The organism is Wolbachia endosymbiont (group A) of Cephus spinipes (assembly GCF_964026895.1).
GTDB lineage: Bacteria > Pseudomonadota > Alphaproteobacteria > Rickettsiales > Anaplasmataceae > Wolbachia > Wolbachia pipientis.
In genome coordinates, this window is sequence record NZ_OZ034713.1 from 1,326,444 (window position 1) to 1,441,786 (window position 115,343).

Here is a 115,343-nt window from a genome sequence, read left to right on the forward strand (position 1 = left end):
TAACTTATCCGGTGCAACTAGGGAACCTTTTTGAGTGACATGGTCACCCAAGATTTTTCTCAATACAAAGTGCAAAAGGTGTGTAGCTGAATGATTTCTTCTTAAGGTTTGCCTTCTTTCCTTGTCAATGCTTGCTGCAACTGTGTTACCTTTACAAATTGAACCGAACTTAACTATGCATCTGTGCAAATATAGGTCATTAACCTTATTGGTATTCTCGACTATAATAATACTTCTATCAGATTTGATCAGACTGCCAGTATCTCCCACCTGTCCACCTGACTCGCCATAAAAAGGTGTTTTATCAAGTATAATGGTTATCTTTTCTCCCTCCTTTGCAGAATCAATTACTTCATTTTTAGAGGAAACTATAGCTAGTATTTTCGCATCATTTACTTCATTGAACTCATAACCAACAAATTTTGTTTTGCCAAATTTATCGATCAAATCAAACCATACTTGCTCAACAGATTTTTCACCAGATCCAGCCCATTTAGCACGTGCTCTCTCTTTTTGTTCTCCCATTGCATCATCAAAACCCTTCTGGTCAAAATTTATTTTTTTCTCTTTTAAAATATCAAGTGTAATATCCAAAGGAAATCCATAAGTATCATATAGCTTAAACGCTAATTCTCCAGGCAGAGTGTCACCTGGTTTTAAATCTGCAGTGAATTTTTCCAATAGACTAATGCCTTTCATCAAAGTGTCTTTAAAGTTTTCTTCCTCTGATTTTAACGTCGTTTCTATTAAGCTTTTAGCTCTGACTAATTCAGCTCCCATATAAGCCGAACTCGTGCTATCTATCAACACTGGAAAAATACGATGGAGTAGGGAATCATTATATCCAAGCAGGTGAATATAACGTGTGGCTCTCCTAATTAATCTGCGTAATACGTAATTCCTGCCCTCATTTCCAGGAAGCACTCCTTCTGCGATGAGAAATGCAGCCGCGCGAAGATGATCTGCTACGATCTTATGCGCTATTTTATTTTCTGTTCTTCCACAATACTCTTGAGATTTATTTATCAAAGCAGAAAATAAATCAATATCATAGTTATCATGGACGTTTTGCATAACAGCCGCTATTCTTTCAAGACCCATTCCAGTATCGATGCATTTTTTTGGCAATTTGTGTAAATTACCTTCTTCATCTTTGTTAAACTCCATGAATACCAGATTCCAGATTTCAACAATTCTATCGCCCTCTTGTAAATTAGGACTCCCATGGTCATAAAAAATTTCAGAACATGGACCGCACGGACCAGTGCTTCCCATACTCCAAAAGTTATCATCCGTTGTAATTCTTATGATTTTATCACTTGAAAAGCCACTTATCTTACGCCAAATCTCGTACGCCTCATCATCAGTATGGTAGACGGTTATGGATAGTCTGTTTTTATCAAGAGATAACTCTTTAGTGATAAATTCCCACGCAAATTCTATCGCAGTTTCCTTAAAGTAATCACCGAAGCTAAAATTTCCGAGCATTTCAAAAAATGTGTGATGCCGAGTTGTATAGCCAACATTTTCCAGATCATTGTGTTTACCGCCTGCTCTTAGGCACTTTTGACTTGAGACAGCACGTTTCATTTCAGTTTTTTGAGCACCAGTAAAAATATTTTTAAACTGCACCATACCAGCATTTGTGAACATGAGCGTTGGGTCATGTTCTGGAATCAAAGGAGAAGAAGAAACCTGCTCGTGGTCATTATTTACAAAAAATTTTATAAATCTTTCTCTGATTTCGTTTAGCTTCATCGTTTTTATTGAGGTTATCTATAAATAATAAGTTGTAATGGAAATAAAATCAATACCACTCTCTAGATCTCAGAACTTCTAGTGACATGCACCTTGTGGTAAGAAAAAATCAATATATTCACGATAAATTTACCTCATATCTGTGTTTTATATGTGGAAATTGGAATGGAAATTTATGTAGGCAAAGAAAAAAGAATAGCAAATGTGGTGACTCAACACTGGAATGACATAAAAGGATCAGACAGAGATTGGCCAGAAAGGCATGAAATAGACACTGCAGAAATAATGGAGTCATGGCAGCATTGTTTTATCATTGAAGTCAAAGATCAAGGTTATATTTGCGAAAATGCAGGAGAAAAGGCTGTTGAATTCTATGGTTTTGAGAACAAGACGCGTATTGATAATAAGTATGCAATTGATGCACCATTTTTGCGACTATATAAAATAGATGCAGTCATTGATAAACTTGATACTGTAATAGAGAGTAAATGTCCAATCAACGAAGAGGAAGAAAGTGAAAGTGTTAAAATGAGGCAAGTATTGTTGCCACTTGGGAATAAAGAAGGTATAACACATATATTGGGCGTAATTACTTTTAAACTCCTTTAATATACAATTTTAATTTGATTCTTTAATAAAATTATTTATACTACTACTTAATTACTATTAAAGAACTCAATAGTAGTGCTTGTAAATTTGTTTAGAATATGAAGAAAATAAAATTAAAAACCAAATCCTCTGTCAAAAAGCGCTTTCACCTTACAGCTAAGGGTAAAGTCATTTCTACTCAGTCAGGCAAAAGGCATGGCATGGTAAAGAGAAGTAAATCTAATATTCGTAATCAGCGCGGTACAACGATTCTTGGTAAATCTGACTCGCGTATAGTTAAGCTTTATATGCCTTATGGTATTTAATAAAATGGAGGTAAAATAAAATGGCTCGGGTAAAACGTGGAGTCACTACTCACGCTCGTCATAAAAAAATATTGAAACTGGCAAAGGGTTATAGAGGGCGCGCAAAAAGTTGTTATAGAATTGCATTACAAAGAGTTGAAAAAGCACTGCAATATGCTTATAGAGACAGAAGAAATCGTAAACGTGATTTTCGTGGTTTATGGATAATACGTATTAATGCAGCAGTAAGAGAGCATGGGCTTACTTATGGTAGGTTTATGCATGGTCTTACACTTGCCGGCATTGATTTAAATAGAAAGATTCTTGCTGAGATGGCCGTTAATTATAAGGATGATTTTGCCAAATTAGTAGAAGCTGTAAGTGGTAAATTAGCAGAGAATTCTTAAAGCAAAGACACCATGAGAATTATTTTCATGGGGTCACCAGAATTCGCTGTTAGTACGCTAAACTTACTATTGAAATCACAGAATAAAATAGTAGCAGTATACACCAAGGCTCCAAAACCTTCAGGGCGTGGACAGAAGCCAACGAAATCTCCAGTACATGTTATCGCTGAAGAAAGTAACATAGAGGTATGTACTCCTATCTCTCTAAAGTTTTCGGCAGAGCAAGAAAAATTTAGAAATTTCAAACCAGACGTTGCAGTTGTAGCTGCGTATGGATTGATACTTCCAAGAGAAATTTTGAATATTCCAAAATATGGTTGTATTAATATTCATCCTTCATTACTACCAAGGTGGCGTGGTGCAGCCCCGATACAGCACACAATTTTAGCAGGAGATCAAGAAACCGGGGTTAGCATTATGCAACTGGATGAAGGATTAGATTCCGGCCCTATTTTAAAACAGGAAAAATTTCTTATCGAAAAGAACGATAATTACAAGACATTGCATGATAAATTGTCTGAATTAGGCAGTGATTTACTGCTGGAAGTGCTAAACGAAATTGAAAAACAGCTTCTCTTAAAACAGAACGATAACGATGCATGTTACGCTAACAAAGTGGAAGACTATAAAATTTATGCAAGTGATGCCTGTGAAGTTGCTTATAGAAAGGTTAAAGCGTTTTACCCAAAAGCATTCATTAAGATAGAAAATAAACGTATCAGGATACTTGATGCTGACTTTGAAGCTCTCGCTTCAGAACAAGGTAAGATTGTTAACGATAATATGCACATAAGTTTAAAAGGTGGCACTTTAATTCCTAAAGTTGTACAAATGGAAGGGAGAAATCCTTGCAGTATTGAAGATTTTATTCGTGGCTTGAAATCAAGCATGGTAAAAAAATTTATAGAATAGACTGCTTTAAATTAGTGTAGAAATGTAATAGCTAAATTTCCTTTTCTTAGATATAATCTTATAAAATTTTCTGTACAAAAATGAAAATCAAAAGAGCTTTAATATCGGTATATGATAAAACGAATATAATTGATCTTGCATCGTTTTTAATGCAGCAACAAATAGAAATTCTTTCAACAGGAAATACTTATAAAGCACTATCTGATGCCGGAATAAAAACGCAAGAAGTATCAGATTATACGCAATTTCCAGAGATACTGGGTGGTAGAGTAAAAACTTTACACCCTAAAATTCATGGAGGAATACTTTATGATCGAGAAAAGCACAAAAAGGAAGTGCAAGATCTAGAAATTGAGCCAATAGACCTGCTTATAACTAACCTATACCCATTTTGGGAGACAGTAAGTAGCAGCTCACATGAAGAGCAAATTATAGAACAAATTGATATCGGCGGAGTGGCATTAATTAGAGCTGCAGCAAAAAACTTTCGTTTTACTTCAGTTATTTCTAGCATTCAAGACTATGAAGCACTGAAAGCTGAGATGATAGAAAATAACAATAAAACAACATTGGAATATAGAAAACACTTAGCAACCAAAGCATTTGCTCTCACTGCACACTACGATTCTAATATTCACAGTTGGTTTTTATCCCAGAGTAAAAATAATGAGTTACCAGAGTTTTTTGCTCTATACGGGCATAAAGTACAAGAACTCAGGTATGGTGAAAATCCCCATCAAAAAGCTGCATTTTATAGTAATCAATTTACAGAATATCCGTTGGAAAAACTACATGGAAAAGAGTTGAGTTATAATAATATAGTAGATATAGAATCCGCACTTAACATAACTTCTGAATTCGAAGAACCTGCAGCAGTGATAATCAAGCATAATAACCCATGTGGCGCTGCTATTGGTAATAATGCTTTGGAGGCATATGAAAAAGCTCTATCGTGCGATGAAGTAAGCAGTTTTGGTGGTATAGTTGCCTTAAACCGGGAGATAGATTTAAAGCTAGCGGAAAAATTAAACGAGATATTTTTAGAAGTAGTGATAGCACCATCGGTAAACAATGAGGCACTAAAAATTTTACAAAGAAAGAAAAATTTAAGAGTGATTATTCATAAATCTTTTCAACAAAATGTGAAATACCAAACTAAAAATGTTGTTGGTGGGTTTTTGGTGCAAGAAAATAATGACCACACAATAAAAGCAGAACAAGTAACAGAATGCACTGCAACAGACAAAGAAAAAAAAGATCTTATTTTTGCCTGGAAAATATGTAAGCATGTGAAATCCAACGCAATAGTTATAGCAAAAGATGGTTGTGCTATTGGCATCGGCGCAGGGCAAACAAGCAGAATAGATAGTGTGAACATTGCAGTGAAAAAAGCAGGTGAAAAATGTAAAGGTGCGGTGCTTGCTTCAGATGCATTTTTCCCATTTCCAGATAGCATAGTAGAAAGCACAAAACATGGAATTACAGCTATAATTCAGCCCGGTGGCTCGCTAAAAGATCAAGATGTGATAAAAGCTGCAAATGAAAATAAAATTGCTATGTTTTTCACTGGCGTTCGCAGTTTTTTCCATTAGGCTTTGTGTCTTATCGTCATACCGCCACAAACCGTCATACCGCCGCGGTATCTCTCAACATAGATCCCGCTAGCGGGATGACAAATATACCGCCGCGGCGCTAACAAGAGATCCCGCTAACAAGCAGCGGGATGACGAGCTTATCGTGCTGCCACGAACCGTCATGCCTCTGCGAACCGTCATACCGCGATTCATTCGCGGTATCTCAGCCGCTAACAAGCAGCGGGATGACGGCTGTCGCTTAGCCACAAACGTTAAAAAATTTACCAAATAAAAAAAAAGGCAAAGAAGCCCCGTGGTGCGAGTTTTGACCCTCTAATACTTTAAATTGGCGCTGTAATAATGTGCTAACGCTTAAAATAAGCGCGATTTGGCTGAATGTAGAAAAAATTAAAAAGACATGCAGCCGCTATAATTTTATGTAATCCGCCAATAGATACTCCAAGTTTTTTACTGAATTTTTGTTATTGAACCCGCGCGGATCAAAAACAAGTTTTGAGTCAGAAATACTCTTAATACTACAATAAGGGGGCTGGCGGAGTTTGTCAAGTAAGTTTTTTCGTTTCTGTGACCAGTTGGACTTAAAGTCTACACAAAAAACGTTTACAACCAACGTTCAACATGGTAAATTAAAAACGGTTTATTCCTCGGTAGCTCAGTGGTAGAGCAGTTGGCTGTTAACCAATTGGTCGCTGGTTCGAATCCGGCCCGGGGAGCGTTTCTCTGTGAAATTCTAGTGTTGATTTTATATGAACATTAAATCAGTGGTTTTATGTATACTAGATGGCTGGGGAAATGGAATAGAGAATAATAAATACAACGCTATTAGCAACGCAAATCCACCTTGTTGGCAATACATTAGCTCTAATTATCCAAAATGCAGTTTATCCGCCTGTGGAACTGATGTTGGGTTACCTGGTGGTCAGATAGGTAACTCAGAAGTTGGCCACATGAATATTGGCAGTGGTAGAGTAGTAATGCAAAGCCTTCAGCGCATTAATCAAGAGATTGGAACAATAGAAAACAATGTAAATCTACAAAGTTTTATTAATGATCTAAAAAGTAAGAATGGTATATGCCATCTAGTGGGATTGGTGTCAGATGGCGGTGTTCATTCGCATCAAAAGCATATTTCAACTTTAGCAAATAAAATATCACAGCATGGAATCAAAGTGGTGATACATGCATTTTTAGATGGCAGAGACACATTGCCAAATTCAGGAAAAAAATGCATTCAAGAATTTATAAAGAGTATAAAGGGAAATGACATAAGAATTGCTACTGTTTCTGGGCGTTACTATGCTATGGACCGTGATAACAGGTGGGAGAGAACAATTGAAGCTTATGAGGCTATCGCATTTGCAAAGGCACCTCGTCATGATAATGCAGTATCGTTGATTGATGAAAATTATCAAAATAACATAACTGATGAGTTTGTCAGGCCTGCAGTAATAGGTGACTATCAAGGTATAAAACCAGAAGATGGAGTGCTGTTGGCTAACTTTCGTGCTGATCGAATGATACAATTAGCAAGTATTTTGCTAGGCAAAACAGACTATATTGAGGTAGCAAAACTCTCTTCAATTCTAAGCATGATGAAATATAAAGAAGATCTCAAAATTCCTCATATTTTTCCTCCTACTTCTTTCGCTGATACTCTAGGACAAACAATAGCAGACAATAAATTGCAACAATTACGTATCGCCGAAACCGAGAAATACGCTCATGTGACTTTCTTTTTCAATTGTGGAAAAGAAGAACCTTTCTCTGGTGAAGAAAGAATACTCATTCCCTCACCAAAAGTTCAAACTTACGATTTGCAGCCCGAAATGTCAGCCTTCGAGCTCACAGAAAAGCTTGTAGAAAAAATTCACTCCCAAGAATTCGCACTGATAGTTGTAAATTACGCTAATCCTGATATGGTAGGGCATACAGGTAATATAAAAGCAGCCGAGAAAGCTGTGCTAGCTGTAGATGATTGTCTTGCGAAAGTGCTGAGTGCTGTTAAAAAGTCAAGCAACACCGCATTAATTGTCACTGCAGACCACGGTAATGTGGAATGTATGTTCGATGAAGAAAATAATACACCTCACACAGCACACACTCTAAATAAAGTGCCATTTATTGTGTCTTGCGATAATCTAAAACTAAGAGACGGAAGGTTATCTGACATTGCCCCTACTATTTTACAGCTACTTGGAATTAAAAAACCAAACGAAATGACAGGCAGTTCGTTGATTTCTTGCATTACCCTCTGTCATTCCAGCTAGGCAGCGTTATGCACCGGAATGACATCAAATAGATGTGTTTTAACTTAATCCAACTTTTAAATTTTTCGCTGTTAGTACTAATGATTCATTAAAGAAGCTGTCAATATCACCAATACTATCTATATTTTTTGTACTGATAGATTGGTCAATTCTTTTGACCAAATTAGATAAAACTTTATTAGGGCCAATTTCAACAAATTTGTTAATGCCACGGCTTGACATATACAAAACCATTTCTCTCCATTTCACTCTGCTTACAACTTGCTTGGCGAGTAAAGTTTTTATAACTTTGGGATCACTCTCCTCTTTAGCTGTAACATTTGATATCAAAGGAACTATAGGACGGGTTATTTTAATACCCTTCAAAAACTCCAAAACTTTTTCATCAGCAGGTTTCATAAGAGATGAATGAAAAGGCCCACTAACCTGTAATTTAATTAGTTTCCTCACACTCGAGTTTTTGAATAAATCGGGTAACATTTCAAGAGCTTCTCTAGTGCCACTTATAACCACTTGTCCGCCACTGTTATCGTTTGCAATTTCACAAATTCCGTCAATTTGAACTGATTTCAATATATCTTCCACTTCATTTATCTCTGCTCCAAGCAACGCAACCATTCCGCCTTTACATTTCAGTGAAGCTTCATGCATTGCTTCGCTGCGAACTTTCAGCAGCTTGATTGCAGACTCAAGCGTTAACGCTCCTGCAGCACACAGCGCTGTATATTCGCCAACTGAATGCCCACAAACATATTTAACATTGTGATCAGTGAAAAGAGATTTGCCAAACACATGCTCCATAACACGTAGCATTGCAATTGATACTGCCATTATAGCTGGCTGAGCGTTTTCTGTAATGGTTAATTCTTCAATAGGACCGTTGAAGATTAAATGAGACAGCTTTCCATCCAATATGCTATCTACTTCATTAAATACTTGTCTTGCAACAGAAAACTCACTATATAAGCTCCTGCCCATTCCTACAAACTGAGAGCCCTGACCAGGGAAAGCGAAAATCATGATAATTATTACTTATTCCTTATTAAGTATAACATTTTATTTATTTTTTGTCAATATTTTAGAATAATGATTGACTTAGTGAATTAAGTTCACTAGAATGTTAACTGACTAAAAGTTTATAAACAACAATGAATTATCATAAAATTATTATAGTTATGACAGACGGTCAAGAGTTTGAAACTCGTTCCACTTATGGAAAGGAGGGAGATAGGGTAAAACTTGATAGAGATCCTCTTACTCACCCTGCATGGACTGGAAGTTTGACAAGCGGGTTAGCAAGTAAAACTAGCAAATTAGCTAAGTTTAACGATAAATATGGAAGCATTTTCTAATTCTCCTCCTCTTTAAGTTTTAGAGAGTTTACTGAAGCATGCATAAATACAAAAATATAGGCTATGTTGCTTCTCCATCACCAAAATCGCAGGAAGTATCTAAACTATTAAAGAAACTTAATTTTATCAATATAACAGAAGAAAATAAGTCCGAAATCGATCTATTGATAGTTGTTGGCGGTGATGGCTTTATGCTACGCACCTTGCATAATTACGTTATAGAAAATAAAAACATGCATGTGTATGGGGTAAATACCGGCAATGTTGGGTTTTTGATGAATAAATGCTTTAGCCGCAGTGAAGATTTAATTGATCATATAGAACATGCAACTTCAACTCAGTTAACTTTGCTAAAAATGGAAGCAACAGACACAAGTGGCAAGAGGTATCACTACATAGCGGTAAACGAGGTATATGTTTTTAGAAAAGCAAACCAAATAGTAGAAATGAATATCACTATTAATGATAAGCTAAAAGTAGAAAAATTTAGAGGGGACGGAGTAATATTATCTACTCCCACAGGTAGCACTGCATATAACTTCTCTGCCGGTGGCCCAATCTTGCCGCTAAATTCAAATTTACTTGCATTAACCTCTATCAATAGCTATTACCCAAGGCATTGGAATGGAGCGTTAATATCAAACGATACAATCGTACAAATTGACATTAACGACACAAAAAACCGTCCAGCACTTGTAGTATCAGATTACAAAGAATTTCATGATATATCACAGATAAAAATACAAAAAGACCATGAGAACACAATCACTTTGCTTTTTGACAAAGATTACCCTCTGAATGAAAGAATCTTTGATAGACAATTTCTATACTAATAATGTATCTGTTCAGATACATGGCTAATGTACAAATATTGAAACAAAAATTCCAGTGCCCCTGTGATGTCATTCCAGTGCTTGACACTGGAATCCAGCTTTTGATCAAAAATGTTGTATAGTACACAATCAAATTTTCTGGATCCCAGTGTCTGGGCACTGGGATGACACCCATTTGTTCCTATAGTTGTCTTTTCTCGTCTACCTTATTTTGCCACTCTGCTAAACAGATACATTATCTGTAAATTGGTATTTACTACATCTTAATAACTATAGCGTAATCAATGCAGCATAGTAATTAACTTTGGAGTGAATATGCATGGGTCAGTCGAAAAATCAACAGTAAAATTAACTTCTTACGAACAAACAGGTGACAATAGCAAGATAACACTAAAAGATCCACCATCGCCTGAAGAAGCAGGAAATGCTATCTCAAGTGTACTGAATGTAGTACCACGTGTGCAGGGAATGTCACATGAAGAATCAGATGATGAGGAAGTGGATCCTACTTATGCATCTGTAAATCGACAAAAAGATGGTGATGGAGCACCACCGATTTTGCCAAAAGCTCCAGGTTTACAAGACAAAGAAGACAAAAATTTGTTTGGTCTTAGTACTGAAGTACTACCTCCTTCCCTAGAAGAAACAAAAGGTGAGACTCATGATTGGGTATCACAAACAGCAAGTTTAGGTTTAGGAGGATTATCTGGTAATGGATCAGAAGAACATATTTATGCAGCTATAGACCCAAATGCAAAATCTTCGAAAAAGAGTTTAGACAGTGGAATAGGTGGTCAAAACTCAAAAGATGATTTAGGTGCGTCTTCAAATACTTTACCATCGTATAAAAGCAAAGATGACTCTGAAGAGTCTTTGTCACTAAATTCTGATATAGGTAGCACAACAAATAAAAAAACAAACAGATTCTTGCCAAGAGCAAAGTATGCCATGCAGCAGAAGGGTTTTATAATTTTTGGTGCAAGTGCTATTATACTCAGTATATCTGCAGCTTTATTATATTTACAAGATAAAGCAAAATTTATTGCATTTTTTACAAACAGCCCAAAATATATCACTATACCAGTTATCGCACTTGCTGCATTGCTTGCAATTGGTCCAATATTTTTTGCAACAAGGCAATTTATAGATACTGAAGAACATTCCATTCAAAAAAAAGATGCGGATAAAATTTTAGCTGAGGTGTTGGAGCACCAGCCAAAAGATAAAGCTATAAAATCTGTAAGACTGGAATATAGCAATGGCACTCATTCAAATTTTGTACTTAATGCTTGGGAAGCTAAACAAGGCTTCACTAACATTGACGAAAAAGTAATTACTAGAACTAATAAAATAAAATCAGTAATTAACGACAGACCAATATTTACTGCATTATTTACTGGTGTAGTTGCTGCAAATATAGCGTTTCCTCTAGGGCTACTTGCAACACATGGTGTTAATGGTGTACAAAAATTTTACCAAAACCCTTTGACTAATAACATAGGATTATCATTACTTATAGGTTCTGGTATACTTGCATTACTCATTGTGGGTTTTGGCATACATTATTATAGAAAAACAAATTGCACTAATCTTATATATTCGCAGGAAAAGATTGACCCTGAAAGCGTTAACAAGAAATTCATTGAAGAAATAAAACACGAAAGAACAAATGTTCTTGGGGAAAACCACGGTAAAGACGCTAAACGCAGCAGCTTAACGCTTGAGCAAGTTGTGGTTCAATCTCATAATTGTAAGGATGTTGTTTATAGTGTCGGTTAATAAAATGCATGATATAGCTAGTGCAGCCCTACGTCATACCGCCGCAGACCGTCATACCGCGATTCATTCGCGGTATCTCTAGATCCCGCTAACACGTAGCGGGATGACGATTGTCAGGGTAGCACCTCCCTCCCCTGTCATCCAAGTAGCTGACACTGGGATGACAAAAAAAGGAGCACTGGAATGACATCACAGGGGCACTGAAATGACATCCTCCTAGTAGAGATCGCTTTTGTAATTGCAACATTCACGTGTATCCGTTCAGCTAAGCGGTGTAAGAGATGATAGATAAGAGGTTTTGGAAAGGATTGAGACCCCTTTGTTTCCATGTCAAGTATAATGAAATTATCCGTTCAAGGAATGCATTTCCCCGCTTCGATTGGGTAAAATATGAATTTTTGCGATAAACGACATAATGCCGAATTTGCTGTTCAGCATGGTTATTTGTCAGCGGAATATTTTCTGGGTCATCTAAAAATTTCCACATCATTCTTTCAGATTTCAAAATATTCTTTGCAACTCGAGAAGCTCCAATTGCTTCAGGTAAGCGAGATATTTCCTTCAAATAATACCTTGTACGTTTTCGCAATTTTCTTGCACGTCTGGCAAATCTTAAAATGTCTATCTCATTTTTTAGTAAAGCTTTTTTTAGTGCAAATAATTCAGTAGTGACATCTCTTACATAACAGCCAAGAATCTTAACTTCAATGTTCCAGCTATGAGCCAGCCTTTCAAAATCTCTTATTAAATAAGCCCAGCAGATTTGCCTTTTCTTATCATTAAAGTAGTTGTAGGCTGAATATCTATCAGTTACTATCAAACTATTGCGATTGCAAAATGTGCTGTCTTGCAAAACCTTCATTCCTCTTGATTCTGTCAATTTTACAAAACTTGCCGTATTGCTTGCAAACATCCAACACCAGCCAAGTTTTCCTTTGTTATAGTGACTGGTTTCATCGATATGCAAAACCTCACTTCTGCTTATTTCTTGTTCGATTTGCTCATATGTTTTTTCGCATTTTAATGCAACTCTGTGTTCACTATTTGATATGCTGCCAACACTTATGTTCAAATTAAAAATGTCATTTATGATACTAGCCACTTCATGCTTTGAGTTTTTGTAAAATCCGCTGAGTGCTGCAATTATAGACTTAACCCTTGGACCAAATGTATCTGGCGTAACACCTTCTGGTAACTTGCTACTTTTTCTTTTTCTGCATCTCCAACAACGACCATGTTCCAATTACTACATAAGGCCTAATTTCCGGAAGATCAACTTTTTGGTGAACATAAGGTTTTTCGCATATTACAAGCTCTCCTCCGCATTCGCAAATATTAGGCAACTCTATTTTTACTACTTTATCCGCTTCCATTGTAGCATGAAAATTTCCTTTATGCTCAACCTGATCGCCAACATTCCTTTCGCTTTTTGGCTTGTCCTTTTTTGTTTTGTACAATTCTTTAGAGCTCGGTAGAGATGAATTTTTCGAGTTTAAACCAAGCCTTTCCTTTAATTCAGCGTTCTCTATCTTTAAAGCTTTATTTTCTGCTTTTAAGTTTTCTATCTCTGCTTTCAGTTTTTCTATTTTTTGCTGTAAATTTTTGCAAAGTTCTAAAAGGTTTACCACATTACCTCACTTTTGCTCTATGATTATCTTTTTAGATCACTTTGTCTACCTTATTCTACCACTCCGCTGAACGGATACCTTGGGTTAGCTATAGCTAACACCACAATTGTACTAACATTGTGATTTGAGAACAACCTTCACCAGAAAGGGTGTCATTCCAGTATTAAGCACTGGAATGACGAGAGGTAACGCAAGAAGTTTACTCTTAATAAAAACCTGATGATGAATCATTATTACCAAATTTCGGCCTATTTCTGTTGCTGAAACCAGAACGAGGACGAGGAGGCCTCTTATGGTGACTTCCTCCAGGTTTTCTACTAAATGAATTATTGTAATAATTATCCCTGTCATTTGGACCATCTTTCCTTTCCTCGTTGTAAAGCTCACCTTCAAAAAACTCTCCCGTCTCTTGATCAACCCGACGTCTTGACAACTTTGGACACCCACCTTTTTCGAAGTCAATTACTAGTGCTTTGAAAGTATCATCTTGTTTAAGTACGCTCTCTATAGAATCTATATGTTCATTAGCTACTTCACTTATGTGCATTTTTCCTTTTCTGCCATTAAGAAATTCAAGCTCTACAATAGACTTCTCTATTCTTACAACCTTGACATCAACTATAGAACCTTGTTCTAGTTCTGTTATTGAATCAATCATCATACTCTTTGCAATTTCAGCTTCAGTGCCACTCGTAGCAAAAACAGAAACTTTACCATCATCTCCTATTTCAATTTTTGCATTACTTCTTTCACACACACTGCGTATATTTTTCCCCTTAGAACCTATAGCAGCAGAAATTTTGTCTTTATCTATGTAAAATGATAACATCCTTGGTGCATGGTCTTTGACATCATCACTGTGTTCTGAAATCACTGCATTCATTTTTTCTAAAATAAGTAATCTTCCAGCTTTTGCCTGTTCTAAAGATTTTTCAACAATTTCAAAGCTTATACCAGAAATTTTCATGTCCATTTGTAGCGCCGTAACCCCTTCACTAGTTCCTGCTACTTTAAAGTCCATATCACCAAGATAATCTTCATCACCAAGTATATCGGAAAGTATTACATACTCGTCTTTATCTTTGATGAGACCCATAGCAATTCCAGCAACAGGGGCCTTTATTGGCACACCCGTATCCATTAAAGCAAGAGAAGTCCCACAAACTGTTGCCATAGAAGAAGAACCATCAGACTCCAAAATTTCGGACACTACTCTTATTGTATAAGGAAATTCAGACTTATCGGGTAAAACAGGATGAATTGCTTTCCAAGCAAGTTTGCCATGACCGATTTCTCTTCTTCCTGGTGCACGCGCAGCAGAAGTTTCTCCAACAGCAAATGAGGGAAAGTTATAATGCAACATGAAATGCTCACGTCTATCCCCTTCAATATCATCCACAATTTGCTCATCTTGAGTGGTGCCAAGAGCAGTAACAACCAGTGCCTGAGTATTGCCTCTTGTAAATAGTGCAGAACCGTGAGTTTTGGACAGAATATCAACTTCAACTTCTATCTGACGTATCTCATCATGCTTACGACCGTCTATCCTTACACTTTTCTTCCTAATTATTTCACGTACTAAAGATCTTTCAAAATTTTTTACTGCATACGTAATTAACTTTTCGTCTTTTCCAGTTTCTTTAAGAGTATTCAATATATTCTCTCTGATCGCTTCTAGAGCTTGAACTCGCTCTTGTTTTACTGTTTGCGAATATGCTTTTTCAAAATCTTTACCGTATTTTTCGAGCTCTTGTGTTATATCTGATGCATCAATAGGGGCAAAGCTCTCAGGTTTATTGCCAATTGTATCAGCAAACTCTTTTATGAGCTTAATGACAGGCTTAAGGTGTTCATGGCCAAATTTTATTGCATTAAAAACATTTTCTTCAGAGAGCTCTTTCACTTCTGATTCAACCATTAAAATTGAATTTTCATCACCAGACAAAAACAGATCCAAGCTGCTTGCTTTCATCTCTTGAACAGAAGGGTTGAGTATATAGTTATTATTTTCATCACAACCAACCATCACTCCAGCTATAGTAAAGTGAAAGGGAACACCAGAAATTGCAAGAGCTGCAACAGCACCAATCAATGCTGGCACTTCAGGAGGATTGACTGTATCATAAGTTAATAGATTGCACACCACACTAATTTCATCATGAAATCCTTCTGGGAATAGTGGTCTTATACTTCTATCTATTACTCTTGAGATTAAAGTTTCTCTATCAGATGGCTTGCCTTCTCTTTTAAAAAACCCGCCAGGGATCTTACCCATGGCATAGCTTTTTGCGATAAACTGCACATTTAAAGGTAGGAAATCAACGCTTTCTTCCTTCTTTTTACGTACAACAGTTACTAAAACAGAAGTATCACCGTAATTTACAACTACTGAACCATGAGCTTGGCGTGCTATTTTTCCTGTTTCTAAAGATAAGGCACGACCACCCCACTCTATAGATTTTTTTATAATTTTAAACATATTAAATTCCTCGATTATTTTCTAATGCCTAACTTCTCTATTAATTCCTGATAGGCTTCATTACCAAATTTACGCTTTATATAATTTAAGTGCTTGCGTCTTCTACCTATCAATATAAGTAAACCACGCTTAGAGTGATGGTCATGCTTGTGCACTTTAAAATGCTCAGTTAAGTTACTGATCCTCTCGGTCAAAATTGCACATTGTACAAAAGATGAGCCTGTATCATCTTCTTTAATTGCATATATATTTATCAAACTCTTTTTCTTTTCGGATGTTATCGACATCTAAACCTCATTTTAAATATTAAAAACACGAATAGGTTTCACACAACCATAAATAAAACTGCAGATTGCAATAGGTACACTACCCACCACCGTACAACAAATATCATGATTCTTTAAATTACGCAAGTTATTTAATACAACTTCCTGACCTTTTCTGATTTTCCCCGCATCTTCTAGGGAAATTTCAACTTTGAACATCGATTTTAAAGCCGATTCAATGGGGATGACGAAACTTTTTGTATTACTCCCTGTCACTCCATCATCTTCTGTCATCCCACCCCCCTCTGTCATCCAAGTAGCTGACACTGGGATGACGAGAAAGGAGCACTGGAATGACATCATAGGGGCGCTACCATCATAAAGGAACCAGTGTCAGCTACTTGAATGACATCATAGGGGCGCTGGGATGACACCCTGACAATCGTCATCCCGCTGCTTGTTAGCGGGATCTATGCTAAAGGAGATACTTGGATAACAAGAAATATAGGTACTGGAATTGTAAAGAGTTTGCAAATATTAGTTATTACCTGTAGGATATAAAGAAATTAGTAAGGATTTTAATAGGAATAATATGCCATCTGTTACTTTTATTTTACCTGATGGGAGTAAGAAAAGCTATGAAGCTGCAGAGGGAGAAACTCTGCTCAATTTAGCCCACAGAAGTGATCCAGATCTGCTTGAAGGTGCATGTGAAGGTTCTCTTGCTTGCTCTACATGCCATGTAATTGTTGATCCAAAGTTTTATAATGCTGTAGAAATACATAACCCTATATCTGATGAGGAAAATGATATGTTAGACCTAGCTTTCGGCTTAACAGAGACGTCGAGGCTTGGATGCCAAATAAAAATCACAAAAGATATCGACGGCTTGTGTGTAACCATACCAAGGGGTACAAGAAACATATCATTAGATAAATAGGGGAATCATGCGTAAGATTTTTATCTATATTATCATCTCTTTACTTTTGTTTATTCCTGTAGCGTATAGTGGTTTTTGGTATTTTTCTGCATGTAAGGTAAAAAATCTTTTAGCTGAAACAATACTATACATTAACGACGAAAAATTTGATATTTCACATGATTTTAGTGGATTTCCTTCTAACCTAATTTTCCGTGTGACAAACCCAAAATTTTCCAATGAGCAATTAACCATCTCATCTGATGCTTTATTGATAAAAAATAGATTGTTTGATAAATCAGTATATATCTACATACCAAGCAATGAAGTCAACATTGCTGTTCATGATGATGAGAAAAAGAATATAAAATGCCACACAAACGATAGCAGCCACTTTGTTGTTAGACTAAACGATTTACCATCTTCATTGCGATTCAACAAAAATAGTACCGTGATAGACTATATAGATACACTTCGTTACGAAGATTATGGATTAAAATGTGATGTTTTAGAAAATCAGCAAAGTGTTATAACTGAAGTGAATGATAAAAGCAATTACATTCAATTTCACCTCGATAAAGAACCAAGTGGAAATACTAAACTAGGATTTGATTTTTATACTTATCGGTATAAAAATACTGCAAGTCCTGAAAGTTACCTTAGTATCGACACTAAATTTGATTACGAATTTGTAAACCACATCTCAGCTTCCAGAATTAATTTCAACATAGAGAAATTTTTAATTCAAAGTAATAATTTTTCTCTTGCTGCAGATGGTGGAGTGCGAAATTATAATTTGGTTACGTCTTCATTTAAAGACAAAATCAACGTGGCTATATCAAATTATAAAGAATTAATCTCGTTTATGATTGGTGACTCAAAAACTTCAGATGCGTTTGAAAAATTAATGTCTTCCTTATCAGAAAAAACAACTGATGATGGCATTCAATTTTCAATAAAGTACGATGATGATGTAGGGTCAAGCTTTATTGGAAAGTTATCCACCACTGATTTTATGAACCAGCTCAGTAAAATAACCCAATTAACCAAGGATGAGAGCAGTAGTTAGTTTACTTTTCATATTGATATTCCACTCAGGCGTAAACGCTTTTACTCTGGATAATAAACTCAGAGATAAAAGCATGGAAAAACGAGCAACCAGTTTATTTGAAATAATAAGGTGTCCAATATGTTCTGGCGAATCATTGTCTGAATCTGGATCTCAGATCGCGTATGATATGCGAGAAGCAATTCGTAAAAAAATCAATGATGGATACACAGATGAAGAGATAATCTCAGAGTTAAAAAATTCTTACGGCAATTCAATTATAATCGTACCGCCTATAAAATCTAGCACTTACATTTTGTGGTTTATTCCACTTACAACTCTGCTTATTGGGTGTTTTTTAATACAAAGATACATCAATACAACCACTTAAACCTTTTATATATAGCTAAAGTGACTTAGGTTCTCTAATTGCACATAAGTCAACAATAATTTTCACACAAATCAAAACAGCATATCTTCTCCATAATCCTTGGTAATTTTACATAAGTTAAAAGTAGCATATGGTTCTCTCCGCGGTCTGAGATGACAATAAATTTGTCAAGCCGCATTATACTTGTTAGGCGGAAGTGGACGGCAACATGTTTATACCAATTCTCATTACTAGTGAATCAAATAAGCGGCATTGCAGAGTTTTTTAATTGTGGAGTGAGAAAGAGAGGTAATAAATTTGCACAAAGCGCTCTCAAGCAAAGCAATTGTGTCGTAGATTTTGTTACGCAAAATGTTCTGTTTTATATATAACCAAAACCTCTCAACAGGATTGAGGTCAGGTGAGTATGGTGGTAGGTATATAATGTCGATATTTTTAGGTACTTTTAAATTTTTTGACTTATGCCAACTAGCACAATCCATGATAAGAAATGCCTCCCTTGTTCCTAAATATTGTGACATCTGCTCAAGGAATATATTCATACAATCAGTATTGACGTTTGAGCTAGAACTTTCTCCATTTCTGGGATTAACTGCACTATAGAGATAAAAATTTTGCCTACCTAGTTTTACCTTAACCTGTGTCCTAATGCCTTTTTTAAACCACCCGTGTCCAATCTTTGAATGTGTGCCAAACCGCGATTCATCGAAGAAAAATAGCTCTTTTTCAGGATACATGACAATAGTTTCATTAAGATTTTTTTTTAAATTCCTCTTGTTTACTTTTATCTTGTCCGTTATGCACTGGTCTTGGTGTGATATATGAGAATTTCATTCTTTGCATATTACGGTGTACTGTAGATTTGCTGATATTCAAACCAAACTTTTCTTGAATTCTTATTTTCATTTCTTTTATAGTAATATTGGGGTTTTCCTCTATCCACACCTCAACTTGTTCACGTTGACTTTGATTCAATATAGTTTTTCTACGGCGTTGAGGCGGAGCAAATAATTTTTCTTCTCTGCCAAATTTTAGGTCATGCAGTAAGTGCCTTTCTTGAAATGCAGCATATCTTTGCTACGGCTGTTATACTGTGCTTTTTTGCTGCAATTACAGCATTTAGTTTTTTTGCAACATATGCGTTATTTCTTACTTTCTTCAGCATTTCTTTTGCTGATTCCACCACTTTTTCATCCAATAATTTTGATCTTAATGCCATTTAAACCTCGCTACTTTACTTACTTCAGTATGGCTTTTTTTCTATTATTGTCTATCCGTTACTTGTGTAGCGGGAATTGGTATTACCACGAAGTCTAACTAAGTTCTTGCTTGTCCCTTCCATCGGCATTGCTATCTTTATTTTCAATAAAATTATTGTCCTATGCTCTTTTGATGTTTATTGATAATAAAATTCTGTTTTATCAACCAACATCCTATGCATAATTACAGCTAATTTTCTTGCTACTGCTACAATTGCTTTTTTCATTCCTTTTTTCTTCGCAACCCCAGTTTTTTAATTTAAATGTCCTCTTGGTAACTGTAAGCATTGTTTGTGCAGCTTCATATAACATACTTCTACATTCCGCTGGTCCCATCTTTGATATGCTGCCATGCCGATCAACTTCTCCAGAAGAATATTGCCTTGGTCTCAACCCTATATACCCCAGTTGCGGATTAGCCAACGAAGTAAAGCTTAGAAATGCAGCGGCTGTATGGAATATGAAACAAGCGTAGAAAAAATGTGTACCAAAAAATTTATCGGTGATCTATGGCGAGTATGCTCAATCTCAAATTTGTTTTTCAGAGAGCCAAAAACTGTCTCAATAATCGATCTTTTTCTTAACAAAATCTTCTCATTTAGCGCCATTAATGAGTTTTTCGTACCCTTTTTTATACTGGTTACAAGCTTTAACCCTCTATCGAATAATTCGTGAAAAAGATCTTTTTTGATATATCCTTTATCTCCAAACAATAATCCAGTCAATTTCTTAGTTAAATTTGGCACAGGTATCAACGTTGCCTTTTATCACCGTAACCCCTTGAATTTCGCCAGTTTCATTGATTACTAGATGTACCGAAAAACCACCCATAAGTAGTCTTTCCAATCTTTGCCAACCCTTTGAAAACTTTGTTTCTCGAGGTCCTTTTTGGATGGCAAACAGCGATAGATGTTGCATCTATGTACGAAATCCCTGTCACTTTTGACTGTTCGCAAAACCATTGCATTAAGAGCGCTAAATACCATAAAATCCGCGATTTTAACCTGATAAACCTACTATAGGATGGCAATTTTGGAAACGCTGATTCGTATAATAATTTCAAATAATGCACATAGAAAATTTTAAAATTGTCGCACTTGATATAGCAATATTATGGTAAAAATCTCTGAATGCGTAATCTCTGGCGTCCTGGTTGGTTTTTTGCCACTTGGTAGAAGTTTTTCTGCAAAATTTTCATCGACTGTATTGCAAAAATCATCGACTATACAAAAGATTTCTGTTACTTTCTCTTTCATTGGTAACCTCCTATTTTAGGAATGAATATCAAATACCTCGGAGTTTACCCTATTTCCTTACCTTTTCTATTTTTTCTAATTTACAACTGGGGTTAGCAGTGCTGTGAGAATGGTTGAAAGCGCAAAAGAAAACCTCTCGGAAGTTAAAAATATACTGGTCGATGCAGGTTATACAGGAGAAAATTTTGCAACTAAAATAAAAACGATTATTGGAGCAACTGTAGAAGTAATAAAACGAAGTGAATTACATTCCTTTGCTGTATTGCCACAAAGATGGGTTGTAGAGCGATCTTTCGCTTGGTTAGAAAAATGCAGACGATTGTGGAAAAATTGCGAGCGAAAACTTAACACTAGCCTACAAATGGTCGTTCTTTCCTTCATTTCTCTTCTATTGAGAAGATTTTAAACAGGTTCTAAATCTTTATTTTAAAAATGTCATATTGACCACCGGTACCTGAAAATACTATTCCAATTGATCAGAGCTATCCATTTCCTTAATTTTTGTAACGTTGTCATAGGAGTACTATAACTTTAGTATCAACTATGTTTTATTGTTTTTGCATCTAAAAAAATTTAGCTTATTCAAGCAGCATTTTGCCTTTTTTTGGATGTAGGGATTTTTTAGGAATTGTCTTCTTGAATTCTATGGTATTTTGTTTAACATTGAAACAAGATTCCAGTGTCAGCTACTTGCATGACATTGTTGGTTAATGTTTTATGGCTTTACGATAGCTATACAACTTATCTTAAAAGCAATATAGTGTTTACTATACAATGAATCAAAGATAGTAAGTAAAGTCTATGGAATTTCAAATCGCTACACATTTTCAACCGGCTGGGGATCAACCACAGGCAATCGATAGCTTAATTGCAGGGCTAAATAGCAATAAAAGAGATCAGGTTTTGCTTGGAGTTACTGGTTCTGGGAAAACTTTTACTATGGCAAATGTTATTGCAAGGACAAACAGGCCTGCATTAATTATGGCACACAATAAAACTTTAGCAGCACAGCTTTATGAGGAAATGAAAGGATTGTTTCCCCATAATGCTGTTGAATACTTCATTTCTTATTATGATTATTATCAACCTGAAGCCTATTTACCACAAACTGATACTTATATCGAAAAAGATTCTGCAATTAACGAAAGAATTGAGATGCTGCGTTATTCCACCGTCTGCTCCCTTTTGGAGCGCAGGGATACGATCGTAGTTGCCAGTGTTTCCTGCATATACGGTCTTGGTTCGCCTGAGAGCTACCGCAGCATGATCATACCGCTTAGTGTTGGAAATAAAATTCGTATTAATGATTTCCTGAGCAACTTAACTGATCTTCAATACAAGCGCTCTGATGCCAGGTTTGAGAGAGGATATTTCAGAGTGCGCGGCGATATTATTGATATATTTCCTTCCCATTATGAAAATAAAGCTTGGCGTTTATCGTTATTTGGCGATGAAATAGAAGAAATTTCTGAAGTTGATGCTATAACGGGCAATGTTACCAAAGGCGTAAATAAAATCACCATTTTTCCAAATAGCTATTACATAACCCCGCGTGAGGCTTTGTTGCAGGCAATTGAACTAGTCAAAAAAGAGCTGCATGAACGCTTGGATTATTACTACTCGCAAAATAAGATTGTTGAAGCAAAGCGCCTCGAGCAACGCACTAATTTTGATATCGAAATGATGAGAACAACAGGAATATGTAAAGGTATTGAAAATTATTCGCGTTATCTCTATGGAATGGAAGCTGGGGATCCACCGCCTACTTTGTTTGAATATTTACCCAAAGACGTAATTTTATTTGTTGATGAGAGTCATGTCACCGTTCCTCAGGTTGGTGCGATGTACAGTGGTAATGAGGCGCGTAAAAAGAAATTGATTGACTATGGCTTCAGGCTCCCTTCCGCTTTTGATAATCGTCCATTAAAATTTGAAGAGTGGGAGGGAGTTAGGCCGCAGACTGTTTACATTTCAGCCACTCCAGGAAAGTATGAGTTGGCAAAGACCAATAATGTATTTATAGAGCAAGTTATCCGTCCAACAGGGCTTACAGACCCAATCTGCATTGTAAAACCAATAGAGAGTCAAATTGATGATGTAATTCATGAGGCACAAGTGACAATAGGGAAGGGATTTTGTGTTTTAATCACTACATTGACGAAAAAGATGGCTGAAAATTTAGCTGAATATATGAGTGAATTGAATATGAGAGTGAGTTATTTGCATTCTGATATTGCTGCGCTGGAGAGAATAGAAATTATATACAAATTGAGATCTAAAGAAATCGATGTTTTAGTAGGTGTTAACTTGCTGAGGGAAGGTCTTGATATTCCAGAGTGTGGGTTGGTTGCAATTTTGGATGCTGATAAAGAAGGATTTTTGCGATCGGAAACTTCATTAATTCAAACGATTGGTCGTGCTGCACGTAATGCTGAAGGTAGAGTAATTTTGTATGCAGATAAAATCACTGGTTCTTTAGATCGTGCATTGAGAGAGACCGAAAGAAGAAGAAAAAAACAAGAAGAACATAATATATTGCACAATATTATCCCGAAGACTATAATAAAACCTATATCAAACACCTTACAGGAGAGGGCAATAGCAGAACCGAAAGTAAATACTAATAAGGATGATTTGAGAAAGCAAATGATAGAGCATGCTAAAAATTTGGAGTTTGAAGAAGCAGCAAGAATAAAAAAATTATTGTAAGGTTAAGTAATATATGATGCTATGGGCATAGCATGAAAGTGTAAATAATTTTATTGATATCTTTATATTAATACTTTTTAAACATTTAGTACCATGCAATACTTACAATGGATGAGAAAAATTAACACCAGTGCTCTCAGGGTCAGCTAATAAAACACTTAGGTGGCTGAGAGCAGTGGATTAGGTACAACTGTTAACTTTTTTCTCCTGCAAGTATTGCTCGATCTTAGTAGCATCCATTTTAGTTCTAACAGTGGAAGTACTGGAGTTCGATGAGACTGACGACCCACCACTAGCTTCTAGTCCATCTTCATCACTTCCAGTATCACTAGTCGATTTTTGTGAAGACGATCCTGAATAACCACTATCTTTAGAATTTGTAGAAGTGTTACCACTAATTTCTTGTTCATCAAAGAACTTAAAAAGTAAGCCTTTTTCTGCCTCCGAAGGTAAACCTGGGTGTAGTTGCTTTCCCTCCTTCTCAGGAGAAGAAAGGAGTAAGTTTAGCTTCTCTTTCCCACCAGGAGTATACAGCAAGTATTTTAACTGTGCATCCTCAAGAGAGTTGGAATCTAGTTTCTTCTGCAGCTTAGGACAAAGAAATGGGCGTAGTTCCTTCTTCTCGTCATTAGTAAGAGGTTTTTCTTGAGGAGAAGCCACTTTTGAGAGTGAAGAATTACGGTGAAGCCATTTTGCTAATTTGTCACGAAATGAACGGTGTGACATATTTTTAGGTTCTACACGAGAATAAATAAGTAAGGATATTATATTGCCTGCCTCAGGAGAGAAAGGTTTGGATATTCGCTCTCCCTCAGGAGACAAAAGTAAGGGTAATCGCTCCTTCCCTTCAGGAGAAAGAACTAAAGGTATCGTCTTTTGCCCCTCAGGAGAAGGTGAAAACAGCAGCTCTTTTCCCTTAGGAGAAAAAAGTGAATGCAGTTGTTGTTTATTCTCAGAAGAAAAAAGCGAGCATAGTTGCTTATTCCCCTCAGTAGAAAAAAGAAAGTCTAGTAGGTTTTCCTGTTCACGAGGATCCGAAATCGAGGATAACTGCTTTCCCGCCTCAGAAGAAAGAAGTAAGGGTAGTTGCTTCTTCCCTTCAGAAGAAGAAAAATAATCTAGAAAACACAAAAAAGCTTTTACTGTTTCATTACTAGCACAAGTAGAAAAATCCGCAAGTGGCAGTGACTGTGGCCGCTTATTGTCTACGGGAGGATTTAGATCTTTCCTTGATTCAGATATCCCTGGAACAGTACTAGTAGTTATAGAAGAATTCGACTGTGGCCGCTCAAGCGACCCTAAACCACTATCTACAGAAATTTTAGAACTACGGTCCCCGGGCACATTTGGCTTGCTTACGGCATCTTGTGGCAAGTGTTCTGGAATACCACCAAAAGACGTGTTCTCTAGAGACTCTAATATACTAGATTGTCGTACCTTTGATGGAGTGCTACTACCTGAAAACGAATTACTTTCTGACCCTTTCCGGCTACTCGGAGATTCACTCTGTGGCTTTGCTTTAGAACACTCATCGTTACTTTCTAGATCACTTTCATCAGTAACTTGCTGTTTTTCAGGTTCCTCATTAGAAGCCACAGAATTTAAGGACATTGAATCATTCCATGCTGTAGGAAAAGGAGTCAATGATGGCCTATAGCTCACTTGCTGACCCTGAATCTTTATTAGCATACTTTCATCATCTGCCTGATCACCTTCCAATGCTCTCACACCCACCTGTGAGCAAGCCCCTTGCTCGCTTTTATCATGTTCTTCAGATTTCATACCCAAAATGTTCACATCTTTCAAACATGGAGAACGTGCAGAAAACTCAAGACTTGAGGACTTTTGATCATTCTTTGTCGTAAGTAGAATTGGTTTCGTCGATATTGTGTAATGAACTGGAGGAGTTATAACACGTGGAAAAGAAGTTAACGTTGATGGCAAAAAGTACGAATCCTCTGGCATACTTTCATCTCGTTTATCTATGTACGCGTATGAACTGGATGGCATGTCCGTTTGCTGAGAAGAAGTACTAGCCTGACCTATCTCTTCCCCCAGCACCCCCCGAAAAGGCTCTGTTTCTTTCTCTCTTTCTGATCCTTGCCTGGGATGCTTCTCTAACCCTTCACCACAACTTCGCTTGGGAAACTCCTGTGTCGGTGATGCTTCAGCTAATAGCGTTCGAGGAAGCCCAGGATCAATCTCTATTTGACCATCTTTATTGATTACAGAGTTTTCTATAATTACAGGAATTAAAAGAGCAATCTGTCTATTGGAAAAAGCATATACACCACCAAATCTACCTGATCGTGTGGTTTCAGTTTGACCTTTAATATCATTCAAAAGATCATAACCAAATTGAGCATTAATCTTATTTGCCTCACCACGATTTAGGTACCTTGAAATATTACCCTCTTTGATTGTAGGTATAAAAGCAAAGCGATCTCCATTACTTATCTTGTCTTTATCGATAAACTCATCATAGTAATACCTGTGGATTGATATTTCAGTTAAGCGAAAGATTAGCTCGCCTATAGCATCCTTGTAGTGTTTAGCTTTCACTTTTAAATTATCACTGTGCTGAAGGTAAAAATTATACCCCACCTCTTTTTTAGAAGCTTCTGTTATATTTCTAATGAAACCAATATTTTCAACATCTTTAACATATACCTTATTGCCATCAATATGATAGAAATCTGAATAACTACAACCATGCTCCTCCATTTGTGCTTGAAGTGCCATCACAAAATACGTTTGCAGATTTGGGCCATTAAACAACAGACATTTTATATAACTAGATGACGGATCCATTTTTGCCTGCTTTATACTTGCGTTTAAAGTCTCTTCAATGCGTTTTTTACCAAGATGATGTTTTTCATCAATTTTCTTAATCACTCGGTCTTCGACATCATTTTCAAATTCCTCAGCAAAGTGCACCTTGAGATTAAAAATTACTCTAGAGTCTATAGGAACTGTGAGCTTAGTTATTCTTGTTTTCTTGTCATACTTTAACCATTTCTTATCAAAGTGAAATGGAAAAGATTCAAGATCAAAAACGTGACAAGCTACAAACTCATCAGAATAATATTCTCTTACTAAGTCTCTTGCCATCTGTGATAAGTACCTCTTTGCAGAGCGCCGACCACAATTAAACTTAACGACGATATTATCGCCCTCCACAACAAAATTAGTGTTGACTTTAGAGCCGTAATTACTAACGTTAAATGCATTAACCAGCTCCTTAACAAAATCTAAACTAGTCATAACTCCTCCCCTATCAAAATATTACTTTTCTTTATTTTTACTCCCAGCCTTATCAGCTTTAGTACCACTCATCCTCGTATAAGGATACTTACCACAATCATCAAACCTACTACGACCCTCGTGCATGTCTGGTCCACCACCTTCTCTAGGATTAGCTTTTAGCCAGGCAGCAGAATCATACCCACCAGAGCCTACCTTAAAACGAGGATCTCCTTGTGAACTAGAGCTCGCTTGTTGTTTTTTATCCATAATACCCTCCGTTAATAAAAATATTATGTAATCTATATATTATAAATAAATCATAAGTGCAACAACTTTTTTGCATTTTCATAAATTTTTTTTTCATTTCCCTTTATAACCTCCTTTAGGCTGAACATTTATAGAATTAAGTTCTGATTCTGGTGAAATTTGATCCTGCTCAGCAAGTAATTCACCGCAAATTTTATCTATATCAATTGTTTCTTTGCCAGTATTACTACTCTTTTGTCCACCAATTGACCCTACTGTTTCTTTGCTAGCATTACCACTATTTCTCATATTTTGCTCACCAGTTGACCCTACTGTTGGTGTCTGCCCGCTAATATTCATGCTTTTCTTTTCTGATTTTTCACTAGACCGCCCTGTCTTTTCAACAAATATTGGCCCCTTCTCCGCAGGTTTCTGTGGACACACCTCTTTCTTCTGTTCCTCCGGCTTCGCTTTTTTCTCTTCTTTGTCCACTTTTTGTTTTTGTGAATTTTCATGAGATTTTCTTTCAAGCTCAGTAAGACGCAATAGATGTTTCAAAGGATCTGACACAATTTCAAGTTCTGGTTTGCTCAGAACAACCGGCCTTACAAATCCTGGTGAAATTTCAAAAAGGAAAACTGGCACTTTAGGTTTTTCTCTTTCATCCACTTTCATTTCTACGTTTTCGCAAACTTCTTTATTTTCTTCCTTTAATGATGTTTTTTCTGCTTTTTTATCTTCTTTTTCTGTAGATGCCTCTACCGCAGCCGCCAACTCAACTCCAAACATCTCTGCGAACATTGTAACAATCCATCCGACAACAGCCATTTGTAACCTGAGTTTCAGATCTTGCAATGCAGTTAATCTTTCTAACGCCCTTGCAAACTCTTCTTCTGATAACTCACCACTGCCTAATTTCTCCTGCAATTCTTTTATCTCTTTGTCCAACCTCTGATTGAAACTTAAATCGCGTGCAAAAATCTTCTTGATTAACTCCTTAAGCTTATCACGCAAAAACTTCATTATCGCAGCAATCAGGTTTTTTTCTTTCTTCTCCTTGAGCATTTGGTAGATTTTCGGATCATCTACATCTACTTCAAAAAGGGTAAAGAGAGATTCAAAGAAATTCCAGAAATCTCCGAGTACTCTTCCTTTTTCACCAGTGAAGTAATCCTCATCATCACCTTGCCCGATATGTAGCTCTGCTTGAGATGATATTTCATCGATACAACTAGAAGCCTGACGCTCACACTCGAGCCTCCTGAGCAAATCTTGTCTGGTGAGCTCCTCTATGGCTGCTTTTAGTTCATTTAGCTTCTGCTCTGCAGAGAAATCTTGCTCCCTGATTTTTCCTTGGAAGATCGAGCTACCGTTTCCGTTATTATCTGAAAAATTTTCCATTATTTTTGCCTCCTCAATAAAATTACTGCCTTTGTTGTTACCTGAAAAGCTTTCCACCATTTTTACTTCCTTCATAAAACTTAATAATTTAATTCTACAGTACTAAATATTTAAGAACTATTAATGTAAAGATGTCAATAAAATTATTTACATTTTTACACTATATATATATATATTATATCATGTGCTATTTAACCTTTCAATAATATTTTTTATTTTTACTGCTTCTTCAAACTCTAGCATGCACTTTTCTTAAATTATCCTTATTAATATTTGCTTTTGCCTCTATCCCACTTTTTCTTGTAAAGTATTTGATATAGATTTTATTATACTCTTTGGCATAACATTTGCAACATACTTTATCTATAAATGGAAATTATTATACTTGCAGCTAGACACAATTTGAAATAATTTACACTATAAAGTTAAGGAACGAGATCCCAGTGTCACGCACTGGGATGACAGCAGTCCTACGTCATACCGCGATTCATTCGCGGTATAGATTCCGCTAACAAGTAGCGGAATGACGAATTTTTGTTTTTCAAATTATCGTAAGTCACTTTAGCTATATCAGACAATAGAGGCAGTGCGTAGAGGAGCTCACCAGACAAGATTTGCTCAGGAGGCTCGAGTGTGAGCGTCAGGCTTCTAGTTGTATCGATGAAATATCATCTCAAGCAGAGCTACATATCGGGCAAGGTGATGATGAGGATTACTTCACTGGTGAAAAAGGAAGAGTACTCGGAGATTTCTGGAATTTCTTTGAATCTCTCTTTACCCTTTTTGAAGTAGATGTAGATGATCCGAAAATCTACCAAATGCTCAAGGAGAAGAAAGAAAAAAACCTGATTGCTGCGATAATGAAGTTTTTGCGTGATAAGCTTAAGGAGTTAATCAAGAAGATTTTTGCACGCGATTTAAGTTTCAATCAGAGGTTGGACAAAGAGATAAAAGAATTGCAGGAGAAATTAGGCAGTGGTGAGTTATCAGAAGAAGAGTTTGCAAGGGCGTTAGAAAGATTAACTGCATTGCAAGATCTGAAACTCAGGTTACAAATGGCTGTTGTCGGATGGATTGTTACAATGTTCGCAGAGATGTTTGGAGTTGAGTTGGCGGCTGCGGTAGAGGCATCTACAGAAAAAGAAGATAAAAAAGCAGAAAAAACATCATTAAAGGAAGAAAATAAAGAAGTTTGCGAAAACGTAGAAATGAAAGTGGATGAAAGAGAAAAACCTAAAGTGCCAGTTTTCCTTTTTGAAATTTCACCAGGATTTGTAAGGCCGGTTGTTCTGAGCAAACCAGAACTTGAAATTGTGTCAGATCCTTTGAAACATCTATTGCGTCTTACTGAGCTTGAAAGAAAATCTCATGAAAATTCACAAAAACAAAAAGTGGACAAAGAAGAGAAAAAAGCGAAGCCGGAGGAACAGAAGAAAGAGGTGTGTCCACAGAAACCTGCGGAGAAGGGGCCAATATTTGTTGAAAAGACAGGGCGGTCTAGTGAAAAATCAGAAAAGAAAAGCATGAATATTAGCGGGCAGACACCAACAGTAGGGTCAACTGGTGAGCAAAATATGAGAAATAGTGGTAATGCTAGCAAAGAAACAGTAGGGTCAATTGGTGGACAAAAGAGTAGTAATACTGGCAAAGAAACAATTGATATAGATAAAATTTGCGGTGAATTACTTGCTGAGCAGGATCAAATTTCACCAGAATCAGAACTTAATTCTATAAATGTTCAGCCTAAAGGAGGTTATAAAGGGAAATGAAAAAAAAATTTATGAAAATGCAAAAAAGTTGTTGCACTTATGATTTATTTATAATATATAGATTACATAATATTTTTATTAACGGAGGGTATTATGGATAAAAAACAACAAGCGAGCTCTAGTTCACAAGGAGATCCTCGTTTTAAGGTAGGCTCTGGTGGGTATGATTCTGCTGCCTGGCTAAAAGCTAATCCTAGAGAAGGTGGTGGACCAGACATGCACGAGGGTCGTAGTAGGTTTGATGATTGTGGTAAGTATCCTTATACGAGGATGAGTGGTACTAAAGCTGATAAGGCTGGGAGTAAAAATAAAGAAAAGTAATATTTTGATAGGGGAGGAGTTATGACTAGTTTAGATTTTGTTAAGGAGCTGGTTAATGCATTTAACGTTAGTAATTACGGCTCTAAAGTCAACACTAATTTTGTTGTGGAGGGCGATAATATCGTCGTTAAGTTTAATTGTGGTCGGCGCTCTGCAAAGAGGTACTTATCACAGATGGCAAGAGACTTAGTAAGAGAATATTATTCTGATGAGTTTGTAGCTTGTCACGTTTTTGATCTTGAATCTTTTCCATTTCACTTTGATAAGAAATGGTTAAAGTATGACAAGAAAACAAGAATAACTAAGCTCACAGTTCCTATAGACTCTAGAGTAATTTTTAATCTCAAGGTGCACTTTGCTGAGGAATTTGAAAATGATGTCGAAGACCGAGTGATTAAGAAAATTGATGAAAAACATCATCTTGGTAAAAAACGCATTGAAGAGACTTTAAACGCAAGTATAAAGCAGGCAAAAATGGATCCGTCATCTAGTTATATAAAATGTCTGTTGTTTAATGGCCCAAATCTGCAAACGTATTTTGTGATGGCACTTCAAGCACAAATGGAGGAGCATGGTTGTAGTTATTCAGATTTCTATCATATTGATGGCAATAAGGTATATGTTAAAGATGTTGAAAATATTGGTTTCATTAGAAATATAACAGAAGCTTCTAAAAAAGAGGTGGGGTATAATTTTTACCTTCAGCACAGTGATAATTTAAAAGTGAAAGCTAAACACTACAAGGATGCTATAGGCGAGCTAATCTTTCGCTTAACTGAAATATCAATCCACAGGTATTACTATGATGAGTTTATCGATAAAGACAAGATAAGTAATGGAGATCGCTTTGCTTTTATACCTACAATCAAAGAGGGTAATATTTCAAGGTACCTAAATCGTGGTGAGGCAAATAAGATTAATGCTCAATTTGGTTATGATCTTTTGAATGATATTAAAGGTCAAACTGAAACCACACGATCAGGTAGATTTGGTGGTGTATATGCTTTTTCCAATAGACAGATTGCTCTTTTAATTCCTGTAATTATAGAAAACTCTGTAATCAATAAAGATGGTCAAATAGAGATTGATCCTGGGCTTCCTCGAACGCTATTAGCTGAAGCATCACCGACACAGGAGTTTCCCAAGCGAAGTTGTGGTGAAGGGTTAGAGAAGCATCCCAGGCAAGGATCAGAAAGAGAGAAAGAAACAGAGCCTTTTCGGGGGGTGCTGGGGGAAGAGATAGGTCAGGCTAGTACTTCTTCTCAGCAAACGGACATGCCATCCAGTTCATACGCGTACATAGATAAACGAGATGAAAGTATGCCAGAGGATTCGTACTTTTTGCCATCAACGTTAACTTCTTTTCCACGTGTTATAACTCCTCCAGTTCATTACACAATATCGACGAAACCAATTCTACTTACGACAAAGAATGATCAAAAGTCCTCAAGTCTTGAGTTTTCTGCACGTTCTCCATGTTTGAAAGATGTGAACATTTTGGGTATGAAATCTGAAGAACATGATAAAAGCGAGCAAGGGGCTTGCTCACAGGTGGGTGTGAGAGCATTGGAAGGTGATCAGGCAGATGATGAAAGTATGCTAATAAAGATTCAGGGTCAGCAAGTGAGCTATAGGCCATCATTGACTCCTTTTCCTACAGCATGGAATGATTCAATGTCCTTAAATTCTGTGGCTTCTAATGAGGAACCTGAAAAACAGCAAGTTACTGATGAAAGTGATCGAAAAAGTAGTGATGAGTATTCTGAAGCAAAGTCACAAGATAGTAAATCTCCGAAGAAACATGGGGGTGGTGTTCAAAAAATAAAAAAATTTTTCTTTTCACATTTTAAGAAGCAACATGACGTAAACCTTAAGCGACATGATGAAGGGCGTGATTCGGTGTGTTCGATATCTTCAAGTGTAAGTGCTCCTGGGGGTTCTGTAAGTAAAAAGCCACCTATTTCTAAACGACTTTCATTACCAAATAGAGTAAGAGCAGAAAATAATTCACCCTCAAAAGAGACTTCTCCTGTAAGTTCTCTAGATGGTGATCCAGGCCCGTCACAAGGTACTATTTCGGGGAAAGGGGAGGTACTACCTGTAGAGTATAGATCTGATAACTCTAGTTCTAAAAAAGTTGATAGAGATAGTGGTTTTTGTTCTATGGGTTCTCCTGATGTGCAACATAAGGGAAGTGTCTCTTCAGAGCTTAAACATCCGCAACAGGTAAAGCATACGTCAGAAGCTTTGGGGAAAGAAATTTAGGTTTTTAGATATATCTTAACCACCCAAGTGTTTTATTAGGGTTGGGACCAAAATCCCTGACCCTGAAAGCACTGGTGTTAGTTTTTCTCATCCATTGCAGATATTGCACCGTACTATCCACTTGATCATCGTAGCGAGCTTCTGGGAACATTAAAATTTCGTACTCAAAATCATTGAGCCATACCGCTTGATGCGGCAGAAAAACCCTGCCAGACTCTATCACCGGAACAATTTGATAAAATCGAGTGAGTTTGTCATTGTGTGGCACAATTTCAATAATCGGTAGATCGCTATTTGCTTTTAGCTCTTGTGTTAATTGTTGACTACTCGTTTTTGCTTCGATCAAAATTGCGTGTGGTGCCCATCTTGCAGCTAGTGACAGAACTTGCTCTTTAAGCTTTGGGTACTCAAGCTTTGCTCGATATACATCAAGTAAATAGAATTTATTATCTATTTTTGCCCAGGTGGTGCAGACGCTAAAGTCGCTGGAATCGTTTGTTGAAACTGCAGTGTCCCAGCTTTGAGTTACATGTGAGAGATTATCAGGGAAATTTTTATAGCGCTTTAGCCACTCTTGTTTTATTATACCACTTGAAAGCGGCAGGGGGTTTTGTTGATATTGAGCAGCAAAAGCGTAACTCCCGAGTTCAACTTTTATCATCTCAACTTCTTCTCTTCCTCCCTCCAGGGGATATAATAACTCATTCTCTTCTCTTGAATATAAACCTTTTTCTTGTGTTATAATTGAGTCGATTATCTCCACTTTTTCAGAAATCATTGGCAAACAAATGTGATGCCATATGTTTTTTGGCTTGGATAAGAGGTGCCCTGTTAAGTCTTCCAGGTGGAGCCTATGCATCACAAGCACAATTACTCCTTTTTTTCTATCGTTGAGTCTCGTTACTAAAGTCTGATCGAACCAGTTTGTGGCACGTTTTCTAAATGTTTCACTCAAAGCTTGAGCAGGGTTAAGCGGATCATTCACAATAATAAAGTCACCACCTTCACCGGTTAATGTTCCTCCAACTGATGTTGCGATTCTGTATCCTCTCTGTACTGTTTGGAATTTGTATTTAGTGTTCTGGTCTTTGGATAGTTCTACCTCTGGAAATAGCTTTTTATACCAATCAGATTGCATTATGCACCTGGTATCGAGCGAATGTTTTTCACTAAGCAACTTAGAATAACTTGCAACTATTATTCTTGCAGTTGCCCAGTATCCATGCGGGCCACGCAACACTCATACATATGGACTTCATTGAACGCGGAGGCATATTGAATATTATGCGCCTTACTTCGCCAGCATTCGCTGCTTCCAGCCTGTCTGCTATGACTTTTATGTACTGATAATCATTATACTCACATCCCGGCACCACTGTTTGAAAGCACAGTTCAATGAATTTTAGAAAGTTCATGTTAGACCTCCTATAGTATCACCCAAGTAACCCCTATGGTGTCATCCAAGTAGCCGACACTGGTTCCTTTATGACGGCGTCATGCAAGTAGCTGACACTGGAATCCAGTTTTTATTATACAGCTGCTCAATGTGCTCATTACAGTGAAGTTTCCAGTGTCTGGGCACTGGGATGACATCCTTTGGTTTTTTATATGGTTATGCAAGAAATCTAGTGTAGATTTTAATTTATTTTATAAGATTGAAGTGTTACAGTAGCGAGCTTACAACACTACTGTTTTGTAAATTTAGTGAATAAAATTACTTCTTTAACTTTATTGAAGCGAAAAATTGATTTCCATTGCGGTAAATGAGCAACATTATTGAATCTTTACCGTTTTTCTTTACTGCTGAATCAACTTGTTTTTGAAAATCATTAGTATTTTCTATATCGGTTCCATCTAATTGGATAATAATGTCTCCTTTTTTAATACCACGCAACGTGGCATTACTGTTACTATCTACATTGGTAACTATCACACCTTTTGTAGGTACATTATTTTTACTTTCTTTTGATTCTTTTGGCAGATTTGAAACAGTTAAACCGGTTACATAATCAGATGTTGATTTATTTTCTTCTTGATTGTTATCTTGGCCATCATTTGTAGATTCTCCGATCACAACTTTAATATTAACCTCTTTGCTCTTTCTAAGTAACTTAACTTGCACTTTTTTCTCAGGTCCAGCTCTTGAAACCATTTGAGGTAATTGTGTCATTCTATCGATTTTTTTACCGTCAAATTCTAATAATATATCACCTACTTTAATCCCACCTTTTTCTGCAGGACTATCCTTTACTATACTTGCAACCAATGCGCCTTTTATATCTTTTAAACCCAAGGACTCAGCAAATTCTTTCGTTATAGGCTGAACTTGCACACCAAGCCAACCATGTTTTATTTTTTTGCCACTTTTTAATGTGTCAATAATTGACATAGCTAAATTAGATGGTATGGCAAAACCTATACCCACATTGCCGCCAGACTCAGATGGAGAATAGATAGCAGTATTAATACCTATAACTTTTCCATTTAAATCAAATAACGGTCCTCCAGAGTTACCCCTATTAATTGCAGCATCAGTTTGAATAAATTCATTCATAGTGCCAATACTAATGTCCCTGGACCTTGCAGATATAATTCCTGTGCTTACAGAGCCACCCAAACCAAATGGGTTACCTATTGCCATAACCGTATCACCAACCCTTGCTTTATCAGAATCACCAAATGCAACAGAAGAAAGATCTTTATCAGAATTAATCTTAAGCACAGCAAGATCAGTTCTTGCATCATAGCCTAAAACTTCTGCTTTGAAATAAGTATTATCGTTCATAGTAACTGTGATATCTTTGGCGTTTTTAATAACGTGATAATTGGTTACTATAGTTCCACCTTTATCTATAATAAACCCAGAACCAAGCAACACCACCTCTTTGTTAACACTAGGGCCCCTATCCATAAAAAACTGATCAAAATGCTCAAAAAACTCTCTAAAATCATCAAAAAAATTATTTCCTGGCATAGATGGAACTCTAGTTCTGCTGTTATTTTCTTGTTTGATGATTTGTTCGCTTGAAATATTTACAACCGCAGGAATGAGTTCTTCCACTAAATCGGCAAGTCCTTGATTACAGTTGCATGCAGTAGTGCTAGCATCAACGACCTTTTTTGCATTCCAATCAAACATATTAGCATACGAAGAAAACGCAATTAGAAAATATGCAAATATAGATAAAATAAATGCCTTACTTTTCATAAATTATTTCCATCCTTTATTTAAAATATCTAAAAAGTTATTGTTTGGTGAAAGTACAAATTTAGTATTATTTTCGGCAAATGATTTACTGTAAGCGCTCATAGAGCGATAAAAGTTAAAGAACTCTTCATCAACCTTAAATGCCTCATTATAAATTCTAGTTGCTTCAGCATAACCACGGCCCCTTATTTCGTACGATTCTTTTACTGCACTGGAGATAATTTCCCTTTTTAATTTATCAGCTTTTGATCTAACTTCCTGCCCAGCTTGCTCTCCTTCTGCTCTAATTTCTTTTGCTTCTTTTTCCCTTTCAGTTTGCATACGGCGAAATATTGCAGAACTATTTTCTTCTGGTAAATCTGCTCTCTTAATTCTTACATCTATTATTTCTATGCCAAATTTTTCAGCTTCAGAATAAACTCCACGCTGAATCAATTGCATAACCTCTGATCTTTTTTCATTCAACAAGCTAATCAACGAAAATCTGCCTATATTTTCTCTTATGTGAGCTTCTATAACCGGATATAATCTTCTAACCAGACCTGATTCATTCCTCACAGCCTGGTAAAAAGTAATAGGATTCGTTATTTTATATTTTGCATACGCATCTACTATAATACGTTTTTGATCTGCAGTTATCACTTCTCTTGGAGTTTTGTCAGGACTTAAATCTAAAACTCTTTTATCAAGAAACTCTACACTATTTATGAATGGCAACTTAAAATATAAGCCACTTTCCCTAACATCCCTTACAACTTTACCCAGTTGTATAACTATTGCTTGCTTTGTTTCTTGCACAACAAATATTGAATTAGATAAAGCAATCAATAAAACAACAAATACAGAAACAAAAACAATTTTAATATTACTACTCATGGTTATTTTCCTAAATTTGTAAGAGGTAAATAAGAAAACATACCTTTCAGATCATCAGTTACAACAACTTTGTCTACCTTACTGAAAATATTTTCCATAGTTTCAAGATAAATACGATTCTTAACGAGAGAAGGATTCTGTCTATATTCCTCATAAAGAGATAAAAAGCGATTTGCATTACCTTTTGCTTCATTTATTACTTCATTTTCATATGCTTGTGCATCTAATTTTATCTTTATCGCTTCACCCTTTGCTCGAGGTATAATATCATTATTATAAGCATATGCTTCGTTTATAGTACGCTCTTTGTCTGCACGAGCACTTTGTACATCTCTAAACGAACTGATTACTTTTTCTGGTGGATCAATTTTTTTCATTTGAACAGATAAAATCTCTATACCCATTTGGTATCCATCAAGAATCTGCTGCAATAGAATTCTAGTATCTCTAGAAATTTCTGGTCTGCCTTGACCAAGTGCAAAAGAGATCGTGTTTTTACCTATTATTTCTCTCATGGCACTTTCAGCAGCATTTTTAACACTGAAACCGGGTTTGTAATCCCGCACTTTGAATAAATAGTCCTTAGCATCTCTAACGCGCCATTGAACCTCGAAGTTAACGTTGACTATATTTTCATCTCCAGTTAGCATCACGCCTTCACCGCGATCTGTATCTCGCCCATAAGAACTACTTACCCCAATTTCTTCACGATTTACTTCCTTAACGTTCACTTTAAAAACCTTGCCAATAGGGTAGGGGAAGTGATAACGCAAACCAGGTGTTTCCGTATTAGAATATTTACCAAAGGTAAGTTCTATACTTTCTTCACTAGGATGGACAATATAAAAGCCAGTGCAAGCATAGAACAGCAAAATAATGAAAATGATGAAATAAGGTTTTTTGCCCCTGTTTCTGGTTAATCCATTAAGAAAGAACCTTATATCAGATACAGCTTTACTTAAAATATCTTCATTATTAGGAGTTTTGTTCCCTACCGGTTTCTTTCCCAGATTCCAAGGATTATTATCATCAAACATAATGATTGATTCTATAATTAATACGCTAATATTACTTCTTTAATAAGAAAATGCAAACATAAATTGCTATTTTATTTACAAATTAATCATCAGGATGGAAAACATGATCGTACACTTCCTTTTCTCTATGTAATATGGTCGACTCTATGGAATTTTCTGGCTTTTTTTTGAATTCTTTGTTGTCACTCTTTAAGTGCACTACGTCTTTGTGAAAATGGGAATTATACCTAAATAGTAAAGCTATTATTATTAAAGTTATAACAGCCAAAAAGATGAGTGTTCTTTTTCTATACTTCATAAATGCTGCAGCTTCTTGACCTAATTTTCTATGTTACCACAAAACACGTCAAGCGAAATTATTTGAAGACAAATAAATACTGGCAATCAATTTAACACTAACTTAAGAATCAAGGAATACAATTATAATATATTTAATTAATAGTGAGGTTTAAAATGTTACATAATGAAAAAAATTCAAATTCTGTTGGAACTCAACAAAACCAACCAGAAGATAGTTTTGATTTGAATAAAACGATGCAAAATCTACCAAATTCAGATATTGCTAATGATCCCAAGAAGCTAAAAGAAAGAATTACTGACCTGTTAAAAGGGGATACAGAATTCTCTAAGATGAAACAAGGAGATAAGATTCTTGTAGTAAGTGCAGCAAGTGGATTATTTACGGCAGTACTACCACTTTTGGCAGTTGGTGCAACACTTGCTATACCAGGTGCTATAGTTGGTCTTGCTTTATATTTCGCTGTAAAAGTCGCTGTAAAAACAGTTCAATCTGGATATAAAGGGCTCAAGTGGTCAGCAGAAAAAACAGTTGATGGGGCAAAATATACTGCTGGGAAAGTTAAGGACGCATCAACATACGCTGCCGGAAAAGTTAGAGATGGTGCTGTGCATGTTAAAGATAAGGTGAAAGAAGGTTATGAACATTCAGTAGATTCACTGAAAAAAGGCGCTAGTTTTGTAGGCGAAGGAGTGGCAAATAAATTCCATAAGGCATCTGGTGAGACGGACTATTTAGATAAGGTAAAAAGGTTTACTCCAGATGCAATTAAGAAATCTGACGAAATAAGAAATGATATGAAAGCAATTTTTGCTGATAAAGGAAATAATTCTGGGTTAGTGAAAAATGTACTTTCTGGAATATCGTCAGAAATTGATTTAAAAATGGCAGAGAAGGCAAAATCAGGGGAGATTGAACATACTTCTGGATGGCAAGTACAGAAAGAATTCATTAATAATTTAAATGAAAAAAGCTTGCATAACTTGTTAACACAAAGGTCATTACCTAAAGGTAGTTATTTCATCGACAGTGTTTTCTCTGAACATTACGATGAAATTAAGAAGGTTATTAAAGAATGTAGAGAAAATCATTTGTACTCAAGCGTAAGCAATATGTTTGACAGAGCAGAGAAAAAAGCTAACAGGCCTTCTGTCAAAAGTTTAACTAGGTCTGTGTCATCATCATTCTCTTCACTGGGAAGAAAAGGCTCTGAACAATCTAACAGCTTGTCAAAAAGCAATTCACTAAATTCTGTAAAGACTGACAGTACTGTTAGCAGCGAAGCGGAATTGTTAAATCCTGCGGAGCATAAAGAAGTAAAAGCACCTTCTTCACTTTGGGATAGGGTTTCATCACCTTTCAAAAGTGGCAAAAAGTCAGAAAAAACTTCTGAAGTTAAATATCAAGTTCTTTCTGAATCAGACACGTTGCCTAGAAAAATAGGAAATAGCACTTTTTACGTTGATACTCCTACTCCAATTGAGAATACTAATAAAACTGCAACAATAGGAGGAAGACCAGGAGTTGCACGACGTAATAGTACTAGCAACCTTACTAGGGTAGGAACTCCAGAAGTACCAACTAGAAGCGCCTCATTGACTAACTTAAATGGACAAAGTTCTTTCAGTGAAGATGTTCTCAGTGATCCTAAAGTAAACCAATATCTTGGTAATTCGAATAAAGGAACTCTAACTCGCAGTAATTCTTTTGATAGTGCAAGAGGTTCATCTGGTCCTTCTACACCAACAAGCTCATTAGAAAGATTGGAACAATCTTTCAGTAAAGATGAAGTTGGGGCAGCAATGGAGAAAAACTTAAAAGAATTTAGTTTAAGTGCTAAAACTGAATCTACATTACACAATTCTTTTAGTAATCGTAATGGTTCTGATAGTGGATTCAATTCACCAACTTCTTCTCCAACACATACAATGTTTACTGAAAATGGCAAGGCAAAAACCCAAGCTGACTTAAGAAAGACAGGTCATCTGGACAAACTGGTGGGACAGCCTTCTACGAAAGTAGCTGTTGACACTGACGTTCAACAGCAAGCTGCACAAACAGCTGTGAAAACGAACTAAACAAAGCTATCCACCTTCTCCAAAAGGATGTTACTCAATGAGTAACATCCTTTTTTGTTTTTAAATTATAGAAAAATCCTAGATCCCAGCGGTATGCGTACAACCGTATGAACATTGTGATTTCTCTGCTAGGAAAGGTGTCATCCGAGTAGCTGACACTTGGATGGCTTTGTTGCATCGCTCAAGTGAAAAGAACTGGCAGTTACTGACAAAATTCATTATAAATAGCCATTTAACTGTTGAAGAAAAAATATGCCACAAAAAATGAGAGTCAGTAACTGCCATGAATATAACAAATTTCTCCAAGAAAGAGGAAGCATTTTTTGTTATATCAATGACGCCATAGAAAATTGGTACGAGAATTGTCCAAAAATGCAGGGCGGCAACTATATTTATAGTGATAAAGTTGTGATTTTGGTGCATATAATCGTCAGTTTCTTTAGAATTGGTTTAAGACAAACAGTCGGGTTTATAAAAGGGTATTTGCAACAAATAGGAAGAGATTTGGCAGTTATCAGCTATTCACAAGCATCAAGAAGGTTTAAGAAACTTAATATTAAGATAAATGATTGCAGAAAATAATATGGAAGATATCGAAATTGCTATAGACAGTACAGGAATTAGTATATACAACAACACTCCTGGTCACAGCAAGGAAAATAGCACTGACAGAAAATATCGTGGCTATGAGCAAACGAGAAAATTGCACGTAATGTTGAATATAAACAACAAAAAAGCCATAGCTGTAAAATACAGTAACGGTGTCTACTCTGATCACTATGGAGCTTGTGATTTGCTAAAAGAAGTTGATTTTCAGCATGCCATAAAAGCACTATATGCAGATAGAGCATGTGATAGGCACAAGTTTTATAAGTTGTGTAACGAATATGATATAAAGACAAAAATTCCACCAATAAACAATGCGGCAGAACATCCAGAAATAGATTATATGTCTGACAGGAATGCTGCTATTAGGTTAATAAAATTATACGGTGAAGATGGCATGAAAGAATGGAAAAAAGAAGTAAATTATGGGAAAAGATCTTATATTGAAGGGTTTTTCTCAAGATTAAAGCAAATATTCGGATTTAGTTTGAGGAATAAATCTGAGATAAATCGAGAAAAAGAACTGCTAATCAAATGCTATTTGCTTAATAAATTCACTGATATTGGTATGGCTAAATTTGAGATAGTTACATGAATTTACCATAAATCACCATCTCATAAAGTGTGATGCAACAAAGCCATCCCAGTGTCTGGGCACTGGGATGACAAGAAGAGAGCACTGGAATGACAGGAGAAGGGGGGCTACTACCGTCATAAAGGAACCAGTGTCAGCTACTCGAATGATACCTTTTTCTACTTAATTTGGGTTATGCAAGAAGTCTATTCGCGGTATAGATTCCGCTAACACGTAGCGGGATGACGGTTGTCGGTAAGCCTAAGTCAGTTTAGCTATATGCTTTTAATTCCCTCAAAAGGAGAATTAAATATGTGAAGTTCTAGTTGATATGATTTAATGAATGGTTAGTTTAAATTACTAGTTTATTTAAGAGATTTTGATAATATTTAACCCACTTGCTTTTCTGTTTTCCATATCGCGATGGGCTTGAATTATTTCATCAAATTTATATTTTTTATTGATCCGTACAGTTAAAAGTTTTTTTCTTATCATCTCGAAGATTTCCATTGTGGTAAGCACTAATGTGAATCTATCATGCTTATAATGATATATTAAGGTTCCAGTTGCAAATAACGAGCGTGAACTAAGTAAAGAAAAACTAATAGGAGCGTTACCTGATATCTGCCCATAGGAAACGTATATGCCGAACCTGCCTAAAGATTCAAAAGAGAGCTTGCTTGTAGCGTAACCTATGGGGTCATATACTGCACCTACTCCTCTGTTTTGCGTAATCTCCATAATTTTAGAAACGAAGTCTTTATCATTGTAGTTTATTGCGTATGTGCAGCCACTTTGTAAAGCTATCTTCATTTTTTCATCAGAGCTTACAGAACCTATCACTACACCTTTTTTATCCTTCGCCCATTGACATATTATTTGCCCTAAGCCACCATTAGCTCCATGAACTAGCACAAAAGCACCAGGCCTGATTTTATAAGATTGATTAACTAAATAGTGAGCTGTCATACCTTTAAACAGCACTGCAGCAGCAACTTCATCAGATATGTCATCTGGGATTTTTATCAGATATTTCTGGTGTATAATGCGCTTTTCACAATATGCCCCTGGAGGAGCTGTGCAATATCCAACTCTATCTCCGACCTTCAACCCATCACTGATTTTTTTACCAAGCTTTTCAATAACTCCCACTGCTTCTACCCCAAGCACTGATGGTAAATTTTTAATTTTGCGCGTACCTTTTCTGTGCTCTAAATCATAACGATTTAAGCCGATAGTTGTGTGACGCACTAAGACTTCCTCGCCTTTTGGCTCACCTATATTCTTATCTACAAATTCTAATACTTCTGGTCCCCCAGTTTTTTTAATTTGTATAGCTCTAACCATGATGAATGTAAGATAAAAACTTTGATTATGTTATCTAACAATTAATATTTTGCAAAATGTTATTTAGAGTTTATATACTATATAAGTGCATATTAATAGTTTTAAGGTATAAATTATGATGGATAGAGAAAATTTGCTTTATAGTGTTTTGTATAATGTGTTGTACAAAGTGGATAAAGATAACGGTTTAGATACTAGTAATATAATAAAAAAAATAAAAGAAAGGCTAGAAAGTGGAATGCGAACTTCAAGCAAAGAAAACTATTATGAATATTTATATGCTTCTTGGGAAAAAAAAGGTTTTGATATTAATCACAAATTTGATTTGAAAGACTATGATGGCTTTCCAGTAGATAGTCTTTTTTCTATTGCTATTAATAACAAACCTCACGCTTTACCAAATCTAGCGCAAGTTTTAATAAAAGCAGGTACTAACGTGCAAAATGAAAAAGGATATTTACATGCCTGCGCTTTGACTCGTTCTCCAGACGTGTTAAAGGCTCTCATAGAAGCGGGGGTAAGTGATAGCCCACATGAACACTACGGTGGAAATACCGCTTTAGATTGTGTTACTGAATTATATGATGCAGAGAAGTCAATTGAATGCAAAGATTGCTGTAAGATTCTAATTAAGCATACATTGGAAAAAAAACCTCATGAAAAAATGCCAGATTCTGTAAAAAATAATAAGGAATTGGCTCAATATTGGAATGCTTGTGAAGCAAAGAATGAAGGATGGGAATTGATAACACCAAGCACTGAGACACAAGTAGTCGGTGCGCAAAAAGCAAATAAGAACTCCTGCTCAATTCAATAGATCTGTTGCATAATCATTATTTGAATAACAACGCACTCCTTCTATAGCTAACACGTCATACCGCCGCGGAGATCCCGCTAACAAGTAGCGGGATGACGAGGTTTACCTTATCGGATTACGTCATACCGCCGCGGTATCTCAAAGCATAGATCCCGCTAACGGGTAGCGGAATGACAGTTTTTCAAATTGTCGGTAAATCTAAGTCAGTTTAGCTATAGCTCACGCTGCTTGGGTGACAATAGGAAAAAGTTTATTACTTAAGCTTAAAAAACGTGTATGATAGTGTTATTTCGCTCAAATCTTTTGTATTACTATCAAGCATTATCTCAGGATCTATATAGAAAGATACGGGCATAGCTGCTTTTTGTTTTGCTAGCAACATTTGCTCTTCAAAACAAAAGCATGCAACTTTATTGAAATACTTACCTGCTTTGAAAGGCGTAACATTATACACCGCCATACCAAATGAAGGCTGATCAGATAGATTTTTTGCGTAATAAAACGCTAAACTTTGTTCTCCTATGTTTACGTCAACGTAGTTAGTTTCTGATTTAAACTCCCAAGGTAGATCGGACATTATATCAGCATTGAAATGGACCCTGATCTTTTGGTTAGTTATATTTGTTGTTGTGTTAGTTACTTTTCTTATTGTGCCACCATACCCAGTAGCTTTACAAAAAATGCTATATAGAGGCACCGATGCATATGCAAGACATAACATCAATACAACTAGAGATATTAGAAAGAAAACTATAGAATTCTTACTGCCTTTCCTTAAAAAGGAAAACATCTAATCCCTATTGTTGAACAAGTTAAGTAACCTGAGTAGATTGAGAAATATATTAATAAAGTCAAAATAAAGATTAGTTGCACCGAGTATTGCCAATTTAGTAGTAGCAACTTCTGATCCGTCATTATGTTTATAATAAACGTCCTTGATTCTTTGAGCATCATACGCAGTCATTAAGGTAAATACTATTACTGATATAAACGATATTGCAAAGTAGAGAGGACTACTTCCAAGGAATAAATTTACTATAGACGCAATGATTAACCCCCAGATTCCCATAATCAAGAAAGAGCCCATACTTGTAAGATCTCTTTTTGTAGTATTACCATATAAAGCCATAGAGCCAAACATGATTGATGTAATGAAAAACGCCCTTGCTATATTTTCTGCAGTATAAACTATAAAAATATAAGATAAGGAAAGCCCCATTAACACTGAGAACGAGAAAAATATAGTAACGGCAGACTGAGCACTTAGGTGTTGAATTCTATAAGACATGTAGAACACCAATGCAACTGGAGATAACATTACCACAAGCGATAGGACGGGATTAGAATGAATCACCTGAAAAAGACCAGAAAACACTGTTAGGAATGCAACAAGCCCTGTGACGCCCAAAGCTAAAGCCATGTAATTATATACTTTAGTTAGGTAACTTCTAAGCCCAGCACTATAATAAGCGCCTTGAGAGCGAATATCCTGTTCATTTCTCATATAAGACATAATATAACTCCTTTTATCCATTACTTAACACATTATAATATAAAACCATATTTTTATCAAGTGTTTTTATTATAAACAGCTATGCGCTGGCATTTGTTTTAATATAAATAGAATATAGGCCTATTGCTGCTGCATTTGAAACATTTAAGCTGTCAATTACGTTTGATATTGGGATTTTTAAAAGATAATCACAGTTTTCTTTAACTAGTCTTCGTACCCCTTTCTCTTCAGAGCCAAAAATGATTACTCTTTTTTTTTCAAAGCTCTTTATTTCATCTATATTTTCTTTAGCATTGCAATCAAACCCGTAACACCAGTAGCCGACCTTTTTTAAATACTCCATAGTTTTCACTATATTTGTAACGTATATTAGCGGAACGATATCTAAAGCTCCACTTGCTGCTTTTGCAATAGATGCATTTTCACTCGGTGAGTGGTTATGTGGTAAAACCAATGCATTGACATTAAAACAAGCTGAAGTTCTTAAAATTGACCCAATATTGTGCGTGTCAGTGACTTGATCTAAAATGACTATAGTAGAGCTGTCGTTTGAGCTTTCAGCTACTTCTTCGATGCTTAAGTTATGAAGGATAGGAGCAACTTTTAAAGCAATCCCTTGATGATTAGCACCTTTGGGTAAAACGTCATTAAGTATTTTGTTTTCTACTAATCGAACTTTAATGCCCTTACTATTTGCACATTGCTTAATTTCTTTTTCGTGTTCTCTATAGAAATTTTCTGTTACTAACAGTTCTATACACCGCCTATTTTTATTCTTCAGTGCTGACATGCAGGTGTGCTTTCCATACAGCCAAAAATTCTCATTAGTTTTTGACGATTTCATCGTATTATCGAAAATCTGGTTTTTATAGAATAAGCAACATTTTACTATGTTTGAATATTGTTGTAAAATTATACAATTCGATTAATGCGTTTATGTCGGACGATGAGTTGGATTGGCAAAAAAATGTTAAGCCAATAAAATGTGGAAAAGTTACTTTGAAAGTTGATCATAAAGTAAATATAAAGTCTATGGTTGATAAAGGTACCTCCGACTTACAAGGGAATTTTCTTAATACCAATAATGGTAACTCATCATTTTGTCTTGACCAAAACACAAAATCAAAAGTTGATAGGGGTAAATATTTTATAAGCGACAAGCTCGATTTGCATGGCTATAATATAGAGGATGCTTACTGTAAATTGATAGATTTTATTATCAAAAATTATCGAGCAGGGAATAGATGTTTATTGGTAATTACGGGATACGGCAGTGCAACAAATAAAACAGACACTATAAAGAATAACTTAAATAAGTGGTTAAATGATACTAAAATCCAGCATATGGTTCTATACTACCAGCAAGCTACGAAAAAACATGGTGGTAAAGGAGCTTTTTATGTTTTATTAAGAAGGCTTAGGTCCTATTAGCTGCTTAAGTTTCCTTTTAAGCCTTAATTTTTCTTGTATAACCATACAGTGTTCGGCAGCGCGTGACGCACAACTGTGCGAACATTGTGATTTGGGTCTACCAGGAAGGATGTCTCCCAGTACCTCTTTTCCCGTCATCCCGCTACGTGTTAGCGGGATCTCATTTCACTTTATGAGGGTGTCATCCGAGTAGCCCCTTTCTCGTCATCCCGCTACGTGTTAGCGGGATCTCATTTCACTTTATGAGGGTGTCATCCGAATAGCTTGACTACTTGGATCCAGATTGGATACTGAGTTGGTGAGTATAAAAGTATAGCTTCTACGTCATACCGCCGCGGTATCTCAGCCGCTAACAAGTAGCGGGGTGACGAGTTACTATACCGCTGCGAACCGTCATACCGCGATTTATTCCATAGCTGTACGAACATTCATTTTTGAAGGTAAACTGCACAGCAAATGGTGTCATTCCAGTGCTTGACACTGGAATCCAGCCGGCTTTGTTGCATCGCTAGCTATGATGGATTAAAGATAAAAAAGGTGGAGAATATCAGTAGCTTATTATTCTGGTATTTATAACAAGAACGGTCAGTGAATACCTAAATTTGAGTAAAAGAAATTTCACTACCACTCACTAATCCGGCTAAAATTCAAGAATTTCAATGCTTTAGCTATTTTCAATAGAATTAAATTTATTAATATAAATAACAAGTTACTATTCTTAAATTTGATCAGATTGATTGCAAAAAAAACAAGATTTTCAATAAGTTGCTTATAATCCTAATTATAGTTAGCCTTTCATAAGTAGCGATGCAACAAAGCCATTCCAGCGTCACGCGCTGCCATGTGATATACAATTTCCTTCGAATTACAACGTACGTGCGCTCTATATGCACTTGATTGACAAATGCTCTCTTATCAAAATCTCAAGAATCTGCACTATATTTAATGCTGCGCCTTTGCGCAGGTTGTCAGCCACTATCCACATATTTAATCCGTGCTCAACAGTATTGTCTCTTCTAATACGCGATACATATACAGCATTCTCCTGTACAACATCAATTTGAGTTATGTATTCACTATCTTCACGCCTGTTGTACACTAAAACTCCACTATCTTCGGCTTCACTTAGCACTTCACGAGCTTGTTCTTCAGTGATATGTTGATCAAATTCCACATTTACTGCCATAGCGTGACCGATAAAGACGGGTACCCTTACACAAGTTGCAGTAACTTTTATATCTTCCTCTAAAATTTTTTTTGTCTCCTCTTGCATTTTCCATTCCTCTTCTGTAGAACCATTTTCCATGAATTCTCCTACATGGGGAATGCAATTGAATGCTATTTGCTTAGAGAATATCTTGGGTTTTTTAGCTTCGTTCATAAAGATTTTTTTTGTCTGGTCATAGAGCTCATCCATTGCTGCTTTGCCTGCACCAGAAGTTGATTGATAAGTTGAAGCAACGATTCTCTTTATTTTTGCTTTTTGGTGTAATAGATGTAGTACTAGCAGCATCTGTATTGTAGTACAGTTTGGATTGGATATTATGTTGTGGTTTTTATATTCCATAATTTTTTCTTTATTAATCTCTGGAATAATGAGTGGCACACCCTCTTTCATTCTAAAATGGGAACTGTTATCTATCACGATGCATCCAGCCTGTGTTGCAATTGGTACATACTCTTCAGAAACATGAGATCCAGCACAGAAAATGGCTACATTAGTTCCAACGAAGTCATAATCCTCAAGGCATAAAACTGTTAACTCTTTGTCACCAAAGCTCACCTTCTTCCCTTCTGATTTTTTCGATGCAAGTGCAATAACGCAATCTATCGCCTCATCTTGAAATTCAGCAAGCGTGCTTAATACCTCACGCCCTACTCTTCCGGTTGCTCCAATAACAGCAATTTTGTATCTCATATAGATGAACCTCTAATTTTAAAGTTCTATTATATTTTTACTGACAAAATTTACAATTGTTTTAATATTTTTACCTTGCAATTAATTGTAATTTAGCTATTATTATGCAATATTAGTAATATTACATAATGAAATGAAAGATGAGTAAGGAATACGATGAAACTAAGGTTAAACCTGCAATGTCTACACCTCAAGGGCCTGAAGGAACCAATGGATCAAAGGCCCAAAGTGTTCTTTCAAATAAAAGAAAGCCTACAATAAATTTTGATGATAAAAAGTATGGTGTAAAAACCTCTAAAATAGACCAACAGTCTCTAAACAAAAGACAAGAATCTTCAAAGCTAAGAGATCTCTTAAGGTCAATACCAATAATAAGGAGATTTTTAGCAAGGATTTTCACACCTGAAAAAATAGAAATCATCAGTAACCCTATATATGACAACATGGAAGCATATAAAAAATCGCAGGAAGATTACCCTAGTAAGATAAAAGATGAAACTAGTATAGATGATGAACACACAAAAGAAGTAGATAGTAAACTTGAGAAGGGTAATGTTGAACAAGTGGACAACAAGAAAAGTCGTAGTTCATAAATATCAATCATTTAAAAATTATCTCTAGTTATAACATTGTATCTGTTCAGATGCATGGCTCATGTACAAATATTGAAACAAAAATTCCAGTGCTCCTTTCTCGTCATCCCAGTGCGTGACACTTGTATCTTTATGATGTGAGGCATTAGAGCTAAAATACCTCACAGGGAGGGTGAAGCTGATGCGACACTAATGCCATTAAGCCAGATTTTGCTTCCCTCCCATAGAGTTAAAGACTGAACAGTATCTTTTGGAATTATATCCCGTATTACAAGGTTAGTCTAAACTCTCAGTTTATTTATAGTCTTGGAGGCAATTTTATGCAAGTAAATGCTATTTTGGGTGTGGATATTTCAAAAAAGAAATTTGATGTTTGTTTGTTAGTGGACAGTAAAAAACGACACAAAGTCTTTCAAAATAATCAAGATGGTTTTGCAAAACTTGTAGTTTGGTGCAATGGCCATGGAGCAAATCTTACTCATTTATGTCTTGAAGCAACTAGTTGGTATGGAGAAGATTTGGCTACTTTTATGCATGATTTAGGACATAATGTCAGTATAGTAAACCCAGAAAGCTTTTGGCAAAAGTGAGCTGCTCAGAAATAAGACAGATAAATCAGATGCAGCTATGATAGCTAGATTTTGTATCGCCAACAAACCTGCTCTTTGGAAGCCCATTGCACCTGAAATGAGGCATTTGAGGGCGTTGCATGCAATCGCTAAAAGATGATAAGGTGCAACAGACAAATCGCTTGGAAAACAAAAATATGCATTCCAGTTGCAAAGAAGCTATATCTAAAGTAATTTTGGCAATAGAGGAGCAAATTATTGTTCTCGAAAAAGAAATTAATGAGCATATAAATAACTATCCACATCTAAAAAATATGGTGGAAAACCTTAAGACTATAAAAGGTATAGGATATCTTACTGCTGTTGCTGTTGTCGCAGAAATGCCATCAGTTGATAACTTTGACAATGCTAAACAATTTACAGCTTTTGCTGCCAGGACATTATCAATCGGGATCGTCAGTAAGTAAGAGAAGTTGCATATGCAAAATAGGATCTGAGCGTATTCGAAAAGCTCTTTATATGCCAGCTATAGTAGTCAAAAACCATAATAATCATTTTCAAAAGTTTTGTCAGCGTCTAGCAAGTAAAGGCAAATGTCCAAAAGTCATAGTTCTTGCGTTAATGCGAAAATTAATGCATGTCTTTTTTGGTATTCTTAAAAAGAATCAACCATTTAATTGTAATTTTGTTGGATAATTTGTTTGACAGCAGAGACAGTATCTGGGATCCAGATTGGGCACTAAGTTGGTAAACACGAAAGCGATTAATCCTTTACAACGTTTTTGATGGAACTGCGCGAAAGAACTGGATGCCAGTGTCACGCACTGGCATGACACCCATTTCTTCCTATAGTTGTCTTTTCTCGTCTACCTTATTTTGCCACTCTGCTGAACAGATACATAACATTTGCTATACAGAAACTCTGCGATACCAAAATAAATAAAGAGGTACGCCACTTGCAGTGAATAAGCTTGCGATCAGCAAGGTATTCACAGAAGTTTCAAATATTACCCAGCAGCAAAAGGTTGTTGCTATACTGCCAATTAAAAATTTGTAACAACTCTTTTCTTGCACAATAACTTTGAGAAAAGCAAGACTGCATGCAAGGTAAACAAATAAAAATGAAACTACAGAAAAGTCGATAATTGATGTGATCTGCTTAGCAAAATTGTTGCTTGAAGTGAGGATTAGTAGAACTGAAGTGCCAACGGAGCTGATTGTTATGCCCCAGAAAGGAGAACCGTGCTTGTTTCTTTGAGCAAAAAACTGTGGCATCAGTTTATCTTTTGCAAGGCCAAGGGCCACTTGTCCACTAGCTAGTACCCAAGCGTTTAAAGTACCAACACAAAAAATGAACGCAGTTATAGAAATAATCAAGTGCCAATTGCCAGAGGCCATAATTTTTATTGCGTCAACATATGGTGCTCTTGAACTTGCTAAATCATTGCCATTTATTAATCCCATAATTGCAAGATTGTTGATAAAATACACAACAGCAACAGAGATTGTTCCAAGTACCACAGCTCTTGGTATTGTTCTAGCTGGATTATCAACTGACCCTGCAGGTGCTGTTGCCAATTCAACTCCAATAAAACCCCATAGAGTAATAAGTGTAGAACGTGCAAGAATCTGCGACGTTGTAAGATTTGATATTTCTTCACTTATGATGAAGTTATTTCTATCAAAAAAAAACAATGCTGCTATAGGTATTACAAGCAATACAGAAATTTTTATCACCGTCAATAAAAACTCAACACGTCCAGCAGTAGCTACTCCTCTAAAATTTATTAGTGTAATAATTGTAAGTAATAACATCTCTAAAAACAGATGTACGTTTTGAATATCTTCATGGAAAAATGGTGTAAGATAACCAACACCCACAACTATTACGGCTGTTGTGCTAACCCATGAGATCACCCAATACGTCCAACCAACAAAAAAAGCTGCAGCAGGGCCAAAAGCATGCTTTACATAGACGTGAGGGCCACCCGTTTCCGGAAATTTTGCGCAGAGTGAGGCAAAAACTAAAGCAAGAGATATAGCACCAAGCCCTGATATTATCCAGCTTATAAGGCTATACATGCCATATGGAGCAAGGCTAATTGGAAGCATAAAAATTCCAGAGCCAATTTGGCTGCTAATCACTAAGGCAAAAATAGCCCAAAAACCTATTTTATTTGACACAATAATTCTTATCTAAATAGATTAACAATATACCCTAAACTCAGAAATTTCAATTGATCTTTTAACATAAAAACTTGCATTTTTTTCAATTTATTCCTAAAATAGATTATATTAACAGATTATTAAGAGGGGGTTATGAATCCGAGATTAAAAGCATTTTTGGTTGTTTGTAGTATTATTGCATTTTTGATTGCACTTTTGTTTCTCGTGTATTATTTAAATCTTCTTGTTAACTATATCCTTGACCCGATTCTAGTTCGTCCCTTTGAAAGATTATACAAAAACTTAATTGTTGATGGTCTTTATGCCTATTTATCTACAAGCACTTCTAGCCCTGCACTAGCATTTTTGGCTACAGGTTTTATTGTTATTGCTGCGTTTATTTGCCTGAATAAAATGCTTCTTCCCTTGCAAGAGAAGATCATAAACAACTATACCTCCTTTAAAAACAACAATATTGATAGCAATAGCATGTTGTTTGAGGTTTATAAAGATCCAACAATAAAATTAAAGGACAAAATCTTATTCTTCAGTATACACTTGATATATTACCTACAGCTTCCATTTTTGTATATTGCATCAAAGGTATCAGCTCTACGTGGGTTTCTTATATTTAATTTTGGTTTATTATTGTTAAATTATGCACTGCTAATTCCAGTGGCACTTCTTGAATTGATAAAGTATCCATTAGTGAGGCTTTTCTCACCTTTGGGTTTGAATGTAAAGCAGCTAAGCTTTTTGTTTAATGTAAGTGATGTGGGCACTGGCAGTCAGAGCGTTCACACGAGTAGTTTTGAACATAGTATTCTCCAATGCGCTCAAGAGTTAAAACAGAAATTTGGAGCTCAACCAAATGTACTCAATAAAGAGTTTGAAGACTACATAAATAATTCAGATGAGCTTACAACTGAGCAAAAAGAGCAATTAAAACTTTATCTTAACTTTAATGGTTCCAATGAAGCAGCTTGGCAAGAATCAAAAACTGGACTAACTCTCACACAAGCTGCAAACTTAGTTTCAACTGCTGCTAAGAATCAAAAATCAGATGTGAATTCACTATTACTAATGAATTTAAAGGATGGACTTGGTTTATGTACTCTGGGAATGTTCGATCGTATTATTTATTCGCTTAGTTGTCTTGAAGCGAAAAATAATTTCTTGGTTCAAATAAATGGAGCAGTGAACGTATTAACACCTAAATTTACTGAAAGATTTTTAAAAGAATATTGCAATTATAAAAAATTAAAAATTTTGGTAGACAAGTTTGAAGATTTTTACTCCGAAGATTATGCGGATAAAAATAATATAAGCGATGAGGTGAAGAGCAACATTAACCAATCAATAATAGAAATAAGAGAATTTGTCTTTAAAGAGCTTTACATAAAATTTTACGAAGAGTATGGAAAAAGTATTCAAAGAGGTGCCATAAAGCAAAAATTAAGGGAATTAGTTACAGATGATAGTATAAAGGAAGCAGTGTATTATTCAATGTATAATATAGAAATCCCTGCAGAACCACCTACTTATCTTGAAAGAGTAAAAGCATTTTTTGGAGGTCATGCAAGGTCTTCTGCTGCTTAGTGGTTTAGTTCGTGCTATATAGCTAAACTAACTTAGATTTACTGACAATTTTAAAACAACAAATTCGTCATTCCGCTACTAGTTAGCGCCGCGGCGGTATGACGTGTTCTATAGCTTTGTCTTCCCTTTTCTGAATGGCTTGCAAGCTGCTATCTCTACAAAAACTATATTTTTCTTCAGAAGAGAGTTATATTGTAACTATGGACAAAATAATCATAAAAAAATTTGGTGGGACTTCGCTAACTGATTTAAACCGAGTTGCAAATTTGATAAAAAACGATATTGAGAAAGGTTGTAATGTAATCGTTGTTGTATCTGCTGTTGCAGGATTTACTGACCAAATGGTTTTTCAGGCTAGGCAAATCTCAAATTTAAGTTATAGACAAGAGTTATCAGAGTATGACGTTATGCTTTCAGCAGGAGAACAAATCTCTTGCGGTCTATTAGCTATCACTCTCCAATCGATCGGAGTTAATGCTAAATCGTGGCTTGCCTGGCAGTTACCAATTGCAACTGATGATTTTTATTCTGAGTCTAAAATAAAAACAATAAAGATTGAACGTGTGAAAAGATCTTTTGCTGAGGGTTATACTGCTGCGATCATTGCTGGTTTTCAGGGTATAAATGATGATAGAATCACTACTTTTGGAAGAGGAGGCTCTGATATATCAGCAGTTGCCTTCGCGGTAGCCTTTGGTGTTAGAACTTGCGAAATTTTTACTGATATTGATGGAATATATACAGCAGACCCGAGAATTGTTCCAAAGGCACGCAAGCTCAAATTTATCTCTTACGATGAAATGTTGGAAATGTCGTCATCTGGTGCTAAAATACTGCATAATCGTTCAGTACAACTTGCAATGAAACATAACATTAAAGTGCAAGTGCTATCCACTTTTAAGGAAGTAGAAGGCACCACAGTGCTACACAAAAGGGATGTACTAGAGAGATACTTAATTACTGGAATAACTTATAGCACTAATGAAGCTCTTGTAACTTTCACTAACCTTGCAAATAACTTGCGTACTTTAAGAGATATAGCAGGAGCAAACGTTAAAATTGATATGATACATGGGTCAAGTTTTGTTATCTCCAAATTTGATATTGATTCAATGGAAAAGTTACTGAATAAGAATGAAAATTATGCTATAAACGATAATGTAGCTAAAATTTCAATAATTGGTATTGGTGTTATGTCTAACACTGAAGTGATGCACCGCACACTCAAGGTTTTAAGCGAAAAAAAGATAGAAATACTTGCTATCACAACATCTGAAATCAAAATCAGTATAATTGTTCAAAAAGAATGCGCTGTAGCTTTAGTCAAAGATTTACATACTGAGTATGAGCTTGATATGCAGCACTAGGATAGGCTTGACGTCCAGTTGTCTAAGAGTATGTCTTGAAAAGGAATGAGGAAAAAAATATGATAGTGTAAGTAAAAAATAGGAGGGAAAATTGTATCCAAGTGATATAAGTGATAAGGAATGGGAAATTTTGGAGCCACATGTTGCACAAGGAAAGATAGGGAGGCCAAGAAAGCACAATATCAGAACAATTATTAATGCAATAAGGTATATAATGAGAGGTGGTTGTCAATGGAGAATGCTGCCGAAAGATTTTCCTCCATGGAAGACGGTGTATGACTATTTTCTCAGGTGACGTAGTAATGGCAAATTGGAAAAAATACATAATATGCTAGTAAAAGAGGTAAGAAAAATGTTTGGTAAAAATGAAACACCTTCAGTAGGAATAATTGACAGTCAATCAGTAAAAACCACTCAAAAAGGGGATCCAGAGGATATGATGCTGAAAAAAAATAAAGGGTAGAAAACGTCATATTGTTGTAGATACAGTGGGCTTAATTATTGCGGCTGATGTTCATAGTGCAAGTGTTCAAGATCGTGATGGTGCTCTAAATCTTTTCACTCAAGCTAAATACAAGGCTCCAACTTTACGTAAGTTTTTTGCTGATCAAGGATACATAGCAAAACCGCTGTTTATTGGAGACAGGATACGATTACCAAGAAAGCTGTTGATGTTACAGGATTTTTCGACAATCTGGACCACAATTTAGCACTGCAGGCTATCAAGAAGCACACAGACTGCAAATGGGTCATACTGTATGTTGAAAGGTGGATGAAATCCCCTATTCAGCAAGCAGATGGCAGTAAGGTAGTTAGGGAAAAAAGGAGTTCCGCAAGGAGGTTCAATAAGCCCAATCATTTCAAACATATTTATGCACCATGCATTTGATATATGGATGAAACAAAATCACCCAACAGTACCATTTGAAAGATATGTGGATGATGCGATAGTGCACTGCAGAACTAAAAGACAGGCAGAATTTATGCGAGCAGCAATTGAAGAAAGATTGGCACAATGTAAGCTAAAATTGCAACCTGATACCAATGCCATTCCAAAACTCCATCATTATACTGCCTTAGTATAACCTTCTCACTTCTATTGTCTATTTGTTTGTTATGTAATAGAAATTGGTATGAGATTGAAGAATTAAGTGTGAACGGTTACAGAATTTTTGCCAAGAGAAACATATAGTTAAAGTAATTCAGATTTGTAAGATATGTTTATCTGCAATTATAGCTTCAACAGTAGGCAATGTTGCTTTTAATTACCTCAACATTTTCTCTTGGCAATTCTTTAATGAACCGAGAAGTGCGCATCGGTTGCCACTGGTTGTTAATTTCCCTCCTATCTGCACATGAAATGATTAACCTTTCTTTGGCTCTGGTTATGCCAACATATGCGAGTCTCCTTTCTTCTTCTAAAGCTTTACCACTTTTGTCATCAAAAGATCTTTGATGAGGAAATAATCCCTCTTCCCAACCAGGTAGAAACACGCACGGGAATTCAAGTCCTTTGGCTGCATGAAGAGTCATAACATATACGGTGTCATCGTTATTCATATTATCCACTTCCATCACCAGACTTATATGCTCCAAGAAAGTTGTGGCATTATCGAAATTTTTTAAAGATGAGATGAGCTCTTTAACATTTTCTATTCGTGCTAAGCCTGTTACCTCCTCATTTTCAAGCATTTCAATATATCCTGATTGGTTTGCTACGATTTTAACGAATTCATGCAGTGGTTTTACGCTTACTATTTCTTCCCAAGCTTTAATTTTATTTAAAAAATCGTTGAGTGAGAGTTTAATTCTTTCGGTTACCTGATTACTATTAACTAATATTTTTGCTGCCTCAAAAAAAGAAATTTTGTTATCCTGAGCAGTCGTGTATATTTTCTTTAGAGTTGTAGCTCCTATGCTTCTTTTTGGCCGATTTACTATCCTTTCGAAAGCTAAGTCATCGTTATTGTTTGTAACAAGTCTTAAATATGCAATTATATCCCTGACTTCCTGACGTTCGTAGAATTTTACGCCACTTATAATCTTGTAGGGAATTGAATATTTTATAAAATACTCTTCGAGAACTCTAGTTTGAAAAGTGGCCCTTACCAGCACTGCAATGTCACTAAATCTGTATTTATTGAGTTTCAATATCTGTTCGCTTATGAACCTTGCTTCAGCTTTCCCATCCCATAATTTTATTAGATTTACCTTTTCCCCTTCAATGTTTGTTGTCCACAATTTTTTTTCTAAGCGAGTCTTATTGTGATTGATAACATATGACGCAGTTGCAAGTATGTGGGATGTTGACCTGTAGTTACACTCTAGTTTAACGGTTTTTGCATTTTTAAAATCATCAGAAAACTTCAAAATATTTTCAACTTCTGCACCACGCCAACTATATATCGACTGGTCATCATCTCCTACACAGCAAATATTTGAGTGCTCTTTTGCAAGGTATTTTAGCAAAAGATATTGTATCGCATTTGTATCTTGATATTCATCTACCATGACATATTTAAACTTGTTTTGGTAGTAGGACAGAACTTCGGTCTTTTGATTAAAGAGTTGTATGTTATATAGCAATAAGTCACCAAAATCGACAGAGTTAAGGAATTTCAACCTTTCCTGATACTGGTGATAGACCTTGAGTGCAGTTACATATACTGGCCTAAATGATTGAATATCTTCCACTTCAGATGGCAATAAGCACTTCTCTTTCCATTGCTGAATAATATTCATAATGGTCTTACATTTTTCTGATAGGTAATCAGGATTTATTTCATTGATAATATTTTTTATTACCTGTAATTGGTCATCCACACCAATGATTGTAAAATTGGGGTTTAAGCCCACAATTTCTGCGTGCATGCGCAAAATTTTTGCTGCAATTGCATGGAAAGTGCCAAGCCATGGTATGTTTGTGCCCGTTAGCTCAAGTACCCTTGATACCATCTCATTTGCTGCTTTATTTGTAAATGTAACTGCTAATATCTCATCAGAATAAGCGTGACCGTTTCTAATTATGTGTGCTATTCTTGAAGTAATCGTTCTTGTTTTTCCCGTCCCGGCTCCTGCCAGTATCAAAACTGGTCCATCTATGTTAGTTACAGCTGATTGTTGTTCTGGATTTAGCAGTGAGAGATAATCGTTCATCGTAGCCCTATAGATTATAACTTCGTAAAGTTAAACCTATGATTGAAATATTGTAAAGGTTTTATTGAATAGAACAGTTAAAGAATGCTTCACTCAAGTGTTACGTTTTGTATATACCTTTGTTAGGCAGCTTGGATGTGGTGGGTAACGATAAATTGATCTGATCTAGGCTGCTGTTTGTTAGGTGGATAGGTGGAGTTTGGAATGACTTATATGTACGGTTTAGCTCCTCCATTTCTCTTTCTTCAACTTTAACAGGGAACTTTGAGGCATAGTGGTTATGCGTTGCAGGTCGTTCAGTGAGATTTTCATATGTTTCTTTCAACCAAGTTCCGATATCATACATAAATCCATACGCTTTTTCTTTAAATTCTCTCCATGATCTACTGAAACTTGCTAGTGTGTTATTGAAGTAAATTGTCATGTAATCTCTTGTAGTGTACTGATAACTTTCACTATTTAATTTACCACTTTGTGTGTTACAAGTTTTGAAATAACCAAATATGTTGTACATTTCGCGCTGCCATTAATTATGAATATACATATATTATACGTTAATAAATTAAAATTATCAAGAACAAGTTAAGTGTTTATTGCATTACTGAGAAAATGCTCTATATAATAATTTAAAATGGAGCTGGAGCTTTGTAGTACAATGTTTTTAAACGTTTAATATAATATTGACTTTACCACGATAGTTACTTTAAATTAGTAACTATTGTTGCAGTTAAAGTATCGATGCCTTTTTTCTTTTATTTTTTTGCAATTCTTAGCATTTTATCTGCTGTATGCGTAATTAGTGTAAGAAATCCTGTGCATGCAGTATTATTTTTAATTTTCACCTTCGTTAACTCTGCAGTGCTTTTTATTCTCCTTGGAGCTGAATTCATTGCTATGATGGTGCTGATAGTATACATCGGTGCGGTTGCGGTGTTGTTCCTCTTTGTAGTTATGATGCTCGATATTGACTACATAAGGTTGCGCCAGGGTTTTGCAAAGCATTGCACTCTTGGTGCTATGTTGTGTGTTGTGTTTTTTCTATTCATCAGCTTTGTAATCCGCAGCTCAGCACCGAATATAAGCAATGTTATAAACTATAATACCAATAATGTGAAAGCTATTGGTAATTTGCTGTATACCGACTACATGTACGCTTTTCATCTTTCTGGAATTTTGCTACTTGTTGCAATTGTCGGTGCAATTGCTCTTACTTTGCAGGACAAGAAAAAAGGAGTTAAAAAACAGAATGTATTAAAGCAATTGACGCAATCTTCATCTGTAAAATTGGTTAAGGCTAAATTTGGAAAAGGAGTGGAATGGAAATAGGATTAAATCATTTTTTGATAGTTGCTGCTATTTTGTTCACTGTTGGGGTGTGCGGTATTTTCATCAACCGTAAGAGCATAATCAATATATTGTTATCAATAGAAATATTATTGTTGGCGATTAACATCAATCTAGTTGCTTTTTCTGCCTTTATGAATGATATAGTTGGGCAAATCTTTGTGATGTTTGTGTTGACTGTTGCGGCAGCAGAGTCAGGAGTTGGACTTGCAATATTGGTTGTATATTATAGAAGCCGTGGCAATATAGATGTTGAACAAGCGAACTTAATGAAAGAATGAAAGTATGATGGATATACTGAAATTAATAGTATTTTTGCCACTTTTTGGTTCACTATTTGCAGCACTTTTTAGAAAGGATGTTTTTGGTCAGTTAATTACAACGGCAGGGATTGGAATATCTGCAGTTTTATCTTGGTATGTTTTTCTTACCTTCTCTGAAAATTATCACTTGAGTTTATTTCCTTTATTTTCATTAAGCGTATTAAAAGTAAATTGGGCAATTAGTGTGGATGCTCTCTCATCCTTAATGCTGATTGTTATTACCACCGTTTCGCTGGTAGTGCATCTCTATTCTATCGGCTATATGGAGCATGGGAAGTCGAGGTTTTTTTCTTACCTATCGCTGTTCACATTTTGCATGATTGTGCTGGTTGTAAGCGATAATTTCGTGCAGCTTTTTTTTGGCTGGGAAGGAGTTGGCCTGTGTTCTTATTTACTCATAGGATTTTGGTTCCAAAAATATTCTGCAAATAATGCAGCAATTAAAGCATTTGTTGTGAATAGGGTAGGAGACTTTGCACTATTGATTGGAATCTTTCTTATTTATTATACATTTCACTCTTTGAAATTTACTGAAGTTTTTGACACAGCTGATCTTCTTGGCGCGCAGAACATTAGGGCATTCTGCTGTGAATTCAAAGTAATTCATATAATATGCATATTACTTTTTATTGGCTGTATGGGTAAATCTGCACAGCTTGGTTTACATGTTTGGTTGCCAGATGCAATGGAAGGGCCAACCCCTGTTTCTGCACTCATTCACGCAGCAACGATGGTAACAGCCGGTATATTTTTAATAGCAAAATGTTCTTCATTGTTTGAGTTATCAAATGTGGCACGAGAATTAATAGTTATCGTTGGTGCACTTACTGCTTTTTTTGCAGCCACCGTTGCGATTACTCAGAATGATATAAAAAAAATAATTGCTTATTCAACCTGCAGTCAACTTGGTTATATGTTCATGGCATGTGGGCTTTCTGCTTACAATGTTGCTATTTTTCATTTAATGACCCACGCTTTTTTTAAAGCTCTACTATTTCTTGGTGCTGGCAATGTGATTCATGCAATGCATCATGAGCAAAACATTCAGAAAATGGGAAATTGCTGGAAGAAAATCCCTTGCACTTACACTCTCATGTGGATTGGGTCTCTTGCGCTTTCTGGAATATTTCCATTTGCAGGTTTTTACTCAAAGGATTTGATAATTGAACATGCTTATAGCACGGATAGCTTTGCTTTTGTAATAAGCTTAGTTGTTGCATTCTTCACAGCGTTTTACTCTTGGAGGTTATTGCTTCTTGTGTTCCACAGCCAAAAACAAAGTAAAATTAATATACATGAAGCACAGAAGATTATGCTTATACCATTACTGATACTTGCTTTTGGATCGGTATTTTCTGGAGTGTGGGGAGCAAATATTTTGAACATAACTAGTAATGCGTTTTGGAAATCAAGTTTAGTGGTGGTTGATGAGCATGGAGTTCATAATTTCTTTATAAAACTACTGCCAACCTTGGCGAGCCTAAGTGGAATAGCACTTGCGTACCTAATTTACCAATATCAAGTAATTAGGCAAATTAAGAGTAAATTTTTACTTAAATTTTTGCAGAATAAATGGTACTTTGATGAGGTGTATGAGTTTGTTATAATTGTACCAATAAGGTTTATATCTAGGATTCTATGGAAGTTTGATGTTAAGGCTATTGATTCATTTGGACCAAATGGTGTTGTAAGGTTGGTTAATGAATGTTCAAAAAGTTCTATAAAGTTGCAAACTGGTTATATATTTGATTATGCACTTATTATGTTTGTTACTTTAATAATCGGTGCTTTATATATTATTGGAATTAAATAGAAGGTGTTGTTACTTAGTATATTCTTGCTTCCACTGATAGGAGCGTTGATTTTATCCTTAATCAGGATTAATCATCAATCTATACACCTAAGATTCCTTGCCCTATTTTTTGCTGTACTTCCATTTTTGCTTAGCATTGTAGCTTGTATAGAATTTGATTATAACAATGCGGACTTTCAGTTTGTCAGCTACCCAATTAGAAATGTTGGAATAGGGATAGATGGTATATCGTTGCTTTTCCTTCTGCTTACAACTTTCTTGTTTGTAATTTGTATACTCTACAACTGCAAAATGAGTTATACGACCCTCAGTCCATATATGGCATTGTTTCTACTGCTTGAGAGTTTTGTAGTCGGTTTTTTCGTTTCACTGAATGCTATAAGCTTTTATGTGTTTTTTGAAGCTGTTTTAATACCAATGTTCTTTATTATTGGCATCTGGGGAGGAAAACACAGGGTATATGCAACGTTTAAGTTGTTTCTTTATACATTAACTGGCTCATTATTATTCCTACTTGGCTTGGTGTACATCTATAGCACTTTTGGGACGTTTAATATACAAAAATTAGCTACATTAGTGCCAAGTCTTGATCTTGAAGTGCAGTCATTGCTATGGATTGCATTTTTTATTTCTTTTGCAATAAAAGTACCGATGTTTCCATTTCACACTTGGCTTCCTGATGCGCATGTGCAATCACCAACTTCTGGATCTGTGATTTTAGCTGGCTTGCTTATTAAAATGGGGGGATATGGATTTTTAAGGTTTTCTATTCCAATGCTTCCTCAGGCAAGTTTGTATTTTTCAAATTTCGTTGTTGTGCTGAGCATTATTGCGGTAATATATGCTTCTCTAGTTGCGTTTGCTCAAGATGATATAAAGAAGTTAATAGCTTATTCTTCAATAGCACATATGGGGATCGTTACTGCTGGCCTCTTTTCATTTTGTGAGGAAGGAGTACTGGGTAGCATATTTCAAATGATTAGTCATGGCCTTATTTCTGCTGCTTTATTTTTGTGTGTTGGAATGCTATATACTCGAACTGGAACTTTGGAGATTGCAAAATATTTTGGCATAGTAAACACAATGCCAAAATTTGGTTTTATGTTCATTTTATTTTCAATGGCTTCAATAGGGCTACCTGGAACATCTGGATTCATAGGTGAGTTTTTGGCTATGGTTGGAATGTTTAAGAGCATAGGGTTTTTTACAGGATTTATCGCACTTGGCACTATTTTAAGCGCAGTTTATATGCTGAATTTATGTAAGCAAATAATATGGGGGGTTAGCTATTCTAAATTATTAAATAACCGCTTGGATAGCATAGAATTTTCTGTCTTAATTCTGCTTGCAGTGTTTGTTATTTTGCTTGGATTCTACCCAACCCTTGCACTGAATTATTTGAAGCCATGTATGGCAAATTTGTTAGTCAAATATAATGCGCTATGAATTATATACAGATATTGCCGGAAACGTTCTCTATTATCTCCTCGTTAGTGTTGCTGCTGCTTGGAATTATATTTAACCGCCGAACTATCAACTTATTAGCACTTGGCTGCACAGTGGTAACTTTGATTATTTTAATTATTTCGGCAGAAAACAATGAAATTTTTCTCTTTAATTCGTTGTTAAAACTCAATTTATACATCAGGTCAGCCCAAGGGTTAATTCTCAGCACAGGAATTTTAATACTTTTGATGCTGAATTTATCAAAATATGACTATAAATATGAATTTTCAATACTGATTCTTTTTGCGCTATTTGGCATGATAACTTTGGTTTCAGCAAATAGTCTGATTTCTTTTTATTTAGCTTTTGAGTTGATGAGTATATCTTTGTATGTTCTTGCGAGCTTTAATAAAGATTCAGCTTATTCATGTGAAGCAGGAGTGAAATATTTTACACTTAGTGCACTATCTTCCTGCATTATGCTATATGGAATGTCGCTGCTTTATGGATATACAGGACAAGTCAATTTCTCTGAGCTCGGTTCATTCTTGCAAAGCCATCAGATAACTTATGGAATAGTTTTTGGATTAGTCTTTATCCTAATTGGTTTGTGTTTCAAGCTTGCTATTGCTCCTTTTCATATGTGGGCTCCAGATGTCTATCAAGGTGCACCTACCATAGTAACTGCGTTTTTTTCTACAGCTCCAAAAGCTGCACTTGTAACATTTTTAATTCGATTGATGAATGAAGAGTTAGTAAATGTAAAAAGTTATGTTCAGCCTATTTTCTTATACGTTTCAGCATTGTCTGTGCTTATCTCAGCTTTTGGGGCCTTGCGTCAGCAAAACTTAAAAAGGCTGCTTGCTTACAGTTCAATTGGTCACATTGGTTTTATATTTGCTTCACTTTCTATTTTTACACAAGCAGGAACAGATAGTGCCTTAATGTATCTGGTGATATATATCATCACAAGCATAGGGCTATTCTCATATCTCGTACAAATTGACGATGACGATTGTGATATTGCAAATTTATCTGGTATAGGGAAGAAACGCCCAATTGTAGCATTTCATCTTTCTGTGCTGTTACTCTCGATGTCGGGAATACCTCCACTTGCAGGTTTTATCGCTAAATTTTTTATATTCAAAAGTTTAATAAATTCTGGCTTTATCAGCCTGTCCTTGATCCTTGTAATAGCGAGTGTGATATCATGCTACTATTATTTAAATATCATGAAAGTTATGTATTTTGATAAAGCTAGTGGTAATAAGGTTGCTTATTCTAAGGGTCTATTCATTATTACTTCAGTGGCTTCACTGATCAACCTCGTTCTTTTCTTGTACGTTTTACTCACTCATTGAACTAAAGGACTGACAAGGTGATCCCTGAGGGTTTTCATATTCATCATTACAAAGAAGTTTCAAGCACTAATAAAGAAGCGTTGGATTTAATTGGGAGAGGAATATCAAATGAAACCGTTATTATTGCCGATAAACAAACAGAGGGTAGAGGGCGCACTGGAAAAAACTGGATTTCTCCAGAGGGTAATTTTTATGCGAGTTTGGTAATAAACCTCTTTAACGATTATCTTAATGAAAGCCAGCTTTCGGTGTCATTCCAGCGCGTGACGCTGGAATCTAGAAAAAAAGAAGAATGGATCCCAGTGTCAAGCACTGGGATGACATCAGAGGGCATTGGGATGACAGAGAGGGGTTTGGTGAATAAAATTGCGGATGTCAGCAAATTAACAGAATTGACTTTTGTTACTGCTCTTGCTGTTGGAAATACTATACTGTCATTTATAAATGGTCTAAATCTCCAGTATAAATGGCCAAATGACATTCTAATCGATGGCAAGAAAATAAGTGGAATATTGCTTGAAAAAAGATCCAATTCGAATTGGCTCATTATAGGAATTGGAATTAATGTCAATCATGCACCACTTCCAGGAACAACGTGCATTAGCAATTACGGTGAGTCTGTGTCTAACATAGATCTACTAAAAAAATTAATAATAAATTTTAATAAGCTAAGAAAGCAATGGCTATTTGATGGGTTTTATGCTATAAGAGAAATGTGGTTAAAAAAAGCATTCAAAATGCATGAACAAATCAGTGTAAAGTTAGCTGACAAATTGTATGAAGGAATTTTTGCTGATATAGATAAAAGTGGTAAATTGGTGTTGCAGCAAAAGGATGGAAGCTTAATTTATTTTGATGCAGGTGAGTTATTTATTGGCAGTGCATTATGAATACATATGTAATTTTTGCTTACCTTATTAGTTTTACGTTGATTACCGGAGAACTGATTTTTACCATTTCTTGCTATATTAAAAGTAAAAAAATTCTAGAAAGCCTGAAAGATAATAATGAAGAAGAAACATAAGCGATTACTTATAACTTCAGGAATTTTCTGCTTTTTAAGCTGCATAGTCTTTTTTATTTTAACAACGCTCAAAGAAAATATCTCATTTTTCTATACAGTAAGTGAGGCAATAGTTTTACCAAATAGTCAAAAGCCAATCCATATTGGTGGAATGGTTGTTGAAGATAGTGTGATACGGAGCGAAAGTGAAGTAGTTTTTCAAATGACAGATTTTAACAAAAGCGTTGTGGTAAAATACCAGGGAATACTTCCACCAATGTTTTCAGAAAAAAGTGGTGTTGTTGTGCAAGGTAAAATGTTTGATAATAATACCTTTCTTGCAGATACGGTGTTTGCAAAACATGATGAGAACTATATGCCGAAAGTTTTAAAATAGATTCCTTAACCTGGCTGTATTGAAACGGTATGTAGAGAGAGTCACAGCCTGCTAGCAAGCTGTGACTTTCTTAACTACTATAATATATCATGGTGAGTTGGTGCTTCCCATTCATCTATGTTGTCATCACTAACCGTTCCTATTTTTAATTTTTCAACTTCTTCTCTTAGATTATTAAAGTTTTTTTCCAAAATTTCATAATTCTTACTAGTATCGATAACTACCTTGTCCAAATCATATAAATCCTTACTCAATTTATTCTGAACATAGTTTGCATTAAGCCTCAATTGGTAATCCAAGTCAGAAACAAATGTGTCGTTTAATTCTGTGATTAGTTTGTCTAGAACTTTGTGAACATAACCAACCGACGCATTCTTTTCTTTATTGCTCTCAAAAGATTTAGGCTTAATTTTGACTTCTATGTCATCTATTATTCTATATTCGTCTTCGACTATTCTTCCTATTGATTCATAGTCTTTTTCGCTTTCTTTTACACTGTAATTACTCATATTAACTCCTATAAAAAATTATACTTTTAAAATCAACTCAGCTACACTGAAATGGTATGTGGAAAGAGTAACAGCCTGTATCAGGCTGTTACTTTCCTAACTACTACAATATATCAGGATGGGTTGGTGCCTCCTCAGGTAACATACTATTTACCTTACCTGCTAACTCACTTAGATCTTTTTTTAATCCTGCATCATCGTTGCCTATAATATCTTCCAAACTTTTAACTTTAGCTTGCTCTTCTCCTAACATAATATTCAACCCACTAATAAGTTGTTCATTTATATTATTAACTAATGCATCAACTGCTTTTTTAACAGTATGACCACTTGCTGTTTTGCCAAGGTCTTGTATATCCTTATCAGTACCTGTCTTAAGTATAATAAGATCAAGAGCGCTTATAAGTTTTTCTTTATTACCAGTAGTAAAATTATCCTCATTTTGTACAAGGTTTTGCGAGTTCTTGCTCATATAAATTACCTCCATAAATTATTAAAGTTTAAATTATTTTTTAGTTTCACATGCAAACTGTTTTTTCTTTTAACTTATAAACATTAATTTATAAGTATCCAAGTTCGCACTAAACATCTATTACTGTAAATTCAGTATTAGTATCTTGAAAGACGTAAGGTGATAGATGTGCATTATCCCAATTTGCTTCACTTTGCTCAGGAAGCATCTGGTCAATCTTATCCATAAGCTCTCCTATCTTTCCATTTTGCTCTTCAAGTTTCTCTTTTAATGCATCAATAATAGCTTTAGACTGATCCTTACTGCCGAGATCACCAATCACAGCTGTCACTTTCTCATAAGGCAGTTTGTGAATGATATCTTTAAGCTCTTCTGCACCCACGTTATCCAAAAGTTCCTTAAACTGCTCATTAGACATATTGCGAGCAAAAGCTTGAAGTTTTTCTGGGTTGTTAGCTAAAGACTTAATGATAATCTGGATCCTATTAGAATCAGTTAAATCCTGAGCAATTATGCCAAGTTTATCATGATCAAGCTTATTAACTAAGTCTTTCAGTTGGTCTTCTTGCAGACTATTTACTAAAGCTTTCAACTGGTCACCTTCTAATTCTTTAGAAAGTATTGTCAAGTGGTGCTCAGCCAAGTCTTTTGCAAGCACTGTAAATTGTTCGTCATTTAAAGTTTTAATAAGTGCTTTGAACTGATCCACTTTTAAGTGAGGTAAAATTTCTTTTACTTGCTCTGGATTTAAGTCTCTAACTAGAGCTTCAAGCTGAGCATCATTTAAAATAGGAACAATTATTTGTAACTTTTCTGGATTTAGTTCCTGAGCAAGAGTTTGTAATTGGTGATTGGTTAGATGATCCACTAAAGCTTGGAGTTGTTCATCTGTTAAGTTCTTTGCTAAGGTCTGTAGTTGGCTTGAGCTCAGTTCAGGAATTATTTTTTGCAGTTGCTCGTTACTAAGAGTATTGGTAAGAGTTTTTAGTTGGTCGTCTGTTAGGCCCTGAATAAAAACTTTGGTAAACGTGCTTGATAGCAACAGTAGCACATCTCTTATATGTCTCTCACCGTAGTATAACATAATGTCTTGTAATACCTCATTGTCAGGTGAATCGATTATATTTCCTGCCTCGTCTGAAAAATAATATTTATTGTTGCCAGTATCTGAATCTTCCCATGTTACATATTTGTATTCCAATTTTTTTGATTTAATAGAACTGCTACACATAGTTTTGAAAGGCTGCACAAGTTCTCTTGTATATGATAACTTAGCCAACTCATTACCGTAATATACAAATGTATGGTTACTTTTTACATAATCTAAGTTAGAATCACTTTTATAATCTTTGGCTACCAGATTTCCTTCATTTTCTTCCTCCAGACATATGTAACTGTCTAGGCAAGAACTGCCGCAAAGTTTTATAGGTAATAAGCCTAGTGCTACATCGTTTTTATCATCCAGCGATACAAGCTCAACTTTTTTAATAGACATTGTAGGATCATAACCTTCAGGCCACTTTATCAATTTAGTCGGGGTTTTTCTAAACACCTCTTTTCCAGGTACCATCTTAAAAACATGCTTTTTTCCACTCATAGGCGTTACCAATAAATTAATTGTTAGTATTCTAACATTTATTGATTAATTTATTGTTAAGTTGGTATATATTACAATTGTAATAACCAACATTACTTGTGTAGAGAAAAGTTACGAAAAGAAATAGGGATTTTCAGGGAAGTAGTATAAAATCCTCATAGATTAAAATAAGCTGCTTTGACAGGTTTTGTGGCGGCTAGAGCTAATATAGACTGGTGGAGGCAAGCGGGATCGAACCGCTGACCTTCTGCGTGCAAAACAGATGCTCTACCAGCTGAGCTATACCCCCAGGTAATTCTTGCTTAAAGCATAAATCACTCAGGCTGAAATGCAAGAAATATTTATCTGTTAGGCTATTGCTAAATAGTGCACAAATTCTGCAGTTATGTACAATTCTCTATCTTTTTGTCTTCTCAGATTTTTACATCACACTATAAGCTTTGCCAAATGAATCTGTGAATTGAAAATTAACAAGAAGTTTTCCTTTAAAAATTTTTTAACTAAATTATCACTAACGCAGTATATTATATAATTTATTTAACCACACATGAAAATTTTAGTTTGATTAAAATGGATAAAAACTGTATTGATGTTTAGTATAGCTGAAAAATGAAATGATCCCGTAGCTCAGCCGGTAGAGCAACTGACTTTTAATCAGTGGGTCACGCGTTCGAATCGCGTCGGGATCACTCACAAATTTTGAAAAACATGCTAAAAGAACAAGACAAAATATTCACCAACCTAAATGGTAAAGAAACTCCACTACTTGAGGGTGCAAAAAAACGTGGTAGCTGGCAAAAAACAAAGGAGTTACTAGATTTAGGATCAGAAAAAATCATTGATGAAGTAAAGAAATCTGGTTTGAGAGGTCGAGGAGGTGCAGGATTTTCTACCGGCCTTAAGTGGAGCTTTATGCCCAAAAATCTTCCAAAAAAACAACCAACATATTTAGTAGTCAATGCAGATGAGTCAGAACCTGGTACATGTAAAGATAGAGATATATTGCGATATGAGCCACATAAGTTACTTGAGGGAATTCTCCTGGCCGGCAGAGCGATCAGCGCATCAGTTGCATATATTTATATCAGGGGTGAATTTTATAATGAATATTTAGTTCTAAAAAAGGCACTTGAGGAAGCCTATAAAGAAGGTTTAATTGGAAAAAATGCCTGCAAATCAGGCTATGATCTTGATGTGTTTATCCATAGGGGTGCAGGAGCTTACATATGTGGAGAAGAAACAGCTCAACTTGAATCAATTGAAGGAAAAAAGGGCTTTCCTCGCATGAAACCTCCATTTCCTGCAGGTGTTGGACTTTTTGGCTGCCCAACTACAATAAACAACGTTGAAACTATAGCCATGGTTCCAGATATTCTGAATCGCGGAGGAGAATGGTTTGCATCTCTTGGTAAACCAAATAATACTGGTACCAAGGTCTTTTGTATTTCAGGGCACGTAAACAACCCGTGTAATGTTGAAGAAGAGCTCGGAATTCCATTACGTGAATTGATTGAAAAATACGCAGGTGGAGTGCGAGGGGGTTGGGATAATTTACTTGCTGTAATACCTGGTGGGTCTTCAGTGCCATTAATTCCAAAATCTATATGCGATACTATTGAAATGGATTTTGATTCATTAAGAACTGCACAATCAGGGCTTGGTACTGCTGCTGTAATAGTGATGGATAAATCAACTGATATAATAGCTGCAATAGAGAGGTTATCACACTTTTATATGCATGAGTCCTGTGGGCAATGCACACCATGCCGTGAAGGTACTGGATGGATGTGGAGGATTATGAAGAGGATGGTGGCAGGAGATATTAAACCTGATGAAATAGATAAGCTGCTTGACCTTACAACTCAAATAGAAGGACATACAATTTGCGCGCTTGGCGATGCTGCAGCTTGGCCGATTCAAGGATTAATAAGACATTTTCGCCATGTTATCAAAGAGAGAGCGATAGTTTAACTCTACTTATACTTCTTAAGCCGTCTTGCTACTTAGCAACCAGAGCTAAAAAATATTGATTCCCTTCCCTTTTAGGTGCTAATTCTACCTTTGCGATATCTTCAGTGTCTCTAATTAGCCGTTCTAATTTTTCCAATCCAACTTCAGTGTTTATAAGCTCTCTGCCCTTAAATCTCATTGTAACTTTGATTTTATGTCCGTGGGCAAGTAAGTCTCTTGCTTGACGCAATTTTGTTCCGTAATCGTGATCACCAATATTGGGACCCAGTTTAATTTCTTTTATAGTTAATGTTTTTTGTTTCTTTTTTGCTTCACTTGCTTTCTTTTTTATATCATACTTTTGTTTGCTATAATCCAGTATTTTACATACTGGAGGAGTTGAATTAGGTGCAATTTCTACCAAGTCTAAACCAACACCCTGTGCAAGTTCCAAAGCTCGTTCTATTAGCACGATTCCGACCATTTCACCACTGTGATCAACTAAGCGTACCTCCTTAGCTGTGATGAATCCATTAATTCTGTTTTTATTGTTCTTTTTAACTTGCAAACTTTAACTCCCTTAATTCAAATTAATACTTTTTAACAGCGATTCATTAGCCTTTTCCAAAGAAAAAGACTCCTGTCTTTCCGATCCTAAATTTCTCACTGACACAGTTTTACTTGTAACTTCATTTTTGCCTACAATCCACAATATAGGAACCTTGTTTAGACTATGCAAACGTATCTTATAACTAATTTTTTCATTGGTCAAATCAGTCTTGACTCTCACACCTTGTTCTTTTAAGACATTGCTGATTTCTGTGGCGTAACCGTCAGCCTCATTTGTAATGGTCAGAATAGCAAGTTGCGTTGGAGCAAGCCAAACTGGAAATTTTCCTGCATAATTTTCTATCAAAATTCCAATAAAACGCTCAAAAGTCCCAAGAATTGCCCTATGTAGCATAACAGGGTGATGCTTGTGTCCATCTGCCCCTATATAAAAAGCTCCCAGACGTTCTGGTAAAATGAAATCAACTTGCAATGTTCCACATTGCCAGCTTCTGCCTATTGCATCTTTTAAAACAAACTCTAGCTTTGGACCATAAAATGCACCTTCACCAGGATTAAGTTTATAACTCAAGCCCGCTTCTTTAACGGCTTCAAGCAGCGCTTTTTCAGCTCTATCCCATACTTCATCATTACCTGCTCTAATACCTGGACGGTCTGAAAATTTCACAGAAATTTCATTGAACCCAAGCTCTGAATATACTTCTTTTAAAAGGTCACAAAACTTTATAGTCTCAGAATTCACTTGTTCTTCCATACAAAAAATGTGTGCATCGTCTTGCGTAAAACCACGCACTCGCATCAGTCCGTGCAATGAGCCTGAGCTTTCATTTCTATGGCATGTGCCAAACTCTGCCATACGTATTGGTAAATCACGATAGCTTCTGGTGTGAGAATTAAAAATCTGCACATGACAAGGACAATTCATGGGTTTTATTGCTAGCTTTTTGCTTTCAGATTCATCAACAATAAACATATTTTCACGAAACTTATCCCAATGTCCAGATTTTTCCCACAGCTCTTTGCTTACTAAAATAGGAGTTTTTACCTCAAAATAGCCATTATTTATTAGCTTCTTTCTGATGTAAGACTCAAGAACATTATATAGAATATATCCTTGTTCATGCCAAAAAACCTGCCCAACAGCTTCCTCTTGGATGTGAAATAAATCCATATCCTTGGCAATTTTGCGGTGATCACGTTTCTCTGCTTCTTTGAGACACTCAAGATAAGCGTTTAATTCATCCTTATTTCTCCATGCTGTGCCATATATTCGCTGCAACATTGGGCCCTTTGCATCACCTCGCCAGTATGCACCCGCTACTTTCATAAGTTTAAACGCTTTAACTCTGCCGGTTGATGGTGAGTGCGGACCACGACATAGGTCAATAAAATCACCTTGCCTATAAACAGTTAGGTTTTCACCCTCTGGTATGGATGAGATAATATCAACCTTATATTTTTCGCCTATACCACTAAAGAAATCAATTGCCTGCTTGCGAGTCCAAACTTCTCGAACAAATCTGTGGTTACTTTTTACAATCTCTTTCATTTTCTTTTCTATTGCGGTAAGATCGTCCGTAGTGAAGGTACGATCTGTAGCAAAATCATAGTAAAAACCGTCCTGAATTGTTGGGCCGATAGTAATCTGAGTATTAGGAAATAGCTCTTTCACTGCCTGCGCCATTATATGAGCAGCATCATGCCTTATTATATCTAAACCCGCTTCGTCACTCAGTTGTATTACCTCTATCTCTGTATCAGATTCAATTTCACGTGAGAGATCATATAACTCACCATTTACTTTCAATGCAACTGCTTCCTTTAAAACATTCGGCTGTAGTATATCAAAGCCAGTGACTTTACCACTGTATTCTTTTACTTTTTGTTCGGTTGAGAAAGTAATCCTAATCATTTATCGACCCTTTTGTCTAACCCTCTCTTTGTCATCCCAGTGCGTGACACTGGGATCCATCTTATTTTTATAATGGAAATTAGTTTAACGTATGCTCCTAAAATCTGTTGTCCATTGCACAATTTGCAAATATTTTTATACCTGGATCCCAGTGTCAAGCACTGGGATGACACCTTTGTGTTTGAGGCAAAACAGGCCATAACATTTAACATACTGCCCTCGCAAACAAATGTTCGTACAGTTGTGTATCAGCTACTTGGATGACACCACCCCTAGTGGGCACTGCCCCTAAATCATAATGGATAACAGGGTTATAAGCTCTGAACATTAATAATAAGGTCTATTCTTTTTTAACCTGAGTGCAATTGCGTCTTCCCAAATTTCACCATTACGCAATAACTTTTCTTTATTGTACATTAGCTCCTCTCTCGTTTCAGTAGCAAATTCAAAGTTAGGACCCTCCACAATTGCATCAACTGGACATGCCTCTTGGCAAAGCCCGCAGTATATGCATTTTGTCATGTCAATATCATAGCGTGTGGTGCGACGACTACCGTCTTCTCTTTCCTCTGCTTCAATAACTATTGCTTGAGCAGGGCAGATAACTTCGCATAATTTACAAGCTATGCACCGTTCTTCACCGTTTGGATACCTACGCAACGCATGCTCACCACGAAACCTTGGACTTAAAGGGCCCTTCTCCATAGGATATCTTAACGTAACCTTTGGTTTGAACATATATTTCAATGTAATAGCAAACCCTTTGATTAACTCTGCAAAAGACCAATACCAAGCTAATTTCTTGAGCATAAAATATTTAAAACTTGTGTCAGTCATTATAAATCATATTATCAGTTTTCAAAATAAATATTTTCACCTGGGTGACTTTTACAGCTTTTCTATATAATACATTCACTAGTATGATAGTACTGCATTAATATAAACTAGCAAGATAGATAAAAATTTTGAATATTTTCAAATTAGGTATTTTGGTTTCTTAAGTGTAATATTGCTAAGTAGTTTATATAAATAATGACAAACACAAATGAAACTATTTTCGCTTTGTCGACCGTATTTGGTAAGTCAGGAGTTGCAGTAATCAGAATTTCAGGCAATTACGCGCTTAAAGCTTTAAATCATTTTCATATTAAGAAAGAAATTAAACCAAGATTTGCTACTTTAGTTGATCTATATGATGATTTCAATCAATTGATAGATAATGGAATAATCATCTATTTCCCTGCTCCAAACAGTTTCACTGGCGAGAATGTTATAGAGTTACAAGTGCATGGAAGTAAGGCAGTCATAAAAATCATCTTGGAGGAATTATCAAAAATTTTCGTTATGGCCAGGCCTGGAGAATTCTCACTTAGGGCTTTTCTAAATGGTAAATTTGACTTAACTCAAATAGAAGGAATTGCAGACTTAATTGACGCTGAGACGAAAATGCAAGCTAAACAAGCGATTAAGCAGATATCAGGAGAATTGGAGAGACTATACAGCAATTGGAGGCAAAGATTGATAACGATACAATCCAAAATCGAAGCATATATAGACTTTCCAGAGGACATTTGGGCAGAAAAAAGTGAGTTGGAAAAAATTAATAATGAAGTGCAATCTCTCGTGCGATTGATACAAGAGCATTTAAATGATAATAGACGGGGCGAAAGGTTGCGTGAGGGTTTACATATTGTAATAACTGGTAAACCAAATGTCGGTAAATCAACTCTGTTTAATTTCTTAGCCAAGCGTGATATTGCTATTGTTTCTGAATATGCAGGCACAACAAGAGATATACTTGAAGCTCATATTGACATTGGCGGATACCCAATCATTCTCTCTGATACTGCTGGAATTCGTGAGAGTTCAGATCCAATAGAATCAGAAGGTATAAGTCGAGCGAAAAAGAGGTCTTTTGAAGCTGATTTAAGAATAGAACTATTTCCTTTTGAACAGCGTCATAATATCAATTGCAACGTTGTAAATAGCGATACTATTTATGTATTGAGCAAAGCTGACGATGTTATCAATAATCACAATATAAAAATTAATGGCATAGATCTTTTACCCATTTCTATTCTAAAGGAAATAGGTACAAACAAATTGATCTCTCTCATAAAAGAGAAGGCAGAGGAAAAATTTGGGCATGATAGAGACACCCCTGTAATCACTCGGCAAAGACATAGGAATCACATGAAGAAAGCACTGGAACATTTACAACGTTTTAATATCGATAATCCAATTGAGTTGATATCTGAAGATTTGAGGCTTGCTGCATTTGAACTTGGTGCGGTGATTGGAATTATTGATGTTGAGGAAATATTGAGTAGTGTGTTTAGCAACTTTTGCGTGGGCAAGTAAAGCTTTTATAGATTGCTTAAAATCAAATGTTGTGATAGAAAAGAAATGGACGGATGGCCGAGCGGTTTAAGGCACCAGTCTTGAAAACTGACGTACGTGATGAGCGTACCATGGGTTCGAATCCCATTCCGTCCGCACAGCATCTCGCTATGCTAGCTGATTTTTAGAGCTTATTTGGACTATGTGGTTCATAACGCTGGAAATCTTGTCTAATCTAGCCACATCTTTTAAAAATACATCCCTTTGTAAATTGACCTTGTTAGCAAAGAAAGCTAATATCTATAAATAGATCACCATCTGAATATGAAAACCGATATAGTAATAATAGGTGCAGGACCTGTTGGAATATTCACTGCTTTTCAAGCGGGAATGCTTGATATGAAATGTCATATAATAGATGTTTTGGATCAAGCAGGAGGACAATGCACAGCTCTTTACCCAGAAAAGCCAATATATGATATACCTGGTTATCCTGTAATTACTGCCCAAAAATTAATTGAGCAGCTAATGGAGCAAGCTTCGCCATTTAAGCCTATTTACCATTTAAGTCAAAAAGTAGAAAAGATTTCGAATAACTGCGATCAAAGCTTTATTATCATAACTAATACAGGTACAGAGGTAAAATGCAAAGCCGTTATTGTTGCTGCAGGTAACGGAATGTTTGAACCTAACCGTCCGCCCTTGAATGGTATATTAGAATATGAAAATAAATCTGTATTTTACAGTGTAAATAAAATTTCTGATTTTCAGGATAAAACTATAGTCATTGCAGGGGGGGGTGATTCTGCGGCTGATTGGACTGTAGAACTTTCTAAAGTTGCGAAGAAAATTTATGTGATACATAGGAGAAAGGAATTTCGCTGCACTCCTGAAACTAGAAATAAATTAGAATCACTTGAAAGTGATGGAAAGATAGAACTGGTAGTGCCATATCAATTACACGAACTAGCAGGAGGTAATGGGCAATTGAGCACAGTGATAGTAAAAAACATTGCCTCTAAGGAAGAAAAAGAAATATCCGCTGATTTTTTGCTGCCATTTTTTGGATTGTCAATGAATCTTGGTCCAATAAACAATTGGGGTATACAGTTAGAACATAGCCGCATAGTTGTCGACCCAGCTACACTTAAAACCAGTAGAGATAGGATATATGCAATCGGAGATATAGCTATTTATTCAGGCAAACTAAAGTTAATATTAAGTGGTTTTGCTGAGAGTGCCATGGCTTGTCATGACATATACAAAGTAATCCACAATTCTCCAGTCAATTTTCAATACTCGACTTCGAAGGGAATTCACGGGAAAGAAAAACTTCCTTGACAAACCTCACCAGCTCCCTTATCATGAAACTGAAGCTATTGTATTTGCTTTCGCCAATCTGCAGATTAAAAGGTAAGGATTACTTAATGTATCGGCGTCTTATGTTCAATTTTTTGCAGTATATAGATACTGTATGTCTTTACAAAACTTCATCTACATCTAGATTTTTATCTAAATAAGCTGAACGCGCTTATAAAGCGTTACAAGACATCAAAAAATGCCAATACTCGACAGAGATAGTAAAAGACTAGCTAACTCGGGGATTCTTTGTCTTTTTTTCTGCTTAGTAAATTTCTTAAACATTTGCAGCGTAGGTTAGTTGCAATTAAAAGCAGCTAAATCTTGCTTGTCAAGCGTTTAAAACATAAAAAACGCCAATATTTTAAAGCAGATAATAACCCCAGGGCTTCTTTTGCCTTTTTTTTTATTTGGTAAATTTCTTAATGTTTATGGCTAAACGACAACCGTCATCCCGCTGCTTGTTAGCGGGATCTCTTGTTAGCGGCTGAGATACCGCGAATGAATCGCGGTATGACGTAGATTGCTGTCATTCCAGTGCTCCTTTTTTTGTCATCCGAGTAGCTGACACTGGGATCCAGGAAACTTAACTTTACACCAGGTGAATGTACAATAAGAACTGGATTCCAGACTGGAATGACACCGAAGGGGCTACTGGGATGACAGGAGAAAGAGGCACTGGAATGACAAAGAGGGTACTTGGATGACAGGAGGTAATGCAGGAAGTCTAATAGTGCAGCAACACGGAACCCCAGGTCAGGCCTGCACCTATTGAAATCAGCAGTACCAGATTTCCTGATTTTATTTTTGATTCTTGTATTGCATAGTCTAAGGCCAGTGGAATTGATGCCGCTGAGGTGTTTGCATGCTTATCAACGGTATTAATCACTTTCTCTATAGGAAAATCTAATTTCTTTACTACTGCTTCAATAATACGAATGTTTGCTTGATGGGGAATTAACCAGTCAATATCAGTGATTTTCAAATTATTGCATTTCAGAGTTTCCTCTACTGAGGCTGTTAACTTATCCACTGCATGTTTAAACACTTCTCTTCCATTCATGCATATTTTTCCAGAATCACCAGTAGAGGATACCCCTCCGTTCGTACATAGTATGTCCACATTGCCGTCAGAGTATAAGTTTGTTGATATGATGCCGCTTCTACCCATTTCTGATTTCATCACCACTGCACCAGCACCATCACCAAAGAGTACACAAGTTGACCTATCTTCCCAATCAACAATCCTAGACATTATTTCAGCACCTATAACCAATGCATATTTAATTCTATTGTTAGATTTTATGAGCGAATCAGCAACTGTAACTGCATATATAAAACCAGAGCATGCTGCTTGTACATCAAAAGCAAATGCGTTTTTACATTTTAACTTACTTTGTACAATCGTTGCACAGCTAGGAAAAGTTTTATCAGGAGTTGTTGTAGCAACTATAATCAAGTCAATTTCATCTACTGAAATTTTAGCTTTTTCTATAGCACTTTTTGCTGCATTTACAGCTAGATCTGACGTTAGTTCTCCTTCATCTGCTATATGCCTTTGAACTATTCCTGTTCTCTGCCTTATCCATTCATCGCTCGTCTCAACTATCGATGCAATTTCGTTGTTACTCAACATTTTTCTTGGTAGGTAAGATCCAGTGCTTAATATGAAACTTTTATTCAATATGACTTACCCCGTTAATTATCTTTTGATTTAAATTTTCACTAATTGCATTTACTGCAAATTTTATGGCATGGGCAAAAGAAATAGCATCAGAATTTCCATGACTTTTAATGATGATACCATTCAGCCCTAAAAACATAGCTCCACTTCTAATTTTGGGATTAAAACGCGTTAAAGCTTTATTTAGTTTGGATTTTAACAATATACCAACAAGCATTTTCGCTATCCACGAATTGAATACTTCCTGCTTTATTAGATTGATAAAGGTACTAGCGGTTGCCTCAGCCGTTTTGAGCATTACATTGCCAACAAAACCATCAGCAACAATCACATCTATACTACCCTCTAAAAATTCACTTGCCTCTATATACCCTTTGAAATTAATGCCTGGAGCGTTTTTAAGCAACTCAAAAGCGCCGCGCACTGAGTCATTACCTTTAACTTCTTCTGTGCCGATATTTAGCAAAGCAACTTCAGGATTGTCAATTTTTAATGCTATTTTTGCAAATATACTACCCATTAACGCAAATTGAAATAATGAGTCGGCATTACAATCAACATTTGCACCAAGGTCAAGCAAAGCGAAGCTTTTTGTCTTAGTTGGACAGATAGAGGCAATAGCAGGACGATAAATGTTTGGTAATGTTCCTAAAATAAATCTGGAAATTGCCATCAATGCTCCGGTGTTGCCTGAAGACACCACTCCGAAAGCTTTACCTTTTTTTACTGCCTCAATGGCAGCTTTCATACTTGAGTCTTTACGATGCCTCAGTGCAAAAGATGGCTTATCATTTGCAAGAACATTGTCAGAACAATGAGTAAACTCAGAATTGTTACTTACTTTTTTGTATTTTGAAAGCAAAGGAGATACTTCTTCCTTATCTCCATAAATATGAAAAAAAACTTTAATGCCTGGGTCAACAAGGTTGTCTAAAAAAAAACCAGCACCATGAATTACGGAAAGAGGCGCAAAATCGCCCCCCATAGCGTCAAGTGCAATAACTATATTATTATTGACCGTAGGTAACATATCATAATAGTCACTCTGCCTGTTGCTTGATGAAAACCCGTTTTCCTTTGTAACTGCCATCAACTGCTACGTTATGAGGCAACATGAATTCCCCAGTTGTTGAACATACCACAATATTCTTAGGCTCAATAGCATGATGAGAACGATGCATATTACGCCTTGACTTTGACTTTTTTCTTTTTGGAACTGCCAAAACTTCCTCCATTCTACTACAAAATTCAATTCATTAGTAACATGTTTTTTACAGGAAGTAAACAGGGATAGTAAAATAAGTAAGGTTTGCTTATGTAATTGAGTTCTATAGCTAAAGTGGCTCTACAATTTGAAAAACCGTCATTCCGCTACTCGTTAGCGGAATCTATACCGCGAATGAATTGCGGTATGACGTAGGGAAACCTTTCTTGGGTTAAGCTTTAAATTAAAACATCAAGTATATTGAACTTAAAACATATCTCAGCTATACTTTGCGATAAAGTTAATAAAAATTTTAATAAAATCAGTAAGACTAACCTCTAGCTAAAATGAATACAAAGTGAGCTTTTTTGATATAAATAGTGTTAGAATAATTGGTAGGTACTTTATCAATTTTTTGTTAAGGCTTGGTAGTGCATTCATATTTTTTATTCAATCTCTATACCACTGCCTTGTGCCACCATATTATTTTAGCAACATAGCAAGACAAATTATAGAGATAGGCTTTTTCTCTCTGCCAATTGTTGGGCTCACTGGAGTTTTTATAGGAGCGGCAATAGTTTTACAAAGTAGCTTGAGTGACCCATTAATTAACCAAGAACAGATAATACCCAAACTTGTTACGATCACTATCATTAAAGAGTTAGGACCAGTTTTGATCAGCTTAATAATGGTAGGAAAGGTTGGATCATCAGTTGCAGCAGAAATTGGTACAATGCGCATCACCGAGCAAATAGATGCACTTACAACCTTGAACATCAACCCTTTTAAATATTTAATTGCACCAAGGATTTTAGCGTCAATCATAGTATTTCCCATACTTACAGTATGTGCAGATTTAATAGGAATATTTGGAGGATGTATCACTGCAGTCTTCGAATTTAACCACAATTTAAATATATACATTAAACACACAGCTCAGTTCTTTAATACGTATGATTTTATAACTGGGCTAATAAAAGCAACTGTATTTGGCGCCATAATTTCTGTCTCAAGCTGCTATTACGGTTACCATTGCAAAGAAGGTGCACGAGGAGTAGGTGTTGCTACAACATCAACTGTTGTTTTATCGTCCATACTGATCATTTTAGCAAACTACATGATTACTTTGATACATGCGTAACCCCATAATATCAATATTGAACTTAAGCTTATCTTTTGATGATAGGACAGTACTAAAAGATCTAAATTTTGATATATTAAAAGGGGAATCATTAGTCATACTTGGTGGCTCAGGAAGCGGCAAATCTGTATTAACAAAAACAATTATCGGCTTGCTTGCTCCAGACTCAGGGTCTGTTAAAATAAATAGTAAAAGCAAAAATAAATTTGGGGTTTTATTTCAAAATTCCGCTTTATTTGACTACGTTACAGTGTGGGAAAATATATCTTTTAATTATAAAAAGCGCTTTAATATCAGCAAAAAAGAGGCAAAACAGCTAGCAATCGAGAAGTTAAATGATGTTGGACTGGAGGAAAGCATAGCAGATATGTTTCCAATAGAGCTATCAGGTGGAATGAAAAAAAGAGTGGCACTTGCAAGGGCGATTGCACACAATCCAGAAATCATTATTTTGGATGAACCAACTTCAGGATTGGACCCAATTATGTCAGATATAGTAAACGAGATAATAATAAAATTATCTAGAGATCTTAACCCTACAATTATCACGATTACACATGATATTCATAGCGCATTTAAAATAGCTGATAAAATAGCAGTATTATATGAAGGGGAGATCATTTCCCATGGAACTGTTCAGGAAATACAAAATACTAATAACGAATATATAAAAAAATTCATTCATTATATATAGCTAAAGATATATACACTATTGCTAACAGTCATATTTTTAAGTTTTAACTTTGTAAAAGGTAGTGGACATTGGAATTCAGATTTTTTTCAAACTGGATCCTATAGCTAACACGTCATACCGCGATTCATTCGCGGTATCTCGGCATAGATTCCGCTAACTAGTAGCGGAATGACGAATTTGTCGTTTTTCAAATTGTCGTAAGTCAGTTTAGCTATATATAGGATGACAGAAATTGTTTGTATTAGCTATATTCAAAAGCTCTATTGATATTTTGCAATATTTGTGATAAAATAATAGCTTAAGGTTGAGAGTAAAAATTTATGAGTGAAGCTCAAGGTCCAAATATTGCAGAATGGCAAGCGCAGCAGCAACACCAAGAGGCTGCTGGTGAGAAAAGTGGTTTTGGTCTTGGTCATAGTGACTCTGTTTCAACAGTCGTGGATGGAATGAAATGGTTGTTCAACTTTCATGAAGGAGCAATTGCTGCTTATAGTAACGTGTTTGAAGGTTTGGTGAGTGGTAGTAGTCTAGTAACGCTGTTTGGAAAATCAGGTAATATGTTTGGCATAAAATTTCTTGAAGGCCTTGCAGAATATTTTTCAGGTGGAGGTGGGGAAGATATGCCATCAGAAGGAATGGATATGGCTCATGGTGATGATGGACATCACTCAGATGATTACCCTCATGCCAATAACGAAATAGCTCATAATGCTGATGGTTTGCAAGACATGCATGATGCAGGTGATCACCATGGTCAATCTTTTTCACCTGGTCCTTCACCATCTGTTGGCGATGACCACGGACATGAACTTGGTTAAACGCTTAAAAACTGCTGAATAGTATGCGAGAAGGCCTAATAAGAAAAGTTGCTGTTGTTATAATTAACATGAGTTTGTCTTAGTGAAAAAGGTTTCAGTTTTAGGGTCAACAGGAAGTGTTGGAAAAAAGACTGTAGATTTGCTCTCAAAGAGAAAAGAAGAATACCAAGTGGAAGCACTAAGTGCCCATTCGAACTTTGCTCTACTGGCACACCAAGCAAAACTGCTAAATGCAAAATATGTTGCTATCTCCGATGAAAGGCTTTACAAAGATTTAAAAGAAAATCTACTTGGTACAGATGTAAAAATAGCAATTGGTGCTACAAATATTGCTACCATACCTGTTGATCTCTCAGTTGTTGCAATAGTTGGCATTGCAGGCCTTGAGCCAGTTATGGAGGTTATAGAAAGCGGTACCAAAGTCATTGCATTGGCAAACAAAGAAAGCATTGTTTGCGGTGGAAAGTTATTACTTAAAAAAGCTAAAGAAAAAAACGTACAAATAATCTCTATTGACTCTGAGCACAACGCAATTTTTCAAATTTTGCAAAATGACGACAAATGCATAGAAAAGATCATACTTACTGCTTCTGGTGGACCATTCTTAAATTATAGTTCTGAGCAATTAAGAAATGTCATAGTAGATCAGGCGCTTAGTCACCCCACTTGGAATATGGGAAAGAAAATCTCGATTGATAGCGCAACAATGATGAATAAGGCACTAGAGATAATAGAAGCACATAACTTGTTTAACATCAGCCCGGATAAAATTGAAGCAATAGTGCATCCTGAGTCAATAGTACATGGAATTGTAACTTATAAGGATGGGTTCAACTTTGCTGTGCTTGCAGAGACTGACATGGCAATTCCCATTTCATATGCTTTGTCTTGGCCGGAAAGATCAGCTTTAAATCGTAAATTAGATTTAACAAAGCAAGGAAAATTGACCTTTCAAGAACCAGACCATAAGCGTTTTCCTGCGCTAAAGCTTAGCATGGCAGTGTTAAACTCTTCTGCTCCACAAACAAACAGTATTGTGCTCAATGCTGCAAATGAAATAGCTGTTAATGAATTTTTGAAGTCACGAATCGGCTTTTTAAAAATAGTAGAAGTAGTGGAATCAACAATGGAAAGTTTTGATAGTTATACTGATATTAATTCACTATCTGATATAATAAATATTGATTGTGAAAGTCGTATTATTGCTCACAAAATTGTTGAAAGTAAAGTTGTTGCGTATAGCTAGAGTAATGTAACCAGACTGCATTCTGTGATTTTTTTTTTAGCAAAGCACGATACACAATCGTCATTCCGCTACTAGTTAGCGGAATCTATGCCGAGATACCGCGGCGGTATGACGGTTCGCGGTGGTATGACGGTTAAGTAATTCGTCATCCCGCTGCTTGTTAGCGGGATCTAGAGATACCGCGGCGGTATGACGGTTCGCGGCGGCATAGCTATAGCTATCTTCAAAAATATGGTTGAATAATTGTTAATAATAGTGTATAATTATTAATATTTTTAAGCACTTTGGCTATGGCTTTATCTAAGTTTCTCGACCCTAAGCTGGATTTAACCTTTAAAAGAATCTTTGGCACTGAAAAAAATAAGAATATTCTCATACATTTTTTGAATGATATTTTAGGGTTTACCGAGATAAATACTATACAAGAAGTGGAATTCCTCAGTACTATAATGGATCCTGAAATTGCCTCTGATAAGCAAAGTATAGTTGATGTTCTTTGCAGGGATTCTAGTGGGACCAGGTATGTGATTGAAATGCAGCTTACTCGCGATAAAGGCTTCGAAAAACGAGCTCAACTGTATGCTGCTAAGGCTTACTCAAGACAATTAGATAAATCTGGCAACTACATTGATTTAAAGAAAGTCTTCTTTATTGCTATATCAAATTGTAACTTACTTCCTGAAGAAGTTGATTATATATCCAACCACACTATAAGAGATGAGAAAACCAATGAGCATGACTTAAAAGATTTTCAATTTATATTTATTGAACTACCTAAATTTCCTAAGAATAAGGAAGAACAGCTAGAAAGCATAGTGGATCGTTGGTTATTTTTCTTCAAATATGCAGATGAAACTACGGAAGAAGACTTAAGGAAAATAGCAGAAAAAGCACCAATAATAAAGTTAGCCTACGATGAATTAGACAGGTTTAGCTGGAATGAAAAAGATTTAGTAGCTTACGAAGAAAGAATAATGGATCTACGGAAAGAAGAAGCCATTCTTGAATACAGACTTGATCTTGCTACTGAAAAAGGCAAAAAAATTGGTAAAGAGGAAGGCAAAATTGAAGGCAAAATTGAAGGGAAAATCGAAGTCGCAAAAGCAATGCTGGCTAATAATGTTGATGTTAACACTATTGTCAAGTTTACTGGCCTTTCTATTAGTGAGATTGAAGAATTAAGTGTGAACGGTACAGAGTAATTTCAAAGTGCATTTGCAGTTGGAACGGATACATTTAATGAGAGTCCCATTTCACGGTGTTCAAATCTACTCCTTCTTGTACCATCTCCCAAAGTGGGCTCATTTCTCTCAGTCGGCCAACATTTTTAGCAACAAGATCTGCTGCATACAAAACTTCTTCTTTAGTTGTAAATCGGCCTAGGCCAAATCTAATTGATGAATGCTCAAGGTCATGGCCATTATTTAGCGACCGTACGACATAGGAAGGCTCAAGAGACGCAGACGTGCACGCAGAACCAGAACTTACTGCTAAATCCTTGATTGCCATGATGAGAGACTCACCCTCAACATAGGGAAAGCTCAAGTTTAGGTTGCCAGGAATTCTATTTTCATAATCACCATTTAAAACGATATCAGGAAACGCTTCTTTTATCTTGTTATACAAAATATCCCTTAATTCTTCCACTCTAGTTGTTTCTTTTTTCATTTCTTCTTTAGCAATACGTGCCGCTTCACCAAAACCAACTGCAAGAGGTGTTGGAACTGTTCCAGAACGCATGCCTCTTTCCTGTCCACCACCACTAATTAGTGGTATCAGCCTAACACGAGGATTCTTTCTACGGACATATAATGCACCTATTCCCATAGGCCCATAAATTTTGTGGCTAGAGAGACTCATAAGATCAATGCACATCTCATTAACATCAATTGGAACTTTTCCAAAGCTTTGAGCTGCATCTGTGTGGAAAAATATATTACGCTTCCTGCATATTTCACCAATCTCCTTTACAGGCTGAATTACTCCGATTTCATTATTTACCATCATCACTGAAACCAGGATTGTTTTATCAGTAATTGCTTCCTCAAGCTTTAATAAATCTATAATTCCGTTTTGCTTAACAGGCAAATATGTAACTTTAAAGCCTTCATTTTCCAGATGCCGACAAGAATCCAGAACACACTTATGCTCCGTGCAGACAGTTATTATATGATTTCCTTTATTTTTATAAAAGTGAGCAACGCCCTTGATTGCCGTATTATTTGACTCAGTTGCACCTGAGGTAAAGATAATTTCTTTGCTATCTGCGTTCACCAGATCAGCGATGTGTTTCCTTGCTTTTTCCACTGCTTCTTCAGCAGTCCAACCAAATGAATGGCTGCGAGAGTGTGCATTACTGAACTCACCAAAGTAAGGTATCATCACCTCTAAAACACGGGGATCTACTTTAGTAGTAGATTGATAATCAAGAAATATTGGTAATTTTATTTTAGCATCGTGTATTTTTTTACTTTCAACATTCATAAAGCTACCACGGAGACAAAATTTACAATTATTTTATAGCATTAAAACTTAATTTTTTCAAGATATAATCTTGCATCAAGTACAAAAGTGTCATCCAAGTAGCTGACACATAACTGTACGAACATTTATTTGCGAAAGCAGTGTGTTAAATGTTATAGCCAGTTTTGCCTCAAACACAAAGGCAGTGCCCAGACACTGGGATGACACCCTATTGGTGGCAATTGCTTCCAAATCATAATGTTTGTACAGCTGTGCGCCGTGCGCTGGAATCCGTTTTAGCCCTTATCTATATCTCAGTTCCACCAACAGTTATTGCGTCGACTTTGAGTGTCGGCTGACCAACTCCAACGGGCACATTTTGTCCATCTTTCGAGCATGTGCCAACACCAGGATCTAACTTTAAGTCATTACCAACCATAGATACTTTTTTCAACACTGTTTGACCGTCACCAATTAGTGTTGCTCCTTTTACTGGCTGTGTAATTTTGCCATTTTCTATTAGGTAAGCTTCCGAAGATGAAAAAACAAATTTTCCTGACGTTATATCAACCTGCCCACCACCGAAATTTACTGCATATAGACCTTTCTTTACGCTAGATATTATTTCCTTCGGTGTATACTTTCCGGGCAACATATAGGTGTTTGTCATGCGCGGCATAATAACTTCTTTATAACTTTCTCTTCTACCATTACCAGTTGGGCTTACACCCATGAGTTTAGCGTTCATATGATCCTGCATGTATCCTTTTAGGATCCCATCCTCTATCAATATATTATAACTGGGTGGAGTGCCTTCATCGTCTACGCTGATAGAGCCGCGCAAATTGGGCAGAGTTCCGTCATCAACTACTGTGATGTCACTAGCTGCTACTTGTTTACCCACAGAATTTGAAAATGCTGAGACTTTTTTGCGATTGAAGTCGCCCTCAAGTCCATGACCCACGGCTTCGTGTAACAATATTCCTGGCCAGCCTGGACCTAAAACGACTGTCATTTCTCCGGCTGGAGTTGGAATTGCTTCAAGATTTACCAGTGCTTGTTCTAACGCTTGGTTTGCAACTTCTTTCCACTTTTTCTCAGAAATAAACTTACTATAAGAGTCCCTTCCACCATGCCCTGCAGAACCTCTTTCGGTACGGCCATCTTTTTCTACAATGACTAGCACATTAAAACGTACCAGAGGCCTGATATCGCTTAATCTGTGATCACCCTTTATTATTTGTACAACTTGCCATTCTCCACTTAGAGTTATTTTTACTTGCTTCACGCAGTTATTTTTGGACCTTACATACTCATTAACCTCATTGAGTAGCTTAATCTTTGAATTCAGATCCATTTCATTTATAGGGTTAATCCTCGAATATAGGCTTTTTGTCTCTTCGTTTAAATTTATTGAATTTGTCTTGTTTAAAGACACTGAGCTTTTTACCATAGAAGCAGCATTACTAATTTCTTTTTCGCTGATCTCAGAAGAACAAACGAAAGATGTACTATCTTCACAAAAAGACCTTAAACCAAATCCCCTTCTAGTATTCAAGTCCATGTGTTTTAATATGTTATCCTCAAAAACCAGGGACTCCGACTGGCAAAATTCTAGAAACAGCTCACCACCATCGCTATTGCTCAAAGCGTTATTGACTATTTTATATACGTTATTAATATTAACATTGTTTTGAGCAAAAAATATTTGATCTAGATTTGGCATTACCTTTGAACTAAAAATTGTTTAAGTATATTATTTAACTTTAACATAGTAAACTATAAAAAGCCCGGGTGGCGGAATTGGTAGACGCGCTAGCTTCAGGTGCTAGTAACTTTTTAAGTTGTGGAAGTTCAAGTCTTCTCTCGGGCACTCTTAGCTTCCATATTGCTTATTGAATTAATTAATGTTATAATATAACATATTAGGTAATATTCATGCTATGTATAGTGAAAAAAATAAGTTAGCCTGCAGAAAGAAGGTACGAACTTACTCGAAACGCTTAGTTACTACACTATCTACTATCTCTTTCATTGGATACATAGCGGCATTGGTCTTGAATATTCCTGTCTTAAGTCTGTATTTTAGTATTGCCTGCACTATATTAAGTGTACTTTCATCTACCTTAAACATATGGTCATTAGCTGATCATTTTAGGCAGCGTGATCTTAATAAGCAGCTTGGTGTAGAAAACACTCCTGGACAAGAAAAACTAACGAAGATCTGTCTTGATATTACATCTAACGTTTTGTTTTTAATAGGAGGAATTACACCTATATTGCCCTTTGAATCTCCTATCATTCCTTTTGTTTCCACTGCCTTTTTTATTCTAGGCTGTGCCTTTATGGCAACTAATATCGTTCGGACTAGGATTAGCGAACCACAGGCAAAAAAACCTACTGATGACCACTCCCTAACTGCAAAAGCAGCTTAAGTATTAACTTATACAGGAATATTAGCTATATAATTCCACTGAAGAGAGCCATTCAAAAGAGTTCGATGTAATTAGCGTCAAAAAAGTGTAAGCAGAAATTGTGGGCTTATTGGGGTAGGAGCGCTTAGTACTCCTACTTCCACATCAATTACTTGAATAATTGCTCAAGCTATCAAAATAAAAGTTTTTATTCAGTAATTTGTGTATAAAGGGTACTATTTTACTAGTAGTGAAATAAATCAGAATGAAGTCTATTTTATTAACGAGGCCTTTATTGGACTCGTTCAATACAAGAAATATATTGAGAAAGTATGGATACAAAGTTTTTATAGAACCAGTATTCACAATAAAGTACTTAAATCCTGATATATCTGCGTACGAATTTGACGTTGTGATATCTACAAGTAAAAACAGTGTAAAGGCTCTTAGTCAAATATGCAAAGAGGATGACTTTCCGATTATTACAGTTGGTAATTCAACCATGCAGGCTGCAAAAAATTTGGGATTTTCTGATATAATCTCAGCAGACAGCAACGTTGATGGTCTGATATCATTCATAAAAGCTCATTATTCAAACGCAATAAAGTTCTTGTATATAAGGGGACAAGAAGTATCATGTGATCTAAAAAAGAGATTATCTGAAGAAGATTTTAACATAAGAGAAGTTGTACTCTATAAAACAATTATTAAAAGGAGTCTAACTAATAGGTGTAAAAATTTGCTGTTGGATGGTAAAATTGATAGTGTTGCTTTTTTTTCCTCACAGACAGCAAGGGTATTTTGTTCATTAGTTCTAAAAAGTGGGCTATCTCATGTGATGAGCAATATAACTGCATATACCATGAGTAAAAACATTGCTGATAGTTTAAAGTTAATCAAATGGAAAAAAATTATAACATCGAGGTTGCCTACTGGGGAGAGTTTAATTGATATAATTAATAAGGATTGTTGATGCTAAAGATTGCAACTTGGAACGTAAACTCTATACGCAAAAGAGTTAACCAACTTTGTAGTTTTATAGTTGATAGTCAGGTAGATATAATTTTGCTGCAAGAGATAAAATGTACAGAAGAGCAATTTCCTTACGCAGAGATAGAAAAGTTAGGATATGAATATGCTATCTATGGACAAGTTGCAAGAAATGGCGTTTGTGTCTTATCTAAATATCCGATACTGGAGAAGTTTAAAATTGACATTGTGGAAAGTCATCAAGAAGCACGTTATATAGAGTGTGTGATAAAACACACCAATCATAAGGTAAGGGTAGGAAGTGTATACGTTCCAAACGGTCAAAGCCCGGACTCTCAAGCATTTGAATATAAACTCAAGTTTTTTGATAATCTATATGAAAGGATGAGCACTTTGTTAAAGAATGAAGAGTTAACTATTATAGCTGGCGATTATAATGTTGCACCGGATGAAATTGATGTCTTTGATTCAAACTTATTGAATGGCCAAGTGTGCTTTCATATAAGAGAACGTGAGAAGTTAAGAGCGATCTTGAATCTTGGGTTTAAAGATGCGTTTAGAATATCTCACCCAAATTTGCAACAATTCACTTGGTGGCATTATCAAGGCAATTCACTCAGAAATAATCAAGGAATGCGAATAGATTATATGCTGTTATCACCACAAGCTGTAGATAAATTGGAAACATGCTACATAGATGATAGATTGCGTAAGCTAGAAAATCCGTCTGACCATACTCCTGTTGTATGTGCTATAGAATAATAGTAGACCTCTTACACAACTCACTTTTTGGCAAACTTAGGTAATCCCTGCTTGTTTGTTGCTTGTGTTTTCTTCCCTTCGTTTGTTTTCCTTTCTTGTCCAAGGTTGATCTTGCTGTTTGCTTTCTTCGTTTCCCCTGTTGTTTTCCTGGGAAATTTGCTCAGGAACAGGTTGTTGTTCACTCTTTTCTTTTCCTTGGGAAATTTGTTCAGAAACAGAGGTGCCTTTCTCAACTTCTGTAACTGGGGTTTTTAAAATATCATCAATGCCCTCGAGAATTTTTCCATTCAGTTTTGCTCTCTTTTCTGTATCATCTTTATCTTGTGAGCTAGGGTCATACAAAGTACCTTTTTTGTTATTTGAAAAAAGAACCTCCACTCCTCCTTTTATGGCAAATATTGTGCCGATAGCAGTAAGAACTACTCCGAGTGTAGTAGGACCAAAAATTAACATTGGAATAGTGGAAAGAAGGACAGGAAAAAAGATCTTGCTTAAGAACGTTGTTACCATCTCTTCATCACTGAGTGGTGGTTCATCCTCTTCTTTCTTGTCTTTACCTAAGAATGGTATTTTTTCTTTCATCCCATCCATAAAGGAGCCAGAAATATTTTTCGGGTCTATTTTGATCCCTCCAATTAGCAGCAGCAGCATTTCCAATACAAACTTTATGGATGAATCTTTAGCTTCTGTACCGCGTATATCAGCTACACAGTCATCTACTACTTCTTTTATTTTACCATTCTTGAGATTCTCCTCATTAGCTAATTTTTTCTCTCTAATTTTCTCAAATACGGAAAGTAAAAACTGAGAAAAATTCTCTTCACTGAGTGGTTTTATATCTTTTGGATTGACATTATTAAGTAGTATGTCCTTATAAGCTGATATAAAATAATCAGTTATTTCTTTGTTCTCCTTTAATTCGGCTTTACCTTCTAATACTTTTACAAAGTAATCATAGATTACCTGATGTTCCTCTTTTTCAAAAATTTTCTCATCTTTGTTAGTTACCTGATTTGAAGGTTCCAAATTCTTTGTTTGTGGAGTTAATATTTTTGTCATAACTGAGTTACTCACATTTACTATACTTCAATTGTAGCATATTTTTCATATTAATTCAAATAATCTATACTCTTAGAATCCGCCATGTTTAAGTCATAATTAAGAGCCCAGTTGTCGCCAACTTTTATTTCTACTTCAAGTGGTATAGAAATTTCTACTACACCTTCCATTATATTTTTCACAAGTTTTGCTGTTTCTTGCACCTTTTCGTCTTCTACTTCAACCAGTAGTTCATCGTGAACCTGGAGGATTATTTTACCTACTTTCAATTGATCAAAAAGCTGAATTGTCGCACGTTTTATTATATCAGCAGCGGTTCCTTGCAGTGGTGCGTTTATTGCTGCCCTTTCTGCAAATTGTCTTATATAAGGAATTGTATTGTTTATGTCTCTTACAAAGCATCTTCTGCCAAACAAAGTTTCTACATAACCATGCAATCTTGCGATAGACACTGCTTTTTCCATATAGGCCTTTATTTCTGGGTAACAGGAAAAATAGTAATTAATGTATTCAGCAGCTTCCGCAATGGTAATTCCAAGCCGCTTTGCAAGACCAAATGGGCTAATGCCATATATAATTCCAAAATTGATGGATTTTGCTTTGCGTCTTAATTGCTCATCTATTTCTTGCACTCCAAAAACTTGCCTAGCGGTGATCTCATGAATATCTTGTCCGTTTGCAAAAGCTTCTTTAAATGCTGCAACGTTTGCAACGTGTGCCAGGAGTCTCAATTCTATTTGTGAATAGTCAGCAGAAATTATCTTATGCCCTTTTGGCGCAATAAATGCTTGTCTGATAAGATTTCCCTCTTCGCTTCTGATAGGAATATTCTGTAAATTAGGATTGCTGGAGCTCAGCCTTCCAGTTGCAGTTGCAGTCGTTGAAAAGCTTGTGTGTATTCTACCATCAATGGAATCAACTTGCTTTATTAGCGCATCAGTGTAGGTGCCTTTTAATTTACTTAAATGTCGCCAATTTAAGATTTTACTTGCGATTTCTACCCCTTCTTCTTCGAGTGCCTCTAGAACTTCATAATTGGTGCTATACGATCCAGATTTTTTTGACTTTTTCTTTTTATTAAGCCCCATTTTATTAAATAAAACATCACTTAATTGTTTTGGCGACGCAATATTAAATCTTTCCCCTGCTAAGTTATATATCTCATCTTCAAGCACGGCAATTACCTGCTGAAATTTATCGGACAATTCCTGTAATTTTTGTATGTTCAGTAATATCCCATTTTTCTCCATATCAAATATTACTTTCATAAGTGGCTTATCGAAGCGCTCGTAAATTGTGAACAATTTTTCCTGAAACAACCTTTGCTTTAGCTTTTCGCGAATTGCTATTAAAGTTTTTGCCGAGAAAATTTCTACATCTCCACTCAAATTATGTGCAACTATGTTTGGAATACTGTGATCATGCTTTCCTGTATCCAAGCTATACGACATTATCATCAAATCATCAACTGAATCTAACATCTTCTCTATTGCAGGGAAGATTTTCCTGATCTCTTTAATGTTATGTATTATTTTAAGCACTCCATTTGAGAGTAAAGTTGAGTTAATTGTAATAAGTGCATCTCGTATGCTGTCTTGCTCTATATAAAAAATATTACTTTCGCTATAAGATAAGGAAATTTTATTTAATAAGTTGTCTTCAAAGTGGCAATGAATTGCAATTCTGCCTTCATATCTACAATGCTCCAAAAATTTCTCTAACTCTTCACTATTATATTCTATTTTCTCTTTTGTGCTAGACCCATTATAGGAAAAAAGCTTTTCCATTTTACCTATTAAAGAATTGAATTCATACTTCTTTAAAAAGGATAATAGTTTTTCCATATTTGGAGAATGGACTTCATATTTTGCAATATCATGTTGAAGGTCTACTTTTTCGCATAGTGATAAAAGTTCTCTTGAAATTAGAGCTTTTTCCTTATGTTCGGTGAGAATATTACGAATCCTCGTTTGCTCGATATTATCAATGTTCTCTATAATATTATTCAATGAATCAAATTCATCTAGTAATTTAGCTGCAGTCTTCGGACCTATTCCCGGAACGCCTGGAATGTTGTCAGATGCATCACCAGTTAGAGAAAATAAATCAAGAAGCTTGTGTGAGTTTACACCAAATTTTTCTATTACTTGTTTTTCATCTATATATATATTTTTAATGGGGTCGAATATTAAAATATTGTGGTTCAAGAGTTGAAATAAATCTTTATCTGATGAAACGACTACCACTTTAAAGTCTTGGTGGTTGGCATATTTTGCAGCTAGTGTTGCGATTATATCATCTGCTTCATAACCTTCAATCTCTTCATAGCTGAGGTTAAAAGCTTCTACCGCTTCTCTCAGTATGGTAAACTGTGGAGTTAGATCCTCAGGAGGCGTTACTCTGTTCGCTTTGTACTCAGGATATAAATCGTGCCTAAAATTCTTTTTTCCTGCATCAAGTGCTATAGTTAAATAGTCCGAATGGGCAATGTACTTAAGAACCATATTCAGAAAGCCATATACACCACCTATTGGCATTCCTGTTGTGGTAATTAAGTGAGGTAGTACATAGTAAGCTCTGAAAAGAAAACCATAGCCATCGATGATTGTGAAAGTTTTTTCTTTCATTGTAGATATTTATGCGTGCTTTTGATGGTCCACTATTTAGCTGAGAAAATCAAGTTTTTGTTTTTCTGCTTTTGAGCGTTGTAAGAGATTTTACCGAAAATAGCATTCATGATGGGGATGTACACATATGACCTTACCCAGAAAAAGTGGAGAGAAAGTTTGGAATGTTTTTTACAAAAAGAATGATGCATCAAATTGTTCTGGAATGCAATAGTTAATAGTGACGTTGTTTGTTATAAAAAATTTCTATGTATTCAAATATTGCAGTTCTAGTTTGTTGAGCAGAGTGTTGTGAAGTATCAATAAGTATTTCTCTTTTCAATGAGCTAAAGAAGCTTTCTGCAACAGAATTGTCGTAACAACAGCCTTTATGACTCATCTATGTTTTTTATGGATAAGAGATATTGATAACCTTGCAAAGTATATTGTGAACCTTGATCACTATGTAATAGTAGATTTTTGGCAGGTTTACGCTTGTTAACGTCCATTAATAAAGAGTCCATAACCAATTGTTTATTTATTGAACTGCTCATTAACTACCATGCGTGAATATAGATCGATTATTGTTGCCAAATATAGCCATCCTTCTTTGGTTTTTATATAAGTAATCCCATACTTTATTTGGTTGATCGACAATAAAGTTTTGGTCTAATATATTGGGAGCTACTGTCCGTTTGTTGTTTCTTAATTTTAAATTTTCTTCTCAATATAGCCTGAATACCATTTTTCTGCATAATACTTTGCACTGTTTTTAAGTTGCAACTTTTACCCAAAGCCTTTAATTCAGCATGAATTTTAGGAGCTCCATATCTACATTTAGAAGCTTGATATATTTTTTGAATATCTGCTAATAACTCTTTATTTGCTGATTCTCTACTGCTTATTTTCCTTGTAGTCCACTTATAGTAGCCACTAGCAGAAAACCCTACATAATTCCTGCACTTTATAGTGTTTACTATGCTCTTTTATGAAAAAATATTTTACTCTTTTTGACTGGCCAGGGCTTTTTTTAAAATGTCTCTTTCTCTTGTTACTTTTGCTAACTCTTTCTGTAAATCAAATCTCTCTTTGTCATAAGGTGCTACATCTGGAAATGCATTTGCCGCTGACTTTTTTTCGTTATATTTCTTCATCCATTTTCCTAATACACTATCCCTTATTCCTAGATCTCTTGCTACTTTTGCAACTGGTTGACCTACCTTTCTTTGTTCATTTGTCAGCTTAACAGCTTCCAATTTGAATTCTGCCGTATATTCTCTTGCCATTTCTAATCCTCCAAAATTTTATTTTACCCGAAAAAACTCCTTTCTTTCTCTCCACTTTTTCTGGGTAAGGTCACTATTTGTTAAGTAATTTACACTTCAGAGTTTATCTGCTTTAAAGTTTACTCTATTCTGTTTCAGCATTTGTCATAAATCCTTAATTATTTCTGACTTTTTAGTTCAGTTTTTAACCATTCTTTCCTTAACTTAATGGCAGTGACAATAAGCCTATCTATCATTCTGATGTGATTTCAGTTTTGTTTACGTGCAAACTCTCTAATCCCACCTTGTAGTTAGGATAAATTAGAGAGACATTAAGATCTTTTTTAATTTTAACATTACTTACTCTCTTTGATCCTAAATAAAAACTCTGTGCATAATCTGGTAACTCAATTGGTTCTGGAGGGCTAACATTGAGAAGTTTGGTTGCATATATTACCACTTCAGATTGTGTAGTGGGTAAATCGTCTGCACAATTGTATATTTCACCAGGTTTTATGTTTTGCATGGAAGAAAATAAAATATTTGATATATCTTCAACGTGAATACGAGAAAAAAAATGCCCTTCTTTTTTCACATTTCTTGCTTTGCCAAGCTGCAAGTCAATTAACACGTTCCTACTAGGGCCGTATATTCCAGCTAAACGAAAAATATGTACAGGCAATCTGCTATTCAGCCACTTCCTTTCAGATTTAAGGCGCTTTTCTCCTCTGATTTCTATAGGTTTTGTTTCAGATTCCTCATTCACCCAATTACCAGAGTGATCACCATAGACGCTAGTTGCAGACAAATAACCAAGCCATTTTACATTTTGCAGGCAATCACCGTATCTCTCCACAACATCATCGCCATCTGGAGGAATAGAAATTAAAACGTGCGTTGCGCTTTTAAGCAGATCTTGACTAACTTTCTCATAATTAAAGAGGATTACATCTTGTATATTTTTACTTCTTGATGTGCCACTAACTTTCCAACCTAAGTTCAGTAGTTTTTTCGATAAAAATTTAGCTACATATCCATAACCAAAGCAAAACAAGTGCATGAAAATTAATTTTTAAAATTCTTCTTGATAAATTCTACTCCTAATTTTATTCCCTCTTCATTAATAATATGCCCTAATGCATGAATTGGGTGTCCTTCAACATTTACTCCATTTTCTTTCAGAGCTTTAACCGCTAAGTCGAGGGACGAAAAAGGTACCACGTCGTCAGCATCACCATGGATAACACATATGTTAGGTTTTGACTTGATCTCTGGTGCAGTTTTTGAAGGTGAAAGAAATCTACCAGAGTATGCAACAACTGATGCACAGGATTGAGAGCGGGTGAGAGCTGTATGTATTGCAAGCATTGCTCCTTGAGAAAATCCAACTAAAGAAAGTTGCGTATCTTTTAAATTAAGCTCCTTTAATTTTGTATCAATGAAATGATTTACAATTGATGTAGCATTTTTTACTCCATTATATAGCGCTTCCTCACTACGATCTTCCAAGCTGAACCACTGATAACCATCACCTATTTCTCTTTCAAACGGAGCATTGGGTACTGCAAAATATGAACCCAGTAAAAACTTGCTCATAACTTTAGCAAGGTGAATGAAATTATCGCCACTTGAGCCCCAACCATGTAAAAAAATAATCAAATTTTTCTTATTTCCGCCTGCACAAATTTCTGGGCCTTTAAGTTCAATCATTTCTTTTCCTTTTGCGTTTATATTTTTATTTAACACTAATTTTCAAATTTGTAAAACCAATGTGCAATTACGTTCCCGATACTACAGATAAAGTAACTTAGGTTCATCGACGATTTGAAAAACCGTCATTCCGCTACTCGTTAGCGGCTGAGATACCGCGAATGAATCGCGGTATGACGTAGGGAAAACCTTAGCTATAAACCTCAGAAATAAGAAAACAAACTAGAAAAAATACCTCACTATAACTGCAGCCTTAAGCAACGTACCTTATTTATTTACGAAAACTGGTATAAATGCCATGCAAGTAGCTACACTACTTGCATGGCATCAATAATTGACCTCGACTTACCGTCCAACTAGAAAGTTGTATATAGAATGACAGAAATCCAGATGTTATTTATTTACTTTCGATCTTTTCTATCAATTTTTTAACTAAGCCTCTTAGCTTTTTACTGGATTCATCAAGCTCTTGAATCTGCGAGCTATGCTCTTTCATTAGTTCCTTATAGTTACCTCTTATGTAGTCAATCATTTCCTTCATCTGAGCAATCATCTTGTTAACATCCATACTGCCCAAATCAGGTATCATGCCAGGCATAGCCCCTTCTAACATACCGCCAGCCATAAGCTGCTGAGACATTTGCATAAATGGTTTTAAAGTCTGATTAAGCAATTCAGGATCCTTGGCTAATTTTTCTATTTGCTCTTTGCAAGTATCCATATACTGCTTCATAAATTCATCTTCTTGCCCTTTGTCTATCATAATTATAACCTACCTAAAAATACGTGTTCTTTATTATATATTATTTTAAAATTAAAAACAATACAAAATACCTGTCACAATTGCATTAATACTTTTTAAATAATAAAAAATGCTCCTTTGCTTATAAAGGGTCACATACCTTCTTTAACCATTCCTTATCTTTTACGCTATTTTCTAAGTTTTTATAGACAAATTGATGGTAGCCATTTATCCATTCAATTTCATCCTTAGTAAGCATTTGCACATTTATTAGTCTTCTATCATATGGAATAGAGGTCAGTTGTTTAAAGTTTAAGAAGCCATTCTCTTGCCTGTCAACATATATCAGATTTTCAATTCTTATTCCATACTCTCCCGGAATGTAATAGCCAGGTTCGTTGGAAAGTATCATCCCTGGCGTGAGTTTCACTTTATTACTTTTTGATATTGCTTGTGGTCCTTCGTGTACTGATAGGTAACTTCCTACTCCATGCCCTGTACCATGCATATAGTCCATTCCAAATTTCCATAAATGCGTACGTGCCAATATATCCAATTCTCCACCAGTAGTGCCGGGGGGAAAGATGACACTTGCTATAGCAATGTGAGCTTTCAACACTATTGTATAGTGGATTATTTGCTCATTGGTCGGATTACCAACTACTACAGTTCTTGTCACATCAGTTGTGCCACTAAGGTATTGGCCACCAGAGTCAATCAAATATAGTCCATTTTTCTGAATTACCTTATTCGTCTTACTGCTTGCACGATAGTGAATTATTGCACCATTTTCATTAAATGCGGAAATTGTTGGAAAGCTCAATTGTTTAAACAAATTCTGCTCTTTTCTGTATTCTAAAATCTTTTCTTCAGCTTCAAGTTCTGTACCAACATTATTTTCAAGCCAAGATAGAAAATTTGTAACTGCCACTCCATCTCTGATATGCGCATTTATAGCCCCAGCTATTTCAGTTTGGTTTTTTGCTGCTTTATAAATTAGACAAGGATCTTCTCTCTCAGCTACCTGTTTATCTTTTATTACAGCCATGATACTCATTGGAGTTGTGCTTGGATCCATGACTATTGAATTTAGCTTGTGCAGCGAATTTTCTAGCTCACTAATATCAAAAATATTTATATGATTGCCTAAATTTGCTTCTATAGTTGAATGTTCTTTATCTTGAATAAACAAATTAACATTACCGCTTTTATACAATATAGCACGGCCCAATATACATGGAGTATATTTAGCATTTTCATTTCTTAAATTTAATAACCATGAAATTGAATTTGGATCAGTTAAAAGCACTGCTTCAGCTTCTTTATCTATGCTTTTGGCAACTTTTTCACATTTGTCCTTACTACTTTCACCAGCATGTTCAATAGAATGTAAAACCACTGCTTGTTTTCGATAGTCACTTTTTTTTCCAGCTAAACAGGGTATTAATTTACAGATATTCTCATACTTTCTTATATCTTCTATGGTAAAATATTGCAAATAATAACCTAGTGAGGCAGTCGATGTTAAGTTTGCTTTTATCCATTCGCGTGGATCCTCTTCTTGTATATTATATACTTGAAAATTGCCCTGATCGAGCTGATTGTGAGCTTGTGTGATATAGCGTCCATCCGTAAAAAATGGGCACTTGTTGTTTTTTGTAACAATGAGCAGCCCATTTGTTCCTGTGAAGCCACACAGCTTTGTTAGCTCCTCTGAATACTCATTTAAATATTCATCTTTGGTGTGCAACATAAACGCCTCAGCATTTATTGCACGCATAAAAGAACGAAATTCTTCGATTTTTGACATAGAACACCTCACACAAAATTAGCAGCCACTTTCGTTTTCCTGTTTCTCAAATACACTAATATGCTCACTATCGCTGCAGGAGTGATGCCTTGTATTTGCTTTGCAATGCCAATCGTCGCTGGTTTTATCGTCTGCAACTTTTCTATTACTTCACTTGACAGGCCTTTAACTTGTGAATAGTTAAAATCAATTGGAATTTGAGTGTTAATTTCCTCTCGTAAAAACTTCATATCCGCTTCTTGTCTTATTAGATAAGGTTTGTATTTTGCTTCAATTTCAACCGCTTCGCATATTTCATTCTTAGTTATGCTACCCATTGCGGTGCCATCCCAGCGCGTGATGCTGCTTAACTCCGGCCATATTTCTTGTAATTTATTCCAGTCGATGTTTGGATAGCTAAGTAAATCTAGTGCCGTTTTTCTTATCCCATCATAAGATATTTTGATACCATAAGACCTAAGCTGCTCAGGAGTAATCGTCAGACTCCCTAACTTCTCTTCAAGCTGCTTAATGGATTCAAGTTTATTCTGTAAAACAGAGTATCTCTCATGCGAAACAAGGGAAATATCATAACCTTTTTGTGTTAATCTTCTATCTGCATTGTCTGACCTGATAGCTAGCCTATATTCTGCACGTGAGGTAAATAATCTATAAGGTTCGATCACCCCTTTGGTGACTAGATCATCTATCATTACGCCGATATATGAGTCTGTGCGATGAAGAACAAAGCTTTCTTTTTTTTCAGATGCAGAGAGTGCTGCATTAATTCCGGCAATAATTCCTTGCCCTGCTGCTTCTTCATATCCAGTAGTGCCATTAATTTGGCCAGCAAAATATAGGCCTTTAATTTTCTTAGTTTCAAGAGTATGGCTTAGTTCTCGTGGATCAATATAGTCATACTCAACTGCATATCCAGGTCTTAGTATTTCTGCATTTTCAAGTCCCTTGATACTCTTTATCATTTCACACTGCACTTCAATAGGCAATGAATTTGAAATTCCGTTCGGGTATATAGTATCATCATTCAGGCCTTCTGGCTCTAGAAATATTTGATGACTACTTTTTTCTGCAAATTTTTTAACTTTAACTTCAATTGATGGGCAGTATCTTGGTGCAACAACGTCATCTAAATATGAAGAAGCTGACCTGTGGAGATTTTCTCTGATTATTTTATGCGTGTTTTCATTAGTATGGGTAATAAAGCATGATACCTGAGGTTGGTTAATTTTTTCTGTTAAGTAAGAAAACGGCACAGGTGGGTTATCACCCACTTGTTCTTGCAATATTGACCAGTTTATAGTGCCACGATCGAGCCTTGGTGGAGTTCCGGTACGCAGTCTACCTAATTTGAAATTATATTTCTTCAACGTATTTGCAAGTTCTACGGCAGACTTATCTCCCATTCTCCCTGAAGGAGTTGCTTGCTCTCCTATATGAATCACACCTTGCAGGAAAGTCCCTGTAGTTAAAACGACTTTGCTTGTCAGTATATGCTCCCCTGAGCTTGTTATTACAGCTTTAATGCACAATTCTCCATTGTTATTACTCTCTATAAGAAAATCGTCAACCGACTCTTCTTTTACCGTCAAATTATTATAATTTAGAATAATTTCCTGTATTGCTTGCTTGTATAATTTTCGGTCTGCCTGTACACGCGGGCCCCATACTGCTGCACCTCTGCTGCTATTTAAAATGACTGAGTGTATACTTGCTTGATCGATTGCTCTTCCCATTATTCCATCAAGAGCGTCAACTTCCCTGACTACAACACCCTTTGCAACTCCTCCGATTGCTGGATTGCAGGACATTTCCCCTATAGTTGAAATTTTATGAGTTATAAGCAGCGTGTTTGCACCAAGGCGAGCTGCAGCAGCAGCAGCTTCGCACCCTGCATGACCACCACCTACTACTACTACATCATATTTATGCATGCCTTCTTGAGTAATTCTTACTCTACTAATATTCTAACTATTAGCGGTTAATGTCAAATTTTACAGTAATTAACTATTTCAATCATCAGTGGCCAATGTATAGCTAACTCACGTCATACCGTCACGGTATCTCTAGATCCCGCTAACAAGCAGCGGGATGACGGTTTTTCAAATTATCGGGTTTTAGTGGGGCGAGCGACCAGGATCGAACTGGCGACATTCAGTACCACAAACTGACGCTCTACCAACTGAGCTACGCCCGCCAAGATATAAAATTTCTAACATAAGAGCGCAAATAGTCAATTGATTATTTAACTCTCTTTTTGCAGAGGGTTTTAAGTTTAGCCAATAAATATTTTCATTGATACTTTTACCATTATAGTTAATCGTATTGACACTAATGAAGTAGTGGTATGTTTAAAAGTATTTTCACATTTAGTTTTTTTACGGCTATTTCAAGGATCTCAGGGTTAATAAGGGATGTATTAATTGCTACGGTTATTGGTGCGAACTCTCTTGCAGACATATTTTTTTCTTCGTTTCGCTTTGCCAATCTATTTCGAGCATTTTTTGCAGAAGGAGCGTTCACTACCTCATTCATACCGTTATATTCGACAGAATCATATGATAATAAAAAGGCATTTAATTTTGCAAGTAGTGTAATATCCATTACGTTTATTATCTTAGTAATTTTTTGCCTTATTATGCAAACTTTCTCCCCTTATATGATTCAAATTTTTGCTCCTGGATTTGACCAAAGTAAGTTTACCCTTACTGTTACTTTATCAAGAATTATGATGCCCTACATAATCTTTGTTTCAATTGCATCACTTATTGGTGGAATGCTGCAAGTAAAGCAGCATTTTGCTTCAACAGCTATTGCACCAATTGTTTTGAATCTCTGTTTAATCATCAGTTTATTTGTGCCTTACGTAAAAACTCCAGCGCACAACCTTTCTATAGCTGTGCTGATAGGAGGAGTTTTTCAATTGTTGCTGATGCTATTTAGTGCATACAAGTTAAAGGCAGCTTTTTCTTTTAGCCTTGAATTAAGCAATGAAGTAAGGTTGTTTTTTAAGCGTGTGGTACCTGCAATTATCAACAATTGTGTAACTCAAATAAGCTTATGGATTGATACAATCATGGCGAGTTTTATACCAAATGCGGTGTCCTATATATATTATGCCGATAGACTAAATCAACTACCGCAGGGAATAATCGGTACTGCAATTGGTACAGTGCTTCTTCCTTTAATTTCAAAACAGGTGGATAATACTGAAAATATAGTCAAAATACAGAACAAGGCTCTCAACATAGGATTAATGTTAATTATGCCAACAACTGCTGCCTTTATCATTATTCCCGACATAATTTTACTTACGCTTTTTTCTTACGGCCGGTTTGATCATTATGCAGTGCAGCAAACTGTTCCCACTTTAATAGCATTTTCTCTTTCTTTACCTGCATTTATTATAAATAAAGTATTGCTACCTACATTTTTTGCTAAAGGCAATCTGAAAATACCAACCATATTTTCGCTAATGTGTCTTGGAATTAATGTAGTGCTAAACCTTTTGTTAATGAACGAGTATCAGCATACGGGGATTGCTATTGCTACTTCCGTTTCCACTTGGATAAACTCTATTCTATTAATTAGTTATTTAACAATAAATAAAATGTATAAGGTTAGCCAAGCGTTATTGTTAAATGTCATGAAAATTTTTGTAGCAACGGCAGTCATGTCAATAGCCCTTTATATTTTTAATTCTTTGTTGGCAGGATTATTTTTTGATAAAATGTTGGCTCGTATTGTTTATTTAACGACTTTAATAGCTTTGAGTGTTATTGTTTATTTTGGTATTCTCTATTTAATATTTAAGGGAAACTTTAAGCATGTGTAAATTATGAGACTTTCTTTATATGCTATATTATCAATCTCACTGCTATTAATTCTCATGCATGTTGCTGCAACTTTTAAGGATTGGAGTGGCTACAGGAAATATATCATAAAAGAGTTAGAGAAGACGTATGATGCTAAAGTGCATATTGGGGGAAAAATTAAAGTTTCGTTGATTACCCCAAAGCTCACTATTTATAATGTATACGTACAATACAACGAAAATAAAGAGCAAAAGTTGTCAGATTTAATTAGTGTAAGAAAAATTGAAATAAGGCCATCGTTCCTATCGTTGTTTTTATTTTCGTTGCAACCAAAGTCAATCACATTGTTTGGCATGAAAAGCAACAAAGAAAATTTACTTAATATTATAAATACAAACGCCAGTGGTAACACAGTCGATATAGTAATAAAAGACAGCCAAGTAAGTTTCAAGAATGATTTCGCTGATATTGTTAACATAAAGGAAGTTGCTGTAAAAAAAAATAAGCAGTTTTTTGGTAAAGTAAAGGTAGGTGATAATAATTACGATTTTTCAGGAAAGGTTAATATCACAAAAAGGAATGTACACATTAGTGTTGAATCAAATTTTGTAAATTTGCTATTTACAGGTAATAGAAATCAAGAAGAACTCCAGGGTAATTTAACATTAACAATTAATAACAGTTCCGGTTCTGTGAGTGATTTAGCAAAAATCATTAATCTTAGCTTTCTCTCTTGTGTTATTCCTAGCGAAAATATCAAGATATCATCCAATATAAGTCTTAATGAAAGTGAGTTTACGGCAACTGACTTAAAAATTGATTCCAAAAGCATGCAAGCCAGCGGTACAATACAAAATGATAGAAAAGGCAATCACACTAATTTCAATATTAGCTTCAGTAAAGTTGATTTAGATTCCATACAAAATGATTCACAAAGAACAATGAATATGAAGGATCTTCTGGAATGTTTTAGAGCAGTTGTGCCAAAGAACTTGAGCTTAAATTTTAATATGGAAGCTTCTAACATTCAATATCAAAACAAAATATTGGACAATTTCCGTGCTGTACTAAAATCCACTGATGGCAAAGTAAAAGTTAATACGCTTCTTAAATTTCCTGGAATCAATAATATATCTTACTTATCAGGAGAGATCTCAAACAATAATGTCCTATCTGAATTCAACGGTGATTTATTAGTCGAAGGAAATGATTTTGAGTCATTCATTTCATGTTTTTTCCCTTCTATAAAGATGAAAGAAAACCAGAAAAATCAATTTACACTAAGTTCTAAACTGCACCTTGCACCAAGAATATTATCTATCTCAGACATTAGACTGCTAAATAATAAGGAATCCTTGCAAGGGTCAATTAGAGTAAGCCATACAAAAAAACACAATGTGGTCAATGGTGAATTTAGCATGCATAATCTTGATGCAGATAAATATGATCATTCATTATTTAGCAGTTTACCTAAAATGCAATGGCTGAAAAATTTTCAGTATGATGCAAATATAAAGGCCCGTGTTAATAACCTTACATTGAATGATACGAAAATTAAAAATTTGGATTTTTTGCTGAAAATGGAAAAAGGTAAGCTAGTTGCAGATAAAATAAAACTATCTGGAGAAGATTTCGATATTACCGGTAATGCAAAAATATTAGCAGATCAAAAATACGCCAAACCTTTATTAGATGTTAACCTTACGGGCAGTAAATTTAATGGAAATATCTTTAAATTACCGAATTTAGTAGAGACGAAAAGAAATTCAAGAAATGAGATAGATCAAATTCAATGGTCAACAAAGCAGCTTGATTTTTTGGATGATAAAGAAGGCTTTGATGCAAATGTGCAAATCAATACTGCAGAATTTAAAACCGAGCAGAATGTTTTAAAAGATTTTAATTTGGATGCGGTAATGAGAAACAACACTATCACTATCAGGCAGGCAAGTTACGTATTAGAACACGGGCAAGTGTTTTTTCAGGGTTATTTAAGATCAGACTCAATAAATACAAGGTTTTCTATTGTAAATTTGGACACTAAAAAGATTGGTAAGGTTATAGGAATTGACAATGTAAATGGTCAGGTAAGCTTAAATGGTGAAATCAAAACTCAAGGAAAAAGTTTTCATGATTGGGCTAGTAACTTATCAGGAGATGTAAACTTACAAGCGCAAGGAATAGAAGTTACTAATGTAGATTTCAATTCATTTATCACTAATTTGTTAAGCAGTAAGAATAAATCTGAAATTTCCACACTTGCTTATGTTGATATATATAACGGTAAAACATCTTTTGAAAATATTAGCGGAAAAGCAAGTATTAAGAGTGGTATATGTTCAACTAGTTTACAATTCGGGATTGATCAAGCATCAGGGTCAATCTCTTCTAATTTAACCTTATCTAACTTCGCTTTAGCTTCTATATTCAGGTTCTTTTTCATACCACCAAATTATAGTAATCCAATCTATATCGATATGCATTTGGATAGCCCTATTTGGCGTCCTAAGATGAGTTTTGATGTAGACCAAATCTTCACCGCTCTGGTTGGCAAGAAAAATAGTTGATTTACTTAGGCGTACGGTTTAGGAGACAATGAACTCATCTGAACGGGTACAAACTTAACCTAACTCATCACCACCTGGCAGTGGTGGCAAGCCAAATGCTTCTCTCTTTTCGTTGAGCGTCATGAAGCTTGCGTTTTCTACGTATTTCCACAACTTTTGTCTCTTTTCCATGAGAATCTCTATTGCATCTTTGTCGTACGACAAGCACAGATCTTCACCAAATTTTGGTGTTAGCCAAGAATTCAGGTGACAGATAATATTTTCTAGCGTTGGTAAAACCGTCTGTTCCCAAAGGGACAAGCGTGCTTCGACTAAATTGCTATAAGTGTTATCACCTGGTATGCCAAGCAACTGCGGCGGAACGCCAAAAGCCAGGGCAATATCACGAGCTGAACTGTGTTTGGACTCAATAAAATCCATATCCCTTGGTGATAAGCTCATTTCTTTCCACTCCAAGCCTCCTTCAAGCAATATCGGCCTCCCAGCATTGACAGGACCTGAATAATGATCATTTATCTGTGCTTTTAAGCGTTGGTACTGCTCTTGACTTAAACTTCCACCACTTCCATCTTTTGCTGATTTTACAACTATTGCACCACTTGGTCTTGCTCCGTTTTGCAACATCGCTTGATTCCAAGCACCAGCCTGATTATGCTGATCTATACTATATGCAGCCGCCTCAATTGGTGATAACCCATACCAATCATTCAAAGGGTTAAAGGTCTTTAGGTGCAACACTGCTGAACGTCCGGTTAGTTTATCAACTTTAAAGTCATAACTGTTGTTATTTATGGCATAACGATAGTTATAAGGAACGTTATTTCTCCCTGGAACAATTTCAACCCTATCGGGGCGCAGAAGATAAAGCTCTGTTGGTGGTTTTCTATTGTTCTGCGACTCAACCATCAATATATAAGAATTGCCGTTAACTAACCGATAAGTTACAATCCCCTCAATAAATTCCGATTTTGATGTCATTGGATTAGGAGAATAAAGTAATTTCAGTAATGGATGGGCTTTTAGTTGCGATTTTCCCTGTTCAGTAAGCTGGCAGAGAGTAAGAGGTACCGAAGATGCAGCACTTGCAATCATATTGATTGCTCGAAAGGCAATAACATTTTTTATGTAACCTTCCTCAGCAAAACTTACATAATCACGCTTACTCCAACTTGGCTCCATCATTAGTTGCAAAGCAGAATATTTAGTAAATACTGCGCTTTTTTTTCTTTGAAAGATGTTGAAATTCATATGTGCCTCCTAAAAAATTGAATTTGTGGTAGAATTATATCAATTGGTGTCACAGGAAGGATATACTAACGTACGAACATTATGTTTGAGAGCAATCTCTACACAGTAGTTAAATGGCAGGCACAATAAGGGGTAGCAAAAAGAATGAGCTTTTTTTTTGAGCTGAGCGAAGCCACCTAAGGTAGAAAATGAATCAGGAAGGAGTAAAAATATATTTAATATTTATATGATGTACTTACTTATAAATATCTTTTCTGTGTCCTATCTCTGTGATAACCACTTCATATTTTATAATATTTACGGAATAGATAACGCGATAATCACCTACCCTTAATCTTCTTTGTCCTTTAAATCTGTAATATAATGGCTCACCAAGGTTAATGGGATCAACTGTAAGGCGCTTATTTATCGCATTTATGATCCTTAATCTTATTGTTTTTGGAAGAGCTGGAAGGTCTTTCTCAAGAACGCTTTCTATGAAGATAATATTGTATTCCAGTCTACATCCTCACTTCTAATTTTCTTCACACCTGAAACATTACGTCTAGCAGCACGCTCAATTAGTATTTTATCTTCCTCATTTTCAATTGCTTCTTGTATTAGCTTCTCTGCTAGTTCTTTAATGGACTTATTTCTTATTTTAGCCAGTCCAGCAAGACACTCTGAAATTTCGTTGTTGAAAGTTATGCTAAATTTTGAGTTTGCCATATATTTTACCTAAAATCTACTAATAATTATACAACATTTTTCTGAATTTTTCAATAAAAAAAGTTGCCTATACGTAAAGAGGACCTGTGTTGACAAATAATTAAACATTTGTCATGTACTATGTTTGTTAAGGAGAAATAGCACAGAAGTTAGTATTAAGTATATTAGGAATAAGAAAGGCTGCGCCCAGTGTCACACACTGGAATAACAGGAAAAAACGAACTGCTATACTAAAAAAAAAGAAATAGAATATGACAGAATGGCTAATATCTAATCAGCTTATTGATTATAACTGTGCTGTAAAATCCATGGAAGAGAAAATTCAACAAATTCACAATAATTCAGCAGACGAATTGGTATGGCTACTCCAGCACCCTCCACTTTATACTGCAGGAATCAGTGCAACAGCTGATGATATTGTTGAAAAACTATTTCCCATATATAAAACAGGAAGGGGTGGTAAACACACATATCATGGTCCAGGACAGCGCATTATATATTTAATGTTAAACCTTAAAAAAAGAAACAAATGCGATATAAAGCTATATATTAGAGATCTAAGTAAGTGGATCATAAATGTTTTAAAGCAATTTAATATACTTGGAGAGTTTAGAGAAGATAGAATAGGTATTTGGGTAAACCATAACGGAGTAGAAAAAAAAATTGCAGCTTTTGGTATCCGTTTAAGAAAATGGGTAACTTATCATGGCATAGCGCTTAACGTCTTTCCAGACCTCTCTCATTATAAGGGTATTATTCCTTGTGGACTGCAAGATTATGGCGTCACGTCAATGGAAGAACTAGGAGTGAAAGTTCCACTCTCTGAATTGGATGATATACTAAAAAAAGAGTTTTATAAGATATTTTAATGATTGTTTACCTTTTATATTTCATTCTCACTTTATGTGCTAACACAGGTATTCATGCAATCGACCAAGTTGATATTATTGCTCCTTCTTCGAAGGGAAAAGAATCAGATCTGACTACTATAAAAGAATATGTAGAAGCTTTGGATTTTAATCCCCATATTTCGGAGAAAATATATAGTAATGATAATCCATTTTATTCCAACTCTGATGAATTCAGAGCAAATGATTTGATTAGTGCACTAACTAATGACAGTAAAATAATTTGGTGTATCAGAGGAGGAGAAGGGGCTTCTCGGTTAATTCCCTATCTAGAAAAGTTACCCAATGATAAAAAAGAAAGGATTGCTCAAAACAAAAAAATCCTCATAGGCTATAGCGATATAACTGCCTTGCACACCTATCTACAAGCTAAATATAATTGGCAAACTCTTCACGGCACCATGTTGGAAATGATAGTAAATAACTCCATTTCTGAAAGCTCTGTTAAAAAATTGAAAGAGTTAATTCTTAACAAGCAGGATTCTATCAGATTTGATAAGCTAAAGATGATAAATAATGGCATTAGACTAAAAGATGGCAGATTAAAGTCTAAAATCATCGGTGGTAATATGACTTTAGTTGAAAACAGTATAGGAACTGTTTGGCAAATAAATGCGAAAGGTAAAATTCTATTTTTAGAGGACATAAGAGTCTACCCATACGCAATAGAGCGCAGTTTAGATCACCTAAAACAAGCTCACATCTTTGATGGAGTACATGCAGTAATCTTTGGGGATTTCGTTAACTGCTATAACGATAACCTTGTTGAAGTTGTAAAAGAAAGGTTTGCAAAAAGTGTTAACTTTCCTGTATTTACAATGAAAGGGGTAGGCCATGGACATACAAATGATCCTTTACCTTTTAACACTCACGCTATTATTAGCGTTCAAGACGAAAAAGAAGGTTTGTTTTTTATGGACGTGCAGAATTTAGCTAATCTTATAGCTAACGCGAGCTCTACGTCATGCCGCCGCAGTATCTCTTAGCCGCTAACACGTACTTAACCGTCATACCGCGATTCATTCGCGGTATCTCATCCGCTAACAAGAGATCCCGCTAACAAGTAGCGGGATGACGAATTGCTTAACCGTCATTCCGCCGCAGACCGTCATACCGCCGCGGTATCTCTTAGCCGCTAACACATAGCGGAATGACGAAGTTATCGTCATGCCACCGCGAACCGTCATACCGCCACGAACTGTCATACCACCACGAACCGTCATACCGCGATTCATTCGCGGTATCTCTAGATCCCGCTAACACGTAGCGGGATGACGGTTGTTAGGGTGTCATGCAAGTAGCTGACTACTTGGATCTGGTAGGCTTAAATCACAATGCCCGTAAAGCTGCGACCCTAGAGCTACTATCTCTCACCCACTGCAAATATTGCACGGTACTATCCACTTGATCATCGTGTCGAGTTTCAGGAAACATTAAAATCTCATACTCAAAATCGTTCAGCCATACTGCTTGGTGCGGCAGAAAAACCTTGCCAGACTCTATAATCGGAACAATTTGATAAAATCGAGTGAGTTTGTCATCATGTGGTACTATTTCGATAATTGGTAAATCACTGTTTGTCTTTAGCTCTTGCACCAATTGCTGACCACTTGTTTTTGCTTCGATTAAAATTGCGTGCGGTGTCCATCTTGCAGCTAGTGACAGAACTTGCTCTTTAAGCTTTGGATACTCAAGCTTTGCGCGATATACATCGAGTAAATAGAATTTATTGCCCACTTTTGTCCAGGTGGTGCAGACGCTAAAGTTGCTCATGCTGCTTGTTGAAACTGCAGTGTCCCAGCTCTGAGTGACATATGAGAGACTATCAGAAAAATTTCTATAGCGCTTCAGCCACTCTCGTTTAATTATACCACTTGAAAGTGGCAGAGGGTTTTGTTGATATTGTGCAGCAAAAGCGTAACTTCCAAGTTCAACCTTTATCATCTCAACTTCTTCTTTTCCTCCATCGAGGGGATATAGCAACTGACCTTCTTCTCTTGAGTATAATATTACGGGTGGTGTCATTCTAGCACTTGATGCTGTAATCCAGCTTTTGTACTCATTTGTAGTTACTCGGGTGACAGGAACAAGAAAAGGAGGCGCTGGCTTTTTGATTGAATAGATAATCTCCTTATTTTCAGATATCATCGGTAAACAAGTATGGTTCCATATGTTTTTCGGTTTGGAGAGAAGGTGTCCGGTCAAATCTTCCTGATGTAGCCTATGCATCACAAGAACAATTACTCCTTTTTTTCTGTCGTTGAGCCTGGTTACTAGAGTCTGGTCAAACCAATTTGTAGCACGCTTTCTAAACGTTTCACTCAAAGCTTGGGCGGGACTCAGTGGATCATCCACGATGATGAAATCACCACCTTCACCTGTTAACGTCCCTCCAACGGACGTTGCAATTCTGTATCCTCTCTGCACTGTTTGAAATTTGTATTTGGTATTCTGATCTTTGGATAGTTCTACCTCTGGAAACAGCTCTCTATACCAACTAGACTGCATTATGCATCTTGTATCGAGCGAGTGCTTTTCGCTAAGCAGCCGAGAGTAGCTTGCAACTATTATTCTTGCAGTTGGCTGATTTCCCAGTATCCATGCGGGCCACGCAACACTAGCGCACAGGGACTTCATTGAACGCGGAGGCATATTGAATATTATTCGCCTCATTTTGCCAACATTTGCCGCTTCAAGTCTGTCTGCTATGACTTTTATATACTGATAATCATTATACTCACACCCCGGCACCACCGTTTGAAAGCACAGTTCAATGAATTTTAGAAAGTTCATGATATAATGTTGAAACCAACGCGTGACGCTGGGATGACAAAAAAAGGAGCACTGAAGGCTATAGGTGAGACGTCGCGGTATCTCTAGATCCCGCTAACAAGCAGCGGGATGACGAATTACTTAACCATCATCTACACCGTCATACCGCGATTCATTCGCGGTATCTCAAAGCATAGATCCCGCTAACACGTAGCGGGATGACGAATTACTTAACCATCATCTACACCGTCATACCGCGATTCATTCGCGGTATCTCTTAACATAGATCCCCTACTATACCTTAACATAGATCCCGCTAACAAGCAGCAGGATGACGAATTACTATGCCGCCGCGAACCGTCATACTGCTGCGGTATCTCAGCCGCTAATAAGTAGCGGGATGACGGTTGTTGTTTAGCTATAAATATTAAGAAATTTACCAAATAAAAAAAAGGCAAAAGAAACCCTAGGGTAGCTAGTTATTCACTATCCATTTTTTAAATCGGCGTTTTTTGATGTTTTAAATGCTTTATAAGCGCATTTCAGCTTATATTAGGTAAAAACCTAGAAATTTTATAAAGACATAAGATGCACATAGTGCAAAAAATTAAACATGGGACGCCAGATACGTGAGTTTTTTTGTCATTTAATCTGTACAGAGAAGATAAATAAATAGCTTCAGTTTCATGATAAGGGGACTGGCAAGGCTTGTCAAGCAAGTTTTTTGCAATATCAGGGGATAATTTCGACCATAAATCCCTATCAATAAATTTTAACAAAAATACTTCAGTGCATTTTCAAATATAAGCATTCCATCACCATATTTTGGCATAGCCACTCCTAAACGTTTACATTTTTCTTTTTCAAGAGGCCAATTATCTTGCTGAGTAAAAAATATTCCCCTTTCTGGATGGGGCATTAAAGCCAATACTCTCCCACTTTTATCTGATAAAGCTGCCAGATCGTATGTAGATCCGTTTGGATTGTGAGGAAATTGTAGGTTAGCGTAGTTGCCATTTTCATCAATGTAACGTAATGCGGCGGAATTGCTCTCAATCAATTGGTTCAAAGTATCTTGATCCATAAAAAATTTGCCTTCCCCATGAGCAATAGGGAGATATAGTTCACTCAGGCCCCGTAGCCAAACAGAATTACTCTTTGAATTAACTCTCACTCTAATCCAACGGCATTGATAATTGCCTATATCATTATGGATTAAAGCTAGATTAGAGAACTCTGGAATTAATTTTACTAATATCTGACAACCATTACATATTCCTATAATCAGCTTGTCCTGAGATAAAAACTCTTGAAACTCATCCAACAAGTTGTTTTTAATGCGTAAAGCAAATGCATTACCAGCACCAGTGTCATCACCATAGGAAAAACCCCCTGGAATTGCAAGTATATTGCTTAATTTCAGTTCACCTGGATTATCTATGATATCGTTAATGTGAACGATTTTTACTTCAATATTACCAATACCAAGTTTTCTGCTGCATTCCATAAATGCAAATGCAGTTTCTTTTTCGCAATTTAAGCCATAACCAGATAGGACTGTGATTTTCATGAATTGCTAAAAATTAAAAAATTCGAATTTCCTTTTTACAAAATTTGCTACTAAATTTAACGCAAATAACACCAATAATAAAGCTATAATTGCGATAGCAGCAAGTTCAACAAATGCAATTTCAGGATTGCTTGACCATATGTATATTTGCACAGGTAGAACAGTTGCCGGATCGAAAAAGGACGTAGGTGTATCAGCAATAAATGCCACCATACCCATCATAAGTAAAGGAGAAGATTCACCTAAAATCCTTGCAATTGCAAGCACAGTACCATGTATTATTCTTGGTAACGCAATCGGTAAAGAGTGATCTAATATCACCTTGATGTGAGGTGCACCGAGCGCAAACGCTGCATCTTTTATCGTAATAGGAACATTCGCAAAGGCATTTTTTGTTGCAATTATAATATTAGGTAACATCATAAATGAAAGAGTCATTCCACCAACAAGTGGTGAAGAGCGTGGTAGCCCAAATATGCCAAGATAGAGAGTTAAGCCCACTACACCAAATATTATTGAAGGCACTGCAGCAAGATTATTTATGCTAATTTCTACAATATTAGTCATTAGCCTATTTTTAGGCATAAATTCGTAAAGACAGATGCCCGACATAATTCCTATTGGTAATGCTAATGCTAGGCACACTATAATTGTCATTAATGAACCGATAAACGCTCCTAAAATCCCTGCATTCTCAGGTTCACGAGAGTCAGATTTAAGGAATAAAGACTTATTAAAAAATTTTTTCACTCTCCTCTTTTCTTTTAGCCAATCAAGTAATTTAGCATAACGATCATTCAAATATTTATCTTTATTTATTGAATTAATTATACTTGACGCGGTAAACCAGATCTCATATTCACCACTATCTTTTACTTTCTTACGAAAAAATTTCTCTAGTTCTTTGTAAGAATTACGACTTAAAATTTCGTCACCGTCTTTAAAATCAGTTCCTCCAAACACCTTACGTAAAGAATCGTTGAGTAAGCCAATGGACTTATACCGCAAATCACTAGGATTACTCGCCAAAGTAAGATCAGCATTTATTTCAACTGGCAATAAAATTTTCGTTACTGTTAAGGCACTGTAAGAGTTAACTAATATACTCAACAATATACACACAGGACAGCCAAGTGAGATAACTAGTGCCGTGAAAGAACAAAAGCGTAGCGCTCTGTTCTTTTTATTTTTCCTTTTTATACGAGCATGTACACGCCTTGACTGAAGTAATTTAAGGAATTTTTTCTTTATACTCATTTATTTTTCCTGGATCCCATCGTCAAGCCCACAGCTGTACAAACGTCCAGTTTAATAACCGTTGATGTCATTCCCTATTGTATCTACTTAGATTTCTTTTTAACATAAGTAGTACGTTCTTTGATCCTTGCAGCTTTTCCAAATAGTTTGCACAGATAATACAGTTTTGCTCTACGAACCTTTCCTTTTCTTGTCACTTGCACTGAAACCAGTGCAGGAGAATAAACAAAAAACTGAGACACTATACTTTCTCCATGGCTAACTTTTCTGACTGCAAAAGAAGAATGTAACCCGCGGTTCCTTTTTGATATACATACACCTTCAAATATCTGTATACGTTCACTTGTACCGTCAACTACTTTAAAAGTGACCTTCAAATCATCGCCAGGACGAAATTCTGGTATTTCTTTAGCTAACACTTGCATTTGCTGTTCGTTAAATTTTTTAAGTAAATTTGTCATTTATCTCTCCACTCAATAATTCAGGCCTACGCTTTTTTGTTATAACATGAGACTGCTTCTGCCTCCAATCACTTATTTTTTTGTGATTGCCAGATAACAAAACCTCAGGTACTTTATATCCCTTCCACTGCTCAGGTCTAGTATATTGAGGATATTCAAGTACACCACCACCATAATTAAAACTTTCTTCAGTAATACTATCGGTATTATTTACTACACCTGGAAGAAGTCTAATGCATGCATCAAGAACCACCATTGCAGCTGGCTCACCTCCTGAAAGTATATAATCTCCAATACTTAACTCATAAGGAGTATACGCATCAATTATCCTTTGGTCAATACCTTCAAATCGACCACACAATATTGTTATATGAGGAAACTCTAATAATTCTCTGGCAATATTCTGATTAAACTTAGTTCCAGATGGAGTCATGTAAATAAACTTAGTGTTTTTATGAACAGAGAGCATACTATCTACTGCATCACCAACTACATCAGAACGCATAACCATTCCTGCTCCACCTCCATATGGAACATCATCCACAGTTGAATGTTTATCTTTCGCAAAAGAACGAATATTTATTACTTCAAGGTTCCATATTTTTTTTTCTAACGCTTTTCCGGCAAGAGAATAGTTCAAAAACCCCGGGAACATTTCTGGAAATATGGTTAATATTGTAACATTGAATGCCATTAAGGTTTATTTTAAGTTATTTGGGGCTATACTCTAAGAACAGTAAATTGATATAATATATAGTTAAATTAAACATGTCACTGAATAAAACGATATACGAAGGTAAAGCGAAAGCCATTATTGAAACTGAAGATTCATCAACTGTCATACAGCACTTTAAAGATGATGTCACAGCATTCAATAAGGAAAA

Annotated in this window: 104 protein-coding genes, 6 tRNA genes and 7 pseudogenes (2 of these 117 cut by a window edge); 59 read left to right on the top strand and 58 right to left on the bottom strand. The window is 35.8% G+C overall.

What is annotated here, in order from left to right; genetic code table 11:
• On the bottom strand, nt 1-1,758 hold the 5' portion of the coding sequence (gene alaS / locus AAGD59_RS06295) for an alanine--tRNA ligase (protein ID WP_141457239.1). 876 nt of this gene lie to the left of the window's left edge; 1,758 of the gene's 2,634 nt are visible here — the first part of the coding sequence; the start codon lies at nt 1,756-1,758; its stop codon lies beyond the left edge, outside the window.
• Nucleotides 1,759-1,923: 165 nt separating this feature from the next.
• Here alaS and AAGD59_RS06300 point away from each other — a divergent pair, with 165 nt between their 5' ends.
• From AAGD59_RS06300 to gpmI, 7 genes are all read left to right on the top strand, one after another.
• Complete coding sequence (locus AAGD59_RS06300) at nt 1,924-2,367, top strand: PAS domain-containing protein (RefSeq protein ID WP_015589252.1); 444 nt, start codon at nt 1,924-1,926, stop codon at nt 2,365-2,367.
• Between the two features lie 98 nt (nt 2,368-2,465).
• Nucleotides 2,466-2,672: a 50S ribosomal protein L35 gene (gene rpmI, locus AAGD59_RS06305; RefSeq protein ID WP_015589253.1), complete on the top strand. Its 207-nt coding sequence runs from the start codon at nt 2,466-2,468 to the stop codon at nt 2,670-2,672.
• Nucleotides 2,673-2,692: 20 nt separating this feature from the next.
• Nucleotides 2,693-3,058, top strand: coding sequence for a 50S ribosomal protein L20 (gene rplT, locus AAGD59_RS06310; RefSeq protein WP_015589254.1), 366 nt, complete (start codon nt 2,693-2,695; stop codon nt 3,056-3,058).
• Nucleotides 3,059-3,070: 12 nt separating this feature from the next.
• Nucleotides 3,071-3,970, top strand: coding sequence for a methionyl-tRNA formyltransferase (fmt, locus tag AAGD59_RS06315; RefSeq protein ID WP_015589255.1), 900 nt, complete (start codon nt 3,071-3,073; stop codon nt 3,968-3,970).
• An 80-nt stretch (nt 3,971-4,050) separates the two neighbouring features.
• A complete protein-coding gene (gene purH / locus AAGD59_RS06320; RefSeq protein ID WP_341812919.1) occupies nt 4,051-5,562 on the top strand; it encodes a bifunctional phosphoribosylaminoimidazolecarboxamide formyltransferase/IMP cyclohydrolase in 1,512 nt (503 codons plus the stop codon).
• Between the two features lie 644 nt (nt 5,563-6,206).
• Nucleotides 6,207-6,278 (top strand) — tRNA-Asn (locus tag AAGD59_RS06325).
• Nucleotides 6,279-6,311: 33 nt separating this feature from the next.
• Nucleotides 6,312-7,832, top strand: a complete 1,521-nt coding sequence (gene gpmI / locus AAGD59_RS06330) for a 2,3-bisphosphoglycerate-independent phosphoglycerate mutase (RefSeq protein WP_015589257.1) — start codon at nt 6,312-6,314, stop codon at nt 7,830-7,832.
• A gap of 39 nt (nt 7,833-7,871) precedes the next feature.
• Here gpmI and fabD read toward each other — a convergent pair whose 3' ends face one another.
• Nucleotides 7,872-8,852 carry an ACP S-malonyltransferase gene (gene fabD / locus AAGD59_RS06335; protein ID WP_265027884.1) on the bottom strand — a complete coding sequence of 327 codons (981 nt, stop codon included), beginning with the start codon at nt 8,850-8,852 and terminating at the stop codon, nt 7,872-7,874.
• Nucleotides 8,853-8,980: 128 nt separating this feature from the next.
• On the opposite strand from fabD, the gene rpmE reads away from it, so the two are divergent.
• The 3 genes from rpmE (at nt 8,981) to AAGD59_RS06355 (ending at nt 11,796) form a co-directional block, all read left to right on the top strand.
• On the top strand, nt 8,981-9,184 hold the full coding sequence (rpmE, locus tag AAGD59_RS06340; protein WP_007548602.1) for a 50S ribosomal protein L31: 204 nt from the start codon (nt 8,981-8,983) through the stop codon (nt 9,182-9,184).
• A gap of 38 nt (nt 9,185-9,222) precedes the next feature.
• Entirely contained in the window at nt 9,223-10,017 is a 795-nt protein-coding gene (locus tag AAGD59_RS06345) for an NAD kinase (RefSeq protein WP_141457245.1), read from the top strand.
• A gap of 315 nt (nt 10,018-10,332) precedes the next feature.
• Nucleotides 10,333-11,796 carry a hypothetical protein gene (locus AAGD59_RS06355; RefSeq protein WP_015589260.1) on the top strand — a complete coding sequence of 488 codons (1,464 nt, stop codon included), beginning with the start codon at nt 10,333-10,335 and terminating at the stop codon, nt 11,794-11,796.
• Between the two features lie 265 nt (nt 11,797-12,061).
• Here AAGD59_RS06355 and tnpC read toward each other — a convergent pair.
• The 4 genes and pseudogenes from tnpC to AAGD59_RS06375 all read right to left on the bottom strand — a co-directional run bounded on the left by tnpC (nt 12,062) and on the right by AAGD59_RS06375 (nt 16,532).
• Nucleotides 12,062-13,424: pseudogene (tnpC, locus tag AAGD59_RS06360) on the bottom strand (IS66 family transposase).
• 205 nt (nt 13,425-13,629) lie between these two features.
• Nucleotides 13,630-15,903 carry a polyribonucleotide nucleotidyltransferase gene (gene pnp, locus AAGD59_RS06365; RefSeq protein ID WP_141457247.1) on the bottom strand — a complete coding sequence of 758 codons (2,274 nt, stop codon included), beginning with the start codon at nt 15,901-15,903 and terminating at the stop codon, nt 13,630-13,632.
• A gap of 14 nt (nt 15,904-15,917) precedes the next feature.
• Nucleotides 15,918-16,190, bottom strand: coding sequence for a 30S ribosomal protein S15 (rpsO, locus tag AAGD59_RS06370; protein ID WP_006279944.1), 273 nt, complete (start codon nt 16,188-16,190; stop codon nt 15,918-15,920).
• A gap of 12 nt (nt 16,191-16,202) precedes the next feature.
• The gene (locus AAGD59_RS06375; RefSeq protein ID WP_227738555.1) at nt 16,203-16,532 is read right to left on the bottom strand and encodes a hypothetical protein; all 330 of its coding nucleotides are present in this window, start codon (nt 16,530-16,532) and stop codon (nt 16,203-16,205) included.
• 229 nt (nt 16,533-16,761) lie between these two features.
• Between AAGD59_RS06375 and AAGD59_RS06380 the strand changes: the two genes are divergently transcribed.
• From AAGD59_RS06380 to AAGD59_RS06390, 3 genes are read left to right on the top strand one after another with little or no spacing between them, the layout of a single operon-like run.
• Entirely contained in the window at nt 16,762-17,109 is a 348-nt protein-coding gene (locus AAGD59_RS06380) for a ferredoxin family 2Fe-2S iron-sulfur cluster binding protein (RefSeq protein WP_012673282.1), read from the top strand.
• Between the two features lie 7 nt (nt 17,110-17,116).
• Entirely contained in the window at nt 17,117-18,157 is a 1,041-nt protein-coding gene (locus AAGD59_RS06385) for a hypothetical protein (protein WP_015589262.1), read from the top strand.
• Nucleotides 18,141-18,527 (top strand): cytochrome c-type biogenesis protein CcmH, encoded by a 387-nt coding sequence (locus AAGD59_RS06390; protein WP_015589263.1) that lies wholly within the window; start codon nt 18,141-18,143, stop codon nt 18,525-18,527. The genes AAGD59_RS06385 and AAGD59_RS06390 overlap by 17 nt, the downstream gene beginning before the upstream one ends.
• Nucleotides 18,528-18,757: 230 nt before the next feature.
• Here AAGD59_RS06390 and AAGD59_RS06395 read toward each other — a convergent pair.
• The 3 genes and pseudogenes from AAGD59_RS06395 to AAGD59_RS06405 all read right to left on the bottom strand — a co-directional run bounded on the left by AAGD59_RS06395 (nt 18,758) and on the right by AAGD59_RS06405 (nt 21,042).
• Nucleotides 18,758-19,746 (bottom strand): annotated as a pseudogene (locus tag AAGD59_RS06395) (IS630 family transposase).
• Nucleotides 19,747-19,960: 214 nt separating this feature from the next.
• Complete coding sequence (locus tag AAGD59_RS06400) at nt 19,961-20,179, bottom strand: transposase (RefSeq protein ID WP_265027883.1); 219 nt, start codon at nt 20,177-20,179, stop codon at nt 19,961-19,963.
• Between the two features lie 41 nt (nt 20,180-20,220).
• Nucleotides 20,221-21,042, bottom strand: a pseudogene (locus tag AAGD59_RS06405) (IS982 family transposase).
• Nucleotides 21,043-21,127: 85 nt separating this feature from the next.
• On the opposite strand from AAGD59_RS06405, the pseudogene AAGD59_RS06410 reads away from it, so the two are divergent.
• Both AAGD59_RS06410 and uvrB read left to right on the top strand, forming a co-directional pair.
• Nucleotides 21,128-21,448: pseudogene (locus AAGD59_RS06410) on the top strand (transposase); the annotation flags it as partial.
• Between the two features lie 395 nt (nt 21,449-21,843).
• Nucleotides 21,844-23,751 (top strand): excinuclease ABC subunit UvrB, encoded by a 1,908-nt coding sequence (gene uvrB, locus AAGD59_RS06415; protein WP_141457217.1) that lies wholly within the window; start codon nt 21,844-21,846, stop codon nt 23,749-23,751.
• A 180-nt stretch (nt 23,752-23,931) separates the two neighbouring features.
• On the opposite strand, the gene AAGD59_RS06420 is transcribed toward uvrB, so the two are convergent.
• The 3 genes from AAGD59_RS06420 to AAGD59_RS06430 all read right to left on the bottom strand — a co-directional run bounded on the left by AAGD59_RS06420 (nt 23,932) and on the right by AAGD59_RS06430 (nt 28,704).
• Nucleotides 23,932-27,015, bottom strand: a complete 3,084-nt coding sequence (locus AAGD59_RS06420) for a hypothetical protein (RefSeq protein ID WP_265027882.1) — start codon at nt 27,013-27,015, stop codon at nt 23,932-23,934.
• 21 nt (nt 27,016-27,036) lie between these two features.
• Nucleotides 27,037-27,264, bottom strand: coding sequence for a hypothetical protein (locus AAGD59_RS06425; protein WP_015589227.1), 228 nt, complete (start codon nt 27,262-27,264; stop codon nt 27,037-27,039).
• 93 nt (nt 27,265-27,357) lie between these two features.
• Nucleotides 27,358-28,704, bottom strand: coding sequence for a hypothetical protein (locus tag AAGD59_RS06430; protein ID WP_015589228.1), 1,347 nt, complete (start codon nt 28,702-28,704; stop codon nt 27,358-27,360).
• Between the two features lie 554 nt (nt 28,705-29,258).
• Between AAGD59_RS06430 and AAGD59_RS06435 the strand changes: the two genes are divergently transcribed.
• The 3 genes from AAGD59_RS06435 to AAGD59_RS06445 all read left to right on the top strand — a co-directional run bounded on the left by AAGD59_RS06435 (nt 29,259) and on the right by AAGD59_RS06445 (nt 32,999).
• Complete coding sequence (locus tag AAGD59_RS06435) at nt 29,259-30,413, top strand: hypothetical protein (protein ID WP_015589229.1); 1,155 nt, start codon at nt 29,259-29,261, stop codon at nt 30,411-30,413.
• Between the two features lie 93 nt (nt 30,414-30,506).
• The gene (locus AAGD59_RS06440) at nt 30,507-30,734 is read left to right on the top strand and encodes a hypothetical protein (RefSeq protein WP_015589227.1); all 228 of its coding nucleotides are present in this window, start codon (nt 30,507-30,509) and stop codon (nt 30,732-30,734) included.
• Between the two features lie 21 nt (nt 30,735-30,755).
• Nucleotides 30,756-32,999 (top strand): hypothetical protein, encoded by a 2,244-nt coding sequence (locus AAGD59_RS06445; RefSeq protein WP_265027881.1) that lies wholly within the window; start codon nt 30,756-30,758, stop codon nt 32,997-32,999.
• Nucleotides 33,000-33,003: 4 nt separating this feature from the next.
• On the opposite strand, the pseudogene terL (AAGD59_RS06450) reads toward AAGD59_RS06445, so the two are convergent.
• The 6 genes and pseudogenes from terL (AAGD59_RS06450) to AAGD59_RS06475 all read right to left on the bottom strand — a co-directional run bounded on the left by terL (AAGD59_RS06450) (nt 33,004) and on the right by AAGD59_RS06475 (nt 38,418).
• Nucleotides 33,004-34,414 (bottom strand): annotated as a pseudogene (gene terL, locus AAGD59_RS06450) (phage terminase large subunit).
• A gap of 77 nt (nt 34,415-34,491) precedes the next feature.
• Nucleotides 34,492-34,596: pseudogene (locus tag AAGD59_RS06455) on the bottom strand (WPE palindromic element domain-containing protein); the annotation flags it as partial.
• Nucleotides 34,597-34,713: 117 nt separating this feature from the next.
• The gene (locus tag AAGD59_RS06460) at nt 34,714-36,207 is read right to left on the bottom strand and encodes a DegQ family serine endoprotease (RefSeq protein ID WP_015589225.1); all 1,494 of its coding nucleotides are present in this window, start codon (nt 36,205-36,207) and stop codon (nt 34,714-34,716) included.
• 3 nt (nt 36,208-36,210) lie between these two features.
• On the bottom strand, nt 36,211-37,083 hold the full coding sequence (gene hflC / locus AAGD59_RS06465; protein WP_015589224.1) for a protease modulator HflC: 873 nt from the start codon (nt 37,081-37,083) through the stop codon (nt 36,211-36,213).
• A gap of 2 nt (nt 37,084-37,085) precedes the next feature.
• Entirely contained in the window at nt 37,086-38,120 is a 1,035-nt protein-coding gene (hflK, locus tag AAGD59_RS06470) for an FtsH protease activity modulator HflK (RefSeq protein ID WP_006279849.1), read from the bottom strand.
• A gap of 82 nt (nt 38,121-38,202) precedes the next feature.
• Complete coding sequence (locus tag AAGD59_RS06475; RefSeq protein WP_006279848.1) at nt 38,203-38,418, bottom strand: hypothetical protein; 216 nt, start codon at nt 38,416-38,418, stop codon at nt 38,203-38,205.
• Between the two features lie 155 nt (nt 38,419-38,573).
• On the opposite strand from AAGD59_RS06475, the gene AAGD59_RS06480 reads away from it, so the two are divergent.
• The 3 genes from AAGD59_RS06480 (at nt 38,574) to AAGD59_RS06490 (ending at nt 41,697) form a co-directional block, all read left to right on the top strand.
• A complete protein-coding gene (locus tag AAGD59_RS06480; protein WP_319606912.1) occupies nt 38,574-40,496 on the top strand; it encodes a hypothetical protein in 1,923 nt (640 codons plus the stop codon).
• A gap of 252 nt (nt 40,497-40,748) precedes the next feature.
• Nucleotides 40,749-41,078, top strand: coding sequence for a transposase (locus AAGD59_RS06485; protein ID WP_141456678.1), 330 nt, complete (start codon nt 40,749-40,751; stop codon nt 41,076-41,078).
• A complete protein-coding gene (locus AAGD59_RS06490; protein WP_265027790.1) occupies nt 41,062-41,697 on the top strand; it encodes a transposase in 636 nt (211 codons plus the stop codon). Before AAGD59_RS06485 ends, AAGD59_RS06490 begins: the two co-directional genes overlap by 17 nt.
• A 348-nt stretch (nt 41,698-42,045) precedes the next feature.
• Here the strand turns inward: AAGD59_RS06490 and AAGD59_RS06495 are convergent, their stop codons facing one another.
• Nucleotides 42,046-43,023 carry a quinone oxidoreductase family protein gene (locus AAGD59_RS06495; RefSeq protein WP_015589284.1) on the bottom strand — a complete coding sequence of 326 codons (978 nt, stop codon included), beginning with the start codon at nt 43,021-43,023 and terminating at the stop codon, nt 42,046-42,048.
• Between the two features lie 115 nt (nt 43,024-43,138).
• On the opposite strand from AAGD59_RS06495, the gene AAGD59_RS06500 reads away from it, so the two are divergent.
• Nucleotides 43,139-43,840, top strand: coding sequence for an ankyrin repeat domain-containing protein (locus tag AAGD59_RS06500; RefSeq protein WP_227738557.1), 702 nt, complete (start codon nt 43,139-43,141; stop codon nt 43,838-43,840).
• A 253-nt stretch (nt 43,841-44,093) separates the two neighbouring features.
• On the opposite strand, the gene AAGD59_RS06505 is transcribed toward AAGD59_RS06500, so the two are convergent.
• The 3 genes from AAGD59_RS06505 to rlmB all read right to left on the bottom strand — a co-directional run bounded on the left by AAGD59_RS06505 (nt 44,094) and on the right by rlmB (nt 46,197).
• Nucleotides 44,094-44,630, bottom strand: a complete 537-nt coding sequence (locus tag AAGD59_RS06505; RefSeq protein ID WP_015589286.1) for a cytochrome c oxidase assembly protein — start codon at nt 44,628-44,630, stop codon at nt 44,094-44,096.
• Entirely contained in the window at nt 44,631-45,353 is a 723-nt protein-coding gene (locus AAGD59_RS06510) for a Bax inhibitor-1/YccA family protein (protein ID WP_015589287.1), read from the bottom strand.
• A 79-nt stretch (nt 45,354-45,432) separates the two neighbouring features.
• The gene (gene rlmB / locus AAGD59_RS06515; RefSeq protein ID WP_015589288.1) at nt 45,433-46,197 is read right to left on the bottom strand and encodes a 23S rRNA (guanosine(2251)-2'-O)-methyltransferase RlmB; all 765 of its coding nucleotides are present in this window, start codon (nt 46,195-46,197) and stop codon (nt 45,433-45,435) included.
• Nucleotides 46,198-46,289: 92 nt separating this feature from the next.
• On the opposite strand from rlmB, the gene AAGD59_RS06520 reads away from it, so the two are divergent.
• Complete coding sequence (locus tag AAGD59_RS06520) at nt 46,290-46,784, top strand: Smr/MutS family protein (RefSeq protein ID WP_012673308.1); 495 nt, start codon at nt 46,290-46,292, stop codon at nt 46,782-46,784.
• Between the two features lie 883 nt (nt 46,785-47,667).
• On the opposite strand, the gene AAGD59_RS06525 is transcribed toward AAGD59_RS06520, so the two are convergent.
• A complete protein-coding gene (locus AAGD59_RS06525; protein WP_010962945.1) occupies nt 47,668-48,702 on the bottom strand; it encodes an aspartate-semialdehyde dehydrogenase in 1,035 nt (344 codons plus the stop codon).
• Nucleotides 48,703-48,842: 140 nt separating this feature from the next.
• Between AAGD59_RS06525 and AAGD59_RS06530 the strand changes: the two genes are divergently transcribed.
• From AAGD59_RS06530 to AAGD59_RS07015, 3 genes and pseudogenes are all read left to right on the top strand, one after another.
• Nucleotides 48,843-49,295 carry a hypothetical protein gene (locus AAGD59_RS06530; protein WP_015589289.1) on the top strand — a complete coding sequence of 151 codons (453 nt, stop codon included), beginning with the start codon at nt 48,843-48,845 and terminating at the stop codon, nt 49,293-49,295.
• Nucleotides 49,296-49,615: 320 nt separating this feature from the next.
• Complete coding sequence (locus tag AAGD59_RS06535) at nt 49,616-49,885, top strand: IS110 family transposase (RefSeq protein WP_007552972.1); 270 nt, start codon at nt 49,616-49,618, stop codon at nt 49,883-49,885.
• 359 nt (nt 49,886-50,244) lie between these two features.
• Nucleotides 50,245-50,560 (top strand): annotated as a pseudogene (locus AAGD59_RS07015) (transposase).
• Between the two features lie 213 nt (nt 50,561-50,773).
• On the opposite strand, the gene AAGD59_RS06545 reads toward AAGD59_RS07015, so the two are convergent.
• Nucleotides 50,774-52,048: an APC family permease gene (locus tag AAGD59_RS06545; RefSeq protein ID WP_141456681.1), complete on the bottom strand. Its 1,275-nt coding sequence runs from the start codon at nt 52,046-52,048 to the stop codon at nt 50,774-50,776.
• Nucleotides 52,049-52,183: 135 nt separating this feature from the next.
• Here AAGD59_RS06545 and AAGD59_RS06550 point away from each other — a divergent pair, with 135 nt between their 5' ends.
• The 6 genes from AAGD59_RS06550 (at nt 52,184) to AAGD59_RS06570 (ending at nt 56,081) form a co-directional block, all read left to right on the top strand.
• A complete protein-coding gene (locus AAGD59_RS06550; RefSeq protein ID WP_197907256.1) occupies nt 52,184-53,629 on the top strand; it encodes a hypothetical protein in 1,446 nt (481 codons plus the stop codon).
• Nucleotides 53,630-53,829: 200 nt separating this feature from the next.
• On the top strand, nt 53,830-54,996 hold the full coding sequence (locus tag AAGD59_RS06555) for an aspartate kinase (protein ID WP_015589292.1): 1,167 nt from the start codon (nt 53,830-53,832) through the stop codon (nt 54,994-54,996).
• Nucleotides 54,997-55,087: 91 nt separating this feature from the next.
• A complete protein-coding gene (locus AAGD59_RS06560; RefSeq protein ID WP_007549940.1) occupies nt 55,088-55,291 on the top strand; it encodes an IS5 family transposase in 204 nt (67 codons plus the stop codon).
• Between the two features lie 33 nt (nt 55,292-55,324).
• The gene (locus AAGD59_RS06565) at nt 55,325-55,459 is read left to right on the top strand and encodes a hypothetical protein (RefSeq protein ID WP_255324781.1); all 135 of its coding nucleotides are present in this window, start codon (nt 55,325-55,327) and stop codon (nt 55,457-55,459) included.
• A gap of 25 nt (nt 55,460-55,484) precedes the next feature.
• Nucleotides 55,485-55,706 carry a hypothetical protein gene (locus AAGD59_RS07020; RefSeq protein WP_022626388.1) on the top strand — a complete coding sequence of 74 codons (222 nt, stop codon included), beginning with the start codon at nt 55,485-55,487 and terminating at the stop codon, nt 55,704-55,706.
• A 162-nt stretch (nt 55,707-55,868) separates the two neighbouring features.
• A complete protein-coding gene (locus AAGD59_RS06570) occupies nt 55,869-56,081 on the top strand; it encodes a hypothetical protein (protein ID WP_065094389.1) in 213 nt (70 codons plus the stop codon).
• A gap of 154 nt (nt 56,082-56,235) precedes the next feature.
• On the opposite strand, the gene AAGD59_RS06575 is transcribed toward AAGD59_RS06570, so the two are convergent.
• Both AAGD59_RS06575 and AAGD59_RS06580 read right to left on the bottom strand, forming a co-directional pair.
• Nucleotides 56,236-58,152 (bottom strand): ATP-dependent helicase, encoded by a 1,917-nt coding sequence (locus AAGD59_RS06575; RefSeq protein WP_015589293.1) that lies wholly within the window; start codon nt 58,150-58,152, stop codon nt 56,236-56,238.
• A 100-nt stretch (nt 58,153-58,252) separates the two neighbouring features.
• Entirely contained in the window at nt 58,253-58,666 is a 414-nt protein-coding gene (locus AAGD59_RS06580) for a hypothetical protein (RefSeq protein WP_015589294.1), read from the bottom strand.
• Between the two features lie 224 nt (nt 58,667-58,890).
• Here AAGD59_RS06580 and AAGD59_RS06585 point away from each other — a divergent pair, with 224 nt between their 5' ends.
• The 8 genes from AAGD59_RS06585 to ccmE are packed head-to-tail and all read left to right on the top strand — an operon-like array spanning nt 58,891 to nt 65,839.
• Nucleotides 58,891-59,478 (top strand): NADH-quinone oxidoreductase subunit J, encoded by a 588-nt coding sequence (locus AAGD59_RS06585; protein ID WP_265027888.1) that lies wholly within the window; start codon nt 58,891-58,893, stop codon nt 59,476-59,478.
• Nucleotides 59,469-59,777, top strand: coding sequence for an NADH-quinone oxidoreductase subunit NuoK (gene nuoK / locus AAGD59_RS06590; RefSeq protein WP_010962953.1), 309 nt, complete (start codon nt 59,469-59,471; stop codon nt 59,775-59,777). The genes AAGD59_RS06585 and nuoK overlap by 10 nt, the downstream gene beginning before the upstream one ends.
• Before the next feature lie 4 nt (nt 59,778-59,781).
• A complete protein-coding gene (gene nuoL / locus AAGD59_RS06595) occupies nt 59,782-61,632 on the top strand; it encodes an NADH-quinone oxidoreductase subunit L (protein ID WP_265027889.1) in 1,851 nt (616 codons plus the stop codon).
• A 3-nt stretch (nt 61,633-61,635) separates the two neighbouring features.
• Complete coding sequence (locus AAGD59_RS06600; protein ID WP_015589297.1) at nt 61,636-63,078, top strand: NuoM family protein; 1,443 nt, start codon at nt 61,636-61,638, stop codon at nt 63,076-63,078.
• Nucleotides 63,075-64,439: an NADH-quinone oxidoreductase subunit N gene (locus tag AAGD59_RS06605; protein ID WP_015589298.1), complete on the top strand. Its 1,365-nt coding sequence runs from the start codon at nt 63,075-63,077 to the stop codon at nt 64,437-64,439. Before AAGD59_RS06600 ends, AAGD59_RS06605 begins: the two co-directional genes overlap by 4 nt.
• 17 nt (nt 64,440-64,456) lie before the next feature.
• Complete coding sequence (locus AAGD59_RS06610; RefSeq protein ID WP_141456660.1) at nt 64,457-65,329, top strand: biotin--[acetyl-CoA-carboxylase] ligase; 873 nt, start codon at nt 64,457-64,459, stop codon at nt 65,327-65,329.
• On the top strand, nt 65,326-65,463 hold the full coding sequence (locus AAGD59_RS06615) for a hypothetical protein (RefSeq protein ID WP_167482792.1): 138 nt from the start codon (nt 65,326-65,328) through the stop codon (nt 65,461-65,463). Before AAGD59_RS06610 ends, AAGD59_RS06615 begins: the two co-directional genes overlap by 4 nt.
• Complete coding sequence (gene ccmE, locus AAGD59_RS06620; RefSeq protein WP_141456659.1) at nt 65,447-65,839, top strand: cytochrome c maturation protein CcmE; 393 nt, start codon at nt 65,447-65,449, stop codon at nt 65,837-65,839. Before AAGD59_RS06615 ends, ccmE begins: the two co-directional genes overlap by 17 nt.
• Before the next feature lie 77 nt (nt 65,840-65,916).
• On the opposite strand, the gene AAGD59_RS06625 is transcribed toward ccmE, so the two are convergent.
• The 4 genes from AAGD59_RS06625 to AAGD59_RS06640 form a co-directional block, all read right to left on the bottom strand.
• Complete coding sequence (locus tag AAGD59_RS06625) at nt 65,917-66,348, bottom strand: hypothetical protein (protein ID WP_174516792.1); 432 nt, start codon at nt 66,346-66,348, stop codon at nt 65,917-65,919.
• Between the two features lie 103 nt (nt 66,349-66,451).
• Nucleotides 66,452-66,820 (bottom strand): hypothetical protein, encoded by a 369-nt coding sequence (locus tag AAGD59_RS06630; RefSeq protein WP_015589302.1) that lies wholly within the window; start codon nt 66,818-66,820, stop codon nt 66,452-66,454.
• A 109-nt stretch (nt 66,821-66,929) separates the two neighbouring features.
• Nucleotides 66,930-68,417 carry a magnesium transporter MgtE N-terminal domain-containing protein gene (locus AAGD59_RS06635; protein WP_015589303.1) on the bottom strand — a complete coding sequence of 496 codons (1,488 nt, stop codon included), beginning with the start codon at nt 68,415-68,417 and terminating at the stop codon, nt 66,930-66,932.
• Between the two features lie 213 nt (nt 68,418-68,630).
• Nucleotides 68,631-68,706 (bottom strand) — tRNA-Ala (locus AAGD59_RS06640).
• Between the two features lie 327 nt (nt 68,707-69,033).
• Here AAGD59_RS06640 and AAGD59_RS06645 point away from each other — a divergent pair.
• Together AAGD59_RS06645 and nuoF are read left to right on the top strand one after the other, a co-directional pair.
• A tRNA-Lys gene (locus AAGD59_RS06645) sits at nt 69,034-69,106 on the top strand.
• A gap of 19 nt (nt 69,107-69,125) precedes the next feature.
• Entirely contained in the window at nt 69,126-70,388 is a 1,263-nt protein-coding gene (gene nuoF / locus AAGD59_RS06650; protein ID WP_015589304.1) for an NADH-quinone oxidoreductase subunit NuoF, read from the top strand.
• A 28-nt stretch (nt 70,389-70,416) separates the two neighbouring features.
• On the opposite strand, the gene infC is transcribed toward nuoF, so the two are convergent.
• From infC to nuoI, 4 genes are all read right to left on the bottom strand, one after another.
• Nucleotides 70,417-70,935: a translation initiation factor IF-3 gene (gene infC, locus AAGD59_RS06655; protein WP_265027890.1), complete on the bottom strand. Its 519-nt coding sequence runs from the start codon at nt 70,933-70,935 to the stop codon at nt 70,417-70,419.
• A 12-nt stretch (nt 70,936-70,947) separates the two neighbouring features.
• Entirely contained in the window at nt 70,948-72,849 is a 1,902-nt protein-coding gene (gene thrS, locus AAGD59_RS06660) for a threonine--tRNA ligase (RefSeq protein WP_141456657.1), read from the bottom strand.
• Nucleotides 72,846-73,061 (bottom strand): hypothetical protein, encoded by a 216-nt coding sequence (locus AAGD59_RS06665; RefSeq protein ID WP_144054593.1) that lies wholly within the window; start codon nt 73,059-73,061, stop codon nt 72,846-72,848. Before AAGD59_RS06665 ends, thrS begins: the two co-directional genes overlap by 4 nt.
• Before the next feature lie 115 nt (nt 73,062-73,176).
• Complete coding sequence (nuoI, locus tag AAGD59_RS06670) at nt 73,177-73,659, bottom strand: NADH-quinone oxidoreductase subunit NuoI (protein WP_041573606.1); 483 nt, start codon at nt 73,657-73,659, stop codon at nt 73,177-73,179.
• A 222-nt stretch (nt 73,660-73,881) separates the two neighbouring features.
• Here nuoI and mnmE point away from each other — a divergent pair, with 222 nt between their 5' ends.
• The 3 genes from mnmE to AAGD59_RS06685 all read left to right on the top strand — a co-directional run bounded on the left by mnmE (nt 73,882) and on the right by AAGD59_RS06685 (nt 76,530).
• The gene (mnmE, locus tag AAGD59_RS06675; RefSeq protein WP_015589308.1) at nt 73,882-75,210 is read left to right on the top strand and encodes a tRNA uridine-5-carboxymethylaminomethyl(34) synthesis GTPase MnmE; all 1,329 of its coding nucleotides are present in this window, start codon (nt 73,882-73,884) and stop codon (nt 75,208-75,210) included.
• 47 nt (nt 75,211-75,257) lie between these two features.
• A tRNA-Ser gene (locus AAGD59_RS06680) sits at nt 75,258-75,345 on the top strand.
• A gap of 168 nt (nt 75,346-75,513) precedes the next feature.
• Entirely contained in the window at nt 75,514-76,530 is a 1,017-nt protein-coding gene (locus AAGD59_RS06685) for an NAD(P)/FAD-dependent oxidoreductase (protein WP_174516794.1), read from the top strand.
• A gap of 745 nt (nt 76,531-77,275) precedes the next feature.
• Here the strand turns inward: AAGD59_RS06685 and AAGD59_RS06690 are convergent.
• The 3 genes from AAGD59_RS06690 to rpmF are packed head-to-tail and all read right to left on the bottom strand — an operon-like array spanning nt 77,276 to nt 79,455.
• Nucleotides 77,276-78,232, bottom strand: coding sequence for a beta-ketoacyl-ACP synthase III (locus AAGD59_RS06690; protein WP_141456654.1), 957 nt, complete (start codon nt 78,230-78,232; stop codon nt 77,276-77,278).
• Nucleotides 78,225-79,262, bottom strand: coding sequence for a phosphate acyltransferase PlsX (gene plsX, locus AAGD59_RS06695; protein ID WP_015589311.1), 1,038 nt, complete (start codon nt 79,260-79,262; stop codon nt 78,225-78,227). Before plsX ends, AAGD59_RS06690 begins: the two co-directional genes overlap by 8 nt.
• Before the next feature lie 10 nt (nt 79,263-79,272).
• Nucleotides 79,273-79,455: a 50S ribosomal protein L32 gene (rpmF, locus tag AAGD59_RS06700; protein WP_041573607.1), complete on the bottom strand. Its 183-nt coding sequence runs from the start codon at nt 79,453-79,455 to the stop codon at nt 79,273-79,275.
• Between the two features lie 339 nt (nt 79,456-79,794).
• On the opposite strand from rpmF, the gene AAGD59_RS06705 reads away from it, so the two are divergent.
• The 5 genes from AAGD59_RS06705 (at nt 79,795) to AAGD59_RS06725 (ending at nt 84,537) form a co-directional block, all read left to right on the top strand.
• Complete coding sequence (locus tag AAGD59_RS06705) at nt 79,795-80,577, top strand: MlaE family ABC transporter permease (protein ID WP_015589313.1); 783 nt, start codon at nt 79,795-79,797, stop codon at nt 80,575-80,577.
• On the top strand, nt 80,570-81,271 hold the full coding sequence (locus AAGD59_RS06710) for an ABC transporter ATP-binding protein (RefSeq protein WP_006279859.1): 702 nt from the start codon (nt 80,570-80,572) through the stop codon (nt 81,269-81,271). The genes AAGD59_RS06705 and AAGD59_RS06710 overlap by 8 nt, the downstream gene beginning before the upstream one ends.
• A 320-nt stretch (nt 81,272-81,591) precedes the next feature.
• Nucleotides 81,592-82,089 (top strand): hypothetical protein, encoded by a 498-nt coding sequence (locus tag AAGD59_RS06715; RefSeq protein ID WP_007548965.1) that lies wholly within the window; start codon nt 81,592-81,594, stop codon nt 82,087-82,089.
• A gap of 82 nt (nt 82,090-82,171) precedes the next feature.
• Nucleotides 82,172-83,335 (top strand): 1-deoxy-D-xylulose-5-phosphate reductoisomerase, encoded by a 1,164-nt coding sequence (dxr, locus tag AAGD59_RS06720; RefSeq protein WP_015589315.1) that lies wholly within the window; start codon nt 82,172-82,174, stop codon nt 83,333-83,335.
• Nucleotides 83,336-83,625: 290 nt separating this feature from the next.
• Nucleotides 83,626-84,537, top strand: a complete 912-nt coding sequence (locus AAGD59_RS06725; RefSeq protein WP_264378151.1) for an Rpn family recombination-promoting nuclease/putative transposase — start codon at nt 83,626-83,628, stop codon at nt 84,535-84,537.
• A gap of 34 nt (nt 84,538-84,571) precedes the next feature.
• Here AAGD59_RS06725 and AAGD59_RS06730 read toward each other — a convergent pair whose 3' ends face one another.
• A complete protein-coding gene (locus AAGD59_RS06730; protein ID WP_015589317.1) occupies nt 84,572-85,819 on the bottom strand; it encodes an IscS subfamily cysteine desulfurase in 1,248 nt (415 codons plus the stop codon).
• A gap of 286 nt (nt 85,820-86,105) precedes the next feature.
• A complete protein-coding gene (tldD, locus tag AAGD59_RS06735; RefSeq protein WP_141456651.1) occupies nt 86,106-87,524 on the bottom strand; it encodes a metalloprotease TldD in 1,419 nt (472 codons plus the stop codon).
• 62 nt (nt 87,525-87,586) lie between these two features.
• On the opposite strand from tldD, the gene AAGD59_RS06740 reads away from it, so the two are divergent.
• The 4 genes from AAGD59_RS06740 to AAGD59_RS06755 all read left to right on the top strand — a co-directional run bounded on the left by AAGD59_RS06740 (nt 87,587) and on the right by AAGD59_RS06755 (nt 89,964).
• A tRNA-Leu gene (locus AAGD59_RS06740) sits at nt 87,587-87,671 on the top strand.
• 70 nt (nt 87,672-87,741) lie between these two features.
• Nucleotides 87,742-88,233, top strand: coding sequence for a hypothetical protein (locus AAGD59_RS06745; RefSeq protein ID WP_015589319.1), 492 nt, complete (start codon nt 87,742-87,744; stop codon nt 88,231-88,233).
• Nucleotides 88,234-88,477: 244 nt separating this feature from the next.
• Complete coding sequence (locus AAGD59_RS06750; protein ID WP_141456650.1) at nt 88,478-89,185, top strand: uroporphyrinogen-III synthase; 708 nt, start codon at nt 88,478-88,480, stop codon at nt 89,183-89,185.
• Nucleotides 89,185-89,964 carry an exodeoxyribonuclease III gene (locus AAGD59_RS06755; RefSeq protein WP_141456649.1) on the top strand — a complete coding sequence of 260 codons (780 nt, stop codon included), beginning with the start codon at nt 89,185-89,187 and terminating at the stop codon, nt 89,962-89,964. Before AAGD59_RS06750 ends, AAGD59_RS06755 begins: the two co-directional genes overlap by 1 nt.
• A 36-nt stretch (nt 89,965-90,000) precedes the next feature.
• Here the strand turns inward: AAGD59_RS06755 and AAGD59_RS06760 are convergent, their stop codons facing one another.
• The 11 genes from AAGD59_RS06760 to AAGD59_RS06805 form a co-directional block, all read right to left on the bottom strand.
• A complete protein-coding gene (locus AAGD59_RS06760; RefSeq protein ID WP_015589322.1) occupies nt 90,001-91,023 on the bottom strand; it encodes a hypothetical protein in 1,023 nt (340 codons plus the stop codon).
• 50 nt (nt 91,024-91,073) lie between these two features.
• Nucleotides 91,074-93,650, bottom strand: a complete 2,577-nt coding sequence (polA, locus tag AAGD59_RS06765; protein WP_265027891.1) for a DNA polymerase I — start codon at nt 93,648-93,650, stop codon at nt 91,074-91,076.
• A 214-nt stretch (nt 93,651-93,864) separates the two neighbouring features.
• Nucleotides 93,865-94,029: an IS3 family transposase gene (locus tag AAGD59_RS06770; RefSeq protein WP_081600759.1), complete on the bottom strand. Its 165-nt coding sequence runs from the start codon at nt 94,027-94,029 to the stop codon at nt 93,865-93,867.
• Between the two features lie 238 nt (nt 94,030-94,267).
• Nucleotides 94,268-94,609: an IS3 family transposase gene (locus tag AAGD59_RS07025; protein WP_095866567.1), complete on the bottom strand. Its 342-nt coding sequence runs from the start codon at nt 94,607-94,609 to the stop codon at nt 94,268-94,270.
• Between the two features lie 21 nt (nt 94,610-94,630).
• Nucleotides 94,631-94,915, bottom strand: coding sequence for a transposase (locus AAGD59_RS06775; RefSeq protein ID WP_039964423.1), 285 nt, complete (start codon nt 94,913-94,915; stop codon nt 94,631-94,633).
• A gap of 232 nt (nt 94,916-95,147) precedes the next feature.
• Entirely contained in the window at nt 95,148-95,954 is an 807-nt protein-coding gene (locus tag AAGD59_RS06780; protein WP_015589324.1) for an SDR family oxidoreductase, read from the bottom strand.
• A 5-nt stretch (nt 95,955-95,959) separates the two neighbouring features.
• Nucleotides 95,960-96,604, bottom strand: coding sequence for an alpha/beta hydrolase (locus AAGD59_RS06785; protein WP_015589325.1), 645 nt, complete (start codon nt 96,602-96,604; stop codon nt 95,960-95,962).
• A gap of 397 nt (nt 96,605-97,001) precedes the next feature.
• Nucleotides 97,002-97,367, bottom strand: coding sequence for a hypothetical protein (locus tag AAGD59_RS06790; RefSeq protein ID WP_064125381.1), 366 nt, complete (start codon nt 97,365-97,367; stop codon nt 97,002-97,004).
• A 121-nt stretch (nt 97,368-97,488) separates the two neighbouring features.
• Nucleotides 97,489-99,156: an aminopeptidase P family protein gene (locus tag AAGD59_RS06795; RefSeq protein ID WP_015589327.1), complete on the bottom strand. Its 1,668-nt coding sequence runs from the start codon at nt 99,154-99,156 to the stop codon at nt 97,489-97,491.
• 8 nt (nt 99,157-99,164) lie between these two features.
• The gene (gene mnmG, locus AAGD59_RS06800; protein ID WP_141456648.1) at nt 99,165-101,087 is read right to left on the bottom strand and encodes a tRNA uridine-5-carboxymethylaminomethyl(34) synthesis enzyme MnmG; all 1,923 of its coding nucleotides are present in this window, start codon (nt 101,085-101,087) and stop codon (nt 99,165-99,167) included.
• A gap of 187 nt (nt 101,088-101,274) precedes the next feature.
• A tRNA-His gene (locus tag AAGD59_RS06805) sits at nt 101,275-101,350 on the bottom strand.
• Between the two features lie 150 nt (nt 101,351-101,500).
• Between AAGD59_RS06805 and murJ the strand changes: the two genes are divergently transcribed.
• Together murJ and AAGD59_RS06815 are read left to right on the top strand one after the other, a co-directional pair.
• Nucleotides 101,501-102,988, top strand: coding sequence for a murein biosynthesis integral membrane protein MurJ (gene murJ, locus AAGD59_RS06810; RefSeq protein WP_015589329.1), 1,488 nt, complete (start codon nt 101,501-101,503; stop codon nt 102,986-102,988).
• A 3-nt stretch (nt 102,989-102,991) separates the two neighbouring features.
• On the top strand, nt 102,992-105,535 hold the full coding sequence (locus tag AAGD59_RS06815; protein ID WP_265027893.1) for an AsmA-like C-terminal region-containing protein: 2,544 nt from the start codon (nt 102,992-102,994) through the stop codon (nt 105,533-105,535).
• Nucleotides 105,536-105,589: 54 nt separating this feature from the next.
• On the opposite strand, the gene AAGD59_RS06820 is transcribed toward AAGD59_RS06815, so the two are convergent.
• From AAGD59_RS06820 to AAGD59_RS06830, 3 genes are all read right to left on the bottom strand, one after another.
• Complete coding sequence (locus AAGD59_RS06820; RefSeq protein ID WP_015589331.1) at nt 105,590-106,783, bottom strand: phage portal protein; 1,194 nt, start codon at nt 106,781-106,783, stop codon at nt 105,590-105,592.
• 235 nt (nt 106,784-107,018) lie between these two features.
• Nucleotides 107,019-107,282 (bottom strand): type II toxin-antitoxin system RelE family toxin, encoded by a 264-nt coding sequence (locus AAGD59_RS06825; protein ID WP_080717643.1) that lies wholly within the window; start codon nt 107,280-107,282, stop codon nt 107,019-107,021.
• On the bottom strand, nt 107,258-107,491 hold the full coding sequence (locus tag AAGD59_RS06830) for a DUF6290 family protein (protein WP_012673333.1): 234 nt from the start codon (nt 107,489-107,491) through the stop codon (nt 107,258-107,260). Before AAGD59_RS06830 ends, AAGD59_RS06825 begins: the two co-directional genes overlap by 25 nt.
• A gap of 251 nt (nt 107,492-107,742) precedes the next feature.
• On the opposite strand from AAGD59_RS06830, the gene lipB reads away from it, so the two are divergent.
• Together lipB and AAGD59_RS06840 are read left to right on the top strand one after the other, a co-directional pair.
• Nucleotides 107,743-108,360 (top strand): lipoyl(octanoyl) transferase LipB, encoded by a 618-nt coding sequence (gene lipB, locus AAGD59_RS06835; protein ID WP_141456645.1) that lies wholly within the window; start codon nt 107,743-107,745, stop codon nt 108,358-108,360.
• Nucleotides 108,360-109,385 (top strand): LD-carboxypeptidase, encoded by a 1,026-nt coding sequence (locus tag AAGD59_RS06840; RefSeq protein WP_015589333.1) that lies wholly within the window; start codon nt 108,360-108,362, stop codon nt 109,383-109,385. The genes lipB and AAGD59_RS06840 overlap by 1 nt, the downstream gene beginning before the upstream one ends.
• Before the next feature lie 343 nt (nt 109,386-109,728).
• On the opposite strand, the gene terL (AAGD59_RS06845) is transcribed toward AAGD59_RS06840, so the two are convergent.
• The 5 genes from terL (AAGD59_RS06845) to trmD all read right to left on the bottom strand — a co-directional run bounded on the left by terL (AAGD59_RS06845) (nt 109,729) and on the right by trmD (nt 115,153).
• Nucleotides 109,729-111,192: a phage terminase large subunit gene (gene terL, locus AAGD59_RS06845; protein ID WP_265027894.1), complete on the bottom strand. Its 1,464-nt coding sequence runs from the start codon at nt 111,190-111,192 to the stop codon at nt 109,729-109,731.
• Between the two features lie 751 nt (nt 111,193-111,943).
• Nucleotides 111,944-112,741, bottom strand: a complete 798-nt coding sequence (locus AAGD59_RS06850) for a phosphoribosylformylglycinamidine synthase subunit PurQ (protein ID WP_141456644.1) — start codon at nt 112,739-112,741, stop codon at nt 111,944-111,946.
• 6 nt (nt 112,742-112,747) lie between these two features.
• A complete protein-coding gene (gene pstA, locus AAGD59_RS06855; RefSeq protein WP_015589336.1) occupies nt 112,748-113,998 on the bottom strand; it encodes a phosphate ABC transporter permease PstA in 1,251 nt (416 codons plus the stop codon).
• 83 nt (nt 113,999-114,081) lie between these two features.
• Complete coding sequence (rplS, locus tag AAGD59_RS06860; RefSeq protein WP_006279489.1) at nt 114,082-114,459, bottom strand: 50S ribosomal protein L19; 378 nt, start codon at nt 114,457-114,459, stop codon at nt 114,082-114,084.
• A complete protein-coding gene (trmD, locus tag AAGD59_RS06865; RefSeq protein WP_007549279.1) occupies nt 114,443-115,153 on the bottom strand; it encodes a tRNA (guanosine(37)-N1)-methyltransferase TrmD in 711 nt (236 codons plus the stop codon). The genes rplS and trmD overlap by 17 nt, the downstream gene beginning before the upstream one ends.
• A 74-nt stretch (nt 115,154-115,227) precedes the next feature.
• Between trmD and purC the strand changes: the two genes are divergently transcribed.
• Nucleotides 115,228-115,343, top strand: partial view of a phosphoribosylaminoimidazolesuccinocarboxamide synthase gene (gene purC / locus AAGD59_RS06870; RefSeq protein ID WP_015589337.1) — the 5' end (the start) only. 607 nt of this gene lie beyond the right edge of the window; the window shows 116 of its 723 coding nt (coding positions 1-116); its start codon is at nt 115,228-115,230; the stop codon falls past the right edge of the window.

Coding starts and splice junctions, on each gene's coding strand:
- AAGD59_RS06500 (WP_227738557.1), top strand. CDS start 43,139: ATGATGGATAGAGAAAATTTGCTTTATAGTGTTTTGTATAATGTGTTG.
- AAGD59_RS06730 (WP_015589317.1), bottom strand. CDS start 85,819: ATGAATGTTGAAAGTAAAAAAATACACGATGCTAAAATAAAATTACCA.
- rpmI (WP_015589253.1), top strand. CDS start 2,466: ATGAAGAAAATAAAATTAAAAACCAAATCCTCTGTCAAAAAGCGCTTT.
- ccmE (WP_141456659.1), top strand. CDS start 65,447: ATGAAGAAGAAACATAAGCGATTACTTATAACTTCAGGAATTTTCTGC.
- AAGD59_RS06525 (WP_010962945.1), bottom strand. CDS start 48,702: ATGAGATACAAAATTGCTGTTATTGGAGCAACCGGAAGAGTAGGGCGT.
- terL (WP_265027894.1), bottom strand. CDS start 111,192: ATGAACTTTCTAAAATTCATTGAACTGTGCTTTCAAACGGTGGTGCCG.
- AAGD59_RS06710 (WP_006279859.1), top strand. CDS start 80,570: ATGCGTAACCCCATAATATCAATATTGAACTTAAGCTTATCTTTTGAT.
- rplS (WP_006279489.1), bottom strand. CDS start 114,459: ATGACAAATTTACTTAAAAAATTTAACGAACAGCAAATGCAAGTGTTA.
- AAGD59_RS06820 (WP_015589331.1), bottom strand. CDS start 106,783: ATGAATTTCAACATCTTTCAAAGAAAAAAAAGCGCAGTATTTACTAAA.
- AAGD59_RS06840 (WP_015589333.1), top strand. CDS start 108,360: ATGATTGTTTACCTTTTATATTTCATTCTCACTTTATGTGCTAACACA.
- AAGD59_RS06480 (WP_319606912.1), top strand. CDS start 38,574: ATGTTACATAATGAAAAAAATTCAAATTCTGTTGGAACTCAACAAAAC.
- mnmG (WP_141456648.1), bottom strand. CDS start 101,087: ATGCATAAATATGATGTAGTAGTAGTAGGTGGTGGTCATGCAGGGTGC.
- polA (WP_265027891.1), bottom strand. CDS start 93,650: ATGAAAGAAAAAACTTTCACAATCATCGATGGCTATGGTTTTCTTTTC.
- lipB (WP_141456645.1), top strand. CDS start 107,743: ATGACAGAATGGCTAATATCTAATCAGCTTATTGATTATAACTGTGCT.
- nuoL (WP_265027889.1), top strand. CDS start 59,782: ATGATGGATATACTGAAATTAATAGTATTTTTGCCACTTTTTGGTTCA.
- rpmE (WP_007548602.1), top strand. CDS start 8,981: ATGAATTATCATAAAATTATTATAGTTATGACAGACGGTCAAGAGTTT.
- AAGD59_RS06750 (WP_141456650.1), top strand. CDS start 88,478: ATGAAGTCTATTTTATTAACGAGGCCTTTATTGGACTCGTTCAATACA.
- AAGD59_RS06755 (WP_141456649.1), top strand. CDS start 89,185: ATGCTAAAGATTGCAACTTGGAACGTAAACTCTATACGCAAAAGAGTT.
- AAGD59_RS06425 (WP_015589227.1), bottom strand. CDS start 27,264: ATGGATAAAAAACAACAAGCGAGCTCTAGTTCACAAGGAGATCCTCGT.
- AAGD59_RS06300 (WP_015589252.1), top strand. CDS start 1,924: ATGGAAATTTATGTAGGCAAAGAAAAAAGAATAGCAAATGTGGTGACT.
- thrS (WP_141456657.1), bottom strand. CDS start 72,849: ATGATTAGGATTACTTTCTCAACCGAACAAAAAGTAAAAGAATACAGT.
- AAGD59_RS06790 (WP_064125381.1), bottom strand. CDS start 97,367: ATGATAGACAAAGGGCAAGAAGATGAATTTATGAAGCAGTATATGGAT.
- AAGD59_RS06785 (WP_015589325.1), bottom strand. CDS start 96,604: ATGATTGAACTTAAAGGCCCAGAAATTTGTGCAGGCGGAAATAAGAAA.
- AAGD59_RS06630 (WP_015589302.1), bottom strand. CDS start 66,820: ATGAGCAAGAACTCGCAAAACCTTGTACAAAATGAGGATAATTTTACT.
- AAGD59_RS06495 (WP_015589284.1), bottom strand. CDS start 43,023: ATGGTTAGAGCTATACAAATTAAAAAAACTGGGGGACCAGAAGTATTA.
- AAGD59_RS06850 (WP_141456644.1), bottom strand. CDS start 112,741: ATGAAAATCACAGTCCTATCTGGTTATGGCTTAAATTGCGAAAAAGAA.
- AAGD59_RS06445 (WP_265027881.1), top strand. CDS start 30,756: ATGACTAGTTTAGATTTTGTTAAGGAGCTGGTTAATGCATTTAACGTT.
- AAGD59_RS06575 (WP_015589293.1), bottom strand. CDS start 58,152: ATGAACGATTATCTCTCACTGCTAAATCCAGAACAACAATCAGCTGTA.
- AAGD59_RS06830 (WP_012673333.1), bottom strand. CDS start 107,491: ATGGCAAACTCAAAATTTAGCATAACTTTCAACAACGAAATTTCAGAG.
- AAGD59_RS06715 (WP_007548965.1), top strand. CDS start 81,592: ATGAGTGAAGCTCAAGGTCCAAATATTGCAGAATGGCAAGCGCAGCAG.
- AAGD59_RS06490 (WP_265027790.1), top strand. CDS start 41,062: ATGATTGCAGAAAATAATATGGAAGATATCGAAATTGCTATAGACAGT.
- AAGD59_RS06440 (WP_015589227.1), top strand. CDS start 30,507: ATGGATAAAAAACAACAAGCGAGCTCTAGTTCACAAGGAGATCCTCGT.
- AAGD59_RS06460 (WP_015589225.1), bottom strand. CDS start 36,207: ATGAAAAGTAAGGCATTTATTTTATCTATATTTGCATATTTTCTAATT.
- rplT (WP_015589254.1), top strand. CDS start 2,693: ATGGCTCGGGTAAAACGTGGAGTCACTACTCACGCTCGTCATAAAAAA.
- AAGD59_RS06520 (WP_012673308.1), top strand. CDS start 46,290: ATGTCGGACGATGAGTTGGATTGGCAAAAAAATGTTAAGCCAATAAAA.
- AAGD59_RS06430 (WP_015589228.1), bottom strand. CDS start 28,704: ATGGTGGAAAGCTTTTCAGGTAACAACAAAGGCAGTAATTTTATTGAG.
- pstA (WP_015589336.1), bottom strand. CDS start 113,998: ATGAGTATAAAGAAAAAATTCCTTAAATTACTTCAGTCAAGGCGTGTA.
- AAGD59_RS06685 (WP_174516794.1), top strand. CDS start 75,514: ATGAAAACCGATATAGTAATAATAGGTGCAGGACCTGTTGGAATATTC.
- AAGD59_RS06535 (WP_007552972.1), top strand. CDS start 49,616: ATGCAAGTAAATGCTATTTTGGGTGTGGATATTTCAAAAAAGAAATTT.
- plsX (WP_015589311.1), bottom strand. CDS start 79,262: ATGTTACCTACGGTCAATAATAATATAGTTATTGCACTTGACGCTATG.
- nuoF (WP_015589304.1), top strand. CDS start 69,126: ATGCTAAAAGAACAAGACAAAATATTCACCAACCTAAATGGTAAAGAA.
- purH (WP_341812919.1), top strand. CDS start 4,051: ATGAAAATCAAAAGAGCTTTAATATCGGTATATGATAAAACGAATATA.
- AAGD59_RS06635 (WP_015589303.1), bottom strand. CDS start 68,417: ATGAGTGGAAAAAAGCATGTTTTTAAGATGGTACCTGGAAAAGAGGTG.
- AAGD59_RS06725 (WP_264378151.1), top strand. CDS start 83,626: ATGGCTTTATCTAAGTTTCTCGACCCTAAGCTGGATTTAACCTTTAAA.
- AAGD59_RS06375 (WP_227738555.1), bottom strand. CDS start 16,532: ATGATGTCATTCCAGTGCTCCTTTCTCGTCATCCCAGTGTCAGCTACT.
- AAGD59_RS06555 (WP_015589292.1), top strand. CDS start 53,830: ATGGACAAAATAATCATAAAAAAATTTGGTGGGACTTCGCTAACTGAT.
- AAGD59_RS06355 (WP_015589260.1), top strand. CDS start 10,333: ATGCATGGGTCAGTCGAAAAATCAACAGTAAAATTAACTTCTTACGAA.
- AAGD59_RS06345 (WP_141457245.1), top strand. CDS start 9,223: ATGCATAAATACAAAAATATAGGCTATGTTGCTTCTCCATCACCAAAA.
- AAGD59_RS06770 (WP_081600759.1), bottom strand. CDS start 94,029: ATGAGTCATAAAGGCTGTTGTTACGACAATTCTGTTGCAGAAAGCTTC.
- rpsO (WP_006279944.1), bottom strand. CDS start 16,190: ATGTCGATAACATCCGAAAAGAAAAAGAGTTTGATAAATATATATGCA.
- tldD (WP_141456651.1), bottom strand. CDS start 87,524: ATGCCAAATCTAGATCAAATATTTTTTGCTCAAAACAATGTTAATATT.
- AAGD59_RS06550 (WP_197907256.1), top strand. CDS start 52,184: ATGAATCCGAGATTAAAAGCATTTTTGGTTGTTTGTAGTATTATTGCA.
- AAGD59_RS06585 (WP_265027888.1), top strand. CDS start 58,891: ATGCCTTTTTTCTTTTATTTTTTTGCAATTCTTAGCATTTTATCTGCT.
- AAGD59_RS06815 (WP_265027893.1), top strand. CDS start 102,992: ATGAGACTTTCTTTATATGCTATATTATCAATCTCACTGCTATTAATT.
- rlmB (WP_015589288.1), bottom strand. CDS start 46,197: ATGAAATCGTCAAAAACTAATGAGAATTTTTGGCTGTATGGAAAGCAC.
- AAGD59_RS06475 (WP_006279848.1), bottom strand. CDS start 38,418: ATGAAGTATAGAAAAAGAACACTCATCTTTTTGGCTGTTATAACTTTA.
- AAGD59_RS06380 (WP_012673282.1), top strand. CDS start 16,762: ATGCCATCTGTTACTTTTATTTTACCTGATGGGAGTAAGAAAAGCTAT.
- AAGD59_RS06565 (WP_255324781.1), top strand. CDS start 55,325: ATGCTAGTAAAAGAGGTAAGAAAAATGTTTGGTAAAAATGAAACACCT.
- AAGD59_RS06530 (WP_015589289.1), top strand. CDS start 48,843: ATGAGTAAGGAATACGATGAAACTAAGGTTAAACCTGCAATGTCTACA.
- murJ (WP_015589329.1), top strand. CDS start 101,501: ATGTTTAAAAGTATTTTCACATTTAGTTTTTTTACGGCTATTTCAAGG.
- AAGD59_RS06625 (WP_174516792.1), bottom strand. CDS start 66,348: ATGAGTAATTACAGTGTAAAAGAAAGCGAAAAAGACTATGAATCAATA.
- AAGD59_RS06580 (WP_015589294.1), bottom strand. CDS start 58,666: ATGTACAACATATTTGGTTATTTCAAAACTTGTAACACACAAAGTGGT.
- uvrB (WP_141457217.1), top strand. CDS start 21,844: ATGGAATTTCAAATCGCTACACATTTTCAACCGGCTGGGGATCAACCA.
- AAGD59_RS06390 (WP_015589263.1), top strand. CDS start 18,141: ATGAGAGCAGTAGTTAGTTTACTTTTCATATTGATATTCCACTCAGGC.
- pnp (WP_141457247.1), bottom strand. CDS start 15,903: ATGTTTAAAATTATAAAAAAATCTATAGAGTGGGGTGGTCGTGCCTTA.
- AAGD59_RS06615 (WP_167482792.1), top strand. CDS start 65,326: ATGAATACATATGTAATTTTTGCTTACCTTATTAGTTTTACGTTGATT.
- AAGD59_RS06570 (WP_065094389.1), top strand. CDS start 55,869: ATGCACCATGCATTTGATATATGGATGAAACAAAATCACCCAACAGTA.
- mnmE (WP_015589308.1), top strand. CDS start 73,882: ATGACAAACACAAATGAAACTATTTTCGCTTTGTCGACCGTATTTGGT.
- hflC (WP_015589224.1), bottom strand. CDS start 37,083: ATGAGTAGTAATATTAAAATTGTTTTTGTTTCTGTATTTGTTGTTTTA.
- hflK (WP_006279849.1), bottom strand. CDS start 38,120: ATGTTTGATGATAATAATCCTTGGAATCTGGGAAAGAAACCGGTAGGG.
- AAGD59_RS06505 (WP_015589286.1), bottom strand. CDS start 44,630: ATGTTTTCCTTTTTAAGGAAAGGCAGTAAGAATTCTATAGTTTTCTTT.
- AAGD59_RS06780 (WP_015589324.1), bottom strand. CDS start 95,954: ATGCACTTGTTTTGCTTTGGTTATGGATATGTAGCTAAATTTTTATCG.
- AAGD59_RS06510 (WP_015589287.1), bottom strand. CDS start 45,353: ATGTCTTATATGAGAAATGAACAGGATATTCGCTCTCAAGGCGCTTAT.
- fmt (WP_015589255.1), top strand. CDS start 3,071: ATGAGAATTATTTTCATGGGGTCACCAGAATTCGCTGTTAGTACGCTA.
- trmD (WP_007549279.1), bottom strand. CDS start 115,153: ATGGCATTCAATGTTACAATATTAACCATATTTCCAGAAATGTTCCCG.
- fabD (WP_265027884.1), bottom strand. CDS start 8,852: ATGATTTTCGCTTTCCCTGGTCAGGGCTCTCAGTTTGTAGGAATGGGC.
- AAGD59_RS06665 (WP_144054593.1), bottom strand. CDS start 73,061: ATGTTAAATGTTATGGCCTGTTTTGCCTCAAACACAAAGGTGTCATCC.
- nuoI (WP_041573606.1), bottom strand. CDS start 73,659: ATGCTCAAGAAATTAGCTTGGTATTGGTCTTTTGCAGAGTTAATCAAA.
- AAGD59_RS06760 (WP_015589322.1), bottom strand. CDS start 91,023: ATGACAAAAATATTAACTCCACAAACAAAGAATTTGGAACCTTCAAAT.
- AAGD59_RS06775 (WP_039964423.1), bottom strand. CDS start 94,915: ATGGCAAGAGAATATACGGCAGAATTCAAATTGGAAGCTGTTAAGCTG.
- AAGD59_RS06420 (WP_265027882.1), bottom strand. CDS start 27,015: ATGACTAGTTTAGATTTTGTTAAGGAGCTGGTTAATGCATTTAACGTT.
- gpmI (WP_015589257.1), top strand. CDS start 6,312: ATGAACATTAAATCAGTGGTTTTATGTATACTAGATGGCTGGGGAAAT.
- AAGD59_RS06745 (WP_015589319.1), top strand. CDS start 87,742: ATGTATAGTGAAAAAAATAAGTTAGCCTGCAGAAAGAAGGTACGAACT.
- nuoK (WP_010962953.1), top strand. CDS start 59,469: ATGGAAATAGGATTAAATCATTTTTTGATAGTTGCTGCTATTTTGTTC.
- AAGD59_RS06795 (WP_015589327.1), bottom strand. CDS start 99,156: ATGTCAAAAATCGAAGAATTTCGTTCTTTTATGCGTGCAATAAATGCT.
- AAGD59_RS06605 (WP_015589298.1), top strand. CDS start 63,075: ATGAATTATATACAGATATTGCCGGAAACGTTCTCTATTATCTCCTCG.
- AAGD59_RS06485 (WP_141456678.1), top strand. CDS start 40,749: ATGCCACAAAAAATGAGAGTCAGTAACTGCCATGAATATAACAAATTT.
- AAGD59_RS06385 (WP_015589262.1), top strand. CDS start 17,117: ATGCGTAAGATTTTTATCTATATTATCATCTCTTTACTTTTGTTTATT.